This window comes from Pseudomonas sp. FBCC-B545 (assembly GCF_059134095.1).
Genome location: NZ_CP101441.1, coordinates 57,672 through 173,014, shown reverse-complemented (window position 1 = coordinate 173,014; position 115,343 = coordinate 57,672). Strand labels below are relative to the sequence as shown.

Genomic DNA, 115,343 nt, shown 5'->3' with positions numbered 1-115,343 from the left:
GGAATCGTGCTGGGCAACCTGGTCGGCCTGATCGACTCCGACTACCAGGGCGAGCTGATGGTGTCGTGTTGGAACCGTGGCCAGACCGCATTCAACATCGCAGTCGGCGAACGCATCGCCCAGCTGGTATTGGTGCCCGTAGTACAGGCGCACTTCGAACTGGTAGAAGAGTTCGACGAAACCCAGCGCGGCGCAGGTGGTTTTGGGCATTCCGGCAGTCACTGACTAAGCTGAATCAGGCCGGACACCCTGGTCCGGCCCGATGCCACCGCCCGGCGTTTCAGGATGAAGAATGCGCGGAGCTCACGAACGAGATTTATCCAGCAAAATCAATGTATTACTTGACCGTGCGGGCAAGCCAAAAGCCCCGATGGCACTTTTACACCACGAACTCTCTGCCGAAAACGCCGTCATACCCTTCAGTTTGAGCCTGCCGGCCAGCCCCATTCAGGCCAGCCCCGCCCCTTTCAGATGGAGTTTCCCCCGCGATGAGTACTGCAGCCCGCGTAGCCCCGACCTTCCCCGACAGCATTTTTCGCGCCTATGACATTCGGGGCGTGGTACCCAAGACCCTGACCGCCGAAACCGCCTACTGGATTGGCCGCGCCATCGGCTCCCAGAGCCTGGCCCAGGACGAACCCAACGTGTCAGTGGGGCGTGACGGCCGCTTGTCCGGCCCGGAGCTAGTCGAGCAACTGATCCAGGGCCTGGCCGACAGCGGCTGCCACGTCAGCGACGTCGGCCTGGTGCCGACACCCGCGCTGTATTACGCCGCCAATGTCCTGGCCGGCAAATCCGGGGTGATGCTCACCGGCAGTCATAACCCTTCGGACTACAACGGGTTCAAGATCGTCATCGCAGGCGACACCCTGGCCAACGAACAGATCCAGGCCCTGCACAAGCGCCTCAAAACCAACGACCTGACCAGTGGCCAGGGCACCGTCACCAAAGTCGACATCCTGCAGCGCTACTCTGACGAAATCACCCGCGACGTCAAGCTCGCACGCCGCATGAAAGTCGTGGTGGACTGCGGCAACGGCGCGGCCGGCGTGATCGCACCGCAGTTGCTCGAAGCCCTGAACTGCGAGGTGATCCCGCTGTTCTGCGAGGTCGATGGCAACTTCCCCAACCATCACCCGGACCCAGGCAAGCCAGAAAACCTGGTGGACCTGATCGCCAAGGTCAAAGAAGTGGGCGCCGACGTGGGCCTGGCCTTCGATGGTGACGGCGACCGCGTGGGCGTGGTGACCGAAACCGGCGAGATTGTGTTCCCGGACCGCCTGCTGATGCTGTTCGCCCGCGACGTGGTGGCGCGCAATGCCAACGCCGAGATCATCTTCGACGTGAAATGCACCCGCCGCCTGACACCATTGATAAAGGAATACGGCGGTCGCCCGCTAATGTGGAAGACCGGTCACTCGTTGATCAAAAAGAAAATGAAGGAAACCGGCGCGCTGTTGGCCGGTGAGATGAGCGGCCACGTATTCTTCAAGGAGCGCTGGTTTGGGTTTGACGACGGTATTTACAGCGCCGCTCGTCTGCTGGAGATCCTCAGCAAGGAAAAATCTACGGCAGAAGAGCTGTTTCAGACCTTCCCGAATGATATTTCTACGCCTGAGATCAATATCCATGTGACCGAGGAGAGCAAATTCAGCATCATTGACGCACTGCATGATGCGCAATGGGGTGAAGGCGCCGACCTGACCACCATTGATGGTGTGCGAGTCGATTACGCCAAAGGCTGGGGCCTGGTTCGCGCGTCCAACACCACACCGGTGCTGGTCCTGCGTTTCGAGGCGGATTCCGAGGCTGAGCTGCAGCGCATCAAGGACGTGTTCCACGTCCAGTTGAAACGTGTTGCCCCTGACCTTCAATTACCGTTCTGATTTTTTGCCCGGAGCCCTGAATGACCCTCGAACGCGAAGCCGCTGCCAACACCGCCAAGGTCCTGTCCGAAGCGTTGCCTTACATTCGACGCTACGTCGGCAAGACGCTGGTGATCAAGTACGGCGGCAATGCCATGGAAAGCGACGAGCTGAAAACCGGCTTTGCCCGCGACATCGTGCTGATGAAAGCCGTAGGGATCAACCCAGTGGTGGTGCACGGCGGCGGCCCGCAGATCGGCGAACTGCTCAGGCGACTGTCGATCGAGAGCCACTTCATCGATGGCATGCGCGTCACTGACGCGCAAACCATGGACGTGGTGGAAATGGTCCTCGGCGGCCAGGTCAACAAAGACATCGTCAACCTGATCAACCGCCACGGCGGCAGCGCCATCGGCCTGACCGGCAAGGATGCGGAGCTGATCCGCGCGAAAAAACTGACTGTTACCCGCAAAACTCCGGAGATGACCCAGCCGGAAATCATCGATATCGGCCAGGTCGGCGAAGTGATCGGCATCAACACCGATCTGCTGAACCTGCTGGTCAAGAGCGATTTCATCCCGGTGATCGCACCTATCGGTGTGGGCGCCAATGGCGAGTCCTACAACATCAATGCTGACCTGGTAGCGGGCAAGGTGGCTGAAGCACTGCAGGCTGAAAAGCTGATGCTGCTGACCAACATTGCCGGCCTGATGGACAAGGAAGGCAAGGTACTGACTGGCCTGTCCACCCAGCAAGTAGACGAGCTGATCGCCGACGGCACCATCTACGGCGGCATGCTGCCCAAGATCGGTTGCGCACTGGGCGCGGTACAGGGCGGCGTTGGTAGCGCGCTGATCCTGGATGGCCGTGTACCGAATGCGGTGCTGTTGGAGATCTTCACGGATACCGGCATGGGCACACTGATCAGCAACCGCAAGCGTCCTTAAAACGCTGCAAATAAAAGGCCCCGCTCAATCCGATTGAGCGGGGCCTTTTTGTATAGAGCGAAAGGACAATGGAGATCCCCTGTGGGAGGGGGCTTGCTCCCGATAGCATTGGATCAGCGAATGAATTGGGTGGCTGACACACCGCTATCGGGAGCAAGCCCCCTCCCACACAAACCCATTTCAACAAAAAGTCGGTATCAGACGCCAAACTGCTCGCGATACGCTCGCACTGCCGGCAAATGCTGCTTGAGCTGGGGATCATCCTCCAGGAACTGCAACACCTGGTTCAACGACACGATACTTACCACCGGAATGCCGAAATCCCGCTCCACTTCCTGGATCGCCGACAACTCACCGTTGCCGCGCTCCTGGCGGTTCAAGGCGATCAGCACCCCTGCAGCCTTGGCGCCGTCCTGGGACGCGATGATCTGCATCACTTCACGGATCGCGGTGCCGGCGGTGATCACGTCGTCGATGATCAGCACATCGCCGGCCAGCGGAGCACCGACCAGGCTGCCGCCTTCACCATGGGCCTTGGCTTCCTTGCGGTTGAAACACCATGGCAGATCCCGCCCATGATGTTCCGCCAGGGCCACCGCTGTAGCCGCAGCCAAGGGAATCCCCTTGTAGGCCGGGCCAAAGAGCACGTCGAAGGAGATACCGCTTTCAACGATGGCTGCCGCATAGAAACGACCCAGCTGAGCCAGGGCCGAACCCGAGTTGAACAGGCCCGCATTGAAGAAGTACGGGCTGGTGCGCCCGGACTTGAGAGTGAACTCACCGAAGCGTAGAACGCCGCGATCGATGGCAAAACGAATGAAATCGCGTTGATACGCCTGCATGAAAAAAGCCTCAGATACCACGGATTTAGCTAATTAGGTGGACGGCGTGTATCATACACGCACGCGATTTTTGGGGCCATTTATGCGGATCATCAGTGTGAACGTTAATGGTATTCAGGCTGCAGTCGAGCGTGGTTTGCTCAGTTGGCTGCAAGCACAGAATGCCGACGTCATCTGCCTGCAGGACACCCGCGCCTCCGCCTTTGAACTGGACGACCCAGCCTTCCAACTGGATGGCTACTTCCTTTATGCCTGCGATGCCGAAGTGCCCACCCAAGGTGGCGTGGCTTTGTACTCGCGGTTGCAACCCAAGGCGGTCATCAGCGGCCTCGGCTTCGAGACAGCCGACCGCTACGGGCGTTACCTGCAAGCCGATTTCGACAAGGTCAGCATCGCGACCTTGCTGCTTCCCTCGGGGCAGAACGGCGATGAAGACTTGAACCAGAAGTTCAAGCTAATGGACGACTTCGCCCGTTATCTGGATAAACAGCGACGCAAACGTCGCGAGTACATTTATTGTGGCTCGCTGTACGTGGCGCAACAGAAGCTGGATATCAAGAACTGGCGCGACAGCCAGCAATCCCCGGGCTTCCTGGCGCCGGAACGGGCCTGGATGGACGAGATTGTCGGCAACATGGGCTATGTCGATGCCCTGCGTGAAGTCAGCCGTGAAGGCGACCAGTACAGCTGGTGGCCGGATAACGAACAGGCCGAGATGCTCAACCTGGGTTGGCGCTTCGACTACCAGTTGCTGACCCCAGGCCTGCGTCGGTTCGTGCGCAGTGCACGCTTGCCGCGCCAGCCGCGCTTCTCGCAACACGCGCCATTGATCGTGGACTACGACTGGACATTGACCATCTGAGGTCGTTCTCCAGGCACAAAAAAACCGACAGCAATGTCGGTTTTTTTGTGGCCGGTCGGTTACTTGACCAGGCGCCAGGTCCACGGGTAGCGGTAAGCAACGCCTTTGTTGGCCTGGATCCCGGCGATGATCGTCAGTATCAGCGCCCCGATCACCAGCACGGTCATCAGCAAAAAGCCGATGACGACAAAGCCCAGCACCAGGCACACCAGCCAGGCGATCGCCACGGTAATCTGGAAATTCAGCGCTTCCTTGCCCTGATCATCGATAAGCGGGTCCACGTCCTTCTTGAACTGCCACAGGATCAGCGGCCCCAACAAGCTGCCGAAGGGGAATACCAACCCCGCAAACGCCGCGAAGTGACACAACATTGCCAACTGGCGTACTTCCTTGGACGGTGCCGGAACCGGCAACTGGCTGTCACTCATGGCGTTTCTCCTTGGCACCGGCTCAGTCGGCCAGCGCGGCGTTCTGCAGTTGGAAAATTTCGGTCATGCCTTTCTGGGCCAAAGCCAGCATCGCGTTCAGCTCAGCCGGCTGGAATGGCGCGCCTTCAGCGGTGCCCTGCACTTCGATGAAACCACCGGTGCTGGTCATGACCACGTTCAGGTCAGTCTCGGCGGCCGAATCCTCCAGGTAGTCCAGGTCCAGTACAGGCTCACCCTGGTACATGCCGACCGATACCGCGGCGATCATCTGCTTGAGCGGGTCACCGGCCTTGAGGCCGCCGCGTTTCTTGATCACTTTCAGCGCGTCGACCAGGGCCACCATGGCACCGGTGATGGAGGCAGTACGGGTACCGCCATCAGCCTGGATCACGTCGCAGTCGACGTACAGGGTCACGTCGCCCAGCTTGGACATGTCCAGGGCGGCGCGCAGGGAACGGCCGATCAGGCGCTGGATCTCCAGGGTGCGCCCACCTTGCTTGCCACGGCTGGCTTCACGCTGGTTACGCTCGCCAGTGGCGCGCGGCAGCATGCCGTATTCAGCGGTCAACCAACCCTGGCCCTGGCCCTTGAGGAAGCGCGGCACGCCGTTTTCGACGCTGACGGTGCAGATCACCTTGGTATCGCCAAACTCGACCAGTACGGATCCCTCGGCGTGTTTGGTGTAGTTGCGGGTGATGCGGATCGAGCGGAGCTGATCGGCAGCGCGACCACTTGGACGTTTCATAGGGGATACCTGTACGAAGGACGAAAAACTGCCGAGCATTATAGAGCCGCCAACCGATTCGGGGCACTTCTTAAAATTCGGTTACGAATGCGCATGTTTGGGCGCCTCCTGCGCACTGCGCTACAATCCTGCGCCTCGCTCCTACAGGTCGGCCTGGCCAATCTTTATTTATCCAACATGAGGTACCTCCATGGTGCACAGCATGACCGCCTTCGCCCGTGTCGAAAAAGCCGGAGCCCAAGGCACCCTCAGCTGGGAATTGCGCTCGGTCAACAGCCGTTACCTGGAGCCGCACCTGCGCCTGCCGGAGTCGTTCCGCGACCTCGAAGGCGCCGTCCGTGAAGCGCTGCGCCAGGGCATCTCCCGTGGCAAGCTGGAATGCACCCTGCGCTTTACCGAAGAAACTACCGGCAAGCCGCTGCAGGTCGACCGCGACCGCGCCGCGCAACTGGTGGCCGCCGCCGAAACCATCGCCGGCCTGATCAAGCAACCGGCCGCACTGAACCCCCTGGAAGTGCTGGCCTGGCCCGGCGTGCTGGTGGCCGACGCTACTGACCCGCAAGCCTTGAATGCCGAAGCCCTCGCCCTTTTCAACCAGGGCCTGAAGGAACTCAAGGCCGGTCGCGAGCGCGAAGGCGCCGAACTGGCGCGCCTGATCAACGAGCGTCTGACCTCGATCGAAGCAGACGTGATCACCCTGCGCGAACTGGTGCCGCAGATGCTCGCCACCCAGCGCCAGAAGGTTCTCGACCGCTTCACCGACATGAAGGCCGACCTTGACCCGACTCGCCTGGAACAGGAAATGGTCCTGCTCGCACAGAAGAGCGATGTGGCCGAAGAGCTCGACCGCCTGAGCACCCACATCCTTGAAGTGCGCCGCGTACTCAAGTCTGGCGGTGCCGCCGGTCGGCGCCTGGACTTCCTGATGCAGGAACTCAACCGCGAAGCCAATACACTGGGCTCCAAGGCGTTCGATCCGCGCAGTACCACGGCCGCGGTCAACCTCAAAGTGTTGATCGAGCAGATGCGCGAACAAGTACAGAATATTGAGTAAGGCAACCTCCATGACCCACAGCACCGGCACCCTTTACATCATTTCCGCCCCTTCGGGCGCGGGCAAGAGCAGCCTGGTCAAAGCCTTGACCGACGCTGACGAGCAGATCCGCATTTCGGTGTCCCACACCACCCGCGCCATGCGCCCGGGCGAGGTCAATGGCGTGCACTATCACTTCGTCGAACGCACCGAGTTCGTCAAGATGATCGAACATGGCGATTTCCTCGAACGTGCCGAAGTCTTCGGCAACCTCTACGGCACCTCCCAAAGCCACTTGCAGCAAACTCTGGACGAAGGCCACGACCTGATCCTGGAAATCGATTGGCAGGGCGCCGAGCAAGTACGCCAGCTGATGCCCAAGGCTCGCTCGATCTTCATCCTGCCGCCGTCGCTCGAAGCCTTGCACCAGCGCCTGACCAACCGCGGCCAGGACAGCGACGAGATCATCGAAGGCCGCATGCGCGAGGCCGTCAGCGAAATGAGCCACTACGTCGACTACGACTACCTGATCATCAATGACGATTTCGCCCATGCCCTGGACGATTTGAAGGCGATTTTCCGCGCCAACCAGCTCCAGCAAAAGCGTCAACAGCAACGTTTCGGCAAATTACTTGCCGAACTGCTCGGCTGATTGGCTCTTCCCAAAACTGCTGCAAGGGCCTTACATTGGCACTTGCAGCGGTTTTGCCAGGGTCTGCGAAAAATCAGCGCTTCCCTAAACGCTGGTGTTTTTTTAAACTGCTCAGTCCGCTCGCCCAACCGGGCAGCGCGCATCTTGCATTCGCTCCGAGGAATACCATGGCCCGCGTAACCGTTGAAGACTGCCTAGAACACGTGGATAACCGCTTTGAGCTGGTCATGCTCTCTACCAAGCGTGCCCGTCAACTGGCCACTGGCGGCAAAGAGCCTCTGGTCCAGTGGGAAAACGACAAGCCTACCGTTGTAGCCCTGCGTGAAATTGCTGAAGGCCTGATGAGCTACGAGTTCATCGCCAACGCCGAAATCGTTGAAGACGAGCCGCTGTTTGCAGCGTTCGAAGGCGAGTCCAACGAGGACGTCTAAGCCTATGCCTGGTCGACGTAGCACGGCGCGGGGTCACAGCCATCGGCAGGAGTTCACACTTTGCCGAGCATAGACGCCCTCGCCGATCGCTTATCGACCTACCTCGGCCCAGACCAGGTCAACCTGGTCCGCCGAGCGTATTTCTACGCCGAACAAGCCCACGATGGCCAACGCCGCCGCAGTGGCGAGGCGTATGTCACCCATCCTCTCGCGGTGGCAAATATTCTTGCCGACATGCACATGGACCATCAGAGCCTGATGGCTGCGATGCTGCATGACGTGATCGAAGACACCGGCATCGCCAAGGAAGCGCTCAGCGCGCAGTTTGGCGAAACCGTGGCCGAACTGGTCGACGGGGTCAGCAAACTGACCCAGATGAACTTCGAGACCAAGGCCGAAGCCCAGGCGGAAAACTTTCAGAAGATGGCCATGGCCATGGCCCGGGATATCCGGGTGATCCTGGTCAAGCTGGCCGACCGGCTGCACAACATGCGCACGCTGGAAGTGCTGTCCGGCGAAAAACGTCGGCGCATCGCCAAGGAAACCCTGGAAATCTACGCGCCCATCGCCAACCGGCTGGGCATGCACGCCATTCGCATCGAATTCGAAGACCTCGGTTTCAAGGCCATGCACCCGATGCGTTCGGCGCGCATCTACCAGGCGGTCAAGCGCGCCCGGGGCAACCGCAAGGAAATCGTCAACAAGATCGAAGAGTCCCTGAGCCATTGCCTGGCGATCGACGAGATCGAGGGCGAAGTCAGCGGTCGGCAGAAGCATATCTACGGCATCTACAAGAAGATGCGCGGCAAACGCCGGGCCTTCAACGAGATCATGGACGTGTATGCGTTCCGGATCATCGTCGACAAGGTCGATACCTGCTACCGCGTGCTGGGCGCTGTACATAATTTGTACAAACCCCTGCCGGGCCGCTTCAAGGACTACATCGCGATCCCCAAGGCCAACGGCTACCAGTCGCTGCACACCACGCTGTTCGGTATGCATGGCGTGCCCATCGAGATCCAGATCCGCACCCGCGAAATGGAAGAGATGGCCAACAACGGCATCGCCGCCCACTGGCTGTACAAATCCAGCGGCGACGAGCAGCCCAAAGGCACCCATGCCCGCGCCCGCCAATGGGTCAAGGGCGTGCTGGAAATGCAGCAACGTGCCGGCAACTCCCTGGAATTCATCGAAAGCGTAAAGATCGACCTGTTCCCGGACGAGGTCTACGTGTTCACGCCCAAGGGCCGGATCATGGAGCTGCCAAAAGGCTCCACGGCGGTCGACTTTGCCTACGCGGTGCACACCGACGTCGGCAACAGCTGCATCGCCTGCCGCATCAATCGTCGTCTCGCACCGCTGTCCGAACCGCTGCAAAGTGGCTCCACAGTCGAGATCGTCAGTGCTCCAGGCGCACGCCCGAACCCGGCGTGGCTCAACTTCGTGGTCACCGGCAAGGCACGTACGCATATTCGCCATGCCCTGAAACTGCAGCGTCGTTCCGAGTCAATCAGCCTGGGAGAACGCCTGCTGAACAAAGTACTCAACGGTTTCGACAGCGCCCTGGACAGGATCCCGCAGGAACGCGTGCAAGCGATGCTCCACGAATACCGTCAGGAAACCATCGAAGACCTGCTGGAAGATATCGGCCTGGGCAACCGCATGGCCTACGTGGTCGCCCGCCGTCTGCTGGGCGAAGGCGAACAGTTGCCGAGCCCGGAAGGCCCGCTGGCGATTCGTGGTACCGAAGGCCTGGTGCTCAGCTACGCCAAATGCTGCACGCCGATCCCTGGCGACCCGATTGTCGGGCACTTGTCCGCGGGCAAGGGCATGGTGGTACACCTGGACAACTGCCGCAACATCACCGAAATCCGTCACAACCCGGAAAAATGCATCCAGCTCTCGTGGGCCAAGGATGTCACCGGCGAATTCAACGTCGAGCTGCGGGTGGAGCTGGAACACCAGCGCGGCCTGATCGCCCTGCTGGCCAGCAGCGTCAACGCCGCCGACGGCAATATCGAGAAAATCAGCATGGACGAACGTGATGGTCGCATCAGCGTGGTCCAGCTGGTGGTCAGCGTGCACGACCGCGTGCACCTGGCCCGCGTGATCAAGAAACTGCGTGCCTTGACTGGGGTCATCCGCATCACCCGTATGCGTGCATGACTCCTCAGATAACTCATCACCCATTACAAGGAGTCACTCATGACCAAGACAGTTATCACCAGCGATAAAGCCCCAGCCGCCATCGGCACCTACTCCCAGGCGATCAAGGCGGGCAACACCGTCTACATGTCCGGCCAGATCCCACTGGACCCAAAGACCATGGAACTGGTTGAAGGCTTCGAAGCCCAGACCGTACAGGTCTTCGAAAACCTCAAGTCCGTGGCCGAGGCCGCCGGCGGTTCATTCAAGGACATCGTCAAGCTGAACATCTTCCTCACCGACCTGAGCCACTTCGCCAAGGTCAACGAGATCATGGGCAAGTACTTCGAACAACCCTACCCGGCCCGCGCCGCCATTGGCGTTGCCGCCCTGCCAAAAGGCGCGCAGGTTGAGATGGACGCCATTCTGGTCATCGAGTAAAACACCCGGCGCAGCCCAACAGGCTGCGCCGACTTCGTTTCAGAAGGATTTCGTGATGCGCAAAGCGCTTGTAGCCTCTTCGTTGCTCGCCCTGGTGCTGGGCGGCTGTGCCAGCAACCCCGCCGACCTGGATGTGAGCGGTACCTGGATCAACCAGGCCGCCATCGATGCGGCAGCCAAGGGCGGCCCTTTGCGTGAAGCCCTGCAGTCCTATGGCCCCAACCTTGAGTGGGAGGTCAACACCAAGGCTGCGCAGGCGCGCTACTACAATGGTTTTGAAGTAGCCGAAGGCAAGCTGACCGGTGAAAAGTCCGGCGCCTGGAGCGTCGACTTCTACGGCAGCACCGCTACCGAACTCAAGCGCAAAGGCAAGCAGCTGCTGCAAGTAGCCAATGACAATGAGCCAGAGCAACTGTTCGGCCGCGCCAAAGAGCCAGCCCCTGAAGGCGCGCCATTGGGCGCCAACTTCGAGCGGGCGCTGTACGCGACCTACATGGGTGGCGACTGGAAGATCACCGACGGCACGGGCAGCGGCGCCACGGTGCAGTTCCAGGCTGACGGCAAGGTCGCCGGCCTACCTGGCGTTGACCGTTACTCGCTGTGCCTGGCGGGTGATTGCGCCTCCATGAGCGGCGGTTACGACAGCATCTGGCTGCAACTGAACGGCCAGGGCAACCCGTGGATCTTCACGCGCAAGGGTGAACAGCTGGAAATCTTCCAGGCAATCAATACCGCGCAGGCGGATGAAGTGCCTCAGTTCACGCCGGGCCCTCGCCAATGGCTGCTGGAAAAGCAATAAGCGCTTTGCCTTAGCTCCAAAGGTGGGAGGGGGCTTGCCCCCGATGGCGGTGCATCAGCCAAAATAACGGTGGCTGACACTCTGCTATCGGGGGCAAGCCCCCTCCTCCATCTTCAGATTTATTTCAGCCCTTGAGTATCGCGGCATACCCTTCACGATAGGTCGGATACTTGGGCACCCAACCAAGGGCCTTAACCCTGGCATTGCTGCATTGCTTGCTGCCCGCACGCCGCACACTGGCGTCATCAGCCCATTCGGTCACACCCAGGTACTCGCGCAACCAGCCCACCACCTCGGCCAATGGCGCCGGCGCATCGTCGACACCGATGTAGACTTTGTCCAATGTACCGCCCTGCTCTACGTGCCGCAGTAAAAACGCCAGCAGCCCGGCCGCATCATCGGCGTGAATCCGGTTGCCATATAAAGGCGGGTCAATCGCTACCCGATAGCCTTGGCGCACCTGGGTCAACAGCCATTCGCGTCCCGGACCGTAAATCCCGGTCAGCCGCACGACACTGGCGGGGATGCCGCTGTCGAGCGCCACTTGCTCTGCCTCCAGCATCACCTGCCCGGAGTAACCCTTCGCTTGCGTCTCTGACGTTTCGTCGACCCACTCGCCGTTCTGCTGCCCATACACACTGCTGCTGGATACGAACAACAGGTGTTTCGGCTCCTGGCCGTAGTCCTTCAACCACTCCAGCACATGTTGCAGCCCCTGCACGTAAGCGGCGCGATAGCCGGTTTCGTCATGGTCGGTGGCAGCGGCGCAATACACCAGGTAATCCACCCCGCCGATAGGCCAGGTGTCAGGGCAATCCTTGTCGAACAGGTCGCCGGCGATGCCAATCACCCCCTCGGGCAGGCGCGAAATATCGCGGCGCAAGCCATGAACCTCCCATTCCGAGGCCAGCAATTGGCTAGCCAGCCGACTACCCACATCGCCGCAACCGGCAATCACAACAGAAGGCACAGACATCACAAAACTCCGTTCTTAAAGGCGCAGATTAGCCGCCAGACATGACCAGCGGCCAGAAAAAGCCAAATAAAGTTACTGTATTACTTCTGTTAACAAGAATTACTTGCAATAATAACCACCCATTTGTCCTCGCCCCCCCCCTGGGTTTGGAAGGACGATCACCCATTTTTTCTCTCAGGTCCGGCCAGCATGACACGTAATACAAAACCCGCTTCGCCAACCAAGCCTCACAGTCCATCCCGCGCCTGGCGTGCGATTGCTGCGATGCTGTTCAGCATACTGCTGGCACCGACCGCCGCATTCGCTGATGCCACGGCCCCCACCGCTCCGGCTGCCACCGAGCAAAATGCTGCTGCCCCGGCGGCCGCTCCAGCTCCAGCTCCAGCCGCTACCGACCCGGCCCAGGCTGCGGGCGACGCCGCACCTGCCGACGAAACCGGCGTGGTGCTGGAAGAAGACAACACCCTGGGCATGGCCCACGACTTGTCGCCATGGGGCATGTACCAGAATGCCGACGTGGTGGTGAAGGCCGTGATGATCGGCCTGGCCATCGCCTCGATCATTACCTGGACTATCTGGATTGCCAAAGGCTTCGAGCTGCTGGGTGCCAAGCGCCGCCTGCGTGCTGAAATCGTCCACCTGAAAAAAGCCACCACCCTCAAGGAAGCGAGCGAAACCGCGACCAGGAAGGGCACCCTGGCCAACACCCTGGTGCACGACGCCCTGGAAGAAATGCGCCTGTCGGCCAATACCCGCGAAAAAGAAGGTATCAAGGAGCGCGTGGCTTTCCGCCTCGAGCGCCTGGTTGCGGCCTGCGGCCGTAACATGAGCAGCGGCACCGGCGTACTCGCCACCATTGGCTCCACCGCACCTTTCGTCGGCCTGTTCGGCACCGTATGGGGCATCATGAACAGCTTCATCGGCATCGCCAAGACCCAGACCACCAACCTCGCCGTCGTTGCCCCCGGCATCGCCGAAGCCCTGCTGGCTACCGCCCTGGGCCTGGTTGCCGCGATCCCTGCGGTGGTGATCTACAACGTCTTCGCCCGTTCGATTGCCGGCTACAAAGCCCAGGTTTCGGATGCATCGGCAGAAGTCCTGTTGCTGGTCAGCCGTGACCTCGATCACCTGCCTACCGAGCGCAGCTCGCAACCGCACATGGTGAAAGTGGGGTAATCGGCCATGGGCCTGCATTTGAATCAAGGCGACGACGAGCTCGTCGAGAACCACGAAATCAACGTCACACCGTTTATCGACGTGATGCTGGTGCTGCTGATCATCTTCATGGTGGCGGCACCGCTGGCCACCGTGGACATCAAGGTGGACCTGCCAGCCTCCAGCGCCAAGCCGGCGCCGCGGCCGGAGAAACCGATCTTCCTCAGCGTCAAGGCAGACCAACGCCTGTTCCTGGGCGAAGAAGAAGTCAAGACTGAAAGCCTGGGCCCGGTGCTCGATGCCAAGACCCAGGGTAAGAAAGACACGACGATCTTCTTCCAGGCCGACAAAGGCGTGGACTACGGCGACCTGATGAGCGTGATGGATGCCCTGCGGGCAGCCGGCTACCTCAAGGTGGGCCTGGTCGGACTTGAGACGGCAGCCAAGAAATGATCACGACGCGCCACAAACTGACGCGTTATGGCACCAGCCTCGCCGTCGTGCTGGGCGTGCATGCCGTCGCGATCATCATCGCGCTCCAATGGTCCGCGCCGCAGGTGATCCAGTTGCCACCCGCCGCCATGGTCATCGACCTGGCGCCGATGCCGGCACCACCACCTCCGGCACCGCCCAAGGTGGTGACGCCGCCGCAGCCGCCTGCCCCCGTGGAAGAGCTGCCCCTGCCAAAAATGGCCGAGGCGCCCAAGCCAACGATCCAGGTGCCCAAGCCGGTCAAGCCCAAGCCTAAGCCGCAACCGCCCAAGCCGGTAGAGAAGAAGCCCGAGCCACCCAAGGAAAAACCTTCCGAGGAGCCGCCGAGCGAAACTCCACCGACCAATACACCGGCGGAAAAATCGGCCCAGCCCGCGCCTGGCCCATCGGCACAGCAGATAGCGGCCCAGGCGTCCTGGCAAAGCACCCTGCTGGCGCACCTGCAGAAGTACAAGAAGTACCCGCCCGCCGCCCAACAGCGCGGCAAGGAAGGTATGAACCGCTTGCGCTTCGTGGTCGATGCCGAAGGCAACGTATTGTCCTACGAGTTGGAAGGCCGCTCCGGCAACGCCGACCTGGACCGTGCGACCCTGGAGATGATCCGCAAGGCCCAGCCGCTGCCCAAGCCACCAGCCGACCTGCTGAAAAATGGCAGCGTCGAACTCGTTGCGCCGTTCGTCTACAACATCGACAAGCGCCGCCGTTAAACACATCTACAAGCAATGCGGGAGGAAGTTTTTACTCCCGCATTCGCCATCGCCAAATCAGCAAAATTTCCGACATTCCCCACTCAATCCCCAGCAAAGTTCTGATAACGTGCGTCTATCGATTGCAGCCGGTATGCTTGGCCTGCAACCTCATGGACGCCTGCTATGACTCTTACAGAATTACGCTACATCGTGACCCTCGCCCAGGAACAGCACTTCGGCCACGCGGCCGAGCGTTGCCATGTCAGCCAGCCGACGCTGTCGGTGGGCGTCAAAAAGCTTGAAGACGAACTCGGTGTGTTGATTTTCGAGCGCAGCAAGAGCGCCGTGCGCCTCACTCCGGTGGGCGAAGGCATCGTGGCCCAGGCCCAGAAGGTCCTGGAACAAGCGCAAAGCATTCGCGAACTGGCCCAGGCCGGCAAGAACCAGCTGACCGCGCCGCTCAAGGTCGGCGCGATCTACACTGTCGGCCCGTATCTGTTCCCGCACTTGATCCCGCAACTGCATCGCGTCGCGCCGCAGATGCCGCTGTATATCGAAGAAAACTTCACCCACGTGCTGCGCGACAAACTGCGCAATGGCGAGTTGGACGCGATCATCATCGCCCTGCCGTTCAACGAGGCGGACGTACTCACGCTACCTCTCTACGACGAGCCGTTCTACGTGTTGATGCCGGCCTCCCACCCGTGGACCAAGAAGGACACTATCGACGCCGCCCTGCTCAACGACAAGAGCCTGCTGCTGCTTGGCGAAGGCCACTGCTTCCGCGACCAGGTATTGGAAGCCTGCCCGACCCTGACCAAGGGCAACGACGGCGCCAAGCACACCACGGTGGAATCCAGCTCACTGGAAACCATTCGCCATATGGTCGCTTCCGGCCTGGGCATCTCGATCCTGCCGCTGTCAGCCGTAGACAGCCATCACTACGCCCAGGGCGTAATCGAAGTGCGCCCGCTCACACCTCCGGTGCCGTTCCGCACCGTGGCGATCGCCTGGCGTGCCAGCTTCCCACGCCCCAAAGCGATTGAGATTCTCGCCGATTCGATCCGCCTGTGCTCGGTGGCCAAGCCGCCCGTTGCGAGCTAAGCAACCGTATGACTGAGCTGTCGCAGGTGCCGGTGACGGCACTCAAGGGTGTCGGTGAGGCCATGGCCGAGAAGCTGGCCAAGGTCGGCCTGGAAAACCTCCAGGACGTGCTGTTCCATTTGCCCCTGCGCTACCAGGATCGCACCCGCGTGGTGCCCATCGGCCACTTGCGCCCCGGGCAGGACGCGGTGATCGAAGGCACCGTCAGCGGCGCCGACGTGGTGATGGGCAAGCGCCGCAGCCTGGTGGTGCGCCTGCAGGATGGCACCGGCGGCTTGAGCCTGCGCTTCTACCATTTCAGCAACGCGCAGAAAGAGGGCCTCAAGCGTGGTACCCGCGTGCGCTGCTACGGCGAGGCGCGCCCTGGCGCTTCGGGCCTGGAAATCTACCACCCGGAATACCGCGCCATTACCGGCGACGAACCGCCACCGGTAGATACCACGCTCACACCGATCTACCCGCTGACCGAAGGCCTGACCCAGCAACGCCTGCGCCAGCTGTGCATGCAGACCCTGACCATGCTCGGCCCGCAAAGCCTGCCCGACTGGCTGCCCCTGGAGCTGGCCCGCGACTATCAACTGGCGCCCCTGGCTGATGCGATCCGCTACCTGCACCACCCGCCCGCCGATGCCGACGTGGACGAACTCGCCCTCGGCCATCATTGGGCCCAGCATCGCCTGGCCTTCGAAGAGCTGCTGACCCACCAACTGTCCCAGCAGCGCCTGCGTGAAAGCATGCGCTCCCTGCGCGCCCCGGCAATGCCAAAGGCCACCCGGCTGCCGGCGCAATACCTGGCTAACCTCGGCTTTGCGCCGACCGGAGCGCAACAGCGTGTGGGCAATGAAATCGCCTACGACCTCAGCCAGCAAGAACCGATGCTGCGCCTGATCCAGGGCGACGTAGGCGCAGGCAAGACCGTGGTGGCTGCCCTCGCCGCCTTGCAAGCACTGGAGGCTGGTTATCAAGTGGCGCTGATGGCGCCCACTGAAATCCTTGCCGAACAACATTTCATCACCTTCAAGCGCTGGCTCGAACCGCTGGGCCTGGAAGTGGCGTGGCTGGCCGGCAAGCTCAAAGGCAAGAACCGCGCAAGCGCCCTGGAGCAGATCGCCGCGGGCGCCCCTATGGTGGTGGGCACCCATGCGTTGTTCCAGGACGAAGTGCAGTTCAAGAACCTTGCCTTGGTCATCATTGACGAACAGCACCGCTTCGGCGTGCAACAGCGCCTGGCCCTGCGCCAGAAAGGCGTGGGCGGGCGCATGAACCCGCACCAGTTGATCATGACCGCCACCCCGATCCCGCGCACCCTGGCCATGAGCGCCTACGCCGACCTCGACACCTCGATCCTCGACGAACTGCCGCCCGGGCGTACCCCGGTCAATACCGTGCTGGTCACCGACACCCGGCGCGTTGAAGTGATAGAGCGCGTGCGCGGCGCCTGTGCCGAAGGCCGTCAGGCGTACTGGGTGTGCACCTTGATCGAAGAGTCCGAAGAGCTGACCTGCCAGGCCGCCGAGACCACCTACGAAGACCTCACCAGCGCCTTGGGCGAACTCAAGGTCGGGCTGATCCATGGGCGCATGAAACCTGCGGAGAAGGCCGCAGTGATGGCCGAGTTCAAGGCCGGCAACCTGCAATTGCTGGTGGCGACCACGGTGATCGAAGTGGGCGTGGACGTGCCCAACGCCAGCCTGATGATCATCGAAAACCCCGAGCGCCTGGGCCTGGCGCAACTGCACCAACTGCGCGGCCGGGTCGGCCGGGGCAGTGCTGCCAGCCACTGCGTGTTGCTGTATCACCCGCCGCTGTCGCAGATCGGTCGTCAGCGCCTGGGGATCATGCGCGAAACCAATGACGGTTTTGTCATCGCCGAAAAAGACCTCGAACTGCGCGGTCCGGGTGAAATGCTCGGCACGCGCCAGACCGGCCTGCTGCAATTCAAGGTTGCTGACCTGATGCGCGACGCCGATCTGTTGCCTGCCGTGCGCGACGCCGCCCAGGCCCTGCTCGAACGCTGGCCCGATCACGTCAGCCCGTTGCTGGATCGCTGGCTGCGGCACGGGCAGCAATACGGCCAAGTGTGACGCCTGACGCACTTATCCGACCAACACCTGTATCAAGCTGGTTATACTCCAATGAATGTAAGAAATTGGATCAGGCCATGTCAGAAGTTGCCCTCGCCACAGCCCCACTGACCGCCCCGCCGGTCATTCGGGCGCTGCTCGCCAAGCTCGCCATCCCCTACACGGAAGTCATCGAACAACCTGGCATGAACCCTGCGCAAAAGGTCCAGGCGGTGTTGCTTGAAGATGCGGTTGGCGCACTCATGGTGCTGTTCCCCCAAAGCCAGTTGCTCGACCTCAACCGCCTCGCCGAACTCACGGGTCGCCGCCTCACGGCCGTTGCCCCTGAGCGCGTCGAACGCATGCTCGGCAAGCATGCCCTGAGTCTGCTGCCGGGCCTGCCGGCACTCACCAGTTCACCGTGCCTGTATGAAGGCAGCCTGCTCAACGAGCCGAGCCTGCTGGTGCATTCGGGCGAAGCCGGACTGTTGCTGGAAATCCCCGGCGACGCGTTCAAGGGTATGCTGACCAAGGCCAGCGCCGCGCACTTCGGTGAACCGCTGAGCAATATCCGCCCAAACCTCGACCGCCCCAATGATGACCGCGAGGAAATCACCCAGGCGATGCAGGCGTTCACCGCCCGCCGTATCCAGCAACGTCTTGAGGCGACCATCGAGATTCCACCGCTGGCCGACACGGCGCAAAAGATCATCAAGCTGCGCGTCGACCCCAACGCCACCATTGATGACATCACCGGCGTGGTGGAAACCGACCCGGCCCTCGCCGCCCAAGTGGTGAGTTGGGCCGCGTCGCCCTACTACGCATCGCCGGGCAAGATCCGTTCAGTCGAAGATGCCATCGTGCGCGTACTGGGCTTCGATCTGGTGATCAACCTGGCCCTCGGCCTGGCCCTGGGCAAGACCCTGAGCCTGCCCAAGGACCGTCCGCATCAGTCCACGCCCTATTGGCACCAGTCGATCTACACCGCCGCCGTGATCGAGGGCCTGACCCGCGCCATACCGCGCGCCCAGCGCCCGGAAGCCGGCCTGACCTACCTGGCCGGCCTGCTGCACAACTTCGGCTACCTGCTGCTGGCCCACGTGTTCCCGCCGCACTTTTCGCTGATCTGCCGGCATCTGGAGGTCAACCCGCACCTGTGCCACAGCTATGTCGAACAGCACTTGCTAGGTATCACCCGCGAGCAGATCGGTGCCTGGCTGATGCGCTATTGGGACATGCCCGACGAACTGTCCACCGCCCTGCGCTTTCAGCACGATCCGACCTATGACGGGCAATACGCTGAGTATCCGAACCTGGTGTGTTTGGCCGTACGCTTGTTGCGCAGCCGGGGGATTGGTTCCGGGCCCGACGAGACCATTCCAGATGCGCTGCTTGAGCGTCTGGGCCTGAGTCGTGAGAAGGCTGAGGAAGTAGTCGGCAAGGTGCTGGATGCCGAGGTGTTGTTGCGCGAACTGGCTTCCCAGTTCAGCCAGGGCTGAATGTGTAGCCCCTCAGGCCGCTATCGGGAGCAAGCCCCCTCCCACATTTGCCTGCATTCCAACGTTGGAACTCAATCAAATGTGGGAGGGGCTTGCTCCCGATGCATCCAACTCGGCCTACCTGAAACCCTACTTCTTCTTTTTCGGCTTCAAATACTTGGTCAACCCCTGAAACCAGATTACCAGCGCCGGGTTGCCCTTGATCTGGATCTATTGATCGTTCCCACGCTCTGCGCTCATCGCTCTACACAAATCTCGATGAGCACAGAGCGAGGGAACAATCACTAACCGAGTAACGGAAGGTAGATCAGTCGTGGTTCTTATCAATCAATGTAAACACCAACGCCTTTACTTGAAAAGTGGGGCTGTACTTGCAGATCAACTTGATATTCGGATATGTACTTGGATCAAGGCGATAGGCATCCCATCCTCCAGTCATGCCCACGGGCTGTGGCATTTTTACAGGAGCACTCGATTCTATCGGGACGCCGAAATGAGACCGAATGTCGGATTTTGTCATCGTAGAAGCGAGCGGTTTGGGCAGCTCGCCCTTATATTCAACCGTTGAGGGAGTGCTTTTGATCAGAGTGATGAATAGCGTTTCCAATCGCTTGGTTTCTGCCCAAAAACTCAAGGAAAGACCCAATGCCGGTTCCAAGTGTAGGCGATCCCGCCCTTCATAAAGTTCCTGTAATGGCTGGTTCGGTATCAACCCTTCGGCAATCAAAACGTCGTAGCGCCTGCCAAGACTCCTGATCCAGCCCTCGATAGTTTTCGCATTCATCAATACCACCCCTGTTCTTTAGCGAGCCTATGCAGCTGCTCTCGAGCCACTTCAATGTCCGCATCGGTGAAGCCTTCTTCAAGAAGGCCGCGTTTAATCGCATTGAAATTGCTGTCCACTGCTGCCCTAAGGTCGGAGGCATCCTGCACCTGCTTTGCTTTGGTACTACGCCCCCCGTAGGTCTCACTGTATTTTTGATGGACTCGGGCAGGAATAGCGATGCTTGGGGCTCGTCTAAGGTAATCCCTTATTTCCCGTGGATCCATTTCTCCGTCAAGTTTTAATAAAACGGCTTCAAGCACTTTACGAGCCGGAAGATGATCGATGTCATAACCATCTTTGATGCTACGACTGCTCAAGTCGTCATATGCCCCAACTTCCAGTGGAGTAACCATTGGCTTGGCAAACACCAAATACAACGGCGGCAGACCCGAATCAGCAGGAAACGAAATGATCGTATCCTGCCAGGTGACGTCCTCAGCTTCCCGACCTGGGTAGTGACTGATTACCGAATCTTGCCCCACTGCAACCGGATGAACGAACAAATTATCCAAGCGCTCCGGTGTACCTGGGTATGGGCTCGGCGCACTGACCACCGGTCCACGGTTCGGCGTCCAAGTGATGCTGATGCCATCCAGCACCGCCACCATCGCGCTGTTGTCCGCATTCCATCCGGCTTGCGCAACGGGCACGCGATCAACACCACTCTCAGGCTTGGTATGTATGCCGTAAACACGCAGTTCACCTGACTCATCCTGGCGAAACTGGAAACGCACCCGCGTACTGGCCGAGCGCATACCGGCCAACTGTGCGGGGCTGTACAGCGTTGAATCACCGATATCTCGCGGCCAAAAAGCCAGAAGCACGACGTTGAGGGCCGAACTGGCGCCGGCCAGCCCTCGTACAGCCCAGGCCCCGAGGTCGCTGCCGAGCGTTCCGGAGACCCTGCCGACGGCGCCCGTCGTACCGGTTGAGGCCATGACGGCCGTGGTGCCGAAGTTCCTGGCGTTTTCCGGGCCGGTTCCCGCAGCGGTAGAACCGGCCGGCACCGAAACGCATGATTTGGCGAAAACGCATGCATCAGCGGCACGATTCGGCGCAACGGGCGCGGAAAAGCTGGGAGGGGGCGAGACGGATGCGGTCGATCCCATTCCAGCGGCGGTGAATCGTTGAGGCTGGGGGCCGAACTGCTGAGATTTGAAGCTCTGATTGGCAATCAACTCCGGCGGCGGATCGCATTTGCAGATACACAGATCCCCCTCAAGCGCCGCCTGCTTGCCGTCCCACTCTTCGTGCAGATGAGGGCCGGTGAGCGCGATGAAGCCTTCAGTGCCGCAGGCTGGACAAGCGACCCGGTCACCCTCCCTTGAGATCAATTCGCCGTTGAAACTGGTGCGCTCACAACCGCTGATCACTTTGCCACCCGCCGTGGTGGTTGAACCCGTGGTGATGTTGTAGCGCCTCACATCTGGCTCTGCACGCGGTCGTTGAGAGGGGTGTTGACTGGGCCGATTGACTGCAGGACCTGAGTATCAGTGCTCTTCATGGTTTGTCCTTTTTTACGCGTACGGGTGCTCAAACGCGGTCGTGGCGTTGAGTTATGCAAAGAGGAAATGGCAAGGAAGATGTTGCTGACTAGCACAGAGCCAAACAACTGTCCGTTCGGCTAGGTATTGGGAAAAACAGAAACATCCGACAACTCTTTGAGGTTGCCCCTAGGAAACGCGGCCTCTAGTCTCCGTACACCGCTGCAAACTCAGCGGTCGGGCGTCGCGGCCCGGATTGATTAAGTACTGCCTCCTTTCAGTTGACGCTTTTTTATCGTCTACTGTGCTGCGTTATGGTGGCTGTGCGCGGGATACCTTCGGGTATGCCGGTTTCCTTAATCTCCGGTCCGCGAACCTGCGCACAGCTGCCACCCCATCGCATCGCGGCGATCAATGGCAGCTCCACTTAGATTAAGGAATTTCACAATGATCAAACCCACCCCCAACCCTCCCATCCGCCTGTTCACCGTTGCCGACAGCATCAGCACCGAAGACCTGTAGATCAACCTCAGCGAAACACTTGCTTCGGCCAACGCGCTGAGCTGCGACCTGGCCTTTAACTTAGAAGGTTCACCACGAGAGGAACTGCTGGGCGTTGCGCAATTGATTGAGCTGGCACAGTTGTTGGCTGATCGAGTACTCACTGTCTCAGGACAGGTAAGCCCGTGAGATGACGGACTGACCCCTTTTGAGAGCAAGTCACTTCCCACATTTGACCGAATTCCAGCTATGGAATGCATTCCAAGTGTGGGAGGGGGCTTGCTCCCGATGAATCCACCTCGGTTTTACTGAAAACCTCAGCTCTTCTTTTTCTTCGGTTTCAAATACTTGGTCAACCCCTGGAACCAGATCACCAGCGCCGGGTTGCCCTTGATCTGGATCGACTTATCCTGAATCCCCGTCATGAACGCCAGTTGCTTGTTCTTCGCCTGCATCGTGGCAAAACCGTAGGCGGCATCCTTGAAGGCAATCGCAAAAGCAGGCTCAGGGTGAACACCTGAACGGCTGGTGATGCGCTGGTCTTTGACAATGAAGTGACGGGCAACCTTGCCGTCGAGGGTCTGCAGCTGGAAGGCCAGGTCTTTGTCACCCAGTTGCTGCTGGAACGCGGGGTTGGTGCGGCTGGCTTTGCCCATCATCAGGCCCAGCACCCACAGGAGAAGACGAAATTTCATGCACACGGCCTCGGTGTATTTATTGGAGTGGCCGCAGCAGTGTAACGATTTGCAAAAAGAACGCCACCGATCTCGCGCTTTAGACGCAGATCGGCGGGCGTTTAACGCTTATAGCAACAAGTGCTTAGACGTTAGGGCAAGGCACCGGTGCCCAGTCGACCAGGTTCGGGTTGGTGCAGTTGAGCTTGAGCTGGGAATCACCCGCGTTGGCCACCTGCTTGCTTTCAGCCTGCTTGGCCTGGGCCGTTTGCAAGGTCTTCTCGGTGGTGACCGCTTCTTTCGGCACGGTTGGCAGCACTGGCTTTTTCGGTGGCTTGGTGCCGCCTTTCTTCTTCGTCGACGTCACAACGGGGGCTGCATCGGCCTGGGCCACGGTGACCACGTCGGCACGCTGTACGCCGACTTGTTGCAGGTCTTTTTCGTAGGCCTGGGTGTAGTTGTTCAGATCTTCGCTGGCTTTGCCGTTGACCGCGACGATCAGGTCATTGGATTCCTTCAGGCCCGCAACGATTTCCGCCAGGCGCTTGCGGCCTTCGGTGTCGTTGACAGTCTTGGCCTTGCGGTCGGCCACCAGCTTGGTGAACGCGCTCTGGTAGCACTGTTGCGAGGCCTTGGCGTAGGCGGTGCTGCGGTCGATGTCGGAAACGCTTTTGTTCACGTCAGCGGCATAGGAGGCAATGCGCTGGTTGTCATCGGCAATCTGCTTCTGACGCTCGGTGTAGTAACCCGCCGCGCCGCCGGCCAGAGCGCCGCCCGCAGCGCCGATGGCGGCGTTACGGCCACGCTTTTCCTTGTCGCCGGTCAGGGCGCCCAACAACGCACCGCCGGCCGCGCCGATGGCGGCACCGGTCACCACCGACTTGGTCATGTTCGAATCGGTAGCGCGCAGGTGCTGCACCGGCTCGTAGCAGTTGGGGTAGTACTCGACCTTGGTGCTCGATGCGACCTTGGAGGCTGGCGACGTAGCGCAACCAGTCAACACGGTGCTGAAACCGGCTGCGATCAGCAGCAGGTGACGCTTGGAAACCGCCTTACGGGAAAAAAGCATAGGTGTGATCTCTATTAAGTTTGACTTGCCCAGCACGGCCCACCGCCGCCTGAGTCCTTTCCAAGCTCGCTAGACAGCCAACGATCAAGACCGCTGACCGCTCGCTGCGAGCAATTCCTTCAAGATCGTTGCCGGGTCGGCCCGCTGTTGCTTGCGGTAGTTGCCGACATGGCGAACGAACAGTGTCGCGCGCGTCACCAGGCTCTTGCCGAGCACTGGCTTGCGATCCAACTCTTCCTTGATTCGTTGAAACTGCGCCTGGATCACCGCATCGGTATAGCGCGTGCCGGTGGCCAGGTTGTCGATATAGATAGCCACCGCACCGTCGAGGGCGCTGCGTCCATTGGTAATGGCCGTGGCGAACAGCTGCGCGCTGGCCTCGTCCTTGCTGTCCACGGCCTGCTGGCGACTCTTCTGCAGGTTGGCCAGGCGGATGTTGTAGTTGCTGATGGTCTCGGCCACCAACGCCGCCGACTGAATCAGGTTGCCCGCCGCTTCTTCACGTTGCTGGGCGATCAGCGAAACGTTGCGCTTGAGCTCTTCGTTGACCAGGCCCAGCTCGGCTTGCAGCTTGGGGTCGACGCTGGCGGCGATGATGCTGTCCAGGCGCTTGGTCGGGTCCTGGGCGTCGTCGATGGCGTCAGTCAATGAGGCCAGGCGCCCTTCCTTCTGCCATTGGGCAAACAATTCCTTGTAGCGCGAACGCGGCGCCGACAATGCGCCAATCGCCACGCGAAAGCCGGTGGTCTCGTTGCTTTGTTCGGTGCCATCGGCAGCAAACAGCGGGTATTCGCGGCGCATGCCGGTGAACAGCGTGCCCTCGCCTTCCAGGTAGTTGCCGCCCTTGACCACAAAGCCACCATAGGTGCCCTGGCGCCGGCCGGCGTGGACCAGTTGGAAGGATTCCTGGACCATTTCCGCAGCGTTGCCGATCACGTCAAACAGGCCGATGGGGTTGGGCAACTTGGTACCGATGGGCATCAGCCGTGCTGCCTGACCAGTGCCACCGGCCACCTGGTTGAACACCGCGTAGTCGGCCAACGGGCCATCGCTTTCGCTGCCCTCGGCGCGGCGTGGGTACAGGCGCCCTTCCAGGTCCTGGCGGCTGACCGCCTGGCCACCGCGTGCGGCGTACTCCCATTCCACTTCGGTGGGCAGGCGCACAAAGCCCAGGCCGCCGTCTTCGGCCGACGATCCACGCCCACTCACCGGCAGCAATTCACGGTGGTACTTCATCAGCCAGGCGCTGTAGACCGCCGAAAACCGCTCGGCTTCAAAGCGCGACAGTTTCACCTTGGGCAAACGCCCGGCCATACCGGCAGGCGCGTCACAGGCCGGGGCCGGCTCGCCGCTGGCCAGGGACTGCGCCTGGGCCATCACCTGGGCGTACTGGCGCGCGGTCACTTCGTATTTGCCGATGAAATACAGCATGGGCTTGAGCGGGGTCTTGGCGTCGGTCTTCGGCATCAGCGGCGCGATGACTTTATTCCAGTCCTTGGGCAAGTCCTTGAGGGTGAACTGGCCATTGATGAAGTCGCGGCGATAGCCGGAAATAAACGACTGCTGATAACCGGCCTCGCCTTCGGCAAAGGGGTAGCCGAGGCTGATTTCGCGGTCATCCAGGGTGCCCTGGGCCAATACATAGGCGTAGCGGAACACCATGTTGCCGTCGCAGGGCAGCGGCAGGCTGACGTCATCCGGCAACGGCTTGGGGTTGTCGAGCTTGTCGCTTGCCTCATCCGCCCAGGCCAGAGAGGCCAGGCTCAGCGCCACACAGACGCCCAATAACTTATACATCTCTGATTCCCTCAGAAGCCTGAATACGCGCCACTCGCCAACCACCACAGGCGGCCGCCACGGCGCTGACGCCGAACACAGCAGCCAGGGCCAGACCGTAATGACGCGCCAACAGGTGGCTGGCGTATTCGCCCGGCACCTGCACAAAAAGCTTATTCAGCGCGGCCTCGGCCAGGCCATACAGCCCACCACTGAGCACGGCGGCAAAGCCCGCGCTGTACAGCGCCTGCAGCAGCACAAATAACAACAGCGCCCCGGTGGAAAACCCCAGCAGACGCAACACCGATAATTCCCGGCGCTTGCGCGCCACCGCCGCCAGGGTTGCGGCGAAGATCGCCGCAAACGCCCCGGCCAGGGCCAACCCGGCGATGACCCAGAACACAATCGACAGGTTGCGACTCAACGACTGCACCTGGGCGATGGTGTTCGCCTGGGTCGACACCAGTAGATTCTGCCCGGCGAAGAACACCCGCAACGGCTCTACATCGGTGAGGTTGCGCGCATACAAGCGAAACGCCGGATACACCCGCTGTTCGCTTACCGCCACCGCATCCCCCGCCCAGCCCAACGCCGCTACTGCACGGCCATCGCGGTAATCTTCCGCCGCTTCCAACAAGCCCAGGCCTGCAAACAAACCGTCACGGGCGAACGCTTCCAACGGCAACACGGCCAACACCTGCAATCGCGTGTGCTGGGCTTGGACCTGCCCGGCCACCTGCCGCGCAAAGCTGGTCTGCAGCCAGTCGCCAGGCCTGGCCGCGAGCTTTTCGGCGGCGGTATGGCTCAGCACGATCTGGTCCAGACCATGGGGTATCGGCAAGCCGGTCAACAACGGATCACCCGCGGCGGTCGGCAGCATTTCCAGAGTCAGCGCACCCACCTGGGCCGTTGCCGCAATCTGCCGTGTACGCGGCAAGGCGAACGCCACATCGCTGCGCTGCCCCAGCTGCTCGATAAACGCCGCGCTGAACCGTCCACCACCCAACGGGATGATTTCACGGGTGGCGGGGTCAGTCTCCAAGCGTTCGGTCAAACTGCTGACCAGTCCAAATTTCAGGCCGAATAACACCAGCAACGGCGCGATGACCGCCACCAGCGCCAGCACCGAACAGGCCGACAGCCAGCGATCGTTGCGGTAGTCCTGCCAGGCGAGCGATGTGATCAGGCCGATGCGCATCAGCACACCTCCCCGAGGGTCGCAGTGACGCCGCCGTCAGCATCGCGACGGCAACTGATACGCCGCACCTGCAAGCCACTGGCACGGGCCAGAGGCTCGTCATGGGTGGCGATCACACAGGCAGTGCGGTGCTCGCGGGCCTGGGCCAGCAACGCCTGCATCACACGCTCGGCGTTGAGCGGGTCGAGGGACGCAGTCGGTTCATCCGCCAGCACCAGTTGCGGCCCATGGGCCAAGGCCCGGGCACAGCTCACGCGCTGGCGCTGGCCCACCGATAACGCGGCCGGGCGCTTACCCAACTGGTCGCTGATCTGCAACTGCTCGGCCAGGCGCGCCACGCGGCCGTCGTCTTTCAAGCCCAGCAATTGCCGGGACAAGGCGATATTGCCGCGCACATCGAGAAACCCCAACAAACCACCGGTTTGCGGCACATAGCCCAGGTGCTGGCTGCGCAATGCAGCCAGGTCGGATTGCCGGTCGGCACGCCACAGCGCGCCGATGTCCTGCTGGTTGAAGTCAAACTGCTCGGCCTGATCCGGCGCCAAGACCAGCGCCAGCAGGTCCAGCAAAGTGCTTTTGCCGCAACCGCTGGGCCCGACAATCGCCAGTTGTTCACCTGCGTCCAGGTGCAGCGCCGCAATCACCAGGCTATAGCGCTGGCTGCCGACTCCCCGGCTCTTGTGTACCGCGTTCAGGCTCAGCATTAAGGCAGCGTCGACAGCGGCACGCGGTACAACGCGTCGCCCGGTTCGGCATCGCCGAAACGGACCCAGTTGGCCACGTCGTTATGGAAGGTTTCATACAGGCGGATCTTCGAATCCAGCTCGTCGATAAAGTCTTCCTGCTCGGCCACGCTCAACGACAACCACAAATCCTGGGTCATGTTCAGCGACTTGCTGCGATACGGCAGGCCCTCCAGGTATTCGCCGAGCAAACCGCCATCGGCCAGGTTGCCGCCCTTGCGCAGGGCTTGGGGGTCACGGCTCATATAGGCCGAGGCGCTGGCAATTTCCTGGAAGAAATCCTTGGGTGAGCTTTGGGTCTTGCGCGCCGCATCCACGATCAACTTCAGCGACTGCTGCAGATCGTTGAGTTGCAGCTTGGTCAGCATCACGCACACCTGGAACGCCGGCAGCGCCGGGTTGGTCAGGTCGCGGTCGGCGGTCCAGGCGTTGACCAGCTGCGGCGCCTGGCTGGCGGTTTTGCGCCCGAGGAAATCCATGTGCATGGCATAACCGACGGCTGCGGATTTATCCGCCAGGCTTGGCGCCGAACTCAGCAGCGGCACCGGTTGTGGCGTGTTACTGCGCACCTGATGCACCAGGTTGGCGAACACCGTGCCGATCTCATCCACGCGCTCACCCAGTTTGCGCACATCACCACCCGGCACCGGCGTATAGAGGTCGCCAATCTGCGGGTTGGCGTCGGCGGTAAGGATCCGGTATTGGCTCTCGGCACCGGCGTGGGTTTTCTTGCCGGCGTCGGTGCGCAGGTGCAGCGCATAGATCTTGATCTGCTTGCCCAGCGCCGCCTGGCGCACTTCGGCTTCGTTCATCTGGGTGGCGGCGAACGGGTCGTTCTTGCGCAACGCGCCCGCGTCGGTAACCAGCAGGATGATGCGACCGCCGTAGCCCGACCAATCCATTCCATCCACCGCCTGCATCACGCCGGCAAACGCATCTTCGTTGAAGGAATGGCTGGACACCGTAGAAGCCTTGACCTGACGCGCCATGTCGAGGAAGCGTTGCGGGTCGCGGCCTTGGTCGAGGCTGATCAGGGTTTTGGCGACATATTCCAGGCCCGGGGTTTTCTTGATGCTGCTGCGGAAACCCACCAGGCCGAAGCTGACACTGTCCAGCTCGCCACGTTCGGCAATGCGGGTTTGCAGTTCGTGAACCACATCGCGCACCTGATCGATATACGGCTGCATCGACACGGTGGTGTCCACCACCAGCACCACGGCGGTGCGGAAGGCGTCGGCGTTTGCGCTGATCAGCGGCGTGGCCGGTTTGGCCTGCGCGCTGCTGCCCGGGTCGATGGAGGCGATGTTAAGCAACTGCACCGGCTGGCCGTTTTCATCGAAGCTTTCTTTGGCGTCGAAGATCGGCAGCAGGTAGAACTGGTCCTGTGGCACCGCGCTGGCCGTCGGCTCCAGAGCCAGCACCTGCTGGTTGTCTTCACGGTTGCTCTGCGCCTTGGCCAGCACGCTTTTCGCCGCGGCGGGATCGGCCAGCAGTTTTTCCACTTCGGTCGATTGACGCAGGAACATCACCGGCGCCCGACCGGAGCGTTCGGTGAACTTGAGCACCAGGCTCTGCTTCCAATCGCTGACCTGGGAGGCCGGCAGCCAACCGTCGCTGCGACCATCAGTGGCAGCGCCGACGCGTACCCACGGGCTGCCATCGACATCCTTGCGCTGGTACACGTAGAGCACCGAGAACGCCGGCAAGGTTTTGCCTGGCGCACTGCCCGCATCGGTGGACAGCTTGGCGCCGGGCTTGCTCAGCACGCGCTGGAATAGAGTTTTCTTGCCCGCCATCAGCAAGGGTCGCTGGCCGCCGTCCACTTCAGCGGCGGCCACGGGTGGTGTCACCTTCGGCACGACGGCAGCCGGCGGCTGGGCCGGTTCATCGCTGCCACTCAACCACCAGTAGCTGGCTCCCCCAATGGCCAAGGCAACCGCCACCGCAACAGCAGCCAGTGCCAACACCGGTCCACGGCGCTGCTCGGACGGCGCGTTGTGCTGCGTCGGCGTCACCACCGGCTGGCGCACTATCGGCTGCGGCTGTGGTTTATCGGTCGGGATATCGATGGTGACGGGCGTCATGCCCGCCAGGTCGAAACTCAATGGAATCGGCAGCGGCCGCACCAAGGTGGCTTCTGCCGAGTCCGCCGGCAGTTGCTCCAGTGCCTCCAGCAACGCCGCCGCGTTCGGGAAGCGCTCCGCCGGGTCCTTGGCAAGCAACTTGCGCAGCACGCCCTGATAACGCCCGTGGTGCACCGGCAGCTCCGGCAACGGCTCGGTCAGGTGCGCCAGTGCGGTAGAGAGCGCATCGGTGCCGCTGTAGGGCAGCTTGCCGACGAGGATTTCGTACAACACCACGCCGAGCGCGTAGAGGTCGGCACGACCATCGATCTCCTGGCCTCGCGCCTGCTCCGGGCTCATGTAGCTTGGCGTGCCCACGGCAAACCCGGCCTGGGTGAATTGGGTGCGGTCGTCCAGTGACTTGGCGATGCCAAAGTCCGAGAGCACTGCGGTGCCGTCGGCGCGGAACAGGATGTTCGCCGGCTTGACGTCGCGGTGCACCAGGCCTTGGGCATGGGCATAACCCAGCGCCGAGGCAATCTGGCGGATCAGCGTCACGCCCTGCTCCGGCGTCAGGCCGGCGGCAATGCGCTCCTTGAGCGTGCCGTTGGGCAGGTATTCCATGGCCATGTAATACAGCTCACCGACGTTGCCGATGTCATGGATGGTCACCGTGTGCGGATGCGACAAGCGCGCCAGGGTCTTGCCCTCGCGCAGGAAGCGTTCGCAGAACGTCGGGTCGGCCGCCAGCGCTGCCGCCATCACCTTCAACGCCACCTTGCGCTCCAGCGAACGCTGGGTTGCCAGGTACACGCTGGCCATGGCACCTTCGCCGATCTCGCCTTCGATGTCATAACCCGGGATGACGATGTTCATGACGAGACCTTCACGACAATGGCGGTGATGTTGTCCGGTGCGCCGCGATTGAGCCCCAGGTGCACCAGGCTGCGCACGATTTCATCCGGCGCGTCATGGCTGAGCACTTCGCGGATTTCATGGTCTTCGACGGTCTTGTTCAGTCCATCGCTGCACAACAGGTAGCTGTCGCCGGGGGCGATCAACAGGTCCACCGAGGCGACATCCAACTGGGCTTCCACGCCAACAGCGCGGGTGACGATATTGGAGCGTGGATGTGTGCGGGCGTCGGCTTCACTGAGCAAGCCGCTGTCTTGCAAATCCTGGACGTAGCTGTGGTCGCGGGAAATGCTTTCCAGCACACCGTCGCGCAGGCGATACAAACGACTGTCGCCGGCCCACAGGCACACGCCGCGCAAGCCGCGTGCAACGAACACCACCACGGTGCTGCCCATCATGGTCACGCCACGGTTGGCGGTTTCTTCGCGCACAGTGGTGTTGATGCGCATCAGGTCGTTGCGCAGCGCCGCCGCGTATTCGTCGAGGGAGCGGCCCAGCGGCACGTTACGCAAACTGTCGACGATCAAGCTGCTGACATAGTCCCCCGCCGCGTGCCCGCCCATGCCATCGGCCACCACCCACAGGCGGTGTTCCGGCAGGTCCAGGCAGGCATCTTCGTTGACTTGGCGAACCATGCCCACATGGCTTTTGCTCGCGGATTTGTACGTCGCCCCCATCTACACCACACCTTCTTGTCCGAGCAAAAACTGCGCAAAATCGTCGGCGGCAGGCAAACCCTGGCACCGTAATAAACCTGGGGAAATATGCTGCGAACCCCGGCCCCACCACAGGCTCGCGCCCTCGCATGCCTGTTCGGCCAGTGCGGTCATGCGCTGATGGGGCTCGCTGGCTGCCACCCGTTGCAGGCCGGCGAAACGGCTATCCACTGCACGCGGCTCAGTCGCCGGCACGCCCAGGGTGTCGAGGCCAGCGTTGAAGTTTTCGAAGGTGGCGCCGCTGTCCAAGGTGCCGAGCAATAGCGCTTCGGCCTGCTCGAACCAAGTGTCCGGGCCGCCCACCAGAGAGGCGGGGTTGGTGTCGCGATCCAGCAAGCTGACCACCGTCAACGGAAAATACCGCCCGACCCGGTCAATGCTCGGCATCACCACCCCGGCCGCCGCATCCGGCCCGCAAACGTCCGGTGCCAGCACAAAACGCCATAACGGGCTGACCAGGTATGCCTTGAGCCAGTCACCGCCCAGGCTGTTCTGGCTGGCGAGCAACCCCGCCGCCAGCCAACTGTCCCAGGGGCCGATAAAACTCTGGGGCAAGGCGCGGCTGACAAAGTCCCCGCGGCTGGCCAGCTTGCCGTAGAAACCCAGGGTCGTCATAGGCGCTCCGGCAGGCTGAAGCCGCTGAGTACCCGGCTCTTGAACGGGTTGAAGGCACTGTTGGCACGCAATTCGTAGGCGATGCTGGCGCCGTCGACCCGCAAGCGCAGGTTGAAGCGATCCGGCGAGTTGCCGGCGGTAAGATCCGATTGCTCCAGCAGGCGGAACCAGGCCCATGGGCCATCCAGGGTGATGCCGGAGCGACCACTGGCCGACGGCGGCATGATGGAAATGCGCACCACGCCAATACTGCCGGGGTTAGGCCATTGCATCGCCACCGGGCGGCTCGGGCCGTGGTCGTAGCTCAATTGTTGACCGTCCAGATCGAGCAGGAACTGAGTGATGGTCGGGTCCATAGACACTGGCTTGAGTTCGAAACGCACGATGGGCTGGGTGCCCCCGGATCTGAAAAACGCATCCCGGATAGTCGCTGCACGCTGGAAGGTTTGCAGCACGCCCGGGGCAATCCCAAGCTTCTGCGCCGCACCCGGCTGCCAGCGCCAGGTCTGTGCCGATGTGTCCACATAGGGCTGCAGGTATTTGCGGAAGTAGTTATCCATCACTCCGCCCACGCCAAAGAACTGGCCGAAGTCATCCAGGGTCGCGTCCCGCGCACTGCCCGGCGACATCGGATAGCGACCAGCCAACGACTGGCGATACACGTTGACCACCTCGCTGACCCAGGCCGCGTTCAACTGGTTGCGCACGCCGCCCATCATGCTGTTGGTGGTGGAATTGACCACCGACTTGACCATGCCCTGCACCAGCGGCGGCTGGCGCTCGGCATTCAGGCTGACCCGCGTGGCCGCAGCCGCTGCCTGGTTCTTGGCCTCACCGAGCAGCGCATCGCCGCTGGCGCCGACCATGGCGCTGACTTGCACATACAGCGCATTCATGTCCGAGAGCAGGCCGTCGATGGCCGCCGGCTCACCTTCGTTTTTACTGACGATGCTGTTGAGTTCGGCAAAGTGCGCGGTCACTGGATCGTCCGCAACCACCGGGGCATTCGCCGTGGTTTGTTCCTGGCCGAGCAAGCTGCCCAGGCGCTCCTTGAGTTTGTCGACACCGCCCTCCACCGCCACACCTTTGGCGGCCAATTGACGTTCTTCAGCTTGCAGATCGGTTTCCTTGGCCACCGCCACCAACAATTTTTTCAGTGGCGAGGTCGGGCCGGAGATCACCCGCAGCACATCGGCGGCCTGGGCCACGCTGGTGATCGGCACGAAGTCGATGTCGGCGAGCAGCGCATCCCACTGGCGCTGGTAGTCCTGGAAGTACAGGCGGCGCACATCGGCGGCCAGGCTCACCACGTTCTGCTGATCGGCCTGTTCGTGGCCCAACACCCATTGTTCTTCGGCCAGGGTGCCGGTCTGGTTCAGGCTGCTCAGCAGGAATGCCTGGCGATAGCCCTTGGCGGTGAAGAAACCACTCAACGGCTCGCCCAAGGGCTTGCCGCTTTTGCGGCTGAACACCAACGCCGCGTCACGCCCGGCGGCCTCGTTGAGGCGAAAGTCCGGGATACCTTCGGGCAGTTTCTGACGCTTGACCCGGTCATACACCCGCTGCGCTACCGGCAGTTGCTGCAACTGGCGACGCAGGTCATCGATCAGGCGCGGGTCCAGGCGGGCACTCGGCGGGTGCCGCTCGAACAGTGCCTGCAAATGCCCAGCCAGTGCCTGGCGTTGGTCGGCCGGCAGGTCGCGGGGCAGGTTGCGGTCCCAGTCCAGGGCGATCCAGGCCTTGATAAAGTCCGCGTCGTAATGCTCGGTGTCGGCGAGCATCAGGTAAGCCTTGAGGCCCTCATAGAGGAAGTCCGAGTTACCGCCGCCGTGCAGTTGCTCTTCGATACGCGTCACCAGGCGCGGCGCAAAGACGGCGATCAACAGCTTGCGGTACACGCTGGCAGACTCGGCTTCAAGCATATCGCCTTGATACAACCCCAGCCCTTCGGACCAGCTTGGCGAGTCCGCCGCCAGGTTCTTGACCGCATCGAGCAACGGCAGCACGGCAAGCACTTCCCGCTGTGCCGGGCTCAGGTTTTGTACCGTCTGCCCCAGGGGCGCGACCTTCTGGTCGACCTGGGCGATGTACGCCTGGTTGGCGCGATAACTCACCCACCACAGGCTGCTGACCACCACGACCAAGGCGACGGTGGCGGCCAGTACGCCACGGGCGATCCACTTGCGGCGCCGTTCGACTTTCGGGTTCACCCCAACCAAGCCACGCTCGGCGAAGGCCACGGCGGTGAAGAGTTTCTCGATGAAGTAACTGCGCCCGGTGCCGCTCTGGCGCGCCAGGTGCTGGCGGTCCAGATTCATGCTCTGGGCCATGGCGCCGATCAAGCGGTCAATCGGGCTGCCTTCCTGGGTGCCGCTGGTGAAATACACGCCGCGCAGCAACACGCGCTCTTCAAAGGCGTTGGGTTTGAACACAGCTTCGAGGAAGCTTTGCAGGCAGTCCTTCAATGCGCCGAACTGCTGCGGGAAACCGTAGATCAGGTCGCGCCGCGCCGGGTCGCGTTCCTGTTGCAGGCGCTCGACCAAGCGTTCGTTCAGGCGCTGTTCCAGCCCGGCAAATTCACTTTGCAGGTGCGCCAACGGACTGTCGCTGTGCTTGCCGTCATCAAGGGCAAAGGTCATTCCCCATACCTGGGCGCGCTCTTCCTTGCTCAGGTTATCGAAGAACTCCATGAAGCCCGGCACCAGGTCGAGCTTGGTGAGCATCAGGTAGATCGGGAAACGCACGCCCAGTTGGGTGTACAGCTCCTGGATGCGTAGGCGTATCGCGGCGGCATGGGCAGCGCGCTCGGCGTCTGTACCCAACAGCAGATCCGACAGGCTGATGGCGATGAACGCACCGTCGATGGGCCGGCGCGAGCGCTGTTTTTTCAGCAGGTCGAGGAAGCCCAGCCACGCGGCTTTGTCCACCGTGGAGTTGCTGTCCTGGGTGGTGTAGCGGCCAGCGGTGTCGAGCATTACCGCTTGATCGGTAAACCACCAGTCGCAGTTGCGCGTGCCCCCGACGCCGCGCACCGCACCGGCGCCCAATTGTGCCGCCAGCGGGAAATGCAGCCCGGAATTGACCAGCGCGGTGGTCTTGCCCGAACCCGGCGGGCCGATGATCACGTACCAGGGCAGCTCGTAGAGGTTGCGCCGCTCATCGCCACCAAGCTTGGCTTTTTTCAGCAGCGTCAGGGCTTCGTCCATGCGCTGGCGCAGGGTCGACAATTCTTCGGCAGTGGCGACGCTGTTGGGGTCGGCCGGGGTTTCGGCGGCCAGGCTGCGCATCACTTCGGCGGCCTGGCGGCGGGCCTGGATAATGCGGAACACGCGGTAGGCGATCCACAGCGCAAATACCAGGATGATCAGCGCCCAACGTCGCCCCTCGGGCATCAGCACATCGAGCAACGGCCCGACAAACCAGATGATCAGGCTCAGGGCAATCAGGCCCAGCACGGGGATCACCCAGCGAATCATGAAACTGAAAAACGCCTTCACTCGACGCCCTCCGCCAATACGGTGATTTCAACCCGACGATTGCGGGCACGTCCTTCGGCAGTACTGTTGGTCGCCAACGGCTCGGTGTCGCTGCGGCCTTCGGCGCTGAAGCGATCACCCTGGCCGGTCTTGGCCGCGAGAATCTCCAGCACCGACTTGGCTCGGGCTTCGGACAGCGCCCAGTTCGACGGAAAGCGCAACGTGGCAATCGGGCGGTTGTCGCTGTGACCGGTGACGCGTACCTGGCCCTTGACCTTGCGAATGGCGTCAGCGATACGCAGCATCAGCGGCTGGTAGGCATCGACGATGCTGGAGCTGGCGGACGCGAACAGCTCATCGCCACGAATGGTCACCACAGAGCGGTCCACCTTGTCTTCCACGGCCACGCGACCGGCCTTGATGTCTTCGGCCAGGAAGCCGGCCAGGCGCGGCCGCTCGATGACTTTCGGTTGCGCCACCGGACGGTCGATGGCCTGCACCGGGATCTCACCCAGGGCATGGATATTCTTGAATACCGGTTCGGCATCCGAGGCCAGCTTCATGCGCAGGCCGAACAGCAACGCCAGCAATAGCGCCAGGCCAATCGCTACGGCGATCCACGGCGGCATGAATTGCGCCAGGCGGTCACGGGCCACGGTCACGCCGCGCCAATGTGGCGACAGCTCACGCTCGAGTTCGCCACGGGCGCTGCGAATCGCTGCGGCGGTGCGCTCGCGCAAAGCCTCCAATTGGCTGCGCCCATCGGTCATCACGCGGTAGCGGCCTTCGAAACCCAGGCACATGCACAGGTACAGCAGCTCCAGCAGGTACAGGCGTTCCCGTGGGCTTTGCAGGCAATGGTCGAGCAACTGGAAGACCTTTTCACCACCCCAGGCTTCGTTGTGCACAGTGATCAGCAGGCTTTGTTTACCCCAGTCGCTGGTGCTGCCCCACGGCGTACTCAGTACCGCTTCGTCCAATGCAGTGCACAGCGCGTAACGGGCCAGCAGCACTTCATTGCGCGCTACGCCGGCGGCCTCGGCGCGCTCTTCGAACTGGCGCAGGTAGGCCAGCAACTGCGCACGCAGGCTGGCTGGCGCCGGGTGGGCGATGGTGTTGCGCAGCCGCGTCAGCAGTGCCAACAGCGGGCCGGCGGCGCTTTCCAGTGGGTTCAGGCCGTGGCTCTTGCCAGTGAGGATCGGCGCGGCCGGCATCGACAAAGGTGCCGGCTCTGCACGTGCAGGTTCTGGCGCACGGCCACCCGGGCGCGGCATGAACTGGGTGCGGTCATCATCATTGGGATGCATCGCGGATTATCCTCGGATCGCCCAGAAGGCCAGGTTCAAGCCCGGGAACTGCCCGGCGATATGGAAGGCAAAACCGCCGGAATTGCTCAACTGCTGCCAGTGCTCGCTGCCCCGGTCCAGTTCGTAATAGGTGCTGCCGGCGTGGTACGGCAGTTGGCGCGGCGCTACCGGCAACGGCAGCAGGCCAATGCCCGGCAGTTGCAGGTTGACCATGTCGCGGATGTGCTCCACCGAGCCGACCTTGCTCTGCTGGCCAAAGCGCGCACGCAGGGTTTCGCCGGGCACATCGGCACGCACCACGAGGATGAAACTGGCGTTATCGAGCAAGGTCTTGTCGGCCAACATGGCCACGTGGATGCCGTAGGCTTTCTCGACAATCGGGATTGGCGTGGCCTTGCTGTCGATCAGCATCGACAGCGCCTCACGCAAGGCGGCCATGACCGGCGTGAAGCTCAGGGCCAGGTCGTCGTGCTGGTATTGCGGGTATTCCTGGGGGCGCCGACCTGAAGTTGAGAAGGTGGAAAACTCACCGGCCAGGCTCACCAATTCACTGAAGAAGCGTTCCGGGTGCAGCGGGCTCAACTGGTTGAAATGCTGGATCAGCGGCTGGGCGCGATTGACCAGTTGCAACAGCATGAAGTCGGCAATCTCCGAGGCGCCGCCAGCGCCGGAAGCCACAACGCGGCCGGCCAGGGCTTCGCCACGCTGGTGCAACAGGCCGAGCAGTTCGCTGCGAAAGGCCGTCAACGGTTTGCTTGCGGCCACATCCAGCACCGGCGGGATATAGGTGTCATCCAGCACCAACGCACGGTCGGCGCGTTTTTCCTTGATGCGTACCAGGCCGATGGCGGCGTAGTCGCTGATACCGTCCTGCGCCGTCAGCAGGCGTAACGCTCGCGAACCCACTGCCACTGGTGCGCGGTTTTCGAAAGGCGCGTTGTCGTCGCGCACTTCGCGTACCTGGCTCACATAACGTGCGGCCTCCAGGGCTTCGCCCTCGTCGACAGTGTCGCGGGCACCCGCACGCTTGAGCGGCAGGGCCAGGTACACCAGGCCGTCGCGCAGATTGTCGTCGATATTCAACGGGCTCGGCGCCAGGTCATCCTGGGGGATATTGAACGGCGTGCCGTCCGGCAACAGGCCACGGGCCGACACAATCGCCAGTTTACCCTGGGCCAGCAGGCCCTGGTCGATCAGCAATTCGGAAAAGCCCCAGGCCCCGGCCGACAACGGGCGGCTGCGGGAGTCGATCAGGTTTTCCAGGTAACGGTCATGCTGCTGGAAGTGCTGCGTTCCGATGAACATGCCTTCCGACCAGACCACGCGATTGTTCCAGGACATGGGGGCTCCGATTGCTTGTTATTGGGCAGGGCTGGATGGGGGAGCCACGACATCGGCGCGCACGGCACGCACATCGAGGCTGATCTGGTATTCACTGGATTGGCGCGGCGGCACGTTGATGACGGTGCGCCATTGCGCACGGTCCAGCTCGCGATAGCCCACCAGCACGCCGATCTGACGCGTGGCCGGGTCGAGGTCGCGCTGGATGCTCAGTTGCTGGCCGGGTTGCACCATCACTTCATCCTGGTCCAACAGGTCGAGGCCGAGGGTCGATTGCGCACGGTCCGCCAGGGCGAAGTAATCGGAGCGGGAAAAGGTCGCGGCGTTTTTCAGTTCGAAAATGCGCACCCGCACCGGCGCGGCCTGGCCGTTGGCGCCGGGGTTAAGCCCGGCAATCGCGTGGAAGTGCAACTCGACAGTGGTGGTACTGGCTTGCGCGCCGGCAACCGCTTCGGGTTTGACCGCGTCGTTGGCACACGCCGTCAGCAGCAGCGCGGTAGCGGCTGCGAGTAAAAACCTGGGAATCATCCTGCGTCCTCAATGACGTACTTAGCTATCCGTTTGATCCATTCGTACAACGCGTTTTTAGCGTCGCTGTCGTGCGCTGTGTTCTTCGTAGGCCCGACTGAATTCGCGGCCGAACAGGTCCTGAAAATCCTCCTGGGCCTCGCGGGAAATATTGCTGTAGAGCTCGGTGAACTGCTGCCAGTACTGGGCCTGACGCGAGCCGTTGAAAATACTCGAAAGGCCACCGGGCTTGCCCATGCGCTCTTCCAGCTGCGCCGGCTCAAAGCGCATGAGCAGGTGCTTGATCGCCGCTTCCACTCCGGCCATCACCGCCAATTGGTGGGCCCGCAAGTCGTCGAAGCTGTCACGCACCGCAACGTCCGGCGCCATAAACGCCTGGTTGCCGTGACGAAGCAACAGCAGTAAGGCTTCATCGGCATTCGGGGCGAATTTCAACGGGTTGTTTTCGGCGGGACGGATCATCGTCTGCTGCATGCGGAACTCGCCCTTGAGGCTGGCCCGGGCACGCAATACGTCAATCAGGCCCTCGACCATCAGCCGGTAGCTGCGGCCAATGCTTTCCATCTGGGCGCAGGCGTCGGCTTTATCCAGGCGCAGCTGGTCAAGGCCGGCACCGCGCAGGAAGGCTTGCAACAGGTCGGGTTGTGGCTCGGAGCCGGCCACGGGGAGCGCAACAGGCTCGACCACAGGTGGCGGTGGGGCAATAGGAGCAGGAGGCGGCGCAGTATTGACCACCGCCGCGGGTGCGTCGCCGAACAGGTCCCAGTCTTCGGGAATAACCGAGCCTTGCACCTGAGCTTTTTCAGGCTCGGGCGCAGGCACAGCAACCGGCGCCGGCGGGCGGAAATCGTGCTGCTCGGACGGCACATGGTCGGCCACGGTGGGCGGCGGCACGGCGCTGGGGCTGAGGAAGTCGAACAGATCGGGCAAGGTTTCCATCGACGAGGCGCCGTGGAACTGCGGTGCGATCATCGGCGTTGGCGCGGGCGGGCTCGCCACAGCGCCCATCAGCGCTTCAAAGCTGTTCGGCGAATCACCGGCAAATGGCTGGCTGCCAACGGCCTGCACGTTGAAGTCGATACGCGCCTGGATTTCGTAATCGCCAATGCGGATCAGCTCGCCATCATGCAGCGGCTCGCTATTACCCCTGCGCAAACGAATACCGGCGTTTACCAGTTCCACACCGTTGGTACTGTTATCAGTTAAGTAATAACGACCATCTTTGTATTGAATAACGCAATGTTGGGAGGAAACGAGACGTTCCGGGTCAGGCAATACCCAGTCATTCTCTGAACTGCGGCCGATAGCCATCACGCCCTGATCCATGGACTTCTCGGGGCACTGCCCAGGGGTAATCTTGTGATAACTAGTGATAGTCAAACACAGCGCCATCTTGCCTCCTTGCTGATACATCGCGCGCGGTCTATCCAAAGGGACACGCTTCCCTGAAGACTTGCCCACGGTCGCGCAAAAAACGACCGCCAAAACTGTCTTTACCAGCATGATCGATGATCTTAACTGGCTTGCATGACAAAAATCCTCTACGGGCACGCCTTTCGACCCGTCAGTCGCGCAGGTTGTTAAACACCGCACATCTGTCACAGAGGGCGAATAGCTTACCTTGACAAGGCATAAGTACTACACCAAAAATGCACAACTTCTTGAACATCAGTGATGGCGCAATAGTGGCGCCCTGATGTTATGACCAAGAAAACATGCAAAGTTCATCGCGTAACTCGTGCATGCGTTGCTCGCCGTTCAGCGGGCTGATAAGGAGATCGAATTCAGTGGATGTGCCGTTGCTGCTCACCGCCGTTTCTGCGACTTCGCCTTGTGGCGAAGACATGGAGTATGACGCGCAATTCTTGCAACTGGAGCGTGATGCCAAAGGCCAGCCCGAGCGCAGCATGGGCGACTCGATCCTGCCCGCTGAACCGCCGGAATGGCGCAGCATCCAGCAGCAAAGCCTCGACTTGTTGCAGCGCAGCAAAGACCTGCGCATCACCCACTTCCTGCTGCAAAGCTCCCTCGCCCTCCAGGGCGTGGCCGGGCTGGCCGAAGTCCTTACGCTGATCAACGCCCTGCTGCGCGAATACTGGCCCGACCTGCATCCGCGCCTGGATGCCGACGACGATAACGACCCCACCGTGCGCATCAATGCCCTGTCCGGCTTGACCAGCGACACGACGATTCGCCTGCTGCGCGAGAGTATTCTCACGCGCTCGCGCACCTTCGGCCCCGTGAGTCTGCGCGCCGCGCTCAACGCCAGCGGCCTGCTGAGCTTCCCCGATGAGCAACTGGGCAGCCAGCAGCTCAATGCCGCGTTCCTCGACAGCGACCCCGAACTCCTGCAAGCCACTCGTGACGCCTTGAGCGCAGCACGTACGGCCTGCGAAGCCATCGAACAACAGGTCAATGACCAGGTCGGTTCCGCCCAGGGCGTGGACCTCAGCGCCTTGAAGCAACCGCTCAAGCAGGCCCTGCAAATCCTCAATCAAGCGGTGCCCGGCACCGACAGCAGCAGCGATCCCGAGGCCGTCAGTGACGACAATGCCCCCTCGGTCGATTGCGCCGCTGCGCCCGCAGCCCCACGCCCGACGGGCGATATCGCCACCCGTGATGACGTGCTGCGCAGCCTCGACAAGATCCTTGCGTACTACACCCGGCACGAGCCATCGAGCCCGCTGCCGGTGTTGTTGAACCGGGCCAAGAACCTGGTGCACGCCGACTTCGCGGCCATCGTGCGCAATCTGATTCCCGACGGCATGTCCCAATTTGAAAACCTGCGCGGCCCGGACAGCGACTAAGCCGCCGGACCGTGCAGTAACAACACCGTCGCTCAAGCGACCAGGAGCAGCAACGTGGCGAAGCAAAGTTCTCAGAAATTCATCGCGCGCAACCGTGCGCCTCGAGTGCAGATCGAGTACGACGTCGAGCTTTACGGCGCCGAGAAAAAGGTCCAGCTGCCTTTTGTGATGGGTGTGATGGCCGATCTCGCCGGCAAGCCTGCCGAGCCTCTGGCTCCCGTGGCCGACCGCAAGTTCCTTGAAGTGGATGTCGATAACTTCGACTCGCGCCTCAAGGCCATGCAGCCGCGCGTGGCGTTCCACGTACCCAACGAGTTGACCGGCGAAGGCAACCTGAGCCTGGACATCACCTTCGAAAGCATGGACGACTTCAGCCCGGCCGCCGTGGCGCGCAAGGTCGACTCCCTGAACCAGCTGCTCGAAGCCCGCACCCAGTTGGCCAACCTGCTGACCTACATGGACGGCAAGACCGGCGCTGAAGAAATCATCATGAAGGCGATCAAGGACCCGGCACTGCTTCAGGCACTTGCCAGCGCGCCCAAGCCTGCAGGGGAGCAGTAAGCATGACTGACAATACCGTACGCGAAGGCGCATCCAGCCTGGGCGCCACCGAAGAAACCAGCGAGTTCGCCTCGCTGTTGATGCAAGAGTTCAAGCCCAAGACCGAACGTGCCCGCGAGGCCGTGGAAACTGCGGTGCGCACCCTGGCCGAACAGGCCCTGGCGCAAACCGACTTGGTGTCCAACGACGCAATCAAGTCGATCGAATCGATCATCGCCGCCATCGACGCCAAGCTCACCGCCCAGGTCAACCAGATCATCCACCACCAGGATTTCCAGCAGCTGGAAAGCGCCTGGCGTGGCCTGCACTACCTGGTCAACAACACCGAGAGCGATGAGCAGCTGAAGATTCGCGTGCTCAACATCTCCAAGCCGGACCTGCACAAGACCTTGAAGAAATTCAAGGGCACCGCATGGGACCAGAGCCCGATCTTCAAGAAGATGTACGAAGAAGAATACGGCCAGTTCGGCGGCGAACCTTATGGTTGCCTGGTAGGCGATTACTACTTCGACCAGTCGCCACCCGATGTGGAATTGCTGGGCGAACTGTCGAAAGTCTGCGCAGCCATGCACTCGCCTTTCATCGCTGCAGCTTCGCCAACCGTAATGGGCATGGGCTCCTGGCAGGAGCTGTCGAACCCCCGTGACCTGACCAAGATCTTCACCACCCCGGAATACGCCGGCTGGCGCTCGCTGCGTGAATCGGAAGACTCGCGCTACATCGGCCTGACCATGCCACGCTTCCTGGCGCGCCTGCCGTATGGCGCCAAGACCGATCCGGTGGAAGCCTTTGCCTTCGAAGAAAACACCGACGGCGCCGACAGCTCCAAGTACACCTGGGCCAACGCCGCGTACGCGATGGCGGTGAACATCAACCGTTCGTTCAAGCACTACGGCTGGTGCTCGCGCATCCGTGGCATCGAGTCCGGCGGTGAAGTGGAAAACCTGCCGGCCCACACCTTCCCGACCGATGACGGCGGCGTGGACATGAAGTGCCCGACCGAAATCGCCATCAGCGACCGCCGTGAAGCGGAACTGGCGAAGAACGGTTTCATGCCGCTGCTGCACAAGAAAAACACCGACTTCGCCGCGTTCATCGGTGCGCAGTCGTTGCAGAAACCGGCCGAATACGACGACCCGGACGCCACCGCCAACGCCAACCTGGCCGCACGCCTGCCGTACCTGTTCGCCACCTGCCGTTTCGCCCATTACCTGAAGTGCATCGTGCGCGACAAGATCGGTTCCTTCAAAGAGAAGGACGAGATGCAGCGCTGGTTGCAGGACTGGATCCTCAACTACGTCGACGGCGACCCGGCGCACTCCACCGAAACCACCAAGGCCCAGCACCCGTTGGCGGCTGCCGAAGTGATCGTGGAAGAAGTCGAAGGCAACCCGGGGTACTACAACTCCAAGTTCTACCTGCGCCCGCACTACCAGCTGGAAGGGCTGACGGTGTCGCTGCGCCTGGTATCGAAGCTGCCTTCGGCGAAAAGCGCTTAAGTAACTCGCTCTCGCTCTTCTGTGGGAGGGGGCTTGCCCCCGATGCAGGCAACTCGGCCTGTCAGTCAGACCGAGGTGATGCTATCGGGGGCAAGCCCCCTCCCACACAAAAGCATTGCCCCTTTTGGGGCATAACCAAATTCAGTGGCAGAGTCCACACAGGGAGAAAACATGGCTGTTGATATTTTCATCAAGATCGGCGACATCAAGGGCGAGTCCATGGACAAGGCCCACAAGGACGAAATCGACGTATTGAACTGGAGCTGGGGCATGGCCCAGTCCGGCAACATGCACGTCGGCGGTGGCGGCGGTGCGGGCAAGGTGAATATCCAGGACCTGTCGCTGACCAAGTACGTCGACAAGGCTTCGCCCAACCTGATGATGCACTGCGCCAGCGGCAAGCACATCGACAAGGTCAAGCTGACCGTGCGCAAGGCCGGTGGCGAAAGCCAGGTCGAGTACATGGTGATCAACCTGGAAGAAGTGCTGGTCACGTCCCTGAGCACCGGCGGCTCGGGCACCGATGATCGCCTGACCGAGAACGTCACCCTGAACTTCGCCCAAGTAATGGTCGACTACCAGCCGCAAAAAGCCGACGGCACCAAAGATGGCGGCGCGATCAAGTTTGGCTGGAACATCCGCTCCAATACCAAGCGCTGATAGCCCCTGTGGCCGTGGCCTCGCGCCACGGCCACAGATACCTTGTCCCTCTCGCAACCCGTCCGTGGAGCTGCTTTGGTGGTAACTGAAATCGCTTCCCGCGACCGTCTGCAACCGTCCCTGCTGGACCGGTTGACCGATGACGACCCGACCAACCCCAAGGAAAGCGCCGACAAGCGTGTGCTGTCCCTGACCCAATTGAAAGCCTCGGTGCTGCGTGACCTGGCGTGGCTGCTCAACACCACGTCGTTGCTCGATGCCGATGCCACGCTGCACACCCCAGCCGGTACCTCGGTGGTCAATTACGGCCTGCCGGCGCTGGCGGGCAACAGTGTTTCCAGCGTCGATATCAAGGCACTGGAAGCCCTGATCTACCAAGCCATCGCCACCTTCGAGCCGCGCATCCTGCGTCACACCTTGCGGGTCAAAGCCCGAGTCGGCCATGGCGAAATGAACCACAACGCCCTGAGCTTCGAGATCGAAGGCGACCTGTGGGCACAGCCAGTGCCTTTGCGCCTGTTGCTGCAAACCGACCTCGACCTGGAGTCGGGCCATGTACGCGTGGTCAACGCCGACCAGCGGAGGCGCCCATGAACCCGCGCCTGCTGGAGCTGTACAACCAGGAACTGCACCACGTGCGCGAAAGCGCCGCCGAGTTCGCCAAGGAATACCCGAAGATTGCCAGTCGGCTGACCCTGTCCGGTATGGACTGCGCCGACCCCTACGTCGAACGCTTGCTCGAAGGCTTTGCCTACCTGACGGCCCGGGTGCAGCTCAAGCTCGACGCCGAGTACCCGACCTTCACCCACAACCTGCTGGAAATCGCCTACCCGCATTACCTGGCGCCGACGCCGTCGATGACCGTGGTGCAGCTGCAGACCGACCCGGATGAAGGCTCCCTGGCCAGCGGTTTCCCGCTGCCCCGCGACACCGTATTACGTGCTGCCCTGGGCCGCGAAACCCAGACCTGCTGCGAGTACCGCACCGCCCACCCGGTGACGTTGTGGCCGCTGCAGGTCAGCGCCGCCGAATACTTCGGCAACCCCGCCGCCGTGCTCGGGCGCCTGGCCGCCAGCGAGCCAAAAGCCAAGGCGGGCTTGCGCTTGACCTTGCGCACCGGCGCCGAACTGCCATTCAACAGCCTCGAGCTGGAAAACCTGCCGCTGTACCTCAGTGGCGCCGATGAGCAGCCGTTCCGCCTCTACGAACAACTGTTAGGCAACGCCTGCGCAGTGTTTGCACGCAAACCCGGTGGCGATTGGGTCGAGCGCCTGCCCCAGGGCGCGTTGCGCTCGCGGGGTTTCGACGATGCCGACGCAGCCATGCCGGTGGTGGCGCGGGCATTCCAGGGCTATCGCTTGTTGCAGGAATACTTCGCCCTGCCCCATCGCTTCCTGTTCGTCGAGTTCGCCGAACTGAGCCGTGCAGTCAAGCGTTGCGACGGCCAGGAACTGGAGCTGATCGTGCTGTTTGACCGTCATGAGCCGAGCCTGGAGGGCAGTGTCGGTGCGGCACAGTTCCTGCCGTTCTGCACCCCGGCGATCAACCTGTTTCCCAAGCGCGTAGACCGCATCCACTTGTCCGACCGGGTCAACGAACACCATGTGATCGCCGACCGCACGCGGCCGATGGATTTCGAGATTCACTCATTGAGCGGCATCACCGGCCATGGCACTGGGCCGGAACAGCCGTTCTTGCCGTTCTACGCGGTGCGTGACCCGTCGCGCTATGGCCGTGACCTGGCTTACTACACCGTGCGCCGCGAGCCACGGGTGTTATCCAGCGACCAGCGCCGCAACGGCCCGCGCTCCACCTATGTGGGCAGCGAAACCTTCGTCAGCCTGGTGGACAGCCGCCAGGCGCCCTACGGCCATGACCTGCGCCAGTTGGGTGTCACCGCGTTGTGCACCAACCGCGACTTGCCGCTGTTCATGAGCGTGGGTAACGGCAAGACCGACTTCACCCTGGCCGACAGCGCCCCGGTGCTGTCTGTGCGCTGCGTCGCCGGGCCAAGCCGGCCGCGCGCCAGCCATGCCCATGACGCCAAGGCCTGGCGCCTGATCAGCCAGTTGTCGCTCAACTACCTGTCCCTGAGCGAACAGGGCCAGGGTGCCGGGGCCTTGCGTGAACTGCTGCGCCTGTACGGCGACAACAACGATGCGGCCCTGCAATTGCAGATCGAGGGCCTGCGCGAAGTCAGCAGCAAGGCCGTGACCCGGCGCCTGCCGATGCCTGGCCCGATTGTGTTTGGCCGTGGCTTGGAAATCACCTTGGAGTTCGATGAAAACGCGTTTCGCGGCACCGGCGTATTCCTGCTCGGTGCGGTGCTGGAGCGCTTCCTGGCACGTTATGTGTCGATCAACAGTTTTACCGAGACGGTGATCCGTACCACCGAACGCGGCGAGATCATGCGATGGAAAGCCAAGCCCGGACGGCGTCCGACCCTGTGAGTACCCTGGATGCGATGCACCAGGAGCCCTGGGAATATGACTTCTTCCAGGCGCTGCGGCGTATCGAGTGCGAATCGCCGGACCTGCCGCGCCTGGGCCATTCCCTGCGCCTGGCGGATGACCCGTTGCGCCTGGGGCAACAAGCCGATTGCACCTTCGCCCCGGCCACGCTGGCGTCAGTCGACCCCGGTGGCGACGGCAAGCCGGCGCGGCTCGAGCAATTCTTCTTCGGCCTGGGCGGCCCCAACGGCCCGCTGCCGTTGCACATCACCGAATACGTACGCGAACGCCAGCGCAACAATGCCGACAGCACCAGCAAGCAGTTCCTGGATGTGTTCCACCACCGCTTGCTGAGCCTGTTCTACCGGGCCTGGGCCGAGGCGCGGCCGACGGTCAGCCACGACCGCCCGGATGATGACTACTGGTCTGCACGCCTCGCCGCCTTGAGTGGCCGTGGCATGCCAAGCCTGCAGAATCAGGGGCTTATCCCGGATACCGCCAAGCTGCACTACAGCGGCCACCTGTCGGCACAGACCCGCTACCCGGACGGCTTGAAAGCCATTCTCAGCGAATACTTCGGCCTGCCGGTGGAGATCGAAGAGTACGTCGGCCAATGGCTGGAGCTGCCCGAACGTAGCCGCGTGGGCGTGAGCGCCAATAGGCTGGGCGTGGACTTTTGCCTGGGCCGCTTTGTGTGGGACCGCCAGCACAAATTCCGTATTCGCCTCGGCCCGCTGAAACTCAATGACTACATGGGCATGCTGCCCGGCAGCCAGCCGTTCAACGAACTGGTGGCGTGGGTGGCCGAGTACCTGGGCCATGAATTGGACTGGGACTTGAACCTGGTTTTGCAACAACCCGAAATACCGGCGCTGCAACTCAACGGCCAGTTCCGCCTGGGCTTCAACACCTGGCTCGGCCGCCCTGCGCATGACGCCAACGACCTAATCCTGGCCCGGCATTACGCCGATCACGCCACCACCTCAAGGAATCCAGAGCATGGGTGAAATCAGTCGCGCCGCACTGTTCGGCAAACTCAACAGCGTGGCCTACAAGGCCATCGAAGCCGCCACCGTGTTCTGCAAGTTGCGCGGTAATCCGTATGTGGAACTGGCCCATTGGTTTCACCAGTTGCTGCAACTGCAGGACTCGGACCTGCACCGCATCATCCGCCAGTTCAACGTCGAACCGGCGCGCCTGGCCCGAGACCTGACCGAAGCCCTGGACCGCCTGCCACGCGGCTCGACCTCGATCACCGACCTGTCCTCCCATGTGGAAGAAGCCGTGGAGCGCGGCTGGGTGTATGGAAGCCTGATGTTCGGTGAAAGCCAGGTGCGCACCGGCTATCTGGTGCTGGGTATTCTCAAGACGCCGAGCCTGCGCCATGCGCTGCTGGGGTTGTCGGCCGAGTTCGACAAGATCAAGGTCGAAGCCTTGAGCGAGCGCTTTGACGAATACGTCGGTGACTCGCCGGAAAACGCACTGACTGCCAGCGACGGTTTCAATGCCGGCGCCGTGCCGGGCGAAGCCAGTGGCGCGATGGCGCCAAGTGCGATGGGCAAGCAGGAAGCCCTCAAGCGCTTCACTGTCGACCTGACCGAACAGGCCCGCAGCGGCAAGCTCGACCCTATCGTCGGCCGTGACGAAGAGATCCGCCAACTGGTGGATATCCTCATGCGTCGGCGCCAGAACAACCCGATCCTCACCGGTGAAGCCGGGGTGGGCAAGACTGCCGTGGTCGAGGGTTTCGCCCTGCGCATTGTCGCCGGTGATGTGCCACCGGCCCTGAAGGATGTAGAACTGCGCAGCCTCGACGTGGGCCTGCTGCAAGCCGGCGCCAGCATGAAAGGCGAGTTCGAACAGCGTCTGCGCCAGGTCATCGAAGACGTGCAGGCGTCGCCCAAGCCGATCATCCTGTTTATCGACGAAGCCCATACCCTGGTGGGTGCCGGTGGTGCTGCCGGTACAGGTGACGCCGCCAACCTGCTCAAGCCCGCCCTCGCCCGTGGCACCTTGCGTACCGTGGCCGCCACCACCTGGGCCGAGTACAAGAAGCACATCGAGAAAGACCCGGCCCTGACCCGCCGCTTCCAGGTGGTGCAGGTTGCCGAGCCGTCGGAAGACAAGGCGCTGCTGATGATGCGCGGCGTGGCCTCGACCATGGAAAAACACCACCAGGTGCAGATCCTCGATGAAGCCCTGGAAGCCTCGGTGAAGCTGTCGCACCGCTACATCCCGGCGCGCCAGTTGCCGGACAAATCCGTGAGCCTGCTGGATACCGCCTGCGCCCGCGTCGCCATCAGCCTGCACGCGGTGCCCGCCGAAGTGGACGACAGCCGCCGCCGTATCGAAGCGCTGGAGACCGAGCTGCAGATCATCGCCCGCGAACACGCCATCGGCATTGCCATTGGTGCGCGCCAGAGCAACAGCGAAGCCCTGTTAAGCGCCGAACGTGAACGCCTGGCGACCCTGGAAAGCCGCTGGGCCGACGAGAAAGCCCTGGTGGATGAGCTGCTCGCCACCCGAGCGACTTTGCGCGAAAAAGCCGGCATGGTGGACAGCGGCAACGATGAATTGCGTGCGCAACTGGTCGACCTGCAACAGCGCCTTACCACCCTGCAAGGTGAAACCCCACTGATCCTGCCGACCGTGGATTACCAGGCGGTGGCCTCGGTGGTCGCCGACTGGACCGGCATCCCGGTGGGCCGCATGGCCCGCAACGAACTGGAGACCGTGCTTAACCTCGACCAGCACCTGAAAAAGCGCATCATCGGCCAGGACCACGCCCTGCAAATGATCGCCAAGCGCATCCAGACTTCCCGCGCCGGCCTCGACAACCCGAGCAAGCCGATTGGCGTGTTCATGCTCGCCGGCACCTCGGGCGTGGGCAAGACCGAAACCGCCCTGGCCCTGGCTGAAGCCATGTACGGCGGCGAGCAGAACGTGATCACCATCAACATGAGCGAATTCCAGGAAGCCCACACCGTGTCCACCCTCAAGGGCGCGCCACCGGGCTATATCGGCTACGGCGAAGGCGGCGTGCTCACCGAAGCGGTACGGCGCAAACCCTACAGCGTGGTGCTGTTGGACGAGGTGGAAAAAGCCCACCCGGACGTGCACGAGATTTTCTTCCAGGTGTTCGACAAGGGCGTGATGGAAGACGGCGAAGGCCGGGTGATCGACTTCAAGAACACCCTGATCCTGCTGACCACCAACGCCGGGACAGAGCTGATCTCCCAGGTGTGCAAAGACCCGGCGAACATCCCCGAGCCGGAAGAGATCGCCAAGGCCCTGCGCCAGCCGCTGTTGGAGATTTTCCCGCCGGCCCTGCTCGGGCGCCTGGTGACCATTCCGTACTATCCGCTAAGCGACGAGATGCTCAAGGCGATCACCCGCCTGCAACTGAACCGCATCAAGAAGCGCGTGGAGAGCACCCACAAAGTCGCCTTCGACTACGACGACGCAGTGGTCGACCTGATTGTCTCGCGCTGCACTGAAACCGAAAGCGGTGGGCGCATGATCGACACCATCCTCACCAACAGCCTGCTGCCGGACATGAGCCGCGAATTCCTCACGCGCATGCTCGAAGGCAAGGCGCTGGCGGGGGTGCGGATCAGCAGCCGGGATAATGAATTGCACTACGACTTCAGCGATTGACCTGACGGAATGCGATAAAAATTGTGGGAGGGGGCTTGCCCCCGATTGCGGTGGATCAGTCACCCAATGCATCAACTGACACACTGCTATCGGGGGCAAGCCCCCTCCCACACTTGGACTCGGTTTCTTCAGTTATTACGACACTTACGGGTTAACCGATGCTATTCAACCAAGCCTCACGCCTGGCCAAGATCACCAGCCCCCTCGGGCCGGATGTGCTGTTGCTCAATGAAATGGGCGGCGGTGAAGAGCTGGGCAGGCTGTTCAACTATGAGCTGCAACTGACGTCCCTGGACGCCAACATCGACCTCAACCAGTTGCTCGGCAAGCCCATGAGCGTGGGCTTGCAACTGGCAGACGGCGAGCGGCATTTCCACGGCATCGTTGCCCGTTGCAGCCAGAACATCGACCAGGGCCAGTTCGCCAGTTACCAGGTGACCCTGCGCCCATGGCTGTGGTTGCTCAGCCGCACCTCCGATTGCCGGATTTTCCAGAACCTGAGCATCCCGCAGATCATTAAGCAGGTGTTCCGCGACCTGGGCTTTTCCGATTTCGAAGATGCCCTGAGCCGACCGTATCGCGAGTGGGAATACTGCGTGCAGTACCGCGAGACCAGTTTCGATTTCGTCAGTCGCCTGATGGAACAGGAAGGCATCTACTACTTTTTCCGCCATGAGCAGGACCGCCATGTGCTGGTGCTGGCCGACGCTTACGGCGCCCACACCACCGTGCCAGGCTACGCGTCGATCCCCTACTACCCCAAGGACGAGCAGCAGCGCGAACGCGACCATATGCACAACTGGCATCTGGCGCAGGAGGTGCAGCCCGGGTCGCTGGAGCTCAACGACTACGACTTCCAGCGCCCCAGCGCCAGCATCGACGTGCGCTCGGCCATGCCACGCCCGCACACCGCCGGCGACTACCCGCTGTACGACTACCCGGGCACCTATGTGCAAAGCGCAGATGGCGAACACTACGCACGCACCCGCATCGAAGCGCTGCAAACCCTGCATGAGCAGATCGAGTTCGCCGGCAATGCGCGGGGCCTGGGCTCCGGCCATCTGTTCAGCCTCACCGGCCTCAGCCGCCAGGACCAGAACCGCGAATACCTGATCGTCGGCTGCCGCTACTACATCGTCCAGGAAAGCCTGGAAAGCGGCGGTGGCTCGGGCTCGGCGCAGTTCGAAAGCAGCCTGACCTGCATCGACGCCCAACAGAGTTTCCGCCCGCTGGCCAACACCCACCGCCCCATCGTCAAAGGCCCGCAGACCGCCCTGGTGGTCGGCCCCAAGGGCGAAGAAATCTGGACCGACCAATACGGCCGCGTAAAGGTGCACTTCTACTGGGACCGTCACGACCAGTCCAACGAGAACAGCTCCTGCTGGATTCGCGTATCGCAATCCTGGGCCGGCAAGAACTGGGGTTCGATGCAGATTCCACGGATCGGCCAGGAAGTGATCGTCAGCTTCCTCGAAGGCGACCCCGACCGTCCGATCATCACAGGCCGCGTCTACAACGCCGAGCAGACCGTGCCCTACGATCTGCCGGAAAACGCGACCCAGAGCGGCATGAAAAGCCGCTCGAGCAAAGGCGGCACACCGGCCAACTTCAATGAAATCCGTATGGAGGACAAGAAGGGGCTGGAGCAGTTGTACATCCATGCCGAACGCAACCAGGACATCGTGGTAGAGGTGGATGAAAGCCACTCGGTGGGGCATGACCGCAACAAGAGCATTGGCCACAACGAGACGGTGACCATCGGGAGTAACCGCCTGCGGGTGGTGCGCAACAACGATACCGTGATTGTGGGTGGGGCCAAGTCGGACAGCGCCGCCACCCACTACACCATCGAAGCCGGAGAGTGTCTTCGCCTGGTGTGCGGGGACAGTGTGATCGAGCTCAAGGCAGGCGGGGACATCAACCTGACCTGTGGCTCGTTCAACCTGTTTTCCACCGGCAGCAGCAAGATCCAGACGAAGGGCAAGCTGGATATCAACCTGGGCAGTGACAAGGGCACATCGCCCGGCGCCCAAGGCGTGCAAGACACGATCAAGTCCGCCGTCGAATCAAAATTCCCCGGCAAGCCCGGCGCTGGTCAATAACGAGATTTCTTCACCATGAATTACCTGATCAACGAAGCACAGTTCACCCTGCCTGATGCCGAGGTACAGGACACTTCGATCAATATCCTCAAGTTCGCCAAGCTGGGCACCACCCTGGTGGTAAGCCGCAGCCCGTTGGCGGACGGCGAAAGCCTGCAAAGCAACTTCGAGGGCCAGCTGAAAAAGCTCGAGCAGCAGGTCAAGGATCTGCGCTATTCCCCCGCCCAAGCGGTCAAGGTCGGACCGACGCAGGACATCGACGCCTTTGAAGTACAGAACCGTTTCAACAAAGGCAGCGACAACATTTACCAATATCAGCTGGCAATGCAGATACCCGGCACCCGCCAACTGATTGCGCTGAGCTACGTCAAGACCCATCCCCTGGGCCCTGCCGAGGCAGCTCATTGGGCGACACTCAAAAACACGCTCAATTTTACTGCTACGCCCTGAGTCGAGCCTGAGCGATGAGTGACGATCTTTGGGCTGCCCGCGAAGGCGACGCACTGCTGCACACCTCGGTGATGGCCGATATTCTCGGCGGTGTGCTGGAAGTGGCCGCCTATGCGGCGATCACTACTGTGGGCTGCCTGGCCGTTGCCGGAGCGGTTTTCCTCGCGACCGGTGCGACCATTGCCACAGGCGGTGTGGCATTGGTGTTGGTGGTCGGCGCTGTCGTCGGCATTACCGCAGGCCTCACGGGTGCGGACTTGAAGATATCCAGTTGGTGCGAGTCCGCCGCCAACTGGGTGTTCCCGCCGGTGATCGATGCGTTCATCACCAGCGGCTCGCACAACGTGTTCATCAATGGCAAAAAAGCTGCCCGTGCAGCCGGCAAAATGACCGCCGTGCCGGTCGCGCCCAGCGAGCCGCCAGCGCCAAGCTTTCTGGATATGGCCGGGGAGTTTTTCTCGCAGATGTGGCGCCCGACCGTCGCCTCGCCCGCCCCCGGTACCGAGCCGTGCCCGCTGGACACCGTGGCGTGCAACAAGCACCCGCCCATGCCCCTGCAGTTTATTGCCGAAGGTTCCAGCTCGGTGTTCATCAACGGGCAGCCTGCGGCACGCAGCGGTGATCGCAGTACCTGTGACGCCAAGATTGGCACCGCCCAGGGCTTGATTTCGCCGGATGTGCGCATTGGCGGCGAGACCATTGTGGTACAGGAGATTCGTAGCGGGAAAACGCCGGGGGTGGGGCTGGCGATTGCCGTGGTGATGGCGTTGCGGGGCAATCTGAAATGTTTCTGGACCAAGCTGCCGTGCATGATCGGAGGTGCGTTGGTGGGCGGCGCGATCTCTTACGGGACCGCCAAGGTCACCTCGGCACTCAAGAGCGCCATGAATGGTTCGCCCAATCCGGTGCACAGCGCAACGGGGGCCAAGGTACTGGGCGGGGAAGAGGAGCTGGATTTCATCCTGCCAGGCCTGCTCAACATCGTATGGCAGCGTTTTTACAGTAGCCTCGACACACGCCAGGGCAGCCTTTTCGGTGCGGGTTGGAGTGTCGGCTATGAGGTAGCCGTAGAGATTGATGCCGATGAAAACCTGACCTATATCGATGAGCAAGGGCGCCGCCTGGAAATTGGCTATATCCCGTTGTCTGGCGGCGCTTTCAGCCCTGGCGAGGGCTTGGCCGTCAGGCGCAGCGCAGAGGGGGCGGTACTGATCGAGAGTACGGAAGGCTTGTACCGGCTCTTCGAAACCGACCCGTTGAACAGCACGCGGATGCGCTTGCACCTTCTGGGTGATCGTAACGAAGGGCGGATCTTCCTCGACTACAACGCTCAGGGCCGATTGTGCCGGTTACGCGACACCCATGACTTGATGCACGTCGACCTGATCTACTCCGTAGAGCATCCTGGGCGCGTGAGCCATATCGAACGACGTTACCTGCGCCAGGACCATTTCGATGCGCGCAGCGACGTGCTCGTCAGTTATCGCTATGACAGCAACGGCGATCTTGCCGAGGTCTTGGACGCACAAAGTACAACCCAACGACGCTTCGCTTACGACGCCAGTCGGCGCTTGATCGAACACCAATTGCCGAGTGGCCTGCGCTGTTTCTACCAATGGGCTGAAGTGGAGGGGCCAGGCGGCCCGGAATGGCGCGTGAGTCGGCACTGGACAGACGCTGGAGACGAATACACCTTCGAATACGATCTCGATGCCGGCATTACCCGCGTGACCGATGGCCTGATGCGCGTCAGCACCCGGCATTGGAACCCACAGTTCCAAATCACTCGCTACGTGAACAACCTAGGCCATATCTGGCAGTTCGAGTGGAGCGACGACCGCCAACTGCTGGCCGCAATTGACCCGCAAGGCGGCCAGTGGAGCTTCAACTACGACGAGTCAGGTAACTTGAGCGCGGTGATCGACCCGCTGGGCAGGACCAGTGCTACGCGATGGCTGGCACACTGGGCATTGCCCGAGGTAGAAACCGACACTGCGGGCCACAGTTGGCATTACCGCTACGATCAGCGTGGCAACTGCATCGAGGAAGTCGACCCTCTTGGCAACCGTACGCGCTATGTCTACGACGGTTTCGGCCAGCCGGTGCGCATCTTCGATGCGACGGAAAAAGCCAGAACATTGCATTGGAACGAATGGAGCCAACTGGTCGAAGAAGTGGACTGCTCGGGTTATCCCACTCGCTATCAGTACGACGCCTTCGGCAATTTGGTGGTGCAGACCAATGCCGAGGGTGAATCGGTGCGCTATCGGTATAGCCCGCAGGGACTGCTTTTGGAATGCAGGCTTCCGGATGGCCGCGTGGAACAACTTCAACGTAGCACCAGCGGCTATTTGACGGCCTATATCGACCCGGCCGGCAGCACCACGCGCTATGCCTATGACGTACGCGGCCTGGTCAAACAACGCTGGGATGCACACAACCGGACGATCATGTTCGATCACGACGCCTATGGGCGACTGCGCAGACTGACGAATGAAAATGGTGAAAGCTATCGCTTCGAGTGGGATGCAGCAGATCGTCTGGTGCAGCAGCAAGACCTAGACCAAAGCCGGCGCTGCTACACCTACGATCAGTTGGACGACGTTATCGCCGTAGACTACCTGCCGGGAATCGAAGGCGAGCCAGTTGCTCCACTGTCCCACCAGTTTCAGCGGGATCCTCTAGGACGCCTGATCAGCAAAGTTACTTCAGACGGTACCACCGTTTATGAACATGATCTGAACGATCATCTGGTGGGTGTCAGTTTCACCGCTCTGGACGGTCGCCAGCAGGCCCTCGCCTTTAGCTATGACGCGTTGGGTCAGTTGCTTGAAGAGCAAAGCGCGGCAGGGTCTGTGCAGCATCGTTACGACGAACTGGGAAATCTGATCCAAACCGGCTTGCCCGACGGTCGATGGTTGAACAGGCTGTACTACGGTAGCGGCCACCTGCATCAGTTGAACATCGATGGAAAAGTCATCAGCGACTTCGAGCGTGATCGCGTGCATCGCGAAGTGCAGCGTACCCAGGGCCAATTCAAGACGAGTACCGCATATGACCGAAGCGGTAGAGTTCGCTCACGCCAACGCCGCAGTATTGACCAGCCGTGGCAACTGCCCCCGTTAGTCGAGACGGACTACACCTACGATCCCAGTGACAACCTGATCGGGCGACGTCGGATAAGCCGACAATACGACCGTCAAGAGCTACTGGGCTATGACAGTACCGGGCGTATCCTAGTCAGCCATTCGATAGGACGGAGCGAAACATACGCATACGATGCAGCGGCAAACCTGCTGGATGCGCCGCAACAGAGCGGGCTGGTACGGTATAACCGGCTGCTGACTCATCAGGACAAACGTTACAAGTACGACACTCTTGGCCGGATGATTGAAAAACGTAGCGCTGCGCGTGGCTTACAGCGGTTTGCGTATGATGCAGAAAGCCGACTGGTAGAAGTGCGAAATGAAAACGGCAGTGTAGTCAGGATGACCTACGACCCGCTGGGGCGACGCATTGAAAAGAGCGAGCATGGTGCCAATGACTATCCGCTGGGACGCAGCTCTTTTACATGGGACGGCCTGCAGCTCCTGCAAGAGCAACGAAACAATCAATCAAGCGTGTACGTCTACGAAGAAGGCGATTATGAGCCGCTGGCCCGAATCGACGGCTTCGGCGTACTACAAAGTATCCGTTACTACCATAACGATATCATTGGCCTCCCAGAGCAGCTTACCGAAGCCGACGGTCATATCGTCTGGCAAGCCAAATATCGCGTATGGGGCAATACCGTCGAGGAAATAAGTGAGCCTTATTATCTTGAGCAACAGAATCTGAGATTCCAGGGGCAATACCTGGATCGAGAGATTGGACTGCATTACAACATATTTAGATTTTATGACCCCGATGTGGGACGCTTCACAACGACGGACCCTATCGGGCTAGCCGGGGGCTTCAACCTCTACCAGTACGCAGCAAACCCGATAGGTTGGCTTGATCCTTGGGGGCTCTCCGCCTGCGCCCCGACACACCATATCGCTACGAATAAACATGCAAAATGGACACCGAAATACCGTGTTCTTTTTGAGAAAAATGGGTTGGGTAAATTTAAAAACGGAAAATCCCGCAGGGACGTACTCAATGACCCGTTAAACAAAGTGGACGTGCCCGGGCATAAAGGTCCGCACCCAGAGGGAATGCATGCAGAGATTTATAAACGACTGCAAAATGCAAGCCGAAAAGGGCCGGATCAATTCAAGGCCGAGCTCGCAGAGCTTAGGAAGGAGGCACTGGACCCTACCTCCACGCTTAATAAGATTTTGAGGAAAGTAGACTTATGAATTACTTCAAACTTAATCCAAACGTCACCAGTAAAAAGTGGGAAGGTTATGTAAATCTGGGAGGGCTCGTTTATAAAGGAGAGGAAGTAGACGATGTTGAGCTATCTAATAGTAGAATGCCTTGTGCCTTCGAACCTCTGCACTATGAGATTCTCGTAGATGGGAACACAGCCCCGGTCAACACCATCGGGGCTGACTTTTTTGTATTTGACGAAGCTCTCCAAGGATTGGATAACTTGCTGACGGAGCATGTGCAATTTGTGCCCATCAGCCACAAAACACAAAACGTGCGTTATCGTCTTCTTCACGCTTACAAACATGTCGATTGCGTCGATTGGGCGCTGTCTGAATACGAGGCTTGGCCCGAATCACACGTGGTCAAAGAGTGGCAAAACCCAAGAGGTCGTTTCTTTTTCAACCCAACATTAAGCATAGACAAAATCCCAAAAAACACAGAGGTTTTTCGCTTAGAGGGCTGGGGCGGAGCTTTCAACATCGTCATTTGCGAAGCGTATAAAAATAAATTGCTGAGCCTTGACTTCGACCATTCTTTTTTGGAATTTCACCCTATTATGCTTGTGTGACCCAGACCTATTCATTAGGCAGCTTATTTAAATGAAGACCCATAAGATAAATTAAATTAATCCGTCCCTGTCTGTCCGAACATACAGTGGACAAAAAATAAGGCTTTTTCAACGAGATGGATGAGAGGTTTATTCAATAAATAACGGCGGCCTAAGCAACTGCCAATATCGAATAACCTCCCCGCCTATTCGTCCCTTTACTTAAACGCCTGCTTTTTTCTTTGCCTTTTGTTCCTGGATAGTTTTCAGCAAGTCGACTTTTTCATCTATATAAGCTTGGCGCTTTTCAATATTGTCCATACGAGACTGCTCAGTCGGCGCTTCTGATGACTCAGGAGTTACATACGGCTTGTAGAGAATGTCGAACCGCTCGGCGAGCTCTGGCATTTGCTTTTCGATTTCATCCAGCGTCTTCTCAAGATTGCTCAAGCGCCCTTCTGTATCAGTAGGCGCATCATCGCTCGGCTGCACCCCTTTCGCGTCGCTCCCTAAAGCCAGAAAAATAAACAGGTTGGACGTTGCCTCGTTTTTTATTTCAGCGCCTTTAAGCCGAGCATCCATTTTTTGCGCCTCCGTCGCGTTAGGATCCACGGTTCCGATCGTGCCATCTGCATTCACTACTGGCGCTCCAGGCATTTCAGATTGTGCTTCAAGTTTGCTCTGGAAGTAACTGGACGCGAATTGATTTCCCACAGTGAAGGGGCTGGCGACCACGTTGTTTGCCCCGGCGGTTATAAAAGCATTGCGTATACTAGCGGCTACTGACGGAGGCGCTGCCGGTAAACTCTGTGGCTGGTTGGCAATACTTTGCGCGGCACTCACGTTACTGCTCGGACTGTTCGGCGCAACCTTTGGCTTAGGTGCAGGTGCGCTAGTCGACTTAGCTGTGCTCGACGTGTCAGATGCACTAGATTGCTTAGACTGAGTTGTTTGCTTAGACTGAGTCGTTTGCTTAGATTGAGTCGTTTGCTTAGATTGAGTCGTTTGCTTAGATTGAGTCGTTTGCTTAGATTGAGTTGTTTGCTTAGATTGAGTTGTTTGCTTAGATTTACTAGTTTGCTTAAATGTACTAGATTGCTTAGCCGTCTTAGGCTTAAAGGAACCGGCAGCGCGACGAAGACGACTTGTGCCTTGCAGTTGCCCGGCCTCTCCCGGCTCGATCCTACTTACAGCGGCATCATCTTCACGTCTGGCTTTAGCATTGATCTCCTCAGGCGTGGCTGCGGGGTATCTGAATACCTTCTCCTTAGCCGCTTCTGATGCGGGGCTCGAACTGCCTGCGGCTGCTCCAATATTTCCAGGAGCTGCTGAAGCACCTGCTTCCGTCTTTTTTTCCTGGGGTAACAGATTGGAATAGGGATTAATAGGCTGATCAACTTTCATACATACACCTCTAAAAATGAGTTTAGAGAGCGTTCCCTGCTGTCTCGCGCTATAGGTGACAATTGCTTAGATATGGTTCCAAATCGAATGAACAATTTACATAACCCAACCAACTTTCGACTTGATTCAGCCTCTACATTGACTGCTCACAACAATGCAATAGGCAACTACTTTTATTCCGCCGGCACTCTTTTTCGCACCCAACAAAAATGGGCACCCGACTCAATCGGGATGCCCATTCTTTTACCGCCCACCTCCCTTCGAGGCGGCCTCGCTTACTTACGGGTTGACGCTGTCTTTGAGCGACTTGCCCGGCTTGAACGCTACGGTGTTGCTCGCCTTGATTTTCACTGGCTCACCGGTTTGCGGGTTTTTGCCGGTGCGGGCGCCACGGTGGCGTTGCAGGAAAGTGCCGAAGCCCACCAGGGTGACGCTGTCCTTGCGGTGCAGGGCGCCGGTGATTTCTTCGAGAACGGCGTTGAGCACGCGGTTGGCCTGCTCTTTAGTGAGGTCTGCTTTTTCAGCGATGGCGGCTGCGAGATCTGGTTTACGCATATGAAGCCTCTTTGACGGTTTTTTGTTGTTATGTCCGTGCTGCTCTCTGGTGGAGCAGCGCCCAAGGCGCCGCAGGCTCTACTCTGCGGCAGACGGGAGTGAGGATGGCATGCCCTCGGGCGCCGCGCCAGTCTCGCAGCGGCCTTTCTCGGGGTTAGAACGTGCTGATTCCGACAGAACGACCGGTATTTACGCCAGCAACGGTGGAAGTTCTTTGTTCAGGGCCAGTTTTTCCATGACAGCACTGCCGGTCAGCGCGTAACCCAGCAGGCGCCCGCTGGCGTCGCGGCACAGGGCCTTGATATCGCCGCCCTGCCCTTCGACGCTCCATACGCCTTCGGTGCCCCGTGGGGCGGGTGATACTACCAGCGGGCAGATAGGGGTTTTCACCGTGATCGGCATCGGCCCGTAGCTCACGGCCGTGGCATTACCGGCCAGGGTTTGCGCCAGGGCGCGGGCGCAGCTCATGAGCGGCATCACGTACAGCAGGTTCAGGCCATCGACCTCGGCGCAGTCGCCCAGGGCGTAGATATTGGCATGGGAGGTCTTGAGGTGGCGGTCCACCATGATCCCGCGATTGATTTGCAGGCCGGCGGCCGCAGCCAGGTCTACGCGAGGGCGCAGGCCGATGGCGGAGACCACCAGGTCGCACTGGATCACTTCACCGTCCGACAGGTGCGCTTCAAGGCCGTCAGCGGTGCGTTGCAGGCGATTGAGCACCGGGCCCAGGTGGAAACGCGCACCAATGCCCTCCAATCCAGCCTGCACTGCTGCGGCTGCCGCCGGGTGCAGCAGGGTCGGCATGACTTGCTCGCATGGCGCGACCAGGTCGATTTCATAACCACCAACGATCAGGTCGTTGGCGAATTCGCAGCCGATCAGGCCGGCGCCGAGCAGCAGCACGCGACGTTTACCCGCAGCGGCGGCGCGAAAGCGCGCGTAGTCTTCGAGATCATTGATCGGGAAAATCAGTTCAGCCGCGTCGCCTTCGACCGGTACGCGTACGGTTTCTGCACCCCAGGCCAGGATCAGGTCGCGGTAGGCCACCGCTTCCTCGCCGATCCACAGGCGTTTGTGGCCCGGGTCGATGCCGCTGACACGTGTGTGGGTGCGCACTTGGGCCTTGAGCTGCTCGGCCATGGCGCCGGGTTCAGCCATGCTCAGGCCGTCGGCTTCCTTGTTTTTGCCAAAACCGGTGGAGAGCATGGGCTTGGAGTAAGAGCGCCCGTCATCCGCGGTGATCAGCAGCAATGGGGTCTCGCTGTCGAGCTTGCGAAATTCCCGGGCTACGTTGTAACCGGCCAATCCTGTGCCGATGATCACGACAGGTGCGTTCATTCCTTTCTCCTTGTAGTACGTTTCGTAAACTAAAAATCAGCCGATTTCGATCATTTCGAAATCCATTTTGCCCACACCGCAGTCAGGGCATAGCCAGTCTTCCGGAACGTCCTGCCAGAGGGTGCCCGGTGCGATCCCATCATCCGGCCAACCGTCCTTTTCGTCATAGATCAGGCCGCAGACTACACATTGCCACTTCTTCATTACTTACTTCCTCAGGTCCAGGCATCTTGGCCGGCGGTCGATGAATCCAGCATTGCCGCGCGGCTCAGGGCGTTTTGTACTGATCGGAGCCGGCAGATGCAAGCACGATCGGCGCAAACGGCGGGTTGGGCGCGGCAAAAGATCAGGGTGCCATGGTAAGCTCGCCGCCTCTTTTGCTGCCAATACTGACTCACTGTGCCGCACTCAATCGCCCTTCCCGATGCTTGCCAATGGCTGACCCAGAGCCTTCTGAGCCCCTTGCCCACGCCCTTGACCCTTAATTGGCTGTTTGATGAGGGCTCGCTGACGCGACGGTTGACGTGGCTGTCCAACGACGGTTTCAGCGTGACGCCATTGTTCGAAGGCTGGCAGCCGTTGCGCGAGGATGAATGTGCAGCCCTGGGCCTTGCCCAGGCCAGTGTCGGCTGGGTGCGCGAGGTGTATCTGCGTGGGCATGGCCAGCCGTGGGTGTTCGCCCGCAGCGTGGCGGCCCGCAGTGCCTTGCAGGGCGATGGCCTGCACATGGACGAGCTGGGCAGCCGTTCGCTGGGCGAGTTGCTGTTCTGCGACCACGCGTTTACCCGCCAGGCCATTGAGGTGTGTCGCTACCCTCGCCCATGGCTGCCAACAGAGGACCAGACCGACGGTTTATGGGCGCGCCGTTCGCGCTTCGACCGTGGGTCGTTGAGCGTGCTGGTGGCGGAAGTCTTCCTGCCGGGTTTCTGGCACGCGCTGCATGATCATCCGGAGAATTGCTGATGTATCAACGTCTGCTCAAGTCCTTAAATCGCCTGAACCCAAGGGCCTGGGATTTCATTCAGTTGACGCGCATGGACAAGCCCATCGGCATCTACCTGCTGCTGTGGCCGACACTATGGGCACTGTGGATCGCCGGCAAAGGCTCGCCATCCCTGCTTAATATTGTGATTTTTGTACTCGGTGTCGTACTGACCCGCGCCGGCGGCTGTGTGATCAATGATTGGGCCGACCGCAAGGTTGACGGCCATGTGAAGCGCACCGAGCAACGCCCACTGGTAAGCGGCAAGATCAGTTCGAAAGAAGCATTGGTGTTTTTTGCCGTGCTGATGGGCATCAGTTTCCTACTGGTGCTGCTGACCAACGCCACGACTATCCTGCTGTCCCTGGGCGGCCTGGCATTGGCAGCCAGCTACCCGTTCATGAAGCGCTACACCTATTACCCGCAAGTGGTGCTGGGCGCGGCGTTTTCCTGGGGCATGCCGATGGCGTTCACTGCCGAGACCGGCCATCTGCCCGCTACGGCGTGGTTGCTGTATATCGCCAACCTATTGTGGACGGTGGGCTACGACACTTATTACGCAATGACCGACCGCGACGACGACTTGAAAATCGGGGTGAAATCCACCGCCATTCTGTTTGGCGATGCTGATCGCGTGATCATTATTACCCTGCAAGGGCTGTCGCTGGTGTGTCTGTTGCTGGCCGGCGCGCGGTTCGACCTGGGCGGCTGGTTCCACCTCGGCCTGCTGGGGGCGGCGGGCTGTTTTGCCTGGGAGTTCTGGTACACCCGTGATCGGGACCGTATGAAGTGCTTCAAGGCGTTTTTGCACAACCATTGGGCGGGGTTGGCGATTTTTGTCGGGATTGTGGTGGATTACGCGGTTCGGTAGTGCAGGACTGACGCCATCGGGGGCAAGCCCCCTCCCACATTTTGATTTGTGAATACACTCAAGTGTGGGAGGGGCCTGCCCCCGATGGATTCAGCAGCGCCGCAGACTCAAGGCTTGATGATGTGCCAGGTGCCACCTTTGCCATCACCAGTCTTGTCACCGGCCTTCTTGTCGTCCTTGTAGGTATAGACCGGCTTGCCTTTGTAAGCCCATTGGCTGGTCTGGTCGTCACGGGTGATGACCTTCCAGTCGCCCGTCGCAGTGTCAGTGGACTCGGCCTTCAACGGCGGCCAATTGGTCGCGCATTGGTCTTTGCACACTGACTTGCCGTCGGCATCCTTGTCGAAGGTGTAGAGCGTCATGCCCTTGTGATCCACCAGCATCCCGTCTTTCGTCATCGCCGGCTCCGCCGCAAACGCCAGGCCCGGCAGGGCCAACACTGCCGTAACCAGCAGGGCTTTCCAGGAAACAGTGCTGTAAGTCATCGGAACCTTCCTTTTGTGGTTGTCAGGATTCGGACCCAAAGGGTAGTCCAGAGTGCCGTAAATTGCCCAGGCGACTAAATTACTGTCACACGACTGCAATAATTCCGTTATCTAATGCGGCGCAAGACAGTTAAATGACAAGAGGATTGAGCATGGTTGGCAGGAGCATTCTGATCGTTGACGACGAAGCGCCCATCCGCGAGATGATCGCCGTTGCGTTGGAAATGGCCGGCTACGACTGCCTGGAGGCGGAGAACTCCCAGCAGGCCCATGCCATTATCGTCGACCGCAAGCCCGATCTGATCCTGCTCGACTGGATGTTGCCCGGCACTTCGGGCATCGAGCTGGCCCGCCGCCTCAAGCGTGACGAGCTGACCGGGGATATCCCGATCATCATGCTCACCGCCAAGGGCGAAGAGGACAACAAGATCCAGGGCCTGGAAGTCGGGGCCGATGACTACATCACCAAGCCGTTTTCCCCACGGGAACTGGTCGCACGCCTGAAAGCCGTGTTGCGCCGCGCCGGCCCGACCGATGGCGAGGCGCCAATCGAAGTCGGTGGCCTGCTGCTCGACCCGATCAGCCACCGCGTGACCATCGACGGCAAGCCCGCCGAGATGGGCCCAACCGAATACCGCCTGCTGCAATTCTTCATGACCCATCAGGAGCGCGCCTACACCCGTGGCCAATTGCTGGACCAGGTGTGGGGCGGCAACGTCTATGTGGAGGAGCGCACCGTTGACGTGCATATCCGTCGCCTGCGCAAAGCCTTGGGCGATGCCTACGAGAATCTGGTACAAACCGTGCGCGGCACCGGCTATCGGTTCTCTACCAAAGGCTGAGCCAGTCTTTTTCCTCCCTTAACAGCTGACAAGGACGCATGTTTAAGTGAACCAGAACTGGCACGGCACCCTGATCCGCCACATGCTTCTGTTGATCACTGCCTGCCTGCTGGTCGGGCTGATCAGTGGCTATTACGGCTGGAGCCTGGCCGCCGGCATCGCGTTGTACCTGGGCTGGACCCTCAAACAATTGCTGCGCCTGCATGAATGGCTGCGCCAGCACAAACCCGACGAAGCACCGCCCGATGGCTATGGCCTGTGGGGCGAAGTGTTTGACAGCATCTACCACCTGCAGCGCCGCGACCAACGGGTACGCGGGCGCCTGCAAGCGGTGATCGACCGGGTGCAGGAGTCCACCGCCGCACTCAAGGACGCGGTGATCATGCTCGACAGCGACGGCAACCTCGAATGGTGGAACCGCGCCGCCGAGACCCTGCTGGGCCTCAAGACGCCCCAGGACAGCGGCCAGCCGGTGACCAACCTGGTACGCCACCCGCGCTTCAAGGAATACTTTGAGCAGGACAACTACGAAGAAGCCCTGGAAATCCCCTCGCCCACCAATGACCGCGTACGCATCCAGCTGTACCTGACGCGTTACGGCAACAACGAGCACCTGATGCTGGTGCGCGACGTCACCCGCATCCACCAGCTGGAACAGATGCGCAAGGACTTCGTCGCCAACGTCTCCCACGAGTTGCGCACGCCCTTGACGGTGATCTGCGGCTACCTGGAGACGCTGCTGGACAATGTCGACGAGATCAACCCGCGCTGGAGCCGCGCCCTGCAGCAGATGCAGCAGCAGGGCTCGCGCATGCAGACCCTGCTCAACGACCTGCTGTTGCTGGCCAAGCTTGAGGCCACCGATTACCCCTCGGATAACCAGCCGGTGGCCGTACACAGCTTGCTGCAGACCATCAAGAACGATGCCCAGGCCCTCTCCGGCGAGCGCGGCCAACAGATAACCCTGGAAGCCGACCCACGGGTGTTGCTCAAGGGCAGCGAAGGCGAGTTGCGCAGTGCGTTCTCCAACCTGGTGTTCAACGCGGTGAAGTACACCCAGGACCAGGGCAATATCCGTATCCGCTGGTGGGCCGACGAACAGGGTGCACACCTGAGTGTGCAGGACTCCGGCATCGGCATCGACGCCAAGCACCTGCCGCGCCTGACCGAACGTTTCTACCGCGTCGACTCCAGCCGCAACTCCAACACTGGCGGCACCGGGCTCGGCCTGGCGATCGTCAAGCATGTGCTGTTGCGCCATCGGGCACGCTTGGAAATCAGCAGCGTGCTGGGGCACGGCAGTACGTTTACCTGCCATTTTCCGGCGACGCAGATAACGCGTTAGCCAGTGATCGACAATGATGAATAACTCAAATACAGCACAAATCTAAATGTGGGAGGGGGCTTGCCCCCGATGGCGGTGTATCAGTATCAGATGTGCTCACTGACATACTGCTATCGGGGGCAAGCCCCCTCCCACATTGGATTTGTATGCTTTTGGAGAACAGCTTCCAGGCCCCACCTGGCAGCAGGCACTAGGCAAGCGCCCCGCCAGCCGCTACATTGGCCGACTTGCGCCTGTCTTTCAGGCCCACCTGCCATCCCTTATTGAACACACGGAACCTGCAAAACCCCATCATGGACCCTTCCCCTGGTATCACCCTCGCGACACTCTTCGCCGATTTCGGCATGATTCTTTTTGCACTGGTCTTGGTACTGCTCAACGGTTTCTTCGTTGCGGCGGAATTTGCCATGGTCAAGCTGCGCGCCACCCGGGTCGAGGCCATTGCCCACAAGAACGGCTGGCGCGGGCAGATCCTGCGCACCGTACACAGCCAGCTCGACGCCTACCTGTCGGCCTGCCAGCTGGGTATCACCCTGGCTTCCCTGGGCCTGGGCTGGGTCGGTGAGCCGGCCTTTGCGCACATCCTCGAGCCTATGCTCGGCGCCATCGGCGTGCAGTCGCCGGAAGTGATCAAGGGCGTGTCGTTCTTTGCCGCCTTCTTCGTGATTTCCTACCTACACATTGTGGTCGGTGAGCTGGCGCCCAAGTCCTGGGCGATTCGCAAGCCCGAACTGCTGTCGCTGTGGACGGCGGTACCGCTGTACCTGTTCTACTGGGCAATGTACCCGGCCATCTACCTGCTCAACGCCAGCGCCAACGCCATCCTGCGCGTCGCCGGCCAAGGCGAGCCTGGCCCGCACCACGAGCACCATTACAGCCGCGAAGAACTCAAGCTTATCCTGCACTCCAGCCGTGGCCAGGACCCGAGCGACCAAGGTATGCGCGTACTGGCCTCGGCGGTGGAAATGGGCGAGCTGGAAGTGGTCGACTGGGCCAACTCCCGGGAAGACCTGGTAACCCTGGACTTCAACGCCCCGCTCAAGGAAATCCTCGCGCTGTTTCGTCGCCACAAGTTCAGCCGTTACCCGGTGTACGACGCAGTGCGCAATGAGTTCGTGGGCTTGTTGCACATCAAGGATCTGCTGCTGGAACTGGCCGCCCTGGACCATATTCCCGAATCGTTCAACCTGGCCGAGCTGACCCGCCCGCTTGAGCGCGTCTCGCGGCATATGCCGTTGTCGCAGCTGCTGGAGCAGTTCCGCAAAGGCGGCGCGCACTTCGCCCTGGTGGAGGAAGCCGACGGCAAGATCATCGGCTACCTGACCATGGAAGACGTGCTGGAAGTGCTGGTGGGCGATATCCAGGACGAACACCGCAAGGCCGAGCGGGGCATCCTCGCCTACCAGCCTGGCAAACTGCTGGTGCGTGGCGACACGCCGTTGTTCAAGGTAGAACGCCTGTTGGGCGTCGACCTGGACCATATCGAAGCAGAAACCCTCGCCGGGCTGATCTACGACACGCTCAAGCGCGTACCGGAAGAGGAGGAAGTGCTGGAAGTTGAAGGCCTGCGGATCATCATCAAGAAGATGAAAGGGCCGAAGATCGTGTTGGCCAAGGTGTTGCTGCTGGACTGACAGCAGGTGCGCGGACTCAATGTGGGAGGGGGCTTGCCCCCGATGGCGGAGTATCAGTCACTGCATCTGGTGTCTGACCCATCGCTATCGGGAGCAAGCCCCCTCCCACATTTTGTGTCAGGTGCCGCTGTGAGGATTACGCACCCGGCACAAAATGCTTCTGCGCCGTACCGCGCGCGATCAGGCGCGAGATGTAGTCCAGCTTCTGCGCGTCCTGGTCGATAAAGCGGAAGGTCAGTTGCAGCCAATCACTGTCCGGCCTGGGTTCGAAAGCGACGATGGCGTGCAGGTAGCCATTGAGGCGTGCGACTTCGGCGTTCTCACCCTGCTCAAGGTCGAGCACGGCGCTTTCCAGGACCTGGGGCAGGACTTCACCACGCCGCACCACCAGCAACGCTTCCTTGATGCTCAGGGCCTTGATCACGCATTGCTGGGTGCCACTTGAAAGGCGCAACTGCCCCTGGCCGCGACCGCCAGCCGGCGACGCTGCCGCTGGCGCTTGTACCGGTGGGTTGTTGAGCAGGCCTTTGTTGGGGGCCGCCGCGACGGGAGCCGACTTGACCGCTTCGGGCTTGCCGCCGGTCAGGGCACTCAGGGAATCGTTACCAAAGGCCGAATTCATCTTGGTCGGCGCACTGGCGATCAGTGCATCGAGGCGGCCGATCTTGTGCAGGGCCTGCTTGACCTTGTTCAGCAACTGTTCGTTGGTGAACGGCTTGCTCACATAACCGGAAACGCCGGCCTGGATCGCCTGCACCACGTTTTCCTTGTCGCCACGGCTGGTCACCATCACGAACGGCATGGCTTTCAGATGGGCTTGCCCACGGCACCAGGTCAATAGCTCAAGACCGGACATCTCCGGCATTTCCCAGTCACACAGCACCAGGTCGAAGGTTTCGCGCATCAGGATGGATTGCGCCTTTTTGCCGTTCACCGCATCTTCGATCTTGATCCCGGGGAAGTAATTGCGCAGGCACTTCTTCACCAGGTCGCGAATGAACGAGGCGTCATCCACCACCAACACACTGACTTTGCTCATCGACCCTTTATCCTATAAAAACTTCGGCACGCAAAACGCCTGACTGATGGCATTTTGCCAAAACTCGCCAGTCACAGCGGGGCTTTTTTCACTATCGCGTTCAAATTCAGCCCGCGCAAAAAATTCGGTGCCACAAACAAAAACGCCCGGCCAAAGGCCGGGCGTTAATTTCTCGGGCAACTTACTTATCGTCAGTTTCACCCGGAACATTAGGGATTAGATCAGCAGTGCCTTCAACTTCGGCTTTCATGCGCTTGAGGCCCATGTGCCGTACGTCGGTGCCGCGCACCAGATAAATCACCAATTCCGAGATATTGCGCGCATGGTCGCCGATACGCTCCAGGGAACGCAGCACCCAGATAATGTTCAACACCCGTGAGATCGAGCGCGGGTCTTCCATCATGTAGGTGGCCAGTTCGCGCAACGCGGTCTTGTATTCGCGGTCGATGATCTTGTCGTACTGGGCCACCGACAACGCCAGTTCGGCGTCAAAACGGGCGAAGGCGTCGAGGGCATCACGCACCATGTTGCGCACCTGGTCGCCGATGTGGCGCACTTCCACGTAGCCGCGGGGCGCTTCACCTTCTTCGCACAGCTGGATGGCGCGGCGGGCGATCTTGGTGGCTTCGTCGCCGATACGCTCCAGGTCGATCACCGACTTGGAGATGCTGATGATCAAACGCAGGTCGGAAGCCGCCGGCTGGCGACGGGCAAGAATGCGCAGGCACTCCTCGTCGATATTGCGTTCCATCTGGTTGATCTGGTCATCGATCTCGCGCACCTGCTGGGCCAGGCCCGAGTCGGCCTCGATCAGCGCGGTGACCGCATCGTTGACTTGCTTCTCCACCAGCCCACCCATCGCCAGGAGGTGGCTGCGCACCTCCTCGAGCTCGGCGTTGAACTGCGCGGAGATGTGATGGGTAAGGCCTTCTTTGCTAATCATGTTGGCGTCCTTGGAGCGTCCGGTAAGGTGCGGAGAACCGCAGCGTCAGTGCAATCAGAACCACAGCGTCCTAGCCGTAGCGACCGGTGATGTAGTCTTCGGTCTGCTTTTTCGCCGGATTGGTGAACAGGGTATCGGTATCGCCGAATTCCACCAGCTTGCCCATGTACATGAACGCGGTGTAGTCGGACACCCGCGCCGCCTGTTGCATGTTGTGGGTCACGATAACGATGGTGAACTTGGACTTGAGTTCATAGATCAGCTCTTCGACTTTCAGGGTCGAGATTGGGTCGAGGGCCGAACACGGTTCGTCGAGCAGCAGCACTTCCGGCTCCACGGCGATGGTACGAGCGATCACCAGGCGTTGCTGCTGGCCACCGGACAGGCCGAGAGCCGACTCGTGCAGGCGGTCCTTGACCTCATCCCACAGGGCCGCACCCTTGAGGGCCCATTCAACCGCTTCGTCGAGGATGCGCTTCTTGTTGATGCCCTGGATGCGCAGGCCGTAGACCACGTTTTCGTAGATGGTCTTGGGGAACGGGTTGGGCTTCTGGAACACCATGCCCACGCGGCGGCGCAGCTCGGCCACGTCTTCGCCCTTGCGATAGATGTTGGTGCCGTAAAGGTTGATCGCGCCTTCCACACGGCAACCGTCGACCAGGTCGTTCATACGGTTGAAGGTGCGCAGCAGCGTGGACTTGCCGCAGCCGGACGGGCCGATAAAGGCGGTCACGCGCTGCTTGGGGATGTTCATGCTGACGTCGAACAGTGCCTGCTTGTCGCCGTAGTAGAGGCTCAGGCCCGGCACTTCGATGGCCACGGTTTCCTGGGCCAGGCTCAGGCTCTGCTTGTCGCGACCCAGGGCAGACATATTGATGCCGTGGGAATGGTTTTCGTGTTGCATGGGATGCTCCCTGTGCTACCAATTTGTTGTGTGGGAGGGGGCTTGCCCCCGATAGCAGTGCATCAGGAACATGTGTGCTGGCTGGCACACCGCAATCGGGGGCAAGCCCCCTCCCACATTGAATGGTGTTAGCTGTCCAGCGCCTTGTATTTTTCGCGCAGGTGGTTACGGATCCACACCGCCGACAGGTTGAGCGTGGCGATCACCAGCACCAGCAGCAACGCGGTGGCGTACACCAGCGGCCGTGCAGCTTCGACGTTGGGGCTCTGGAAGCCGACGTCATAGATATGGAAGCCCAGGTGCATGATCTTCTGGTCCAGGTGCAAGTACGGATAGTTACCGTCCAATGGCAGCGACGGCGCCAGTTTCACCACACCCACCAGCATCAGCGGCGCCACTTCACCGGCGGCGCGGGCTACGGCGAGGATCATGCCGGTCATCATCGCCGGGCTGGCCATCGGCAGCACGATCTTCCACAGCGTTTCCGCCTTGGTCGCGCCCAACGCCAGGGAGCCTTCGCGCACGGTGCGAGGAATCCGCGCCAGGCCTTCTTCGGTGGCCACGATCACCACCGGCACCGCCAGCAGCGCCAGGGTCAGCGAGGCCCACAGCAAGCCCGGGGTACCGAAGGTCGGAGCCGGCAGGGCCTCGGCGAAGAACAGGCGGTCAACCGAGCCACCCAATACATAGACGAAGAAGCCCAGGCCGAATACGCCGTAGACGATGGCCGGTACGCCAGCCAGGTTGTTCACGGCGATACGGATAATCCGCGTCAGGGTGTTCTGCTTGGCGTATTCACGCAGGTACACCGCCGCCAGCACACCAAACGGGGTCACGATCATCGCCATGATCAGGGTCATCATCACCGTGCCGAAGATGGCCGGGAAAATCCCGCCTTCGGTGTTGGCTTCCCGTGGGTCATCGCTGAGGAATTCCCAGACTTTGCTGAAGTAGAAGCCGATCTTGGTCAGGGTGCCCATGGCGTTAGGCTGGTAGGCGTGCACTACCTTGCCGATGCCGATCTCCACTTCCTTGCCGTTGCCGTCGCGGGCGGTCAGGGCGTCGCGGTTGAACTGGGCGTGCAGGTCAGCCAGGCGCGCCTCGATGTCCTGATAGCGGGCATTCAGTTCGGCGCGGTCGGCATCCATATCGGCCTGGGCGGCGGCGTCGAGCTTGCCCTCCAGTTCCAGTTTGCGGCCGTGCAGGCGGATGCGTTCGAGGCCGGCGTTGATCGCGCCGATATCGGATTTTTCCAGGGTCTTGAGCTGGGCGGCGAGCTGATTGACGCGCGCGACCCGGGCTTGCAGCTCCGGCCACGCGGCTTCGCCTTCAGCAATGACCTTGCCGTCCTGCTTGACGTTGACCAGGGTGCCGTAGAAATTGCCCCATTCGCGACGCTCGATGGCCATCAGGTTGGTCGGCTTGGTCTGATCCTTCAACCACTCGCCGACAATCCAGGTGAAGTCGTTGCCGTTAAGGTCGCGGTTGCCGACCTTGATCAGCTCGCGGGTCATGAACTCAGGGCCTTCGTCCGGCACCGGCAGGCCGGCGCTTTTCAGGCGCTCACGCGGCACTTCTTCTTTCTGTACCACTTCGCCGATGACGATGTGGTTGGCCTGGCCCGGCACGTTGTAGTTGGCCTGGATCAGGTCGGCCGGCCAGAAATGGCCCAAGCCACGCACCGCAATCACAGCCAGCAGACCAATGGTCATGATGACCGCGATGGACACCGCGCCACCGCTGATCCAGACGCCGGGAGCGCCGCTCTTGAACCATCCATTCAGGGAGTTCTGTTTCACAGACTTCTACCTTTCTTAAAGCGACGAGTATTTCTTGCGCAGGCGCTGACGAATCAGCTCCGCGAGGGTGTTCATAATGAAGGTGAACAACAGCAGCACCAGCGCCGAGAGGAACAACACGCGGTAGTGACTGCCGCCGACTTCCGACTCGGGCATTTCCACCGCGACGTTGGCCGCCAGCGTGCGCAGGCCCTCGAACAGGTTCATCTCCATCACCGGGGTGTTACCGGTGGCCATCAGCACGATCATGGTCTCGCCCACAGCACGGCCCATGCCGATCATCAGTGCCGAGAAGATGCCCGGGCTGGCGGTGAGGATGACCACGCGGGTCATGGTCTGCCAGGGCGTGGCGCCCAGGGCCAGGGAGCCCAGGGTCAGGCCGCGTGGCACACTGAACACGGCGTCTTCGGCGATGGAGTAGATGTTCGGGATCACCGCAAAGCCCATGGCGAGGCCGACCACCAGGGCGTTACGCTGGTCGTAGGTGATGCCCAGGTCGTGGGAGATCCACATGCGCATGTCGCCGCCGAAGAACCAGGTTTCCAGGTACGGGCTCATGTACAGCGAGAGCCAACCCACAAACAGGATCACCGGGATCAGGATCGCGCTTTCCCAGCCATCCGGCACCCGTAGGCGAATGGACTCGGGCAAGCGGCTAAAGACAAAGCCGGCGACCAGGATGCCAATTGGCAACAGCATCAACAGGCTGAAAATCCCCGGCAGATGCCCTTCCACATACGGCGCCAGGAACAGGCCGGCGAAGAAGCCGAGGATCACGGTCGGCATGGCTTCCATCAGCTCGATCACCGGCTTGACCTTGCGGCGCAGGCTCGGAGCCATGAAGTAAGCGGTGTAGATCGCGGCGGCAACCGCCAGCGGCGCCGCCAGCAGCATGGCATAGAACGCGGCCTTCAAGGTCCCGAAGGTCAGCGGGGCCAGGCTCATCTTGGGTTCGAAGTCGGTGTTGGCGGCGGTGGACTGCCAGACGTATTTAGGCTCGTCGTAGTTTTCGTACCAGACCTTGCTCCACAACGCGCTCCACGAGACTTCCGGGTGCGGATTGTCGAGCAGCAAGGGTTGCAGCTTGCCGCCGGCCTCGACGATCACACGGTTGGCTCGAGGCGACATGCCGAACAGACCCTGGCCGTCGACCACCGGGTCGACCAACAGGGTGCGATGGGCGGTGCTGTGGAACACGCCGAACTGGCCAGAAGCGTCGAGGGCGGTGAAGCCTTTGCGGCGCTCTTCAGCGCTGATTTCGACGATGGGCGCAGTGCCCATCTGGAAGGTACGGATCTGCTTGAGGCGTTGTTCGCCATCCGGGTCGCGAGCCATGAACCACTGGGCCAGGCCACCTTTGGAATCCCCCATGATCAGCGAGATGCCGCCCACCAGCTGGGTGCTGGCGGTGATTTCGGCATCGCCGTTTTCCAATAACTTGTAGCGACCGTTGAGGCTCTTGTCGCGCAGGCTGAACACGTCGGCCAGGGCGCGACCGTTGATCACATACAGCCACTGCTGGCGCGGGTCGATGAAGATCGCCTTCACCGGTTCAGTCATCTGTGGCAGTTCGACACGCTTCTGCTCACTGGTGACTTCACCGGTCATCATGTTTTCTTCGCGGCTCAGGGTCAGCACGTTCAGGTGCGAACCCGCTGAACCTGCGACCACCAGCGAGGTGTCGGTGGCGTTGAGGGCAACGTGTTCCAGTGGGCGACCGGCGTCATCCAGCACGATCGGCGTTTCGCCGTAGGGGTATTCGATCGCCGGGCTGATGGTTTTCTTGCCGTCCGGATACGACACTTTATAGGTGTGGCGAAACACCAGGGACTGGCCATTGGATAAGCCGAGGATCACCAAAGGGCTGCCTGGCTGGTCTTCACCAATGGAGGCCACGCTGGTACCGGCCGGAAGCGGCAGGTCGACACGCTTGAGTTCAGCACCGGTGTCCACTTCAAAGAACAATGCCTGGCCCTTGTCGGAAACCCGCATGGCAACTTGGTTCTGTTCTTCGAGGGAGATCATCAACGGCTTGCCGGCGTCCTGCATCCAGGCGGGCGTCAGCGCGTCTTCCTTGGTCAGCGAGGCGCCTTGGAACAGCGGCGCGACGACATAGGCGAGGAAGAAGAAGATCAGGGTAATGGCCGCCAGCACGGCGAGGCCGCCGATCAGCACATACCAGCGGGTAAAGCGATCCTTGAGCGCGCGCATGCGGCGCTTGCGTTGCAGCTCAGGCGTATTGAAATCAATGCGCTTGGGGGGAGAAGTTGTCGTCATGGTGGAATTGGCCAGATCATTCATGCGCACACCCTAGCGATCCTGTATGACAGAAAGATGACAGTGCAGTGACGCAACAAATCCGCCGCGAAGCAAAGCTGGCAGCGGACTAGAAAATTCGGATGCGGAGCCGGTAAGCCGGCCCCGCAGAGGCAATCAGCTGCCTTCTTTCAGACCCAGGTCAGCCAGTGCCTTGGCGGCCACTTTGGCTGGCAGTGGGATGTAGCCGTCTTTCACCACGACTTCCTGGCCCTGCTTGGACAGCACCAGTTTCACGAACTCGGCTTCCAGCGGTGCCAGAGGCTTGTTCGGGGCTTTGTTGACGTAAACGTAGAGGAAGCGCGACAGCGGGTATTTGCCGTTCAGGGCGTTTTCTTCGCTGTCTTCGATGAATTCAGTGGTGCCTTTCTTGGCCAGAGGCACGGTCTTCACGCTGGCGGTCTTGTAACCGATGCCCGAGTAACCGATGCCGTTCAGCGAGGAGCTGATCGACTGCACGACCGAAGCCGAGCCAGGTTGTTCGTTCACGTTTGGCTTGTAGTCACCTTTGCACAGGGCCTCTTCCTTGAAGTAGCCGTAGGTGCCGGACACCGAGTTACGCCCGAACAGTTGCACTGGCTTGTTGGCCAGGTCGCCGGTCACACCCAGGTCGCCCCAGGTTTTCACGTCAGCCTTGCCACCGCATAGGCGAGTCGAGGAGAAGACCGCGTCGACTTGTTCCATGGTCAGGTGCTGGATCGGGTTGTCCTTGTGCACGAATACCGCCAGGGCGTCCACGGCAACCGGAATAGCGGTAGGCTTGTAGCCGTACTTCTGCTCGAAGGCCGCCAGTTCCGTGTCCTTCATCTTGCGGCTCATCGGGCCCAGGTTGGAGGTGCCTTCGGTCAGCGCAGGTGGCGCGGTGGCGGAGCCGGCAGCTTGAATCTGGATGTTGACGTTCGGGTATTCCTTCTTGTAACCCTCGGCCCACAGGGTCATCAGGTTGGCCAGGGTATCGGAACCGACGCTGGACAGGTTGCCCGACACACCAGTGGTCTTGACGTAAGCCGGAATTGCCGGATCAACACCAGCGGCCACCGCGTTGGCGGTCGCAACGCCAGCAGCGACAAAAGTCATTGCCGCCATCAAACGTTTCAGTTTCATGCCTTGCTCCTAGCAGATAGGGATAATTGGATCGGGGCCAAGTATCGGGAGGCCGTGTGAACACTCTATGTCTTAAATATGACAATTAGATGAAAGGCCACTATCGGAAAGCGAAGGCTTGTAAGGAGCGAGACATTGAATGAATGCCTCGCCACAGTGGATTAGGCTAACTCTAGCGGCCGCGTTTCCACAGATACCCACCCACCAACATCCCCATCACACACAAGACGGCCACGTAGTAAGCCGGGCCCATGGGGCTCTCCTTCATCAACAGCGATACAGCCAATGGTGTCAGCCCACCGAACACGGCATAAGCGACGTTGTAGGAGAATGACAGGCCACTGAAACGCACCACTGGCGGGAAGGCCTTGACCATCACGTAGGGCACCACACCGATGGTGCCCACGAACAAACCGGTCAATGCGTACAACGGGAACAGCCAGTCCGGGTGAGCCATCAGGCTGTGGTAGAGCGTCCAGAAGGTTGCCAACAGCAGCGCGCAACCGGTGACCAATACGCGGCCGGCGCCAAAACGGTCGGCCAGGGCGCCCGAGGCGATGCAACCCAGGCTCAACGTTACGATGGCCAGACTGTTGGCTTGCAGCGCAACCGTAGGGCTGAAGTGATAGACGGTTTGCAGCACGGTCGGCGTCATGAGGATGACCACTACGACGCCGGCCGACAACAGCCAGGTCAGCAGCATCGACAACACAATGGCGCCGCGATGATCGCGCAGCACTGCACGCAACGGCAGCTCGGCAGCCAGGGTCTTGCGTTGCTGCATCTCGGCGAAGATCGGTGTTTCATGCAGCCAGCGGCGCAGATACACCGACAGCAGCCCGAATACACCGCCGAGCAGGAACGGGATCCGCCAGGCGTAATCGGAGACCTGCTCCGGGGTATAGGCCGTATTGATGGCGGTGGCCACCAGCGAGCCCAGCAAGATACCGGCGGTGAGGCCGCTGGTCAGGGTGCCGCAGGCGTAGCCGATGTGGCGCGGCGGGACGTGCTCGGAGACGAACACCCAGGCGCCCGGTACCTCGCCGCCAATCGCCGCGCCCTGGATGACGCGCATCAGCAGCAGCAGGAGCGGCGCCCACAGGCCGATCTGCGCGTAAGTCGGCAGCAGGCCCATGATCAGGGTCGGCACGGCCATCATGAAGATGCTCAGGGTGAACATCTTCTTGCGCCCCAGCAGGTCACCGAAGTGCGCCATGATGATGCCGCCCAGGGGGCGCGCCAGGTAGCCGGCGGCGAAGATGCCGAAGGTCTGCATCATGCGCAGCCATTCGGGCATGTCGACGGGGAAGAACAGTTTCCCGACCACGGTGGCGAAAAACACGAAGATGATGAAGTCGTAGAACTCCAGCGCCCCGCCCAAGGCAGACAGCGACAGGGTTTTGTAGTCGTTGCGGGTCAGCGGGCGCGAGGGTTGCGCACTGCTTGCGGGCACGGAAGACATGGTAAGGTTTCTCTTATAGTAGTCAGGACGGCAAGCCCGGGACTTGCGGCAGGCTTGGCAAGATAGCAAATCGCTCCAAAAAGCACAGCGTCGAGCCCTTAACAGTTCAGTGGCAGGCAATCTTACCGACGCAGGCCAGCGCTCAACTCGGCCAGGAGCACAGTTGCCGGAAAAAGCCCCGATACAGCGCCTATTTACCGACCAAATGAGCCTTGGGAGGTCGTCGCGGCGCCAGCGTCTCGATATACTCGGCCCTTGCAAGCGCAGAACCGCGGTCTTGAGGGCTGCTGTGCCAAACGCCGTTGGGGCCGCCCAGCCGGTTTGGCAGAGTTTCCCTTTAGCACGCCTTACGAGAAACGCGTCGAACGCGTATGTTTGTGCTGAAACGTTTTTCCAATAGTCGGCTATCCACTTTGCACCACTTATAAGAAGCGTCACGGGTCAGAGGCACCCCCGGCATGATCGAACTCGAACAAGAAGATCCTATCCCGCAAGGCGATCTCGCCCTGCAAATCACTGCACTCCCTCGTGAAACCAACGGTTTTGGCGATATCTTCGGCGGCTGGCTGGTCGCGCAGATGGACCTGGCCGGCACGGCAATGGCCAGCAAGGTTGCCGGTGGGCGAGTGGCGACTGTAGCTATTGACCGCATGGCCTTCCTGGTACCGGTGGCGGTGGGCGCGCAGCTTTCCTTCTATACCCAGGCCCTGGAAATCGGCCGCAGCTCGATCCAGATGATGGTCGAGGTGTGGAGCGATGACCCGCTGTCCAGCGAATGGCGCAAGGTGACCGAGGCGGTATTTGTGTTCGTCGCCATCGATGGCAGCGGCCGCACGCGGTCTGTGCCGTCACGGGCGCGTTAAACATCGCCGGGTTTTGACGGTCAATTGCCCCATTGCCTGCCATTGAGAGAGCTTTGTTATGCCTACGCCCCACGTTGAAACGGTGAAAGTCGACGAGCTGGACTGCTGGCGCATTCGCCACAACGGCGCCGAACTGATGGTGGCCCGGCAGGGTGCGCACATCTTCAGTTACCAGCGCCAGGGCGAGCAGCCGCTGATCTGGCCGAACCCTGAAGCGGTGTTCAAGCCGGGCAAGGGCATTCGTACCGGCGTGCCGGTGTGCTGGCCGTGGTTTGGCGTGTTTGATCGCAACCCGCAAAGCGTCAAGGCGATGCGTCAAAGCGATCAACCGGCTGGCGCGCATGGTTTTGTGCGCACCGCCCTCTGGGAATTGACCGAAACTGCAATTGAAGGTGAAGCCCTGCGCATCGAGCTGGCGCTGCCGGTTCCTGCGGGCGGCTTTCCCGACTGGCCCCATCAGGTCAACTTGACGTTAAGCCTGCTGCTGGACGACCAACTGCACATCCAACTGACCAGCCACAATCAAGGCACCGACACCGTGACCCTCAGCCAGGCGCTGCACACCTACTTTGCTGTGAGCGATGTGCGCAATGTGCAGGTCGAGGGCCTGGACGGCTTGGCGTATATCGATACCGCCGACGGCTGGACCGAGAAGCAGCAAGCCGGCCTGCTGCACTTCACCGCCGAGACGGATCGCATCTACCTGGATACGCCGGCGCAGTTGAGCATTGTCGATAAAGACTGGCAGCGCCGCGTCCAACTCATCAGCCAGGGCTCGAGCTCGACGGTAGTCTGGAACCCCTGGACCGAACGGGCCAAGGCGCTTGATGACATGGCTGACGATGGCTGGCAGGGCATGTTGTGCATCGAAACGGCAAATGTGCTGGATGATGTGGTGAGCCTGGCGGCCGGTGAAAGCCACACCTTGGGCGTGAGCATCACCAGTATCACCTTGTAAACCCGATCAAATGTGGGAGGGGCTTGCTCCCGATAGCTTCGGTTCAGTCAATATCTCAAGTGACTGAAGCACCGCTATCGGGAGCAAGCCCCCTCCCACATTGGTTATGTGTAGGGTTTTAGAGATCGGATTCCTTCACTACCCGCACTTTCCCCGCCTCCAGCGCATACGCTGCGTCCGCCAAGTCATTGTTGACCTTCTCCACCTTCAACGTGCCCGTGACCCACAGCGGCGTGTAGATATCGTCAAGCTTCAATCCCTTGGGATACCGCACCAGCACCAGTTGGTTAGGCGGCGGTGGCGGCACGTGGATGCAGGCGCCAGGGTAAGGCACCAGGAAGAACAGTGTGCTGCGACCCTTGGCATCGGTTTCCAGCGGCACCGGATAGCCGCCGATACGGATGTTCTTGCCGTTCATGGCGGCCACGGTCTTGGTGGAATACATCACCGCGGGCAAGCCTTTGCTCTGTTTCAAGCCACCTTTTTCGGTGAACGTGCCTTGGGCTTCGGGGGAGTTGTGGTCGATCTCGGGCATGGCTTCGAGGGCTTTCTGGTCCGAAAGCGGCATCAGTTCAAGCCAGTCAGTTTCCGGCAGTTCGCCAGCATGGGTCAGGCCAGGGGCCAGCAGCAGAAGGGTCAATAGAAGACGGCGCATGGAGAGGCTCGGCAAATACAAGTGTCGAGCATTCTAGCCCCCTGCGCCTGCGCAGCGCAGAGGACTTTGTCGGCTGATTACTTCTTTTTGATCAGGCCGTAGATCACCAGCAACACGATGGCACCCACCAGTGCGCCGATGAAGCCCGCACCCTGGCCTGCCTGGTAGATCCCCAGTGCCTGGCCGCCGTAGGTCGCGGCCAGGGAGCCGGCGATACCCAGCAGGATGGTCATGATCCAGCCCATGCTGTCGTCGCCAGGCTTGAGGAAACGCGCCAGCAGGCCAACGATCAAGCCGATAAAAATGGTTCCAATGATACCCATGGCATTTCCCTCTGATTGAATATGAGTCATGACAAAGCCTAGCCAGGCTTTGTCATCCTGCAATCAGAGAGACGACGGCCACCAATGGTTCCCGCCGAACCTCGGGTTATTGCTCGGCGATCAGCGCCTCGACCTTGAGGATCTGTGCCTGCAGGGTCGCACGGTCCTTGCAACGCAGGTTGGCATGGCCGACTTTGCGCCCGGCCTTGAAGGCCTTGCCGTAGTGGTGCAGGTGGCAGTCGTTGATCGCGATTACCCGTTCAACCGGCGGTACCACGCCAATGAAATTGAGCATGGCGCTCTCGCCGACCTTGGCCGTAGAGCCTAACGGCAAGCCCGCGACCGCCCGCAGGTGGTTTTCGAACTGGCTGCACTCGGCGCCTTCGGTGGTCCAATGCCCGGAGTTATGCACGCGGGGCGCGATCTCGTTGGCCTTGAGGCCGCCGTCGACCTCAAAGAACTCGAACGCCATCACGCCGACGTAATCCAGCTGCTTGAGCACACGACTGGAGTAGTCCTCGGCAAGGGCCTGCAGCGGGTGATCGGTGCTGGCCACGGACACCTTGAGAATGCCGTTGACGTGGGTGTTGTGCACCAAGGGGTAGAAACGGATCTCGCCATCGCGGGCTCGCACGGCAATCAGCGAGACTTCGCCGGTGAACGGCACGAAGCCTTCCAACAGGCAAGGAACGCTGCCCAGTTCGGCGAAAGTACCGACCACGTCGGCTTCGCTGCGCAGGACTTTCTGGCCCTTGCCGTCGTAACCCAAAGTGCGGGTTTTCAACACGGCCGGCAGGCCGATGCTGGCGACAGCGGCGTCCAGGTCTGCCTGGGACTGGATGTCGGCGAAGGCCGGGGTAGGGATGCCCAGGTCCTTGAACATGCTCTTTTCGAACCAGCGGTCCCGGGCGATGCGCAAGGCTTCGGCGCTCGGGTAAACCGGCACGAACTGCGACAGGAAGGCCACGGTTTCGGCCGGGACGCTTTCGAATTCGAAGGTCACCAAGTCGACTTCGTCAGCCAGTTGGCGCAGGTGATCCGGGTCGCTGTAGTCAGCGCGCAGGTGTTCACCCAGGGCGGCGGCGCAGGCGTCTGGCGCCGGGTCCAGAAAAGCGAAATTCATTCCCAGCGGAGTGCCCGCCAGGGCCAGCATGCGGCCCAGTTGGCCGCCACCGATTACACCGATTTTCATCGTCAACAACCTCAGGCGATACGTGGGTCTGGATTGTCCAGCACGCTGTCTGTCTGCTCGGCACGGAATTTTTTCAGCACCGCGTGGAACTGCGGGTGCTTGGCGCCCAGGATGCTGGCGGACAGCAACGCGGCGTTGATCGCGCCGGCCTTGCCGATCGCCAGGGTCGCCACCGGGATACCGGCTGGCATCTGCACGATGGACAACAGCGAATCCACGCCCGAGAGCATCGCCGACTGCACCGGCACGCCAAGCACCGGCAGGTGGGTCTTGGCTGCACACATGCCTGGCAGGTGCGCCGCGCCACCGGCACCGGCGATGATCACCTCGATGCCACGGGATTCTGCTTCATCGGCATACTGGAACAGCAAGTCCGGCGTGCGGTGGGCGGAGACCACCTTCACTTCATACGGAATGCCGAGTTTTTCCAGCATATCGGCGGTGTGGCTAAGGGTGGACCAATCGGACTTGGAGCCCATGATCACGCCAACCAATGCACTCATCGTCGTGCCTCTTCTCTCTGGGCGCCCGCAGGCGCGTCAAAAAACAACAAGCCACGCGGGAGACCGGCGTGGCTTGTTGTACGAATTAGTTTCGGGCCAGAACTGCCTACGCTCAATCAGGCTGCGTTGAAAACAAACTCGGAATGCTCATTGGCTAAAGCCAACTCCGCTTCCTCGCTTGTTTTTGCCTTGCCTGATCTTCGCTCGGCGAGTTCTGACCTCGAAACGCGGCCGGTTGGACCGGCCGAAGGCCGCGCAGTATACCGTAATAATCCAGATAAACAGCCCCTGGAATGACCATCTGTCTAGCCGCTCAAACCGGCGGTTTTATTGACTCTTGAGTCAGTCCCCTACACCGCAAAACCCTGTGGGAGCAAGCCCCCTCCCACATTGGATCTGTCAGGCTCAGGTACTTTGCGCCGCGCCTCCTTCCAGTTTGCGCCACAGCAACCGCACATTCGCCTTGCGCACCAATGCACAGCGATACAAACGAATCTCCAGCGGCACATGCCATTGCGGCCCTCCGCACACCACCAGTTCACCGCGTGCCAACTCCGCACGCACACTCAGCTGCGGCACCCAGGCGATACCCAAGCCTTCAAGGGCCATGCTCTTGAGGCTGTCGGCCATGGCGGTTTCGTAAATGGTCGTGAAGCGCAGGGCCCGCTGGCGCAGCAGCAGATTCACCGAGCGGCCGAGGAACGCTCCGGCGCTGTAGGCGAGCAGCGGCACACTGCCCTCGCCTTCGAGGTCGAACAGCGGCTTGCCGTCGGCATCGGCAGCGCAGACCGGGAGCATCTCGGTGTTGCCCAGGTGCAGGGACGGGAAGATCTCGGCGTCCATCTGCATCGCAGCGTCGGGATCGTAGAACGCCAGCATCAGGTCGCAACCACCTTCGCGAAGAGCGTGTACCGCATCGCCGACGTTGGTGGCGACCAGTCGCGTGGCGATGTTCAGGCCCTCGTTGCGCAGCTGTGCGATCCAACGTGGGAAGAACCCCAGTGCCAGCGAGTGCGCGGCCGCCACCTGCATGACTTCGCCCTGCCCGCCTTCCAGGTGATGCAAATGGCGCAGTACTTCGCCCAGCTGTTCGACCACCGTGCGCGCGGTCACCAGAAACAGCTGCCCCGCCGCCGTCAACTCCACTGGCGTACGCGAGCGGTTGACCAGGGTCAGGCCCAACGCGGCCTCAAGGCTACGGATACGGCGGCTGAACGCCGGTTGGGTGACAAAGCGCCGTTCCGCTGCCTGGGAAAAACTGCGGGTGGCCGCCAGGGCGCTGAAGTCTTCCAGCCATTTGCTCTCAAGGTTCATCACTTCCTCCCAAGGGTATGCACCATTTTGGCACGCACGCCCGCCATCATAGCTGGGTCACATCCACATTATGCCGTTTGTGCATAGGCCAGTGCTTAACAGCATTGGCCCAAAAAGTTCTACAAGCCTAGCATTCGCAGCGTTCCGGCCAGTTCCGGGTCCATATCGAGATGATTTCCGTCATGTCCTCTGCTGCATCTTTCCGTACAGAAAAAGACCTGCTTGGCGTACTCGAAGTACCTGCTCAAGCGTATTACGGCATCCAGACCCTGCGAGCGGTGAATAATTTCCGCCTCTCGGGCGTTCCGATTTCGCATTACCCGAAATTGGTGGTCGGCCTGGCGATGGTCAAGCAAGCAGCGGCGGACGCCAACCGCGAACTGGGACAGCTCAGCGATGCCAAGCACGCTGCCATCAGCGAAGCTTGTGCCCGCCTGATCCGCGGCGATTTCCACGAAGAATTCGTGGTGGACATGATTCAAGGCGGCGCCGGCACTTCAACCAACATGAATGCCAACGAAGTCATCGCCAACATCGCGTTGGAGGCCATGGGTCACCAGAAGGGCGAGTACCAGTACCTGCATCCCAACAACGACGTGAACATGGCGCAGTCGACCAACGACGCCTATCCGACTGCGATCCGCCTGGGTCTGCTGTTGGGCCACGACGCACTGCTGGCCAGCCTCGACAGCCTGATCCAGGCGTTCGCCGCCAAAGGCGCCGAGTTCAGCCACGTGCTGAAAATGGGTCGCACCCAATTGCAAGACGCCGTGCCGATGACCCTCGGCCAGGAATTCCGCGCCTTCGCCACCACCCTGGGTGAAGACCTGGCCCGCCTGAAAACCCTGGCGCCGGAGCTGCTCACCGAAGTCAACCTGGGCGGCACAGCCATCGGTACCGGCATCAACGCTGACCCGCGTTACCAGGCCCTGGCCGTACAACGCCTGGCGACCATCAGCGGCCAGCCGCTGGTGCCGGCAGCCGACCTGATCGAAGCCACCTCCGACATGGGCGCCTTCGTGCTGTTCTCCGGCATGCTCAAGCGTACCGCGGTGAAGCTGTCGAAGATCTGCAACGACCTGCGCCTGCTGTCCAGCGGCCCACGTACCGGCATCAACGAGATCAACCTGCCGGCGCGCCAGCCAGGCAGCTCGATCATGCCCGGCAAGGTCAACCCGGTGATCCCGGAAGCGGTCAACCAGGTGGCGTTCCAAGTCATCGGCAACGACCTGGCCCTGACCATGGCAGCCGAAGGCGGCCAACTGCAACTGAACGTGATGGAGCCGCTGATCGCCTTCAAGATCTTCGATTCGATCCGTCTGCTGCAACGCGCCATGGACATGCTGCGCGAGCATTGCATCGTCGGCATCACCGCCAACGAAGCCCGCTGCCGCGAACTGGTGGAGCACTCCATCGGCCTGGTCACCGCGCTGAACCCCTACATCGGCTATGAAAACGCCACCCGCATTGCGCGTATCGCCCTTGAAAGCGGCCGCGGCGTGCTGGAACTGGTGCGTGAGGAAGGCTTGCTCGACGACGCCATGCTCGACGACATCCTGCGCCCCGAAAACATGATCGCTCCACGCCTGGTCCCGTTGAAGGCCTAAGCGTTTGTTACACCGCTCACCAGGTTGAGGGACTAGACACCTCTCACCTTTTGAGGGCCTGAAGGCTCGTTCTTCAGGCCCTTTTTTTTGCCTCAAGGTTGTGAAATGAAGCCCATAAAAACTCCAATATCGCCCTGCAAACCCACCTTGCTTGCCACCGCGTGGCTGAAACCTTTAATCAGCCCGTGCAGACGGATCAGTCTCGCCTAGGTATAGTGCCGCCCCTCTCGCGTCTGCGGCCATCGGTAACGAGGCCCGGGTACCACGCGACACCGCATGAATAACAACACCCGCAAAAGGATTGGGGTCGAACGGTCGTGCACTGCCTGGTGCCATACGACGTGTCGAACCGTCCTGCGTTTGCCATCAGAAAAATCAGCGAGGAACACTCCATGCTCGAAGTCATCAACGACTTCCTCTCAGGGAAAGTACTGATCGTGCTCATAGTCGGGCTCGGCGGTTATTTCACGATCCGCTCGCGTTTCGTTCAACTGCGCCACTTTTTCCATATGTTCTCGGTGTTTAAAGACAGCCTGAAGAGCAGTGCCGGCCAACTCAGCTCGTTCCAGGCGCTGATGCTCAGCCTGGCGGGCCGCGTGGGTGCCGGTAACATTGCAGGCGTCGGTATTGCCGTGACCCTGGGTGGCCCGGGCGCCGTGTTCTGGATGTGGGTCACCGCACTGGTGGGCATGTCCTCGAGCTTTATCGAGTGCTCCCTTGGCCAGTTGTACAAGCGCACCGACGCCGAAGGCACCTACCGTGGCGGCCCGGCGTATTACATCCAGCATGGCCTGCACAAGCGCTGGCTGGGCATGGTCATGGCGTTCCTGCTGCTGGTGACCTTCGGCTTTGCCTTCAACGGCTTGCAAGCCCACGCCGTGACCCATTCGCTGAACAATGCCTTCGGCCTCGACACCACTTACACCGGCCTCGCGCTGGCGGTGTTGCTGGGCCTGGTGTTCATCGGCGGGATCAAGCGTATCGCCTCGATCGCCGACTTGCTGGTGCCGGTCAAGACCCTGGTTTACATCGCCGTGACCCTGTACGTGATCGTGCTGCAATTCGACCACGTGCCCGCCATGCTCGCGACCATCGTCAAGAGCGCGTTCGGCCTCGACCAAGCCTTCGGCGGCCTGGTCGGCAGCGCGATCATCATGGGTGTGAAGCGCGGCGTGTTCGCCAACGAAGCAGGTTTAGGCAGTGCGCCTAACGTGGCGGCAGTCGCTTCGGTAGAACACCCGATTGCCCAAGGTGTGGTGCAAGCGTTCAGCGTGTTCCTCGACACATTCATCATCTGTACCTGCACCGCGTTGCTGATCCTGCTTTCCGGTTTCTACACGCCGGGCTTTGAAGGCGATGGCATTGCCCTGACCCAGAACTCCCTGGCGGCGGTGGTCGGTGACTGGGGCCGGATGTTTATCTCCGTGGCCCTGGCGTTGTTCGTGTTCACCTCGATCATGTACAACTACTACCTGGGCGAGAGCAACCTGCGCTTCCTGGTCGGCAATAACCGCAAGGTGCTGATGGGCTACCGCGCATTGGTACTGGTGCTGATCTTCTGGGGCTCCATCGAGAACCTGAGCACCGTGTTCGCCTTCGCCGACATCACCATGACCATGCTGGCCTTCGTCAACCTGTTCGCCCTGGCGTTCCTGTTCAAGATCGCCATGCGCATCCTGAACGACTACGACAACCAGCGTGCGGCAGGCATCAAGACCCCGGTGTTCGATTCCAGCCAGTTCCCTGACCTGGACCTGGACCGCAAAGCCTGGCCGGCCAACCCGGTAAAACCGGAGCCTGCCATGCAAGCCACTGCTGAATCGGTCGCCCAAACGCAACGTTAAGCGTAGATAGATGACACGCCGCCCGGCCTTGGGCATGCTCTGGGCCCGGCGGCGTTTTTCGTTCAGGAGACTTTTCAATGCAACCAGCTAATAACGTCATGGTGCTCTACACCGGTGGCACCATCGGCATGCAGGCCAGCGCCAATGGCCTGGCCCCGGCGTCGGGTTTTGAAGCACGCATGCGCGAACAGCTTGCCAATCAATCGATACCCGCCTGGCGCTTTCGCGAAATGTCGCCGCTGATCGACAGCGCCAACATGACCCCGGCCTACTGGCAGCATCTGCACAGCGCCGTGGTCGAGGCGGTGGACGAGGGCTGCGATGCCGTACTGATCCTGCACGGCACCGACACTCTGGCCTACAGCGCGGCAGCCATGAGCTTCCAACTGCTGGGCCTGCCCGCACCAGTGCTGTTTACCGGTTCGATGTTGCCCGCCGGCGTGCCGGACAGCGATGCCTGGGAAAACGTCAGCGGCGCCTTGACCGCGTTGGGCGAAGGCTTGGCATCCGGAGTGCAGCTGTATTTCCACGGCCAACTGCTACCGCCGACCCGTTGCGCCAAGGTGCGCAGCTTTGGCCGCCATCCGTTTGCAGCCTTGCAGCGTATGGGTAACCAGCCCCGCGCCGAATCACTACCGGCCGCGCTGGATTACCGTCAGCCCAAGACCGTGGCGGATATCGGCGTATTACCGCTGGTGCCGGGCATGCGGGCCGCGCTGGTGGACAGCCTGGTCGACAGCGGGGTACAGGCGCTGATCCTGGAGTGCTATGGCAGCGGCACCGGGCCCAGCGACAACCCCGAGTTCCTCGCCAGCCTCAAGCGCGCACAGGTCCGGGATGTAGTGGTGGTCGCCATTACCCAATGCCATGAAGGCGGTGTCGAACTGGATGTCTATGAAGCCGGTAGCCGCCTGCGCGACGCCGGCGTGCTGTCGGGTGCAGGCATGACCCGTGAAGCGGCGTTCGGCAAGCTCCATGCCCTGCTCGGCGCCGGCCTGGCCAGCGAAGAGATCCGCCGCTTGGTGGAGCTGGACCTGGGTACCGAGGCCTGTCCTAGATAACTACCCCCTGCCCTGTCTTGCGCCTTTCTAGCATGGAAACCCCGGGCCTGACCCTCGGGTTGTTCCCCTCCATCGGCAAGACAGGGATGTACCATGACCACCTCAAGCGCCACCGCGCAGGCTGCCAAATCCGAAGACCTCACCCTTAAACTCATCACCCAGCTGTGCGTCGGCCCCTCGATCACCGAGGTGGCCGGCCAACTGCTGCGCGACTCCCTGGCAGAAAAATACCCCGACCTGCACATCAATCCGGACACCACCCTGCTGGGCACGCCAGTGTGGGAGTTGGTCGACGACAAGATTATCTCCAGCCCCCCGCAGTATCGAACCCTCAGCACCCTGCTGGCCAGGCAGGCCGTGTTGAAGGAGCCCACCTTGTGCATCGAAGGCGAGCATTTTCTTACCCCGCTGCCCCTCACGGAACCCGCGGTGCATGTGCCGGTGCGCATCGTCGAAGTGGCTAATACCATCAATGTCCTGGCGCCGGTGGTATTTGAGGCGTTCAAGGAACAGTTGGTGACGTACTGGAACAACAGCAACGGCATCGGCCCGCGTTGGCACGAATTGTCCAGCACCTTGCGCAGCACCTGGAATGTGCAGCAGGTGGACGGCTGGACCGACGACGACTGTGCACTGGCGCGCCGTTTGTACCACTCGCCCGACCCGGCGAACCGCACCGCAGGCAGCAAGCTCCAGGCTTGCCTGGTCGACGTTGACCTGGTGAGCGACGGCAAGGCCAGCCACACCCCGCAAGTATTTATTGCGGTACTGCTGGGCCAGTCCGGGGGGCAAGACGTAATCCTCTGCCAATCCCTCGACGGCTACAAAAAATTCGACACCCAGGACCAATTGGGCGAATACCTGGCGACGCTGGTGTATCAGCCAACTGTTTATGAACGTTTGCAGTGGCGCCTGTATGAACCCGTCGGCAACTTTTTCGAGCAGTTGGCCTTCTCCCTGATCACCCTGCAAATCGACGCCCTCACCACCGTCTCCATCGACACACCGGCCACACCCACCAAAGCGCCGTTGAGCGTGCTGACAGGGACGATCGGGCAGGTCACCCCAAAAGGGCCGGATCTTGAATGGTATCGACAAGTGCTGCCGGACTGGCTCGCCCAAGCCACTGCTTCGGATCGCGCGTTTTATTCGCGGCACCTCAAGGACCTGGCCGCGCTGCACGGCCGGAACGAGGGCAAGACGTACCAGGATGATATTCCCCCCCTCCAGCAGTATGCCCGCGACACGCTCAGGGCACTCACCATCAAGGAGCATCCCAAGGCCGCGTACCTGGCTTTGGACACCCTGACCATCCAGGTACAGAGCCAGGTGGTGTGGGGCACGTTCACGGTACCGGGGCAGGTCGAGACCCGCGCCTTCAGCCTGGCCGAACTGGCCCTGCAAAATCTGATTGCACTGCCCTTGGGTAATCAAAGCCTGCGCATGCAGACGCGCAAGGCCCTGCCTGAGTGGCTGAGCGTCGACTACGTGAAAACCCTCATCACCAAGGCCGATATTGGCCGTGCCTATCCGGCACTGATACGCAGCAAATTGATCGACGACACCACCGAGTCGACGCGGCGCAAAGCCTTGTACACCCAGCACCTGCGCATCCAACTGCCGCTGCTGGCCTTGCAGCACAAGATACGCCAGGAGGGCGGGATCGATGAGCGCGGCTATCGCTACGTGGCAGCAGTCATGCAAGCTGAAAGTGCCGACCGCTATGTAGATGGGCAAGCAATCGTCATCCGCCCCCTGGCCTTCGTGCCCAAGCGCCGACAAAGCAATGGACAGGATGTGGTGAGCAACATGTACGTCATTGGCCCGCAGAACGCCGAAGCCGGTCCCTGCCTGTTGTACCGTCCGCTGTTCGAGCCGGTACTGATGCAATTCCCGTCACCGGCGAACCTGCTATATGCCATCGCACAGTCACCGACGCTGCGTGACTCGGTGGTGGCCTGGCTGCCCGACGCCGTGCGTACTGACTACTCCAACTATGTATTTCCCGGCGACTTGCCTTCACCCTGGGCAGTGGCCGACTTCCTCGTGGAACCGAACAAGCTCTGGACCTACAGCGGCCCCATGAGCCTGGGCCAGCAAGCCCTCAACGGCGACCTGTTTAACACCCTGTTTGATGCGAACGCCAAGGCACTGGTGGAGTTGGCGGACCGCCAATCGGTATCCAACGCGGAAAGCCGCTGGGCCACGCTCAAGCAGGCCGGTTGGCTGATCTTCAATGCAGCGTTGCCCTTCATGGGCCGTATTGCAAATACGGGTGCCTGGATCTGGCAGATCCTCGACCAGGTGCAAACCCTGGTCGAGGCCCACAAACACGGCGAGCAACAGGCACAATGGTCGGCGCTCACCGATGTACTGCTTAACCTGGGCATGGCCGTCACCTTGCATGTGGCCACCGGCACCCGCCCTGCCACCAGCGCTGCCAAGGTCGAGCCTGAAACACCCCGCGTCGGCGCTGAAACTTCGATCAGCGTGGAACAGCTCCCCACGCGCACCAAGGAGCAGCCGCCTGCCGACCATGACCTGCCGCTCAACACCCACGGCGCGCTCACCCGAACCACCAGCAGCCTGGCGACGGTACTGGACACGTTTAAAATCGAAAAACCCGAGGGCCTGGCAAACGCCATCAGCGAAGAAGGGGCTTATCAACATCTCTATCTACATGAACAGCGTTACTACGCGCCGGTGGGCGCACGCTGGTTCGAGGTCAAGCTGGTCGGTGACGAAACCGTGGTCATTGTCGATCCCAAGCAGCCCAACCGCACAGGCCTGCCGCTGATTCACAACGCCCGGGGCGATTGGTTTATCGACACACGCCTACGCCTGGCCGGCGGCGGTCGCAAAGGCAAGCAGAAAAAGGCGGCTGACAAGGCAAAGGCCGAATCCGAAAAGCTGAGTACCAACTTGAAGGCCTTTGAGCAAACCAAGAAAACGGTCCAACGTGACCTGCAGCAGGCGTTCCAGGCGCTGCAGGACGCCTCTGGCAGTTCAACCCAGTCCAAACGCGAGGCCTATCTGAACAAACTCGACAGCCACAGCCTGGAATACGAAGAGGTACGCCAACAACTGATGACCTTGAATGTCTTCACCCAGGTGCCTGATTTCCAGCAAAAAGCCCTCGGTTATGTGAAGGCACAACTGGACCTCAACGAGGCCGGCATCCGAGAGCTGCAGACCCGGTTCACCCCGCAGCTCAAGACAGTGCTGGACCAGATCGAAACCCCATCGACTTCGTCCCAGGCCAACCGCATCACCGACGCGCAACTGATGACGGACCTGTGCGGCGACATGATCAAGCGCCTGGACTACACCCAGACGCGCTTTACCGAATTACGCGAACTCGCCCGGGCGGGCACACAGCTGATTCAAACCGCCAAGGCCAAACTGCCGCTTTATACCAGCGATCACCTGCGGGCCCTGCAAGTGACGCTGACGCGAAACCTGTGCCTGAGCCCGCAATCGATCACCACTGAGCCTGACGCCTGGAACCTGATCAGCAAGATTATCGACAAGGCCGATATTGCGGTGGAGACCCTGCAGGACGCCCTGAAAGAGCGCAGCAAGTCGCGCCTGGACGAACGCATTGAAGCCCTGGCCAGCCTGGTGGAGCAGTTCCAACTGATTGACGAACACCTGCAGGACTTCTGCGAGGATTACCCCCAGCAGGCCCTCGATACGTCCATTGAAAACCTGCGAAGCACGCTGGGCACATTTGCAAATCGAGCCAAGGCCGCACTGGCGCCCCTGCACTTTGAGCAGGCGCAAGCCCGTATCCGACCAACGCCACCGCCGACACCGCCACGGCCGACCAAAAAGTTCATCCATACCCGCTTCAACGGCATGCTGATTGGCGAGCCACGCCTGACGTCAGTGGGGCTCGAGACCGACCTTGTCGACATCAAGTCACCCTTGACCCATAAACTCATCGCCACCTTTCATGAAAAAAAACCGGGTGTCTGGGTCGAGCACGTTTCGCCCACCACTACCCAGCCCGCACTTGCCGCCCCCACAGTCGAAGCCAGTGTTGCCCATGGGCAATCGCTGATCGACCAACTGCCGGCATTCCAGGCCCGGGCCACGGCGCAAATCGGCAAGCCGTCCCGCACCCCGATCGGCATCGAGCATATGTTTCATCAACATGCTCAAGTGCTGGAGCAGGCCGCGGAGACTATCGAGAAAGCGCTGACCAAGGTCAATGCCACGGAAAGCGAGCAGCCCGCCGCCGCCGCGCTGGGCAAAGAACTCAATGATGCGGCGCAGGCCCTTTACCAGCAGGCCAACGAGCAGGTGCAGACGATGATCAAGCAACAGCCGCCTACGCTCTCACGGGTCGAATGGCTCACGAGCCATGACCTGCTCAGTATCAAGAAACCGGGCAAACGACGCAGAATCAAGAGCGCGACCAAAGATTATCTGGATGAATACATCCTCACCGATGCATCGACAAAAGACGTGCTTTGGTATGCCCACTTCCATTACTCGACCTCCGATGCGCCGCTCGATCGGTTTCTCTCTGCTCGCTTGAAGACCCCGCAAGAGCATGCGCAGGGCGACCAGGCCGATGACGTTCATGGGCTCAACGCACAGCAACAGGTCGATTTCTATCGCAGCACCATCAACTTGGCACAGGCCAAGCGCGTGTTCTTCCCACCCGTGCGGGATTGATCGCCAACGGCACATAATTTGCTCCAGCCTGGTAAACCCAGGCCGGAACCCATCATGCTGCATTCACACCTGACTACCCTCAATGCGGTCTCGCGGGTGCTGGACACCTTCAAGGCCGAAGGCGTGAGCTATGACACGCTGCTGGCCGGCAGCGGTATCCGCCAAGCCGACCTGGCACGCGCCGACACCCATATCACCACCCATCAGGAGATGCGTGTGTGCGCCAACGCCGTGGCGTTGCGCCAAGACGTGGGCCTGGAACTGGGGCAACGCATGCATGTGTCGTCCTACGGCATGCTCGGTTATGCCTTGCTCACCAGTGCCACCTTCGGTGACGCCCTGCGCCTGGCCCTGCGCTACCCGGCGCTATTGGGAACACTTTTTGAACTGAGCCTGGAGCAGGACGGCCAGCGCATCTGGTTGACCGCCGGCGATTACCGCGAGGACCCGGCCTTGACCCAATTCAATGTGGAGTTTTGTCTGGTTTCGCTGAAGGTTATCTGCGCCGATCTGCTCGGCCAGCCCCTGCCGCTTCTCGGCGCCCGCTTTGCCTACCCCAGCCCCGACTACCAGGCACGCTATGTCGAGCACTTCGCCTGCCCGTTGGAGTTTTCCGCCCAGGCCAATGCCTTTGCGTTCGATCGGCACTGGCTCGAGCAACCCTTACCGCTGGCTGATGTCATCACCCATCGCGCCATCGCCGAGCGTTGTCGCAAACAGAACACCGAGTTCACCGGGCGCCAGGCCTGGCTGGGCCGGGTTCGCCATCTGCTCGGCGCACAGCTGGACGCCGCGCCAGGTCTTGGTGGGTTGGCGGAGCAGATGAACTGTTCCTCGCGTACCTTGCGCCGGCATCTGCATGAGTTGGGGTGCAGCTATCAGGAGCTGTTGGACGAACTACGCTTTGAACGCGCCAAACAACTGCTGGGCGGCAATGAGCTGCCGATCTATCGAATCGCCGAGCAACTGGGTTTCAGTGAGACCGCGAGTTTCCGGCATGCCTTCGTGCGCTGGAGCGGCGTGGCGCCCAGTCAGTTCAGGCTGTGACCAGGGGGGCGAATAACGGACATGAACATCGGCCCTGTCGATCCCCTTTTGGCCGCTCCTGCCGTTCTCCAACGGCCCGCTCGCCGCAACACTGCAGGCATAGCACCCAGCCTGCGGAGACCAACACAATGCTGACGATCTACTCGGACGATCACCATCTGCACCACGGCCGTTGTGAATTGATGGACGGGCAACTGATGCCCTGCTTCGAAATGCCCGCGCGCGCCGACCATGTATTGCAACGGGTCAAGGACCGCGAACTGGGCACGGTGCAGGCACCACAGGACTTCGGCCTGGCACCGCTGCAACGCATCCACAGTCCCGATTACCTGGATTTCTTCAAAAGTGCGTGGCAACGCTGGACCGAATTCGGCCAGGACGGCGACCTGTTGCCCTACACCTGGCCGGCACGCACCTTGCGCCGGGTGTTACCCACCAGCCTGCACGGCCAGCTGGGTTACTACAGTTTCGATGGCGGCGCGCCGATTACCGCCGGCACCTGGCAAGCCGCGTACAGCGCCGCCCAGGTTGCGCTCACTGCGCAACAGGCGATCCAGCAGGGTGCGCGCTCGGCCTTCGCCCTGTGTCGGCCACCAGGCCATCACGCCGCCAGCGACTTGATGGGCGGCTACTGCTACCTCAACAATGCGGCCATTGCCGCCCAGGCGTTTCTCGACCAGGCCCATACGAGGGTCGCGATCCTCGATGTGGATTACCACCACGGTAACGGCACCCAGTCGATTTTCTATACTCGCAACGACGTGCTGTTCACCTCGATCCATGGGCACCCGGAAGCGGAATTTCCCTTCTTCCTCGGCTATGCCGACGAGTTGGGGGAAGGCGCCGGGGCCGGCTTCAACTTCAACTATCCGCTGCCGGCGGGTTCAGGTTGGGAGCGCTGGAGCCAGGCGCTGGAACAAGCCTGCCAGCAGATCGAACGCTACGGCGCCGATGTGATCGTGGTGTCCCTGGGTGTGGACACGTTCAAGGACGATCCCATTTCCCAATTCAAGCTCGACAGCCCGGACTACCTGGCCATGGGTGCACGCATCGCACGCTTGGGCAAACCCACGCTGTTCGTCATGGAAGGCGGCTACGCCGTAGAAGAAATCGGCATCAACGCCGTCAATGTGCTCGAAGGCTTTGAGGAGTGTGTGCAATGAACCTGTTCAAGGTATTCGCCCTTTGTATTGCCGTACTCGGCAGCGCGGCCCACGCCGAAGAAAAAACCCTGAAGGTCTACAACTGGTTCGACTACATCACCCCAAAGGCACTTGAAGACTTCAAGGCACAGAACCCGCAGATCAAGCTGGTGTACGACATCTTCGACACCAACGAGGCGCTGGAAGCCAAGCTGCTCACCGGCAACTCCGGATACGACGTGGTGGTGCCGTCCAATGTGTTTTTGGCCAAGCAGATCGAAGCAGGCGTGTTCCAGCCCCTGGACCGCAACCAACTGCCCAACTGGAAGCACCTGGACCCCAAGCTGATGAAGCTGATCGAGGCCAACGACCCTGGAAACAAGTTTGCCGTGCCCTATATGTACGGCACCATCCTTATCGGCTTCAACCCGGCCAAGGTCAAGGCAGCGCTGGGTGACAGCGCGCCAGTGGATAGCTGGGACCTGATCTTCAATGAAGCCAACCTCAGCAAGCTCAAGCAGTGCGGCGTTGCCTTGCTGGACTCGCCCTCGGAAATCCTGCCCCTGGCCCTGCAGCACCTGGGCCTGGACCCCAACAGCAACAACCCCAAGGACTACGCCAAGGCCGAAGCGCTGATGATGAAGATCCGCCCCTACATCACTTATTTCCACTCATCCAAATACATGGCCGATATCGCCAATGGTGACATCTGCGTGGCCGTCGGTTATTCCAGCAGTTTTTCCCAGGCTGCCAATCGCGCCAAAGAGGCGAAAAACGGCGTGACCGTGGACATGCGCCTGCCCAAGGAGGGCGCACCGATCTGGTTCGATATGCTCGCCGTTCCCAAGGGCGCCCAGAACCCCGAGGACGCCTACACCTTTATCAACTACCTGCTGCAGCCGGACGTCATTGCGCCGATCAGTGATTTTGTCGGCTACCCCAACCCCAATAAGGACGCCACCGAACAGGTCGCCCCGGCAATCCGCAACAATCCCAACCTGTACCCCACCGAAGCGGCCATGGCCACGCTCTACACCCTCAAGCCCCTGGGCCGGGAGGCCGAGCGCGCCCGGACGCGGGCCTGGACCAAGATCAAGTCCGGTACCTGACCGGCTGCGGGGCGAGCCTGCTCGCCCCCGTTATTTATCTACCGTTGTCGCCACGCCTGAAAGGCTTACCTTGCGCCCTCCAAGGTCCGTTGCAGCCCGCTCGGGCCAACGCCTGCCAAGGAGCTGCAGATGCCCGACAACACCGTCGCCACGGACACTTCGCAAACCAACCGGCCGCCCACCGTCGATGAACTGCTCATCCAGCTGACTACCGGCCCCACCAGCCGGGAAGTCGCGGCCAACACCTTGCGCACTGCCCTGCGCGAGCAATATCCGAAGCTGGATATCGACCCGGACCTGGCCATGGTCTGCCATCCGCGTTGGCGAGTCATCGACGATCTGATCGTCTCATCCAGGGGTACAGCCGAGTCCCTGACCTCAGTCTTGGCACACCAGGCCATATCGCCCAGGCCGGTGGTCTATATCGACGGCGAGCACTACCTCTCGCTGCAATCCCATGCCTGGGAGGCCGTGCACCTGCCGGTGAAGATCGACGCTGTCGGCCGCTTGATCAACGAGCTGGCGCCGTTGCTGTTCACCGCTTTCCAGGAACAACAGCTCGATTACTGGAACCAATCCAGCGACGGTAATGGCCCGCGCTGGCAAGTGCTCGCCAACTCACTGCGCAAAGTGTGGAACGTGGATGTGGATACTGTAGAAGGCTGGGACGCAGACGACTGCGCCATGGCCAGAACGCTGTACCACTTTGCGCAGAAAGAAACCCGCAGTGCCAAGGACCCGTACAAGAGCCGTGCCTGCCTGATCGATATAGACTTGCTGCACGATGGTCAGGTTCGTCATATCGGCGTGCTGGACAAGACGCTATTGATCGGCGAGCACGAGGAAAAAACCAAGATCCTCGCCTACTCCCTGGTCGACGGCTACGAGAAATTCGCCTCACTGGAGCAGGTCGGGGCAAGCCTTCCGTCCAAATTGAGCCAGATGCCCCACGGCACGATATTGCAATGGCGCCTGATTGAGCCGGCCGACAACTTTTTCGACAGCCTGGCCTGCGCCTTGATCTCCATGCAAATCGAAGCCATCGGCATGCTCGATGACCGCGAGGGCCGCGCCGCCCTCGGCCAGCCCGGCGTCCCTTCGACCATAACCCGTGCCCTGCCCGCCCTCGAAGACCTGAGCGGACAGTCCTTGTCGCGCGTTCACCAAGTCCACCAGCAAATGCCCGACTGGCTGGCCGACGCCAGTGATGCCGATGCAGCCGCCTATGGCCGTTACCTCATTGACTTGGCCCAGGTGCACACCTCCAGTCATGGCCGCTTGTTTCAGGACGGTATTGCGCCGATACGCGACTATGCCCGCGCGCAATTGCAAAGCCGGTTCAAGGCCGACAAACAGAGCACCAGGCTGAACCCGGACAAGGTCGAAGTCATCATCCAGAGCCCGGTCATATGGGGCACCTTTGCTGTGCCTGGACAGATCGACATCACCCGTCGCAACCTGATCGACCTGGCCCTGGAAAATCTCACCGGGCTGCCCACCGGCGAGACCAGCGTGGCGTATAACGGCGGTCCCGCGCCTGAATGGCTGACATACAGCTACCTCAAGGACTTGATTACCCAACTGGATATCGGCGAGCACTATCCGGCGCTGATCAAGCGCACACTGCTTGAAGACCCGGTGCAATCCCAGGCACGGCAACAGCTCTACACCAGTCACCTGCGTGTGCAGCTGCCGATGCTGGCCCTGCAATGGAAAATCCAGGGACGCTATGGCCTGGATGAGCTTGGTTACCGATACGTTGCCGCCTTGATGCAACCTGACGCCCATGACCGCCAGTTCGATGGGCAGGAAATCGTCATCCGTCAGCTGGCCTTTATTCCCACCTTGCGCCCCGGGCACGAACAGGACGGGGTGACCAACATGTTCGTGATCGAGCCCCGGTCCGCCGACCAGGGCCCGTGCGTACTGTACCGCCCGCTGCTTGAACCGATGCTGCGCCAATTCCCCTCGCGGCAAAACCTGCTGTATGCGATCAAACATGATCGGCATCTGCGCGAATCGGTGCTGGCCTGGTTACCCGAAGCATCGCGTTTCAACTACGCACAGTACGTGTTCCCCGGCGCCGTGCCGTCGCCCTGGACACTTGCCCGCGTGCTGGTCGAGCCCGCCACCGTGGTGTACATGAGCGGCGCCATTGCCTTGAGCGACGAAGTGCTGGGCAATGACATACTGGGTTCGCTCTTCAAGGCCAACGCCAATGCCATGGTGGAGCTGGCGACTCGTCAATCGGTGTCCAACGTGCAAAAACGCTGGGCGACCTTTCGCCGTGCCGGCTGGCAGATTTTCAATGCGACCTTGCCGTTCCTTGGCCCTACGGTGGGAATCGCGGCCTGGATGTGGCAGATCATGGATGACCTGGAAGAGGTCGGGCAGGCAGTCAATGCCGCCGACAAAGCCACGCCCTGGACCTCACTGGTGGACCTGTGGCTCAACCTGGGAATGGCCCTGGCGCTGCATGTGGCCCTGCGTCATCCGTCCGCCCCGGCGACAGACGAAACGCTCAAGCCCAAGGTGCCCGAGGAGCCGCTGTCGAACACCAACACAGAACAACCGGCGCTGCCCGCGCCCTCTATCAGCGCGGTGCAGCTGCCGGACTTGCCCAGCACCGAACTGTTCGCCTCGCACCAGGGCTCCCTGCACGTCAGCGGCGCACTCAGCCGCACCCCCACGAGCCTGCGCACATGGCTGGAGAGTTTCAATGTGGAGCGGCCCGCCGAATTGGGCGAGCAGAACAAGCAAGCCGGTACCCACCACCATCTGTATCCCGCCGCCAACAAATGGTTCGTACCAGTTGGCAAGCGCTGGTTCGAGGTCAAGGTAGACGCCAACGACAACGTGGTTGTTATCGACTCGATAATCCCAAACCGTACCGGCCCATTGCTGATCAGTAACAGGGCTGGGCAGTGGTTCGTCGATCCCCGCCTGCGCCTGCGTGGCGGCGGTTTCCGCAACCGCCTGCGCACGGCCAGGCAGCAGAAACCGCCGCGCATTGAAGAACTGCGCAGAAGTATTGACCGCTTCCAAATCACCGACCGGGATCGACAACAACAGATGTCCGATACCCTCGCTGCCATCGGCACACAGCCAGGGCCCTCCACTGACTTACGCCGTGAAAATTTCATCAGAGATGTGAATCAACGCCTGCTGGAGTACGAAGAGCCCATTCGCCAACTCAGGTCCCTGGGCCACATCGACGACGTGCCTGAATACCAGAGCATGATGATTGGCTTCCTGAAAAACCAGTTGGCGCTGACGCGAGCCGCCATTAATGAACAATTGCCCGCTTACCGCGATGCCTTGTTGGGTTCCCTCAATGCGCTCGAATTACCCGCCTCGCTGGAGAGGCGAACCGCCGAGACTATTGCGACTCAGACCCTGGAAATGATCATGCGCCTGGAATATGTGGCTGGTCGCTTCAAGGAACTGGAAAACCTTGGTGTCGATGGTGCAGAAGTTATCCAGTCGACGATGCGCGCCTTGCCCAATATCACGCTCCCCGACCTGAAGGCGCTGCACATCACCCTGATGCGCTATCTGTGTGTCAAAGCCGGTAACAGCGCGGTGTTGACCCATGTCCGCGCACAGCTGAGCGATATCATCGACGCCGCCGACCTGCATGTGCAGAGCGTGATTGACATCCTCGGCGAGCCCGAAGGCAGCAGCCTGGATGAGCGCATCGAAACGCTCAACAGCTTGGCCGAGCAATTCGACATCGTTGACCATCGCTTGCTGGACCTGCACGCCGAATATCCAGAGCAACTGCAACGTGACCCCGTGGAAGTACTGCGCCAGCGCATCGAAGAATTTCATCAACGCGCCTTGCACGAACTGGCGCAGCTGTTGCGTCAGCGCAAAGCCCTTGAGCCAAAGCCAGGACCGTCGAAACCGCCCGAGCGGCCTCGACGCAAAATCATCAAGACCTGTTTCAAGGGCATCGTGGTCGGAGAACCACGGGAAAGCGATGCCGCCCTGGTAGACGTCAAGGCCCCGCTGACCGGCAAGGTGATCGCCACCTTCCACGAAAAAACCCCAGGAGTCTGGGTGGCACACAACGAAGCCACCTCAAGGCCGACAGTGACCAAGCCGGTGGACCTGGGGATAAGCCTCAATGCCGGGCAACGGCTGCTGGATGAAGAGCCGGTGGCCACCCAGCGTTTGTTGGCGCACTCGCGCAGACCGGAGCGCATTCCGGTAGAGATCGAGGAAATGTTCCACCAGCAAGCGGCACGCCTGGAGCAGGCCGTGACGGATGTGGAGTCGGCCCTGACCCAGCTCAACCTCACCGAAAGCGACCGCCCTTCGGCCGCCACGCTCAATCGTCAGCTCAATGACAAAGCCAAGCACCTCTATGAGCTGGGCTCACAGACACGCATCAACATGACCAAGCAACAATTGCCCACGGCGGCACGGGTGCAGTGGCTGCATGAGCAAAAGCTGGTGAAAATTGTCAAGGTGCAGAGCCGTCAGCGCCTCAAAAGACCGGGTAACGACTATATGGACGAATATGAGATTGTCGATAAACAGAGCAAAACCGTGCTCTGGTACGCGCACTTTCACTACGCCTCGCCCCAGGCTGAGGCCGAGCACTTTACAGCTGGACACCTCAAGACCCGCAAGCAGCAAAAGCTCCGCGGAGCGGTGCAGCGCACCGGCACCAGCGACAAGGACCAAATCGCGATTTACCGTAGTGAAATCAGCTCGGCACTGGCCAAATCACTGTTCTTCGACAGCCCCCCTAACCCTGCCATGCCGCCCGCAATCGCACCAGCGCTTGGGTAATCGCCGCCTCCGGCACAGCGGCGAACCCCAGTACCAGCCCGGCGCGTTGGTCGGCGGGGGTAATTGAGTCTGCCAGCCAATAGTTGCTCAGGCCATTGACCTCGACCCCCGCGGCCAACGCCTGGGCCAGCAATTGCTGCTCATGGGCCAGGCTGTCCAGCCTCACCGTGAGGTGCAACCCTGCCGGTACATTGGGCAGCGGGCCAAGGCCAGGCAGGTCGCCCGGCCAGCCGGCGAGCAACGTGTTGCGTCGGCTCAGGGCCGCACGCCGCATGCGCCGGATATGCCGCTGGAAATGCCCGGCCGCCATGAACTCAGCCATCACCGCCTGGGTGCTGACCTCCGAATGACGCATGTCCACGGCGCGACGTTGGGCAAAGGCGTCCACCAAAGCCGACGGCAATACCAGGTAACCCAGGCGCAGGGCCGGGAACGCCACCTTGCCGAAGGTGCCGACGTACAGCACGCGCCCGCTGCGATCCAGCGCCGCCAGTGGCGACAGCGGCGCACCGCTGTAGCGGTACTCACCGTCGTAATCATCCTCAACCACCCAACCGCCCGTGCGCTGCGCCCAGTCCAGCAGTTCCAGGCGACGCGCCAGGCTCATCACCACGCCCAGCGGGTACTGGTGGGAAGGCGTGACATAGGCCACCCGGCAATCGCCCAGGGCATTGAGCGCCTGGCAGTCGATGCCTTCGCCGTCCACCGGCACGCCGTGCAGTCGCCCGCCGGCCAGGGCGAACGCGTGGCCTGCCGCGCGATAGCCAGGGTTTTCCACCGCAATGCCGTCGCCAGGCTCCACCAGCAGCTGTGCACAAAGGCTGATCGCCTGCTGTGCGCCGCTGGTGATCACTATTTGCTCAGCACTGCACTGCATGCCCCGCGAGCTGCGCAAGTAGGCGGCGATCAATTCGCGCAGGCGACCATCACCCGCCGGGTCGCCGTAGCACAGTTGTTGCGGGTCCGGTTTGCGCCAGAACGCCGCGCTCAGCTTGGCCCATACCTCGAACGGAAACAGGTCGAAAGCCGGCACTCCCACGCGAAATGCCCGTGGTGGCCCCGATGGCGGCTGGGGCAGGTGGTTATTTTTTACCCTCACCAAGCCGCCGCTGTGGATAACTTCATCGTCCAAATTTCCAGAAAAATCCATCCATTTTGTGGATAAAGCTGGGGATAAGCCTGTTGTTAACCCTGTGGATACTTTTGTGGATAGTTTTTTGGGGGCGGGTAATTGAGCGACGTAAGTGCCGTCTCCGACCCGGCTCTCGATAAACCCTTCTGCATACAGCTGGTCATAGGCACGCACTACGCTGTTGCGCGAAATTGATAATGCCGTTGCCAAGTCGCGGGTGGCGGGTAACCGCGTGCCGCTCACCAATCTCCCGTCCAGCACGCGCTGGCGCAAGGCTTCATAGAGTTGGCGCGTCAGGCCCTGGCGGCGATCCAGCTCGATGCCGGCAGGATTGAATGACAACGGCGGTGTAGTGCACGACATATTGGACCTATGAAATTGGCGCTAGATGGCTCTTACAACGAACCATTAGCCTGCCTAGGATGCAGGCATTCGCCAAGGAAAATTTCCATGTACACACCTCGCGCCTTTGCCCTCGACGATTTGCCCGAAATCCAGCAATTGATCCAGCATACGCGCCTGGCGCAACTGGTGACCTTTGGTGAGCAAGGCCTGCAAGCCAGCCACCTGCCGCTGCTGCTCAACCCCGATGAAGGCCCCCATGGCACCCTCTACGGGCACTTGGCCAAGGCCAATCCCCAGTGCAAAGACCTGCAAGACGGCAGCGAAGCGTTGGTGATCTTTGCCGGCGCCGACGCCTACATCAGCCCATCGTTCTACCCGGCCAAGGCCGAGCACGGCAAGGTGGTGCCAACCTGGAATTACATCGCCGTGCATGCCTATGGCAAGCCCGAAGCGTTTACCGACGCCGAGCGTCTGCTGGCCGTGGTTACCGCGTTGACAGACCGCCATGAAGGCAACCGCGCCCAGCCGTGGAAAGTCAGCGACGCCCCGGCCAACTACATTGACGGCATGCTCAAGGCCATCGTCGGCTTTGCCCTGCCGATCGAACGTTTGGTAGGCAAGCGCAAACTCGGCCAGAACCGCAGCCAGGCTGACATCAACGGCATTCGCGAGGGCTTGGCCACCAGCCTCGACGTGCGCGACCAGACCCTCGCCCGCTTTATGCCCCAAGGAGTTTTAGAATGAGCCCGATCGACATCCGCCCGGTCACCGCCACTGATCACGCCGCCTGGTTGGCGCTGTGGCAAGCGTATTTGCAGTTCTACAACACTGAACTGCCGGAGGCCGTCAGCCTCAGCACCTGGCAACGCTTGATCGACGCCAGCGAGCCGACCCACTCGGCCCTGGCCTGGCAAGACGGCAAGGCCGTGGGCATGGTCAACTTCATCTACCACCGCTCCAACTGGAGCATCGAGAACTCCTGTTATCTGCAGGATTTGCTGGTAGTTCCGTCACAACGCGGCAGCGGCGTGGGCCGCCAGTTGATCGAGTACGTCTACGCCACCGCCAAGGCCGATGGTTGCTGCAAGGTGCATTGGCTGACCCACGAGACCAACGCCACCGCGATCCAGCTCTACGAACGCATCGCCGAACGCCCAGGCTTCATCCAATTTCGCCAAGGTCTTTAAGGAGCGCAATATGTCCACTTCCCTCGCCGACTGGAAAGGCGTCCCGGCCCCCACGGCTCAACTGCTCGAAGGGCGCTTTATCCGCCTGGAAAAACTCGACCCGGCGCGCCACGGCGATCAACTGTGGCAAGCTCTTGAAGGCCCCGGTGCCGACCCGAAGTTGTGGGACTATTTACCCTACGGCCCATTTCCAGAGCGCAGCGCCTTCGATGCCTGGCTGAACAACCATGCAGCCGGTAGTGACCCATATTTCTTCAGCGTGATCGACCGCGCGACCGGCCAGGTCCAAGGCATCCTCAGCCTGATGTCGATCGTGCCCGAGCAGGGCCGCATCGAGATCGGCCACGTCACCTTCGGTGCTTCGATGCAACGCTCGCCCAAAAGCACCGAAGCGGTGTACCTGTTGGCCAAGTATGCCTTCGAGCAGGGCAATCGCCGCCTGGAATGGAAGTGCAACAACGCCAACGCCCGCTCCAAGTATGCGGCCGAGCGCTTGGGCTTCAGCTTTGAAGGCGTGTTCCGCCAGCATACGGTGGTCAAAGGCAGGAACCGGGATACCGCGTGGTATTCGATCATCGATTCGGAATGGCCAAAGGTAGGCGCAGGGTTTGAGGCATGGCTATCGGAGGCGAACCAGAGCGGCTCGGGCCAGCTGAAAACCCTGGCCGAATGCCGGACCTAGGCCTCACAACCCATACAAAACCAAATGTGGGAGGGGGCACCCCCTCCCACACTTTGAAGTGCGGTAAATCAGTTGGTCAGGCGCTGCGCCAGCACCGCAATATGCTCCGGCCCGATGCCACAGCACCCGCCCAAATGGCTGGCGCCACGCACCTGCCAATCAGCAGCCCAATGCAGGTAACCTGGCGGGTCGAGATCGTCGCGTAACGGGTCCAGGCCGTCGTTGGCCGTGGCTTCCTTGGGTTGCGGCGGGAAGGCGTTGGCATAGGCGCCGATCTGGATCGCTACACCCAATCGCTCGAAGGTTTCACGCGCCGCATCGATCGCTGCACCGATCACTTCCGGCTGGCTGCAATTGAACAGCAACACCTGCACGCCCAACTGCGCGGCAGCCTCGGCCGCCTCCGTCACTGGCTCGCCGGAGCGCAGGCGTGGTACGTCGTCGGTGTCTTCGTCTTTCAAGGTAAACGACAGCCAAAATGGCTTGCCGTCCTGCGGCAGGCCGGCATGAATCGCTCGTGCTTCAACGATTGAGCTCTGGGTTTCCGCCAGCCACAGGTCGACGTGAGGAGCCAAGCCTTGCACCAGTGGTGTCAGCAACTCGCTGACCCGTTCGGCCTGGAACAAGTCGGGGCGATAAGAGCCAAACAGCGGTGGCAATGAACCGGCGACCCGTACCGCTTTGCCGGATGCATCCACCGCCCGTCGCGCCAACTCACCGGCCAGTGCCGCCAGCGCCTTGCCTTCGGCGGCGAATCGCTCTTCGCCGATATGAAACGGCACCACCGCATAGCTATTGCTGGTAATCACGTTGGCGCCGCTGTCGATATAGGCCGCATGCACGGCCTCCACTGCTTGCGGCGCTTCGCTCAAGGCCAGGGCCGACCATTCCGGCTGGCGGAACGGTGCGCCACGGCGTTGCAGTTCACGGCCCATGCCGCCATCGAGAATTACTGTGTTAGCTGCGCCCATATGCTTTTTACTCATATGCTTATGAAAATAACTCACTATGAGAGTCGTTCTTATAACTATTTAATGCGTACCATTCGGTTAATAACAACCACTTTTTTATTCAGGTGCTCGATTTTGAAATTCAGACTGCTGCAGGCCCTCGGCCTGACGATGTTGGCCGCTTCCACCCAAGCCTTTGGCGGCGTCACCCTGGACCGTATCGAGCAGAAAAAAGAGTTGGTCGGCGTGTTGATGGAAAGTTACCCGCCGTTTTCATTTCTCAACGAGCAGAACCAGCTCGACGGTTTCGACGTGGACGTGGCCAAGGCCGTGGCGCAAAAACTGGGGGTGAAACTGCGCCTGGAAACGCCGTCGTGGGACGTGATCGCCGCCGGCCGCTGGAGCGGGCGCTACGACATTTGTATCTGCTCCATGACCCCGAGCAAGGCGCGTGCCGAGGTGTTCGACTTCCCGGTGCAATACTATGCCTCGCCCGCCGTGATCGTGGTCAATGCCAAGGATGATCGTATCCACGAAGCCAAAGACCTGAGCGGCAAGAAAGTCGGTCTCACCAGTGCCTCCAGCTACGAAAGTTATCTGAACAAGAACCTGGTGATCGAGGGCGCCGAAGATACCCAGCTGCAGTATCCGTTCGAGGATGTGCAGATCGCCCCGTACGACACCGACAACGTGGCGTTCCAGGACCTCGGCCTGGGTGCGGGCGTACGCCTGGATGCGATCCTTACCAACCTGGTGACCGCGCAGCCGCGCCTGACGCAAGATAAACGCTTCAAGCTCGCCGGCACGCCGTTGTATTCGGAGCCCAACTCGGTAGCCATCGAGAAAGGCGACGCGCAATGGGACAGCAAAGTGCGTGAGGTCTTCGCCGAGCTCAAACAGGACGGCACCTTGAGCAAGTTGTCGCAAAAATGGATCGGCGCCGATATCAGCCAATGAGCTTTCGTATACGGCTATACCTGACCTGGGCGGTACTGTTTGCACTGTTTGCCAGTTTTTTCCTGAGCTTTGACCTGAAGTTCTCGATCATCCTCGACAAGCTGCCCAACCTGGTCGGTCTGCACCTGGCGCCCAACGGCTTTGTGCAAGGTGCGGCGCTGACGCTGTTTCTCTGCCTGTGTGCCATAGTTGCCTCATCGGTGCTGGGCTTTATCACGGCGCTGGGGCGCCTGTCGAAAAGCGCAGTGGCGTTTGGCATTGCCAGTTTCTACGCCTCGTTCTTTCGCGGCACACCGCTGCTGATCCAGATCCTGCTGATTTACCTGGGCCTGCCGCAACTGGGCCTGGTGCCAGGCGCCATCGTCGCCGGGATCATTGCGTTGTCGCTGAACTATGGCGCGTACCTGAGTGAAATTTTCCGCGCCGGCATCCTCGGCGTCCCCCATGGTCAACGCGAAGCCGCGCTGGCGCTGGGCATGCGCGACAGGGAGATCTTCTGGCACGTCACCTTGCCCCAGGCTATGCGCACCATCATCCCGCCAGCCACCAACCAGTTCATCTCGATGCTCAAGGATTCGTCGTTGATTTCGGTGATGGGGGTATGGGAAGTGATGTTCCTGGCGCAGTCCTATGGCCGCTCCAGCTACCGCTATATCGAGATGCTCACCACGGCGGCGATCATTTACTGGGTGATGTCATTGGCCCTGGAGCTGATCCAGGCGCGTATGGAGCGGCATTTCGGCAGAGGTTATGTGCGCCGCGGTTGAGGTTGCGCCTGCCTGGACCACGCCCATCTGGTCGCAAGGCCGCGTTCAGCGATTTCACGGTCTGATAATGCTGTCGAGCCCATGAGTTTTTAATCGCATCTCACTGAAGACAACTCCCGCAAACCAGCGGTCAATGGCCTGACAGTTATCGTCCCGCGCCCCCGCTAAATTCCCGGCCTCATTCATCAGAGGTTGGGAATTCATGCCCTTTACACTGCAAAGAATCGCGATAGTCATCAGCCTTGCGGCAGCCGCAAGTTTTCAACCTGTGCACGCGCGCGGCGATATCGAATATCGGTCACCCTACGACGCCGCTCCCGCTCAGTGGGAGTTCATGTCCGGGTTCGGCGCCCCGCCCATTCCTCCGCCTTTCGACGGTTTCCTTACGCAGCAGGCCACCTCGCACAATGGTCTGCAAGTCGCCAAGGTGCTGGAACCGGCCTTGATTCAGCTGGTTGCATCCGGCGAGATGAGCGCCGAAGAGCTCAAGGACATGCAGAAAAAACTCGACCAACTGAGCAAACAGCCCGGAGGCATCGGTGCAGTCCTTGAGCAATTGGCCGGTAGTCAAAACGCCAACCTGGCCGCCGCGACCCAACGCACCACGCAGCACCTGAGCAGCCAATTGCTCTCCACCTTGCGCACACTGCCTACTGACGACGCTGGCCACTTCTGGGTGCAGGGCCTGGGCAATGGCGGCAGCCTTGGTTCACAACACGGCAGTGCTGGCTTGAAACACGATACCCAAGGCCTGCTGCTGGGTGCCGACTGGGCAATCGACCCAGCCTGGCGGGTAGGTGTCATGGGCGCCAAAACCTCCAGCCGCTTAGACGCCTCACGTTTCGCCGCCGATCTGGACAGCTGGCACCTGGGCGGCTATGCCGTGCGCCAGGATGGCCCATTGGCCCTGCGCCTTGGAGCGATCTACAGCAACCATGCCGGGCAGAACAAGCGCAGCGTCAGCCTTCTGAATTACGCGGAGTCGCTCAAAGGCAGCTACAAAGCTCACAGTCAAACGCTGTTCTCCGAACTGGGCTATCAACTGGGCAGTGGCGATTCCAGCGTCGAACCCTTCGTTGGCCTCGGTTACCAGCGCTACCAACGCGAACGCTTCAAAGAAAGCGGCGGCTTTACCGCGTTGAATGTCGGCCCACAAACCCAACGAAACCTGAACAGCACCCTGGGCCTGCGCCTGGCGACGGTGTATCAGTTCGACAACAAGATGAGCCTCACGCCCCACCTGAGCACCAGTTGGAAACACCTCTATGGCGACGTCGCCAGCCAGGTCCGCCAATCCTCGCGCTATGCGCCGGCCCTGATCGATGCGTTCAGCATCACTGGTACGGCCCTGGACCGCGACAGCCTGGACCTGCAAGCCGGCCTGGACCTGACCTTCTCGACCCAACACAGTGTCGGCCTGGCCTATACCAGCCAAAGCGGCAACCACGGTCGCGACCAAGGCCTGATGGGCCAGTGGAAGGTGAGCTTCTAACGCTGCCGAACGCTCAATAGCGGGCAAAAAAAAGGGGGGCACCTGCCCCCCCGAGGATTAAACGTTAGCCTCGAAGGCTGTAATCAGCCTTCGATCTCGATCAGGATTTCGCCAGGGTTGACCCGGTCGCCCTTGGCCACATGAACGGCGGTCACCTTGCCGGCAATCGCTGCCTGCACTTCGGTTTCCATCTTCATGGCTTCGGTAATCAGTACAGCCTGGCCAGCCTTGACCACATCGCCTTCCTTGACCAACACGTCGACGATATTGCCCGGCATCGCCGTGCTCACATGGCCCGGCTCGGTGGCGTGCTCGCGCTTGCTGCCGCCGCTGCTGACAAACTCATTGAGCGGTTCGAACACCACTTCTTCCGGCATGCCGTCGATGGACAGGTAGAAGTGGCGCTTGCCTTCGGCCTTCACCCCCACGCCGGTGATGTCGACGCGGTAGCTTTCGCCATGCACATCGATGACGAATTCGGTCGGCACACCTTCGCCGCCGGCACGGGCCACGCCGCCGGCTTCCGGAATCGGCAGCAGCACTTCCGGTGCCAGGGTGCCCGCGTCGCGCTCTTCAAGGAATTTACGCCCAATGTCCGGGAACATGGCATAGGTCAGCACGTCTTCTTCGGACTTGGCCAACGCGCCGATTTCGCCGCGCAGCTTGGTCATTTCCGGCTTGAGCAAATCGGCCGGACGCACGTCGATCACTTCTTCGCTGCCGATGGCCTGGCGACGCAGTTTCTCGTTCACGGTGCCGGGCGCCTTGCCATAGCCGCCTTGCAGATAGAGCTTCACTTCGTTGGTGATGGTCTTGTAGCGCTCGCCGGCCAGCACGTTGAAGAACGCTTGGGTGCCGACGATCTGCGAGGTCGGGGTGACCAGTGGGGGGAAGCCCAGGTCTTCACGCACACGGGGGATTTCGGCCAGCACTTCACTCATGCGGTTGAGGGCGCCCTGCTCTTTCAACTGGTTGGCCAGGTTGGAAATCATCCCGCCCGGCACCTGGTTGACTTGCACGCGAGTGTCGACCGCGGTGAATTCGCTTTCAAACTGGTGGTACTTCTTGCGCACTGCATAGAAGTAAAGGCCGATCTCCTGCAGCAGTTCCAGATCCAGGCCCGTGTCGAATTCGCTGCCTTTAAGCGCGGCGACCATCGACTCGGTACCCGGGTGGCTGGTGCCCCAGGCGAAGCTGGAGATGGCGGTATCGATATGATCGGCACCGTTTTCGATGGCCTTGAGCTGGCACATCGCGGCCAAACCGGCGGTGTCGTGGGAATGGATAAAAATCGGCAGGTTCTGTTCGGCTTTCAGCGCCTTGACCAGTTCGCCGGTGGCGTACGGGGTCAGCAGGCCGGCCATGTCCTTGATCGCGATCGAGTCGCAACCCATGGATTCCAACTGCTTGGCCTGGGCCACAAAAGCCTCGACGGTGTGCACCGGGCTGGTGGTGTAGGCGATGGTGCCCTGGGCATGTTTGCCAGCGGCCTTGACGGCTTCGATAGCCACACGCAGGTTACGCACGTCGTTCATGGCGTCGAAGATACGGAACACGTCGATACCGTTAACCGCCGCCTTGGCCACGAAAGCCCTCACCACGTCATCGCTGTAGTGGCGGTAGCCCAGCAGGTTCTGGCCGCGCAGCAGCATTTGCAGGCGCGTGTTGGGCAACGCGGCGCGCAGTTTGCGCAAGCGCTCCCACGGGTCTTCCTTAAGGAAGCGCACGCAGGCATCGAAGGTCGCGCCGCCCCAGACTTCCAGGGACCAGTAGCCGACTTTGTCGAGCTTGTCGCAGATCGGCAGCATGTCGTCGGTGCGCATGCGGGTGGCCAGCAACGATTGGTGGGCGTCGCGCAGGATGGTGTCGGTTACGAAGATCTTTTTAGTCATTGGAATGTTCCTCACAGGCCTGCGTGGGCGGCGATGGCGGCGGCGATGGCCAGGGCCAGCTCTTCGGGTTTGCGCTTGATCGAGTAGTTGGTCAGCTCAGGGTGGCTTTCCACGAAACTGGTGTTGAACTGGCCGCTGCGGAATTCCGGGTTGCGCAGGATTTCCTGGTAGTAGGCGGCGGTGGTCTTCACGCCTTGCAGGCGCATGTCGTCCAGGGCTCGCAGGCCGCGGTCCATGGCCTCTTCCCAGGTCAACGCCCACACCACCAGTTTCAGGCACATGGAGTCGTAGAACGGCGGGATGGTGTAGCCGGTGTAGATCGCCGTGTCGGTGCGTACGCCGGGGCCGCCGGGTGCGTAATAACGGGTGATCTTGCCGAAGCTGGGCAGGAAGTTGTTCTTCGGGTCTTCGGCGTTGATACGGAACTGCAACGCGAAACCACGGTGCTGGATATCTTCCTGTTTCACCGACAGCGGCAGTCCCGAGGCTATGCGGATCTGCTCACGCACGATGTCGATCCCGGTGATTTCTTCGGTGATGGTGTGTTCCACCTGCACCCGGGTGTTCATCTCCATGAAGTACACCTCGCCCTCGGCGAGCAGGAACTCCACGGTGCCGGCGTTCTCGTAGCCAACGGCCTTGGCGGCGCGCACCGACAGGTCGCCGATATAGGCGCGCTGTTCGGGGGTCAGCTGGGGGCTTGGAGCAATTTCGATGAGTTTCTGGTTGCGACGCTGGATCGAGCAATCACGCTCGAACAAATGCACCACGTTGCCAAAGCTGTCGCCGAGGATCTGCGCCTCGATGTGCTTGGGATTGACGATGCATTTTTCCAGGAACACTTCCGCCGAACCGAACGCCTTGGTGGCTTCGGAGATAACACGGGGGAAGGCTTGTTCGAGCTCTTCGCGGCTGTTGCAACGGCGGATGCCACGACCGCCGCCACCGGAAGTGGCCTTGAGCATCACCGGGTAACCGATGCGGTCGCCTTCGGTGAGGGCTTCATGGATGTCAGCAACGTTGCCTTCGGTGCCCGGCGTAACCGGCACACCGGCCTTGATCATGCTGCGGCGCGCTTCGGTCTTGTCGCCCATGCGGCGGATCACTTCGGCCGACGGGCCAATGAACTTGATCCCGCGTTCGGCGCAGATGTCCGCCAGTTCAGCATTTTCTGACAGGAAGCCATAGCCGGGGTGCAGGGCGTCGCAACCGGTTTCCACCGCCAGGTTCACCAGCTTGCGCGGGTTCAGGTAGCCGGCCAGGGGCTCGGCACCAATGCTGTGAGCCTCGTCGGCACGCTTGACGTGCAACGCGTGGCGGTCGGCGTCCGAGTAGACCGCGACCGAGCGAATGCCCATCTCGGCGCAGGCACGTACGATTCGTACGGCAATTTCACCACGGTTGGCGATCAGGATCTTTTTTATCACTTGGAAATTCCCTTGAGCCGATTGCTGCGTCTTCGACCTGATGGAACTGGGTCGGCGCGTGACCAAATGTTTCATGACAGTCGCGAGACACACACTAAGCCCGTCAAGGGATTAACAAAAATCAATAATTATTGGGTCATGCATAAGTAAAGACTTATAGTTGGCCGGATAGCCTGGGGTGAAGGGAGGTAAATGATGCGTAAGTCACTGATGAGACTGACATTACGTCAATTGCAGATCTTTCATGAGGTCTGCGATCTGCGCTCCTACAGCCGCGCAGCCGAGGAAATGTCCCTCACGCAACCCGCTGTCAGCCTGCAGATTCGCCAGCTGGAAGAGCTGATCGGCCAACCGCTGTTCGATTATGTTGGTAAAAAACTTTACATGACCGAGGCGGCCGAAGCCCTGCAGCGCGCCAGCCGCGATATCTTCGGGCGCTTGGAAAACCTCGATATGCAGCTATCGGACATGCAGGGCTCGCTGCAGGGCCAGCTGAAACTGGCGGTGGAATCGAGCGCCAAGTATTTCGTGCCGCACCTGTTTGCCGCCTTCAAGCGCCAGCATCCGGAAGTGCAATTGCATCTGACCGTGGTCAACCGCGCCCAGGTCATTCGCCGGCTTTCGGATAACCGCGATGACCTGGTTATCATGTCCATGGTGCCCCAGGACATGGGCCTGGAGTTCCTGCCGTTTCTCAACAACCCGATTGTCGCCGTAGCGCTGCCAGATCATCCGTTGAGCTTGCAAGGGCCGCTGCGCCTGCAAGACCTGGAGCCTTACACGCTGCTTATCCGCGAACCGGGCTCCGGTACACGGCTGGCCTGCGAGGAGTACTTCAAGGAAAAACGCGTGCATTTCACTCAGACGGTAGAAGTGGCGTCGGCCGAGGCGCAGCGTGAGTGCGTGGTCGCAGGTTTGGGTGTGGCCCTGCTGACGCGCCACGCCTTGAACCTGGAACTGGCCACCGGCGGGCTCAAGGAGCTGCCGGTGGAAGAACTGCCGCTGTACCGCAGTTGGTGCCTGGTGCAGGCCAAGGCTAAACGCCTGTCACCAGTGGCTCACGCGTTCCTGGGCTTTATCCGCAGCGAACGGGTGCAGATCAGCGCGTTGGCTGAGCGTTTCGCTGGGCGGCCACGGGTGCCTGCCAATGGAGTTCCGGGTAGTCAGTGATGCTCTGGAGCAACTGGCGCTCTTCGCAACGGTCTTCGATGGCGCGACGGAACGCCATGCGGCGCTGGTCTTCCTGCTGACGACGGGTCTTGACGGTGCTGTTGCTGTCTTCGTAGTGCCGGGTCATTTGGAGTCTCCCAATGCGAGTACGGGGGAGTACAGGGTGGACGCGGGGGATGACGGGGCGATGACAGCCTGATGAAGATTCTGGACACACAATAGATTCCAATGTGGGAGGGGGCTTGCTCCCGATAGCAGTGGGTCAGTCAATGAATGGGTGATTGACACTCCGCTATCGGGAGCAAGCCCCCTCCCACATTTTTTACTGTGTACAATTTTTAGTCGTCGAGGGCTTTGACGGATTTGGGCGACAGGCGCAGGCTGCGCAAGCTGCGCTTCACGCTCTTGAGGTGGTTGACCAGGCTCGGGCCACGGGCCATGGCCACGCCCATCGCCAGCACGTCGATCACCACCAGATGAGCGATGCGCGAGGTCAGCGGCGTGTAGATTTCGGTGTCTTCATGCACGTCGATCGCCAGGTTCACCGTGGACAACTCCGCCAATGGCGTCTGGCTCGGGCACAGGGTAATCAGCGAAGCGCCGCTCTCACGCACCAGATTGGCGGTGATCAGCAAATCTTTGGAACGACCGGACTGGGATATACAGATCGCCACGTCAGTGGGCTTCAATGTAACGGCCGACATTGCCTGCATGTGCGGGTCGCTGTAGGCCGCAGCCGTCAGCAGCAGGCGAAAGAACTTGTGCTGGGCATCGGCCGCCACCGCGCCCGAGGCACCAAAGCCATAGAACTCGACGCGCTGGGCCTGGGACATGGCAGTTACGGCTTTTTGCAGCTCCACCGGGTCGAGCTTCTCGCGCACTTCCATCAGGGTATGCAAGGTGGTGTCGAAGATTTTCAGGCTGTAGTCGGCAACAGAGTCGTCTTCATGGATCGCAAACTGGCCAAAGCTCGCGCCGGCCGCCAGGCTTTGTGCCAGCTTGAGTTTCAGATCCTGGAACCCGGAGCAGCCAATGGCGCGGCAGAAGCGCACGATGGTCGGCTCACTGATGCCCACGCTGTGGGCCAGGTCGGCCATGGAACTGTGCATCACGGCCGCAGGATCAAGCAGCACATGATCGGCAACCTTGAGTTCCGATTTGCGTAACAGGTGGCGCGACTGGGCGATATGTTGCAACAGGTTCAAAGGGCAGGACTCTTGTTATTGGCAGGCGCCAGGGATGTAGCAAGCTTGTAGTTATACTACAAGAATTCTCGTTTTGCCCGTTCGATGCATCACTAAATCGCCCTGCTCCCCCTCTGGTTTCAGCGGGCAGGCGCTATGTAGCCATATATTCAGCCTACGCTGCGTTAAGAAAAATCTGCATTTTTGCGTAACAAATCCGCCAGCCCTTCGGCCGGCATCGGCTGGCTGATTAGATAACCCTGCACTTCATCGCACTGCTCACCGCGAAGAAACTCCAGCTGCTGCTGATCTTCCACGCCTTCGGCCACGACCTTGAGCGCCAACCCATGGGCCATGGCGATGATTGCCCGGGTGATCGCCGCATCCTCACGCCCCTGGCCAAGGCCACGGATAAAGGTCTGGTCGATCTTCACGTAGTCCACCGGAATGCGCTTGAGGTAGCTCAGGGACGAATAACCCGTGCCAAAGTCATCGATGGCCAGTTTCACCCCCAGGTCGCGCAACTGCTGGAAGGTGGCAATGATGTGTTCAACGCTGTCGAGCAACTGGCTTTCAGTCAGCTCCAGCTCCAGGTATTGCGAGTCCAGGCCGGTTTCTTCCAGGACCTGGCGCACCAGGCTGACCAGCTTGCCCTGGCGCAACTGATGCACCGACAGGTTGACCGATACCCGAATCGGCGCGAGCCCCTGACGCTGCCACTCACAAGCCTGCCAACACGCCTGGCGCAGCACGAACTCGCCCAGCGGCACGATCAAGCCGGTTTCTTCGGCCAGGCCGATAAAGTCCCCCGGCGGCACCATGCCCCATTGCGGATGCTCCCAGCGGATCAGCGCCTCGGCGGCATTCAGCTTACCGGTGGCCAGGCACAGTTTAGGCTGGTAGAACACACTCAGATGACGCTCCTCGATGGCTTTACGCAGGTGGTTTTCCAGCTGCAAACGTTCTAGGGTGCTGGCTTGCAGACTGTCGGTGTAAAACTGGAAATTATTCCCGCCCAAGTGCTTGGCGTGCTGCATGGCCATATTCGATTGGCTGACCAGCGCAGAAATTTCCCGCGCATTATCCGGCAGCAGACTAACCCCCATTGAGGCGCTAACCACCAGCTCATGCCCCTCCACCGTCACCGGTACACGCAGTTTTGCCAGCAGCCGCGTCGCCACCCGTGCCAGACTCGACAGGTTGCCGTAGGCGTCGAAGAGCACGGCAAACTCGTCACCGGACAGGCGCGCAATGGTGTCGGCTTCAGGCAACGCGTTGATCAAACGCCGGGCCATTTTCTGCAATAACTGGTCGGCCACTTCATGGCCCAAGCTGTCATTGAGCAACTTGAAGCGGTCCAGGTTGATATGCAGCAGCGCCAGGCTGCGCCCGCCCTGGCGCACACGCTGGTGGGCCTCGCGCAGGCGTTCGCGAAACAGCGAGCGGTTGGCCAGGCCGGTCAGTTCATCATAGTGAGTGAGGTAGCGCATACGCTCCTCGGACTCGCGCCGCGCCGAAAGATCGGCAAAAAAGCCCACGATATGACTGACGTTTCCCCGGACATCGCGCACTACGTTCAGTTGCAGCCACTGCGGGTAGAGCTCACCGTTCTTGCGCGTTTCCACCAACTCGCCCTGCCAGGTACCGTGGCTGAGCAGCGCCTGGCGGATCACCGGGAAGTGGCGTCGCGCATCTCGGCTGCTGGGCAGTTCCACCACATTGCGGCCAAGCATGTCGTCGATGTCAAAACCGGTGACACGGCTGAATGCCTGGTTCACTGCGATCAGCGCGTACTCTGGATCGAGGATCACGATGCCTTCGCTGGCCGCCTCGAACACCGTCGAGGCGAGCCGTTGCTGTTCTTCCAGCGCCTTACTGGCGCTGATGTCGCGGCGCGTGCCGAGCATGCGGGTCACGCGGCCGTTGGGCGCACGCTCCACCGCACGGCCACGGTCCTGGATCCACACCCAATGCCCGTCACCATGGCGCACCCGGTACTCCACCTGATAGTCCTCGCTACGGCCTTTGAGATGCTCCACCAGCGCACGCTTGAGCAGCGGCAGGTCGTCGGGGTGCAGGCGCGGCTTGAGGTGGCTGAGCATCGCCGTGACGTACTCGGGCTCCAGGCCGAACAGCTCCTTGAGTTGGGTGTGGTGGACTTCGTCGGTTTGCAGGTTCCAATCCCACAGTCCCAGTTCGCTGGCTTGCAGGGCCATGGCCAGGCGCGCTTCGCTTTTATTCAGGGCAAGGCTGGCGGCATCCAGCTCCTGGCTGCGTCGCGCCACGCGGTCTTGCAGGCGAACCTGGGCCTCGCGCAAGTCCTGCTCCACCTGGCGGCGCTGCTCGACTTCACGCACTAGTTCCAGGTTCAATTGTTCGCTGCGTTGCTGCGCCTGTTGCAAATGCTCGATCAGGGCCTGGTTCTGGAAGCGTCGCAACAGCCCGTGTTGGATCAGGCGGTTGATTTGCCAGGCCACCAGGCTCAGGGACGCCAGCAGGATCAGGCCGAGCACCCCCCAGCCCTGCTGCTGGGGGGCGCCATTCC

Annotated in this window: 92 protein-coding genes and 3 pseudogenes (2 of these 95 cut by a window edge); 51 read left to right on the top strand and 44 right to left on the bottom strand. The window is 60.9% G+C overall.

Features of this window, described 5'->3' with window-relative positions; genetic code table 11:
• From dut to argB, 3 genes and pseudogenes are all read left to right on the top strand, one after another.
• Window positions 1-225, top strand: the 3' portion of a protein-coding gene (dut, locus tag NMB39_RS00755; protein ID WP_003213270.1) for a dUTP diphosphatase. It extends 231 nt beyond the left edge of the window; 225 of the gene's 456 nt are visible here — the last part of the coding sequence; the start codon falls outside the window, past its left edge; its stop codon occupies window positions 223-225.
• A gap of 254 nt (window positions 226-479) precedes the next feature.
• Window positions 480-1,886 (top strand): annotated as a pseudogene (locus NMB39_RS00750) (phosphomannomutase/phosphoglucomutase); the annotation flags it as partial.
• A 20-nt stretch (window positions 1,887-1,906) separates the two neighbouring features.
• Complete coding sequence (gene argB / locus NMB39_RS00745) at window positions 1,907-2,812, top strand: acetylglutamate kinase (protein WP_057023331.1); 906 nt, start codon at window positions 1,907-1,909, stop codon at window positions 2,810-2,812.
• A gap of 197 nt (window positions 2,813-3,009) precedes the next feature.
• Here argB and pyrE read toward each other — a convergent pair whose 3' ends face one another.
• Complete coding sequence (gene pyrE / locus NMB39_RS00740) at window positions 3,010-3,654, bottom strand: orotate phosphoribosyltransferase (RefSeq protein ID WP_057023330.1); 645 nt, start codon at window positions 3,652-3,654, stop codon at window positions 3,010-3,012.
• 82 nt (window positions 3,655-3,736) lie between these two features.
• Between pyrE and crc the strand changes: the two genes are divergently transcribed.
• The gene (gene crc / locus NMB39_RS00735) at window positions 3,737-4,516 is read left to right on the top strand and encodes a catabolite repression control protein Crc (protein ID WP_003195493.1); all 780 of its coding nucleotides are present in this window, start codon (window positions 3,737-3,739) and stop codon (window positions 4,514-4,516) included.
• Window positions 4,517-4,575: 59 nt separating this feature from the next.
• On the opposite strand, the gene NMB39_RS00730 is transcribed toward crc, so the two are convergent.
• A complete protein-coding gene (locus NMB39_RS00730) occupies window positions 4,576-4,944 on the bottom strand; it encodes a DUF4870 domain-containing protein (protein ID WP_043048064.1) in 369 nt (122 codons plus the stop codon).
• A gap of 22 nt (window positions 4,945-4,966) precedes the next feature.
• A complete protein-coding gene (gene rph / locus NMB39_RS00725; RefSeq protein ID WP_043048066.1) occupies window positions 4,967-5,689 on the bottom strand; it encodes a ribonuclease PH in 723 nt (240 codons plus the stop codon).
• A 190-nt stretch (window positions 5,690-5,879) separates the two neighbouring features.
• Between rph and NMB39_RS00720 the strand changes: the two genes are divergently transcribed.
• From NMB39_RS00720 to NMB39_RS00695, 6 genes are all read left to right on the top strand, one after another.
• Window positions 5,880-6,743, top strand: a complete 864-nt coding sequence (locus NMB39_RS00720; RefSeq protein ID WP_057023329.1) for a YicC/YloC family endoribonuclease — start codon at window positions 5,880-5,882, stop codon at window positions 6,741-6,743.
• Between the two features lie 10 nt (window positions 6,744-6,753).
• The gene (gmk, locus tag NMB39_RS00715) at window positions 6,754-7,374 is read left to right on the top strand and encodes a guanylate kinase (protein WP_003213284.1); all 621 of its coding nucleotides are present in this window, start codon (window positions 6,754-6,756) and stop codon (window positions 7,372-7,374) included.
• Between the two features lie 167 nt (window positions 7,375-7,541).
• Window positions 7,542-7,805 carry a DNA-directed RNA polymerase subunit omega gene (gene rpoZ, locus NMB39_RS00710; protein WP_003195508.1) on the top strand — a complete coding sequence of 88 codons (264 nt, stop codon included), beginning with the start codon at window positions 7,542-7,544 and terminating at the stop codon, window positions 7,803-7,805.
• 60 nt (window positions 7,806-7,865) lie between these two features.
• Window positions 7,866-9,971, top strand: a complete 2,106-nt coding sequence (spoT, locus tag NMB39_RS00705; protein ID WP_057023328.1) for a bifunctional GTP diphosphokinase/guanosine-3',5'-bis pyrophosphate 3'-pyrophosphohydrolase — start codon at window positions 7,866-7,868, stop codon at window positions 9,969-9,971.
• Window positions 9,972-10,010: 39 nt separating this feature from the next.
• On the top strand, window positions 10,011-10,391 hold the full coding sequence (locus NMB39_RS00700; RefSeq protein WP_003176922.1) for a RidA family protein: 381 nt from the start codon (window positions 10,011-10,013) through the stop codon (window positions 10,389-10,391).
• Window positions 10,392-10,446: 55 nt separating this feature from the next.
• Window positions 10,447-11,190 (top strand): hypothetical protein, encoded by a 744-nt coding sequence (locus NMB39_RS00695; RefSeq protein ID WP_494339711.1) that lies wholly within the window; start codon window positions 10,447-10,449, stop codon window positions 11,188-11,190.
• Between the two features lie 124 nt (window positions 11,191-11,314).
• On the opposite strand, the gene NMB39_RS00690 is transcribed toward NMB39_RS00695, so the two are convergent.
• The gene (locus tag NMB39_RS00690; protein WP_494339712.1) at window positions 11,315-12,166 is read right to left on the bottom strand and encodes an SDR family oxidoreductase; all 852 of its coding nucleotides are present in this window, start codon (window positions 12,164-12,166) and stop codon (window positions 11,315-11,317) included.
• A gap of 189 nt (window positions 12,167-12,355) precedes the next feature.
• Here NMB39_RS00690 and exbB point away from each other — a divergent pair, with 189 nt between their 5' ends.
• From exbB to NMB39_RS00660, 6 genes are all read left to right on the top strand, one after another.
• On the top strand, window positions 12,356-13,342 hold the full coding sequence (gene exbB, locus NMB39_RS00685; RefSeq protein WP_494339713.1) for a tonB-system energizer ExbB: 987 nt from the start codon (window positions 12,356-12,358) through the stop codon (window positions 13,340-13,342).
• 6 nt (window positions 13,343-13,348) lie between these two features.
• On the top strand, window positions 13,349-13,774 hold the full coding sequence (gene exbD / locus NMB39_RS00680; RefSeq protein WP_003176926.1) for a TonB system transport protein ExbD: 426 nt from the start codon (window positions 13,349-13,351) through the stop codon (window positions 13,772-13,774).
• The gene (locus NMB39_RS00675; protein ID WP_057011438.1) at window positions 13,771-14,520 is read left to right on the top strand and encodes a TonB family protein; all 750 of its coding nucleotides are present in this window, start codon (window positions 13,771-13,773) and stop codon (window positions 14,518-14,520) included. The genes exbD and NMB39_RS00675 overlap by 4 nt, the downstream gene beginning before the upstream one ends.
• Window positions 14,521-14,685: 165 nt before the next feature.
• Complete coding sequence (locus NMB39_RS00670; RefSeq protein ID WP_043048080.1) at window positions 14,686-15,606, top strand: hydrogen peroxide-inducible genes activator; 921 nt, start codon at window positions 14,686-14,688, stop codon at window positions 15,604-15,606.
• 8 nt (window positions 15,607-15,614) lie between these two features.
• Window positions 15,615-17,690 (top strand): ATP-dependent DNA helicase RecG, encoded by a 2,076-nt coding sequence (recG, locus tag NMB39_RS00665; protein ID WP_217880741.1) that lies wholly within the window; start codon window positions 15,615-15,617, stop codon window positions 17,688-17,690.
• Window positions 17,691-17,767: 77 nt separating this feature from the next.
• Window positions 17,768-19,168, top strand: coding sequence for an aminoacyl-tRNA deacylase and HDOD domain-containing protein (locus NMB39_RS00660; RefSeq protein WP_057023324.1), 1,401 nt, complete (start codon window positions 17,768-17,770; stop codon window positions 19,166-19,168).
• A gap of 129 nt (window positions 19,169-19,297) precedes the next feature.
• Here the strand turns inward: NMB39_RS00660 and NMB39_RS00655 are convergent.
• The 3 genes and pseudogenes from NMB39_RS00655 to NMB39_RS00645 all read right to left on the bottom strand — a co-directional run.
• Window positions 19,298-19,378, bottom strand: a pseudogene (locus tag NMB39_RS00655) (helicase); the annotation flags it as partial.
• A gap of 97 nt (window positions 19,379-19,475) precedes the next feature.
• Window positions 19,476-19,952: a DUF6392 family protein gene (locus tag NMB39_RS00650; protein ID WP_057023323.1), complete on the bottom strand. Its 477-nt coding sequence runs from the start codon at window positions 19,950-19,952 to the stop codon at window positions 19,476-19,478.
• Window positions 19,952-21,418, bottom strand: a complete 1,467-nt coding sequence (locus tag NMB39_RS00645) for an S-type pyocin domain-containing protein (protein ID WP_494339714.1) — start codon at window positions 21,416-21,418, stop codon at window positions 19,952-19,954. Before NMB39_RS00645 ends, NMB39_RS00650 begins: the two co-directional genes overlap by 1 nt.
• A 507-nt stretch (window positions 21,419-21,925) precedes the next feature.
• Here NMB39_RS00645 and NMB39_RS00640 point away from each other — a divergent pair.
• Window positions 21,926-22,168: pseudogene (locus NMB39_RS00640) on the top strand (DUF6124 family protein).
• Window positions 22,169-22,296: 128 nt separating this feature from the next.
• Here the strand turns inward: NMB39_RS00640 and NMB39_RS00635 are convergent.
• The 13 genes from NMB39_RS00635 to tagH form a co-directional block, all read right to left on the bottom strand.
• Window positions 22,297-22,674 (bottom strand): hypothetical protein, encoded by a 378-nt coding sequence (locus NMB39_RS00635; RefSeq protein WP_046070103.1) that lies wholly within the window; start codon window positions 22,672-22,674, stop codon window positions 22,297-22,299.
• Window positions 22,675-22,798: 124 nt separating this feature from the next.
• Window positions 22,799-23,722, bottom strand: a complete 924-nt coding sequence (tagQ, locus tag NMB39_RS00630; RefSeq protein ID WP_043048086.1) for a type VI secretion system-associated lipoprotein TagQ — start codon at window positions 23,720-23,722, stop codon at window positions 22,799-22,801.
• A gap of 84 nt (window positions 23,723-23,806) precedes the next feature.
• Window positions 23,807-25,519, bottom strand: a complete 1,713-nt coding sequence (locus tag NMB39_RS00625; RefSeq protein ID WP_057023320.1) for a formylglycine-generating enzyme family protein — start codon at window positions 25,517-25,519, stop codon at window positions 23,807-23,809.
• On the bottom strand, window positions 25,512-26,696 hold the full coding sequence (locus NMB39_RS00620) for an FtsX-like permease family protein (RefSeq protein WP_057023319.1): 1,185 nt from the start codon (window positions 26,694-26,696) through the stop codon (window positions 25,512-25,514). Before NMB39_RS00620 ends, NMB39_RS00625 begins: the two co-directional genes overlap by 8 nt.
• Window positions 26,696-27,400, bottom strand: a complete 705-nt coding sequence (locus NMB39_RS00615) for an ABC transporter ATP-binding protein (protein WP_057023318.1) — start codon at window positions 27,398-27,400, stop codon at window positions 26,696-26,698. The genes NMB39_RS00620 and NMB39_RS00615 overlap by 1 nt, the downstream gene beginning before the upstream one ends.
• A complete protein-coding gene (locus NMB39_RS00610) occupies window positions 27,400-30,378 on the bottom strand; it encodes a serine/threonine-protein kinase (RefSeq protein WP_494339715.1) in 2,979 nt (992 codons plus the stop codon). The genes NMB39_RS00615 and NMB39_RS00610 overlap by 1 nt, the downstream gene beginning before the upstream one ends.
• Entirely contained in the window at window positions 30,375-31,094 is a 720-nt protein-coding gene (locus tag NMB39_RS00605; RefSeq protein WP_198719777.1) for a PP2C family protein-serine/threonine phosphatase, read from the bottom strand. The genes NMB39_RS00610 and NMB39_RS00605 overlap by 4 nt, the downstream gene beginning before the upstream one ends.
• Complete coding sequence (gene tagF / locus NMB39_RS00600; protein ID WP_198719776.1) at window positions 31,095-31,748, bottom strand: type VI secretion system-associated protein TagF; 654 nt, start codon at window positions 31,746-31,748, stop codon at window positions 31,095-31,097.
• Complete coding sequence (gene tssM / locus NMB39_RS00595) at window positions 31,745-35,245, bottom strand: type VI secretion system membrane subunit TssM (protein WP_057023314.1); 3,501 nt, start codon at window positions 35,243-35,245, stop codon at window positions 31,745-31,747. The genes tagF and tssM overlap by 4 nt, the downstream gene beginning before the upstream one ends.
• Window positions 35,242-36,531, bottom strand: a complete 1,290-nt coding sequence (locus NMB39_RS00590; protein WP_306956695.1) for a DotU family type VI secretion system protein — start codon at window positions 36,529-36,531, stop codon at window positions 35,242-35,244. The genes tssM and NMB39_RS00590 overlap by 4 nt, the downstream gene beginning before the upstream one ends.
• 6 nt (window positions 36,532-36,537) lie before the next feature.
• Window positions 36,538-37,872, bottom strand: a complete 1,335-nt coding sequence (gene tssK, locus NMB39_RS00585; RefSeq protein WP_494339716.1) for a type VI secretion system baseplate subunit TssK — start codon at window positions 37,870-37,872, stop codon at window positions 36,538-36,540.
• Window positions 37,873-37,890: 18 nt separating this feature from the next.
• Window positions 37,891-38,400, bottom strand: coding sequence for a type VI secretion system lipoprotein TssJ (tssJ, locus tag NMB39_RS00580; RefSeq protein ID WP_057023312.1), 510 nt, complete (start codon window positions 38,398-38,400; stop codon window positions 37,891-37,893).
• A 57-nt stretch (window positions 38,401-38,457) separates the two neighbouring features.
• Entirely contained in the window at window positions 38,458-39,792 is a 1,335-nt protein-coding gene (gene tagH, locus NMB39_RS00575; protein WP_494339717.1) for a type VI secretion system-associated FHA domain protein TagH, read from the bottom strand.
• Between the two features lie 395 nt (window positions 39,793-40,187).
• Here tagH and tssA point away from each other — a divergent pair, with 395 nt between their 5' ends.
• The 12 genes from tssA (at window position 40,188) to NMB39_RS00515 (ending at window position 57,510) form a co-directional block, all read left to right on the top strand.
• Window positions 40,188-41,207 carry a type VI secretion system protein TssA gene (gene tssA / locus NMB39_RS00570; RefSeq protein WP_494339718.1) on the top strand — a complete coding sequence of 340 codons (1,020 nt, stop codon included), beginning with the start codon at window positions 40,188-40,190 and terminating at the stop codon, window positions 41,205-41,207.
• 54 nt (window positions 41,208-41,261) lie between these two features.
• Window positions 41,262-41,768 carry a type VI secretion system contractile sheath small subunit gene (gene tssB, locus NMB39_RS00565; protein WP_003195557.1) on the top strand — a complete coding sequence of 169 codons (507 nt, stop codon included), beginning with the start codon at window positions 41,262-41,264 and terminating at the stop codon, window positions 41,766-41,768.
• A gap of 2 nt (window positions 41,769-41,770) precedes the next feature.
• Entirely contained in the window at window positions 41,771-43,267 is a 1,497-nt protein-coding gene (gene tssC / locus NMB39_RS00560) for a type VI secretion system contractile sheath large subunit (RefSeq protein ID WP_043048103.1), read from the top strand.
• Window positions 43,268-43,438: 171 nt separating this feature from the next.
• A complete protein-coding gene (locus NMB39_RS00555; RefSeq protein WP_005792512.1) occupies window positions 43,439-43,927 on the top strand; it encodes an Hcp family type VI secretion system effector in 489 nt (162 codons plus the stop codon).
• A 78-nt stretch (window positions 43,928-44,005) separates the two neighbouring features.
• On the top strand, window positions 44,006-44,521 hold the full coding sequence (gene tssE, locus NMB39_RS00550; RefSeq protein ID WP_005792513.1) for a type VI secretion system baseplate subunit TssE: 516 nt from the start codon (window positions 44,006-44,008) through the stop codon (window positions 44,519-44,521).
• The gene (tssF, locus tag NMB39_RS00545) at window positions 44,518-46,377 is read left to right on the top strand and encodes a type VI secretion system baseplate subunit TssF (RefSeq protein WP_057023309.1); all 1,860 of its coding nucleotides are present in this window, start codon (window positions 44,518-44,520) and stop codon (window positions 46,375-46,377) included. The genes tssE and tssF overlap by 4 nt, the downstream gene beginning before the upstream one ends.
• Window positions 46,341-47,384 (top strand): type VI secretion system baseplate subunit TssG, encoded by a 1,044-nt coding sequence (gene tssG / locus NMB39_RS00540; protein WP_057023308.1) that lies wholly within the window; start codon window positions 46,341-46,343, stop codon window positions 47,382-47,384. Before tssF ends, tssG begins: the two co-directional genes overlap by 37 nt.
• Complete coding sequence (gene tssH, locus NMB39_RS00535) at window positions 47,377-50,034, top strand: type VI secretion system ATPase TssH (RefSeq protein WP_198721101.1); 2,658 nt, start codon at window positions 47,377-47,379, stop codon at window positions 50,032-50,034. The genes tssG and tssH overlap by 8 nt, the downstream gene beginning before the upstream one ends.
• 158 nt (window positions 50,035-50,192) lie before the next feature.
• A complete protein-coding gene (locus NMB39_RS00530; protein WP_494339719.1) occupies window positions 50,193-52,136 on the top strand; it encodes a type VI secretion system Vgr family protein in 1,944 nt (647 codons plus the stop codon).
• Window positions 52,137-52,151: 15 nt separating this feature from the next.
• Window positions 52,152-52,586 carry a DcrB-related protein gene (locus NMB39_RS00525; protein ID WP_057023306.1) on the top strand — a complete coding sequence of 145 codons (435 nt, stop codon included), beginning with the start codon at window positions 52,152-52,154 and terminating at the stop codon, window positions 52,584-52,586.
• A 14-nt stretch (window positions 52,587-52,600) separates the two neighbouring features.
• Window positions 52,601-56,926, top strand: a complete 4,326-nt coding sequence (locus NMB39_RS00520) for an RHS repeat-associated core domain-containing protein (RefSeq protein WP_494339720.1) — start codon at window positions 52,601-52,603, stop codon at window positions 56,924-56,926.
• Complete coding sequence (locus NMB39_RS00515) at window positions 56,923-57,510, top strand: hypothetical protein (RefSeq protein ID WP_172833434.1); 588 nt, start codon at window positions 56,923-56,925, stop codon at window positions 57,508-57,510. The genes NMB39_RS00520 and NMB39_RS00515 overlap by 4 nt, the downstream gene beginning before the upstream one ends.
• Window positions 57,511-57,711: 201 nt before the next feature.
• Here the strand turns inward: NMB39_RS00515 and NMB39_RS00510 are convergent, their stop codons facing one another.
• From NMB39_RS00510 to NMB39_RS00495, 4 genes are all read right to left on the bottom strand, one after another.
• Window positions 57,712-58,893: a type III secretion effector protein gene (locus NMB39_RS00510; protein WP_494339721.1), complete on the bottom strand. Its 1,182-nt coding sequence runs from the start codon at window positions 58,891-58,893 to the stop codon at window positions 57,712-57,714.
• Window positions 58,894-59,172: 279 nt separating this feature from the next.
• The gene (locus NMB39_RS00505) at window positions 59,173-59,448 is read right to left on the bottom strand and encodes an HU family DNA-binding protein (RefSeq protein WP_003195589.1); all 276 of its coding nucleotides are present in this window, start codon (window positions 59,446-59,448) and stop codon (window positions 59,173-59,175) included.
• Window positions 59,449-59,637: 189 nt separating this feature from the next.
• Window positions 59,638-60,786 (bottom strand): NAD(P)/FAD-dependent oxidoreductase, encoded by a 1,149-nt coding sequence (locus tag NMB39_RS00500; RefSeq protein ID WP_057023304.1) that lies wholly within the window; start codon window positions 60,784-60,786, stop codon window positions 59,638-59,640.
• Window positions 60,787-60,822: 36 nt separating this feature from the next.
• Window positions 60,823-60,990 carry a rubredoxin gene (locus tag NMB39_RS00495; RefSeq protein ID WP_003213373.1) on the bottom strand — a complete coding sequence of 56 codons (168 nt, stop codon included), beginning with the start codon at window positions 60,988-60,990 and terminating at the stop codon, window positions 60,823-60,825.
• A 195-nt stretch (window positions 60,991-61,185) separates the two neighbouring features.
• On the opposite strand from NMB39_RS00495, the gene NMB39_RS00490 reads away from it, so the two are divergent.
• Window positions 61,186-61,749, top strand: a complete 564-nt coding sequence (locus tag NMB39_RS00490; protein WP_057023303.1) for a chorismate--pyruvate lyase family protein — start codon at window positions 61,186-61,188, stop codon at window positions 61,747-61,749.
• Entirely contained in the window at window positions 61,749-62,639 is an 891-nt protein-coding gene (gene ubiA / locus NMB39_RS00485) for a 4-hydroxybenzoate octaprenyltransferase (RefSeq protein WP_306956704.1), read from the top strand. The genes NMB39_RS00490 and ubiA overlap by 1 nt, the downstream gene beginning before the upstream one ends.
• 107 nt (window positions 62,640-62,746) lie before the next feature.
• On the opposite strand, the gene NMB39_RS00480 is transcribed toward ubiA, so the two are convergent.
• Entirely contained in the window at window positions 62,747-63,124 is a 378-nt protein-coding gene (locus NMB39_RS00480) for a COG4315 family predicted lipoprotein (RefSeq protein ID WP_494339722.1), read from the bottom strand.
• Window positions 63,125-63,276: 152 nt separating this feature from the next.
• Between NMB39_RS00480 and phoB the strand changes: the two genes are divergently transcribed.
• The 3 genes from phoB to NMB39_RS00465 all read left to right on the top strand — a co-directional run bounded on the left by phoB (window position 63,277) and on the right by NMB39_RS00465 (window position 66,945).
• The gene (gene phoB / locus NMB39_RS00475) at window positions 63,277-63,966 is read left to right on the top strand and encodes a phosphate regulon transcriptional regulator PhoB (protein WP_003176964.1); all 690 of its coding nucleotides are present in this window, start codon (window positions 63,277-63,279) and stop codon (window positions 63,964-63,966) included.
• 82 nt (window positions 63,967-64,048) lie between these two features.
• On the top strand, window positions 64,049-65,311 hold the full coding sequence (gene phoR / locus NMB39_RS00470) for a phosphate regulon sensor histidine kinase PhoR (protein WP_494340613.1): 1,263 nt from the start codon (window positions 64,049-64,051) through the stop codon (window positions 65,309-65,311).
• A 293-nt stretch (window positions 65,312-65,604) separates the two neighbouring features.
• A complete protein-coding gene (locus tag NMB39_RS00465) occupies window positions 65,605-66,945 on the top strand; it encodes a hemolysin family protein (RefSeq protein WP_057011466.1) in 1,341 nt (446 codons plus the stop codon).
• Between the two features lie 136 nt (window positions 66,946-67,081).
• Here the strand turns inward: NMB39_RS00465 and NMB39_RS00460 are convergent, their stop codons facing one another.
• The 7 genes from NMB39_RS00460 to NMB39_RS00430 form a co-directional block, all read right to left on the bottom strand.
• Window positions 67,082-67,984 (bottom strand): response regulator, encoded by a 903-nt coding sequence (locus NMB39_RS00460; RefSeq protein WP_057023299.1) that lies wholly within the window; start codon window positions 67,982-67,984, stop codon window positions 67,082-67,084.
• A 181-nt stretch (window positions 67,985-68,165) separates the two neighbouring features.
• Window positions 68,166-68,927, bottom strand: a complete 762-nt coding sequence (gene phoU / locus NMB39_RS00455) for a phosphate signaling complex protein PhoU (protein WP_046070132.1) — start codon at window positions 68,925-68,927, stop codon at window positions 68,166-68,168.
• Window positions 68,928-68,997: 70 nt separating this feature from the next.
• Window positions 68,998-69,831, bottom strand: coding sequence for a phosphate ABC transporter ATP-binding protein PstB (pstB, locus tag NMB39_RS00450; RefSeq protein ID WP_034116465.1), 834 nt, complete (start codon window positions 69,829-69,831; stop codon window positions 68,998-69,000).
• Between the two features lie 128 nt (window positions 69,832-69,959).
• The gene (pstA, locus tag NMB39_RS00445; protein WP_043048129.1) at window positions 69,960-71,630 is read right to left on the bottom strand and encodes a phosphate ABC transporter permease PstA; all 1,671 of its coding nucleotides are present in this window, start codon (window positions 71,628-71,630) and stop codon (window positions 69,960-69,962) included.
• Window positions 71,631-71,645: 15 nt separating this feature from the next.
• Entirely contained in the window at window positions 71,646-73,679 is a 2,034-nt protein-coding gene (locus NMB39_RS00440) for an ABC transporter permease subunit (protein WP_494340614.1), read from the bottom strand.
• Between the two features lie 384 nt (window positions 73,680-74,063).
• Window positions 74,064-75,050, bottom strand: a complete 987-nt coding sequence (locus NMB39_RS00435; protein WP_057023296.1) for a phosphate ABC transporter substrate-binding protein PstS — start codon at window positions 75,048-75,050, stop codon at window positions 74,064-74,066.
• A gap of 172 nt (window positions 75,051-75,222) precedes the next feature.
• Window positions 75,223-76,512 (bottom strand): MFS transporter, encoded by a 1,290-nt coding sequence (locus NMB39_RS00430; protein ID WP_494339723.1) that lies wholly within the window; start codon window positions 76,510-76,512, stop codon window positions 75,223-75,225.
• Between the two features lie 458 nt (window positions 76,513-76,970).
• Here NMB39_RS00430 and NMB39_RS00425 point away from each other — a divergent pair, with 458 nt between their 5' ends.
• Together NMB39_RS00425 and NMB39_RS00420 are read left to right on the top strand one after the other, a co-directional pair.
• Window positions 76,971-77,375 carry an acyl-CoA thioesterase gene (locus tag NMB39_RS00425; RefSeq protein WP_003176975.1) on the top strand — a complete coding sequence of 135 codons (405 nt, stop codon included), beginning with the start codon at window positions 76,971-76,973 and terminating at the stop codon, window positions 77,373-77,375.
• A 58-nt stretch (window positions 77,376-77,433) separates the two neighbouring features.
• On the top strand, window positions 77,434-78,333 hold the full coding sequence (locus NMB39_RS00420) for a D-hexose-6-phosphate mutarotase (protein WP_057023295.1): 900 nt from the start codon (window positions 77,434-77,436) through the stop codon (window positions 78,331-78,333).
• Between the two features lie 118 nt (window positions 78,334-78,451).
• On the opposite strand, the gene NMB39_RS00415 is transcribed toward NMB39_RS00420, so the two are convergent.
• From NMB39_RS00415 to NMB39_RS00395, 5 genes are all read right to left on the bottom strand, one after another.
• Window positions 78,452-78,988, bottom strand: coding sequence for a DUF3299 domain-containing protein (locus NMB39_RS00415; RefSeq protein ID WP_046070137.1), 537 nt, complete (start codon window positions 78,986-78,988; stop codon window positions 78,452-78,454).
• Between the two features lie 77 nt (window positions 78,989-79,065).
• Window positions 79,066-79,311, bottom strand: a complete 246-nt coding sequence (locus tag NMB39_RS00410) for a GlsB/YeaQ/YmgE family stress response membrane protein (RefSeq protein ID WP_005792540.1) — start codon at window positions 79,309-79,311, stop codon at window positions 79,066-79,068.
• Between the two features lie 106 nt (window positions 79,312-79,417).
• Window positions 79,418-80,503 carry a 5-(carboxyamino)imidazole ribonucleotide synthase gene (locus NMB39_RS00405; RefSeq protein WP_057023294.1) on the bottom strand — a complete coding sequence of 362 codons (1,086 nt, stop codon included), beginning with the start codon at window positions 80,501-80,503 and terminating at the stop codon, window positions 79,418-79,420.
• A gap of 11 nt (window positions 80,504-80,514) precedes the next feature.
• A complete protein-coding gene (gene purE / locus NMB39_RS00400) occupies window positions 80,515-81,006 on the bottom strand; it encodes a 5-(carboxyamino)imidazole ribonucleotide mutase (protein WP_003176980.1) in 492 nt (163 codons plus the stop codon).
• 405 nt (window positions 81,007-81,411) lie between these two features.
• Window positions 81,412-82,320, bottom strand: a complete 909-nt coding sequence (locus tag NMB39_RS00395; RefSeq protein WP_043048142.1) for a LysR substrate-binding domain-containing protein — start codon at window positions 82,318-82,320, stop codon at window positions 81,412-81,414.
• A gap of 182 nt (window positions 82,321-82,502) precedes the next feature.
• Between NMB39_RS00395 and aspA the strand changes: the two genes are divergently transcribed.
• From aspA to NMB39_RS00355, 8 genes are all read left to right on the top strand, one after another.
• Window positions 82,503-83,927, top strand: coding sequence for an aspartate ammonia-lyase (gene aspA / locus NMB39_RS00390; protein ID WP_043048143.1), 1,425 nt, complete (start codon window positions 82,503-82,505; stop codon window positions 83,925-83,927).
• 392 nt (window positions 83,928-84,319) lie between these two features.
• Entirely contained in the window at window positions 84,320-85,771 is a 1,452-nt protein-coding gene (locus NMB39_RS00385; RefSeq protein ID WP_057023293.1) for an alanine/glycine:cation symporter family protein, read from the top strand.
• A gap of 77 nt (window positions 85,772-85,848) precedes the next feature.
• Window positions 85,849-86,832 (top strand): asparaginase, encoded by a 984-nt coding sequence (locus tag NMB39_RS00380; protein WP_494339724.1) that lies wholly within the window; start codon window positions 85,849-85,851, stop codon window positions 86,830-86,832.
• A 93-nt stretch (window positions 86,833-86,925) separates the two neighbouring features.
• Entirely contained in the window at window positions 86,926-91,515 is a 4,590-nt protein-coding gene (locus NMB39_RS00375) for a hypothetical protein (protein ID WP_494339725.1), read from the top strand.
• A gap of 54 nt (window positions 91,516-91,569) precedes the next feature.
• Entirely contained in the window at window positions 91,570-92,562 is a 993-nt protein-coding gene (locus tag NMB39_RS00370; protein ID WP_198720118.1) for an AraC family transcriptional regulator, read from the top strand.
• 128 nt (window positions 92,563-92,690) lie between these two features.
• The gene (locus NMB39_RS00365; protein WP_494339726.1) at window positions 92,691-93,725 is read left to right on the top strand and encodes a histone deacetylase family protein; all 1,035 of its coding nucleotides are present in this window, start codon (window positions 92,691-92,693) and stop codon (window positions 93,723-93,725) included.
• On the top strand, window positions 93,722-94,813 hold the full coding sequence (locus NMB39_RS00360) for a polyamine ABC transporter substrate-binding protein (protein WP_494339727.1): 1,092 nt from the start codon (window positions 93,722-93,724) through the stop codon (window positions 94,811-94,813). Before NMB39_RS00365 ends, NMB39_RS00360 begins: the two co-directional genes overlap by 4 nt.
• Before the next feature lie 129 nt (window positions 94,814-94,942).
• Window positions 94,943-99,613: a dermonecrotic toxin domain-containing protein gene (locus NMB39_RS00355; RefSeq protein ID WP_494339728.1), complete on the top strand. Its 4,671-nt coding sequence runs from the start codon at window positions 94,943-94,945 to the stop codon at window positions 99,611-99,613.
• Here the strand turns inward: NMB39_RS00355 and pdxR are convergent.
• The gene (pdxR, locus tag NMB39_RS00350) at window positions 99,570-101,108 is read right to left on the bottom strand and encodes a MocR-like pyridoxine biosynthesis transcription factor PdxR (protein ID WP_198720114.1); all 1,539 of its coding nucleotides are present in this window, start codon (window positions 101,106-101,108) and stop codon (window positions 99,570-99,572) included. The genes NMB39_RS00355 and pdxR overlap by 44 nt on opposite strands.
• Before the next feature lie 87 nt (window positions 101,109-101,195).
• Between pdxR and NMB39_RS00345 the strand changes: the two genes are divergently transcribed.
• From NMB39_RS00345 to NMB39_RS00335, 3 genes are read left to right on the top strand one after another with little or no spacing between them, the layout of a single operon-like run.
• Window positions 101,196-101,834: an FMN-binding negative transcriptional regulator gene (locus NMB39_RS00345; RefSeq protein WP_494339729.1), complete on the top strand. Its 639-nt coding sequence runs from the start codon at window positions 101,196-101,198 to the stop codon at window positions 101,832-101,834.
• Window positions 101,831-102,277, top strand: coding sequence for a GNAT family N-acetyltransferase (locus NMB39_RS00340; protein ID WP_494339730.1), 447 nt, complete (start codon window positions 101,831-101,833; stop codon window positions 102,275-102,277). Before NMB39_RS00345 ends, NMB39_RS00340 begins: the two co-directional genes overlap by 4 nt.
• A gap of 10 nt (window positions 102,278-102,287) precedes the next feature.
• Window positions 102,288-102,959 (top strand): GNAT family N-acetyltransferase, encoded by a 672-nt coding sequence (locus NMB39_RS00335; RefSeq protein WP_057023283.1) that lies wholly within the window; start codon window positions 102,288-102,290, stop codon window positions 102,957-102,959.
• A 68-nt stretch (window positions 102,960-103,027) separates the two neighbouring features.
• Here the strand turns inward: NMB39_RS00335 and NMB39_RS00330 are convergent, their stop codons facing one another.
• Window positions 103,028-103,930 (bottom strand): homocysteine S-methyltransferase family protein, encoded by a 903-nt coding sequence (locus tag NMB39_RS00330; protein WP_057023282.1) that lies wholly within the window; start codon window positions 103,928-103,930, stop codon window positions 103,028-103,030.
• A 114-nt stretch (window positions 103,931-104,044) separates the two neighbouring features.
• Between NMB39_RS00330 and NMB39_RS00325 the strand changes: the two genes are divergently transcribed.
• From NMB39_RS00325 to NMB39_RS00315, 3 genes are all read left to right on the top strand, one after another.
• A complete protein-coding gene (locus tag NMB39_RS00325; protein WP_057023281.1) occupies window positions 104,045-104,866 on the top strand; it encodes an ABC transporter substrate-binding protein in 822 nt (273 codons plus the stop codon).
• Window positions 104,863-105,633 carry an amino acid ABC transporter permease gene (locus tag NMB39_RS00320; protein WP_198720111.1) on the top strand — a complete coding sequence of 257 codons (771 nt, stop codon included), beginning with the start codon at window positions 104,863-104,865 and terminating at the stop codon, window positions 105,631-105,633. The genes NMB39_RS00325 and NMB39_RS00320 overlap by 4 nt, the downstream gene beginning before the upstream one ends.
• 202 nt (window positions 105,634-105,835) lie before the next feature.
• On the top strand, window positions 105,836-107,125 hold the full coding sequence (locus NMB39_RS00315) for an autotransporter outer membrane beta-barrel domain-containing protein (RefSeq protein WP_494339731.1): 1,290 nt from the start codon (window positions 105,836-105,838) through the stop codon (window positions 107,123-107,125).
• A gap of 83 nt (window positions 107,126-107,208) precedes the next feature.
• On the opposite strand, the gene oadA is transcribed toward NMB39_RS00315, so the two are convergent.
• Complete coding sequence (gene oadA, locus NMB39_RS00310) at window positions 107,209-109,017, bottom strand: sodium-extruding oxaloacetate decarboxylase subunit alpha (RefSeq protein WP_494339732.1); 1,809 nt, start codon at window positions 109,015-109,017, stop codon at window positions 107,209-107,211.
• An 11-nt stretch (window positions 109,018-109,028) separates the two neighbouring features.
• Window positions 109,029-110,444 carry an acetyl-CoA carboxylase biotin carboxylase subunit gene (locus tag NMB39_RS00305; protein ID WP_003195732.1) on the bottom strand — a complete coding sequence of 472 codons (1,416 nt, stop codon included), beginning with the start codon at window positions 110,442-110,444 and terminating at the stop codon, window positions 109,029-109,031.
• Window positions 110,445-110,639: 195 nt separating this feature from the next.
• Between NMB39_RS00305 and NMB39_RS00300 the strand changes: the two genes are divergently transcribed.
• The gene (locus NMB39_RS00300) at window positions 110,640-111,614 is read left to right on the top strand and encodes a LysR family transcriptional regulator (protein ID WP_057023278.1); all 975 of its coding nucleotides are present in this window, start codon (window positions 110,640-110,642) and stop codon (window positions 111,612-111,614) included.
• On the opposite strand, the gene NMB39_RS00295 is transcribed toward NMB39_RS00300, so the two are convergent.
• The 3 genes from NMB39_RS00295 to NMB39_RS00285 form a co-directional block, all read right to left on the bottom strand.
• Window positions 111,544-111,741, bottom strand: a complete 198-nt coding sequence (locus NMB39_RS00295; protein WP_080889045.1) for a PA3496 family putative envelope integrity protein — start codon at window positions 111,739-111,741, stop codon at window positions 111,544-111,546. The genes NMB39_RS00300 and NMB39_RS00295 overlap by 71 nt on opposite strands.
• 211 nt (window positions 111,742-111,952) lie before the next feature.
• Entirely contained in the window at window positions 111,953-112,819 is an 867-nt protein-coding gene (gene hexR, locus NMB39_RS00290; RefSeq protein WP_003177007.1) for a transcriptional regulator HexR, read from the bottom strand.
• Between the two features lie 164 nt (window positions 112,820-112,983).
• On the bottom strand, window positions 112,984-115,343 hold the 3' portion of the coding sequence (locus NMB39_RS00285) for an EAL domain-containing protein (protein ID WP_124356355.1). The gene runs 514 nt beyond the window's last position; 2,360 of the gene's 2,874 nt are visible here — the last part of the coding sequence; its start codon lies off the right edge, out of view; it ends in the stop codon at window positions 112,984-112,986.

What these genes read in the sequence shown, in the direction of transcription:
- argB (WP_057023331.1), top strand. Translation starts at nt 1,907, where the DNA reads ATGACCCTCGAACGCGAAGCCGCTGCCAACACCGCCAAGGTCCTGTCC.
- NMB39_RS00440 (WP_494340614.1), bottom strand. Translation starts at nt 73,679, where the DNA reads ATGCAGGACGCCGGCAAGCCGTTGATGATCTCCCTCGAAGAACAGAAC.
- rph (WP_043048066.1), bottom strand. Translation starts at nt 5,689, where the DNA reads ATGAAACGTCCAAGTGGTCGCGCTGCCGATCAGCTCCGCTCGATCCGC.
- pstB (WP_034116465.1), bottom strand. Translation starts at nt 69,831, where the DNA reads ATGCAACACGAAAACCATTCCCACGGCATCAATATGTCTGCCCTGGGT.
- NMB39_RS00515 (WP_172833434.1), top strand. Translation starts at nt 56,923, where the DNA reads ATGAATTACTTCAAACTTAATCCAAACGTCACCAGTAAAAAGTGGGAA.
- NMB39_RS00360 (WP_494339727.1), top strand. Translation starts at nt 93,722, where the DNA reads ATGAACCTGTTCAAGGTATTCGCCCTTTGTATTGCCGTACTCGGCAGC.
- NMB39_RS00405 (WP_057023294.1), bottom strand. Translation starts at nt 80,503, where the DNA reads ATGAAAATCGGTGTAATCGGTGGCGGCCAACTGGGCCGCATGCTGGCC.
- tssG (WP_057023308.1), top strand. Translation starts at nt 46,341, where the DNA reads ATGGAAAGCCAAGCCCGGACGGCGTCCGACCCTGTGAGTACCCTGGAT.
- NMB39_RS00295 (WP_080889045.1), bottom strand. Translation starts at nt 111,741, where the DNA reads ATGACCCGGCACTACGAAGACAGCAACAGCACCGTCAAGACCCGTCGT.
- NMB39_RS00525 (WP_057023306.1), top strand. Translation starts at nt 52,152, where the DNA reads ATGAATTACCTGATCAACGAAGCACAGTTCACCCTGCCTGATGCCGAG.
- ubiA (WP_306956704.1), top strand. Translation starts at nt 61,749, where the DNA reads ATGTATCAACGTCTGCTCAAGTCCTTAAATCGCCTGAACCCAAGGGCC.
- recG (WP_217880741.1), top strand. Translation starts at nt 15,615, where the DNA reads ATGACTGAGCTGTCGCAGGTGCCGGTGACGGCACTCAAGGGTGTCGGT.
- tagF (WP_198719776.1), bottom strand. Translation starts at nt 31,748, where the DNA reads ATGACGACCCTGGGTTTCTACGGCAAGCTGGCCAGCCGCGGGGACTTT.
- NMB39_RS00425 (WP_003176975.1), top strand. Translation starts at nt 76,971, where the DNA reads ATGATCGAACTCGAACAAGAAGATCCTATCCCGCAAGGCGATCTCGCC.
- NMB39_RS00700 (WP_003176922.1), top strand. Translation starts at nt 10,011, where the DNA reads ATGACCAAGACAGTTATCACCAGCGATAAAGCCCCAGCCGCCATCGGC.
- NMB39_RS00330 (WP_057023282.1), bottom strand. Translation starts at nt 103,930, where the DNA reads ATGGGCGCAGCTAACACAGTAATTCTCGATGGCGGCATGGGCCGTGAA.
- NMB39_RS00300 (WP_057023278.1), top strand. Translation starts at nt 110,640, where the DNA reads ATGCGTAAGTCACTGATGAGACTGACATTACGTCAATTGCAGATCTTT.
- NMB39_RS00480 (WP_494339722.1), bottom strand. Translation starts at nt 63,124, where the DNA reads ATGACTTACAGCACTGTTTCCTGGAAAGCCCTGCTGGTTACGGCAGTG.
- NMB39_RS00335 (WP_057023283.1), top strand. Translation starts at nt 102,288, where the DNA reads ATGTCCACTTCCCTCGCCGACTGGAAAGGCGTCCCGGCCCCCACGGCT.
- NMB39_RS00505 (WP_003195589.1), bottom strand. Translation starts at nt 59,448, where the DNA reads ATGCGTAAACCAGATCTCGCAGCCGCCATCGCTGAAAAAGCAGACCTC.
- NMB39_RS00510 (WP_494339721.1), bottom strand. Translation starts at nt 58,893, where the DNA reads ATGAAAGTTGATCAGCCTATTAATCCCTATTCCAATCTGTTACCCCAG.
- NMB39_RS00620 (WP_057023319.1), bottom strand. Translation starts at nt 26,696, where the DNA reads ATGCGCATCGGCCTGATCACATCGCTCGCCTGGCAGGACTACCGCAAC.
- NMB39_RS00435 (WP_057023296.1), bottom strand. Translation starts at nt 75,050, where the DNA reads ATGAAACTGAAACGTTTGATGGCGGCAATGACTTTTGTCGCTGCTGGC.
- NMB39_RS00415 (WP_046070137.1), bottom strand. Translation starts at nt 78,988, where the DNA reads ATGCGCCGTCTTCTATTGACCCTTCTGCTGCTGGCCCCTGGCCTGACC.
- phoR (WP_494340613.1), top strand. Translation starts at nt 64,049, where the DNA reads ATGCTTCTGTTGATCACTGCCTGCCTGCTGGTCGGGCTGATCAGTGGC.
- tssF (WP_057023309.1), top strand. Translation starts at nt 44,518, where the DNA reads ATGAACCCGCGCCTGCTGGAGCTGTACAACCAGGAACTGCACCACGTG.
- NMB39_RS00370 (WP_198720118.1), top strand. Translation starts at nt 91,570, where the DNA reads ATGCTGCATTCACACCTGACTACCCTCAATGCGGTCTCGCGGGTGCTG.
- NMB39_RS00625 (WP_057023320.1), bottom strand. Translation starts at nt 25,519, where the DNA reads ATGTATAAGTTATTGGGCGTCTGTGTGGCGCTGAGCCTGGCCTCTCTG.
- NMB39_RS00675 (WP_057011438.1), top strand. Translation starts at nt 13,771, where the DNA reads ATGATCACGACGCGCCACAAACTGACGCGTTATGGCACCAGCCTCGCC.
- tssC (WP_043048103.1), top strand. Translation starts at nt 41,771, where the DNA reads ATGACTGACAATACCGTACGCGAAGGCGCATCCAGCCTGGGCGCCACC.
- NMB39_RS00345 (WP_494339729.1), top strand. Translation starts at nt 101,196, where the DNA reads ATGTACACACCTCGCGCCTTTGCCCTCGACGATTTGCCCGAAATCCAG.
- NMB39_RS00610 (WP_494339715.1), bottom strand. Translation starts at nt 30,378, where the DNA reads ATGAACATCGTCATCCCGGGTTATGACATCGAAGGCGAGATCGGCGAA.
- pyrE (WP_057023330.1), bottom strand. Translation starts at nt 3,654, where the DNA reads ATGCAGGCGTATCAACGCGATTTCATTCGTTTTGCCATCGATCGCGGC.
- NMB39_RS00495 (WP_003213373.1), bottom strand. Translation starts at nt 60,990, where the DNA reads ATGAAGAAGTGGCAATGTGTAGTCTGCGGCCTGATCTATGACGAAAAG.
- NMB39_RS00465 (WP_057011466.1), top strand. Translation starts at nt 65,605, where the DNA reads ATGGACCCTTCCCCTGGTATCACCCTCGCGACACTCTTCGCCGATTTC.
- phoU (WP_046070132.1), bottom strand. Translation starts at nt 68,927, where the DNA reads ATGATTAGCAAAGAAGGCCTTACCCATCACATCTCCGCGCAGTTCAAC.
- NMB39_RS00430 (WP_494339723.1), bottom strand. Translation starts at nt 76,512, where the DNA reads ATGTCTTCCGTGCCCGCAAGCAGTGCGCAACCCTCGCGCCCGCTGACC.
- NMB39_RS00365 (WP_494339726.1), top strand. Translation starts at nt 92,691, where the DNA reads ATGCTGACGATCTACTCGGACGATCACCATCTGCACCACGGCCGTTGT.
- aspA (WP_043048143.1), top strand. Translation starts at nt 82,503, where the DNA reads ATGTCCTCTGCTGCATCTTTCCGTACAGAAAAAGACCTGCTTGGCGTA.
- NMB39_RS00500 (WP_057023304.1), bottom strand. Translation starts at nt 60,786, where the DNA reads ATGAACGCACCTGTCGTGATCATCGGCACAGGATTGGCCGGTTACAAC.
- NMB39_RS00410 (WP_005792540.1), bottom strand. Translation starts at nt 79,311, where the DNA reads ATGGGTATCATTGGAACCATTTTTATCGGCTTGATCGTTGGCCTGCTG.
- NMB39_RS00635 (WP_046070103.1), bottom strand. Translation starts at nt 22,674, where the DNA reads ATGAAATTTCGTCTTCTCCTGTGGGTGCTGGGCCTGATGATGGGCAAA.
- NMB39_RS00660 (WP_057023324.1), top strand. Translation starts at nt 17,768, where the DNA reads ATGTCAGAAGTTGCCCTCGCCACAGCCCCACTGACCGCCCCGCCGGTC.
- tssJ (WP_057023312.1), bottom strand. Translation starts at nt 38,400, where the DNA reads ATGATTCCCAGGTTTTTACTCGCAGCCGCTACCGCGCTGCTGCTGACG.
- NMB39_RS00605 (WP_198719777.1), bottom strand. Translation starts at nt 31,094, where the DNA reads ATGGGGGCGACGTACAAATCCGCGAGCAAAAGCCATGTGGGCATGGTT.
- NMB39_RS00395 (WP_043048142.1), bottom strand. Translation starts at nt 82,320, where the DNA reads ATGAACCTTGAGAGCAAATGGCTGGAAGACTTCAGCGCCCTGGCGGCC.
- crc (WP_003195493.1), top strand. Translation starts at nt 3,737, where the DNA reads ATGCGGATCATCAGTGTGAACGTTAATGGTATTCAGGCTGCAGTCGAG.
- NMB39_RS00720 (WP_057023329.1), top strand. Translation starts at nt 5,880, where the DNA reads ATGGTGCACAGCATGACCGCCTTCGCCCGTGTCGAAAAAGCCGGAGCC.
- oadA (WP_494339732.1), bottom strand. Translation starts at nt 109,017, where the DNA reads ATGACTAAAAAGATCTTCGTAACCGACACCATCCTGCGCGACGCCCAC.
- tagH (WP_494339717.1), bottom strand. Translation starts at nt 39,792, where the DNA reads ATGGCGCTGTGTTTGACTATCACTAGTTATCACAAGATTACCCCTGGG.
- exbB (WP_494339713.1), top strand. Translation starts at nt 12,356, where the DNA reads ATGACACGTAATACAAAACCCGCTTCGCCAACCAAGCCTCACAGTCCA.
- NMB39_RS00555 (WP_005792512.1), top strand. Translation starts at nt 43,439, where the DNA reads ATGGCTGTTGATATTTTCATCAAGATCGGCGACATCAAGGGCGAGTCC.
- tssK (WP_494339716.1), bottom strand. Translation starts at nt 37,872, where the DNA reads ATGTCCTGGAACAATCGCGTGGTCTGGTCGGAAGGCATGTTCATCGGA.
- NMB39_RS00375 (WP_494339725.1), top strand. Translation starts at nt 86,926, where the DNA reads ATGACCACCTCAAGCGCCACCGCGCAGGCTGCCAAATCCGAAGACCTC.
- NMB39_RS00420 (WP_057023295.1), top strand. Translation starts at nt 77,434, where the DNA reads ATGCCTACGCCCCACGTTGAAACGGTGAAAGTCGACGAGCTGGACTGC.
- NMB39_RS00670 (WP_043048080.1), top strand. Translation starts at nt 14,686, where the DNA reads ATGACTCTTACAGAATTACGCTACATCGTGACCCTCGCCCAGGAACAG.
- NMB39_RS00460 (WP_057023299.1), bottom strand. Translation starts at nt 67,984, where the DNA reads ATGAGCAAAGTCAGTGTGTTGGTGGTGGATGACGCCTCGTTCATTCGC.
- tssH (WP_198721101.1), top strand. Translation starts at nt 47,377, where the DNA reads ATGGGTGAAATCAGTCGCGCCGCACTGTTCGGCAAACTCAACAGCGTG.
- NMB39_RS00615 (WP_057023318.1), bottom strand. Translation starts at nt 27,400, where the DNA reads ATGCTGAGCCTGAACGCGGTACACAAGAGCCGGGGAGTCGGCAGCCAG.
- NMB39_RS00385 (WP_057023293.1), top strand. Translation starts at nt 84,320, where the DNA reads ATGCTCGAAGTCATCAACGACTTCCTCTCAGGGAAAGTACTGATCGTG.
- NMB39_RS00340 (WP_494339730.1), top strand. Translation starts at nt 101,831, where the DNA reads ATGAGCCCGATCGACATCCGCCCGGTCACCGCCACTGATCACGCCGCC.
- phoB (WP_003176964.1), top strand. Translation starts at nt 63,277, where the DNA reads ATGGTTGGCAGGAGCATTCTGATCGTTGACGACGAAGCGCCCATCCGC.
- NMB39_RS00650 (WP_057023323.1), bottom strand. Translation starts at nt 19,952, where the DNA reads ATGAATGCGAAAACTATCGAGGGCTGGATCAGGAGTCTTGGCAGGCGC.
- rpoZ (WP_003195508.1), top strand. Translation starts at nt 7,542, where the DNA reads ATGGCCCGCGTAACCGTTGAAGACTGCCTAGAACACGTGGATAACCGC.
- pdxR (WP_198720114.1), bottom strand. Translation starts at nt 101,108, where the DNA reads ATGTCGTGCACTACACCGCCGTTGTCATTCAATCCTGCCGGCATCGAG.
- NMB39_RS00355 (WP_494339728.1), top strand. Translation starts at nt 94,943, where the DNA reads ATGCCCGACAACACCGTCGCCACGGACACTTCGCAAACCAACCGGCCG.
- NMB39_RS00520 (WP_494339720.1), top strand. Translation starts at nt 52,601, where the DNA reads ATGAGTGACGATCTTTGGGCTGCCCGCGAAGGCGACGCACTGCTGCAC.
- NMB39_RS00730 (WP_043048064.1), bottom strand. Translation starts at nt 4,944, where the DNA reads ATGAGTGACAGCCAGTTGCCGGTTCCGGCACCGTCCAAGGAAGTACGC.
- NMB39_RS00590 (WP_306956695.1), bottom strand. Translation starts at nt 36,531, where the DNA reads ATGCATCCCAATGATGATGACCGCACCCAGTTCATGCCGCGCCCGGGT.
- NMB39_RS00695 (WP_494339711.1), top strand. Translation starts at nt 10,447, where the DNA reads ATGCGCAAAGCGCTTGTAGCCTCTTCGTTGCTCGCCCTGGTGCTGGGC.
- NMB39_RS00530 (WP_494339719.1), top strand. Translation starts at nt 50,193, where the DNA reads ATGCTATTCAACCAAGCCTCACGCCTGGCCAAGATCACCAGCCCCCTC.
- NMB39_RS00320 (WP_198720111.1), top strand. Translation starts at nt 104,863, where the DNA reads ATGAGCTTTCGTATACGGCTATACCTGACCTGGGCGGTACTGTTTGCA.
- NMB39_RS00690 (WP_494339712.1), bottom strand. Translation starts at nt 12,166, where the DNA reads ATGTCTGTGCCTTCTGTTGTGATTGCCGGTTGCGGCGATGTGGGTAGT.
- exbD (WP_003176926.1), top strand. Translation starts at nt 13,349, where the DNA reads ATGGGCCTGCATTTGAATCAAGGCGACGACGAGCTCGTCGAGAACCAC.
- gmk (WP_003213284.1), top strand. Translation starts at nt 6,754, where the DNA reads ATGACCCACAGCACCGGCACCCTTTACATCATTTCCGCCCCTTCGGGC.
- tagQ (WP_043048086.1), bottom strand. Translation starts at nt 23,722, where the DNA reads ATGCTTTTTTCCCGTAAGGCGGTTTCCAAGCGTCACCTGCTGCTGATC.
- NMB39_RS00380 (WP_494339724.1), top strand. Translation starts at nt 85,849, where the DNA reads ATGCAACCAGCTAATAACGTCATGGTGCTCTACACCGGTGGCACCATC.
- NMB39_RS00315 (WP_494339731.1), top strand. Translation starts at nt 105,836, where the DNA reads ATGCCCTTTACACTGCAAAGAATCGCGATAGTCATCAGCCTTGCGGCA.
- purE (WP_003176980.1), bottom strand. Translation starts at nt 81,006, where the DNA reads ATGAGTGCATTGGTTGGCGTGATCATGGGCTCCAAGTCCGATTGGTCC.